At 73.4% G+C, this 115,094-nt stretch carries 95 protein-coding genes and 7 tRNA genes (2 of these 102 running past the window's edge); 58 read left to right on the top strand and 44 right to left on the bottom strand.

Annotation, left to right across the window (positions count from 1 at the left end; all coding sequences use genetic code 11):
- Positions 1-368 carry the 3' portion of a hypothetical protein gene (locus ABGB17_RS08870; protein ID WP_347627330.1) on the top strand. Its footprint begins 139 nt before the window's first position, so 368 of the gene's 507 nt are visible here — the last part of the coding sequence; the start codon falls outside the window, past its left edge; its stop codon occupies positions 366-368.
- Positions 369-1,284: 916 nt separating this feature from the next.
- Here the strand turns inward: ABGB17_RS08870 and ABGB17_RS08865 are convergent.
- Positions 1,285-1,617, bottom strand: coding sequence for an Lsr2 family protein (locus ABGB17_RS08865; protein ID WP_184981078.1), 333 nt, complete (start codon positions 1,615-1,617; stop codon positions 1,285-1,287).
- A 385-nt stretch (positions 1,618-2,002) separates the two neighbouring features.
- Between ABGB17_RS08865 and ABGB17_RS08860 the strand changes: the two genes are divergently transcribed.
- From ABGB17_RS08860 to ABGB17_RS08845, 4 genes are read left to right on the top strand one after another with little or no spacing between them, the layout of a single operon-like run.
- Positions 2,003-2,866 carry an NAD(+)/NADH kinase gene (locus ABGB17_RS08860; protein WP_347627329.1) on the top strand — a complete coding sequence of 288 codons (864 nt, stop codon included), beginning with the start codon at positions 2,003-2,005 and terminating at the stop codon, positions 2,864-2,866.
- Between the two features lies 1 nt (position 2,867).
- Positions 2,868-3,299: a CrcB family protein gene (locus ABGB17_RS08855; protein WP_347627328.1), complete on the top strand. Its 432-nt coding sequence runs from the start codon at positions 2,868-2,870 to the stop codon at positions 3,297-3,299.
- Complete coding sequence (locus tag ABGB17_RS08850) at positions 3,296-3,643, top strand: DUF190 domain-containing protein (RefSeq protein WP_347627327.1); 348 nt, start codon at positions 3,296-3,298, stop codon at positions 3,641-3,643. Before ABGB17_RS08855 ends, ABGB17_RS08850 begins: the two co-directional genes overlap by 4 nt.
- On the top strand, positions 3,640-4,005 hold the full coding sequence (locus ABGB17_RS08845; protein WP_347627326.1) for a CrcB family protein: 366 nt from the start codon (positions 3,640-3,642) through the stop codon (positions 4,003-4,005). The genes ABGB17_RS08850 and ABGB17_RS08845 overlap by 4 nt, the downstream gene beginning before the upstream one ends.
- A 586-nt stretch (positions 4,006-4,591) precedes the next feature.
- Here ABGB17_RS08845 and ABGB17_RS08840 read toward each other — a convergent pair.
- From ABGB17_RS08840 to ABGB17_RS08805, 8 genes are all read right to left on the bottom strand, one after another.
- The gene (locus ABGB17_RS08840; RefSeq protein ID WP_347627325.1) at positions 4,592-5,284 is read right to left on the bottom strand and encodes a DUF3618 domain-containing protein; all 693 of its coding nucleotides are present in this window, start codon (positions 5,282-5,284) and stop codon (positions 4,592-4,594) included.
- Positions 5,281-5,706, bottom strand: coding sequence for a phage holin family protein (locus ABGB17_RS08835; RefSeq protein ID WP_347627324.1), 426 nt, complete (start codon positions 5,704-5,706; stop codon positions 5,281-5,283). The genes ABGB17_RS08840 and ABGB17_RS08835 overlap by 4 nt, the downstream gene beginning before the upstream one ends.
- Before the next feature lie 72 nt (positions 5,707-5,778).
- On the bottom strand, positions 5,779-6,207 hold the full coding sequence (locus tag ABGB17_RS08830) for an SPW repeat protein (RefSeq protein ID WP_347627323.1): 429 nt from the start codon (positions 6,205-6,207) through the stop codon (positions 5,779-5,781).
- A 465-nt stretch (positions 6,208-6,672) separates the two neighbouring features.
- Positions 6,673-7,632, bottom strand: a complete 960-nt coding sequence (locus tag ABGB17_RS08825) for a siderophore-interacting protein (RefSeq protein ID WP_347627322.1) — start codon at positions 7,630-7,632, stop codon at positions 6,673-6,675.
- A gap of 690 nt (positions 7,633-8,322) precedes the next feature.
- The gene (locus ABGB17_RS08820) at positions 8,323-9,696 is read right to left on the bottom strand and encodes a HAMP domain-containing sensor histidine kinase (protein ID WP_347627321.1); all 1,374 of its coding nucleotides are present in this window, start codon (positions 9,694-9,696) and stop codon (positions 8,323-8,325) included.
- 28 nt (positions 9,697-9,724) lie between these two features.
- Positions 9,725-10,621 (bottom strand): helix-turn-helix transcriptional regulator, encoded by an 897-nt coding sequence (locus tag ABGB17_RS08815; protein WP_347627320.1) that lies wholly within the window; start codon positions 10,619-10,621, stop codon positions 9,725-9,727.
- Positions 10,622-10,818: 197 nt separating this feature from the next.
- Positions 10,819-11,640, bottom strand: coding sequence for a helix-turn-helix transcriptional regulator (locus ABGB17_RS08810; RefSeq protein WP_347627412.1), 822 nt, complete (start codon positions 11,638-11,640; stop codon positions 10,819-10,821).
- A 204-nt stretch (positions 11,641-11,844) separates the two neighbouring features.
- Positions 11,845-12,651, bottom strand: coding sequence for an SAM-dependent methyltransferase (locus ABGB17_RS08805; RefSeq protein WP_347627319.1), 807 nt, complete (start codon positions 12,649-12,651; stop codon positions 11,845-11,847).
- A 162-nt stretch (positions 12,652-12,813) separates the two neighbouring features.
- Between ABGB17_RS08805 and ABGB17_RS08800 the strand changes: the two genes are divergently transcribed.
- Positions 12,814-13,824, top strand: a complete 1,011-nt coding sequence (locus ABGB17_RS08800) for a sulfite exporter TauE/SafE family protein (protein WP_347627318.1) — start codon at positions 12,814-12,816, stop codon at positions 13,822-13,824.
- Here ABGB17_RS08800 and ABGB17_RS08795 read toward each other — a convergent pair.
- Positions 13,815-14,615 carry a cellulose binding domain-containing protein gene (locus ABGB17_RS08795; RefSeq protein WP_347627317.1) on the bottom strand — a complete coding sequence of 267 codons (801 nt, stop codon included), beginning with the start codon at positions 14,613-14,615 and terminating at the stop codon, positions 13,815-13,817. The genes ABGB17_RS08800 and ABGB17_RS08795 overlap by 10 nt on opposite strands.
- Before the next feature lie 328 nt (positions 14,616-14,943).
- On the bottom strand, positions 14,944-15,951 hold the full coding sequence (locus ABGB17_RS08790; protein ID WP_347627316.1) for a helix-turn-helix domain-containing protein: 1,008 nt from the start codon (positions 15,949-15,951) through the stop codon (positions 14,944-14,946).
- Positions 15,952-16,348: 397 nt separating this feature from the next.
- Here ABGB17_RS08790 and ABGB17_RS08785 point away from each other — a divergent pair, with 397 nt between their 5' ends.
- From ABGB17_RS08785 to ABGB17_RS08775, 3 genes are all read left to right on the top strand, one after another.
- Positions 16,349-17,353, top strand: a complete 1,005-nt coding sequence (locus tag ABGB17_RS08785; RefSeq protein WP_347627315.1) for a winged helix-turn-helix domain-containing protein — start codon at positions 16,349-16,351, stop codon at positions 17,351-17,353.
- A 389-nt stretch (positions 17,354-17,742) separates the two neighbouring features.
- Positions 17,743-19,062 carry a CHAT domain-containing protein gene (locus ABGB17_RS08780; RefSeq protein ID WP_347627314.1) on the top strand — a complete coding sequence of 440 codons (1,320 nt, stop codon included), beginning with the start codon at positions 17,743-17,745 and terminating at the stop codon, positions 19,060-19,062.
- Between the two features lie 31 nt (positions 19,063-19,093).
- Entirely contained in the window at positions 19,094-20,821 is a 1,728-nt protein-coding gene (locus tag ABGB17_RS08775; RefSeq protein WP_347627313.1) for a CHAT domain-containing protein, read from the top strand.
- A gap of 41 nt (positions 20,822-20,862) precedes the next feature.
- Here the strand turns inward: ABGB17_RS08775 and ABGB17_RS08770 are convergent, their stop codons facing one another.
- On the bottom strand, positions 20,863-21,210 hold the full coding sequence (locus tag ABGB17_RS08770; RefSeq protein ID WP_347627312.1) for a hypothetical protein: 348 nt from the start codon (positions 21,208-21,210) through the stop codon (positions 20,863-20,865).
- A 131-nt stretch (positions 21,211-21,341) separates the two neighbouring features.
- Between ABGB17_RS08770 and ABGB17_RS08765 the strand changes: the two genes are divergently transcribed.
- A complete protein-coding gene (locus ABGB17_RS08765) occupies positions 21,342-26,777 on the top strand; it encodes a hypothetical protein (protein WP_347627311.1) in 5,436 nt (1,811 codons plus the stop codon).
- Positions 26,778-27,261: 484 nt separating this feature from the next.
- On the top strand, positions 27,262-27,840 hold the full coding sequence (locus ABGB17_RS08760) for a histidine phosphatase family protein (RefSeq protein ID WP_347627310.1): 579 nt from the start codon (positions 27,262-27,264) through the stop codon (positions 27,838-27,840).
- 54 nt (positions 27,841-27,894) lie between these two features.
- Here the strand turns inward: ABGB17_RS08760 and aspS are convergent, their stop codons facing one another.
- Both aspS and ABGB17_RS08750 read right to left on the bottom strand, forming a co-directional pair.
- Entirely contained in the window at positions 27,895-29,226 is a 1,332-nt protein-coding gene (aspS, locus tag ABGB17_RS08755) for an aspartate--tRNA(Asn) ligase (protein WP_347627309.1), read from the bottom strand.
- A gap of 344 nt (positions 29,227-29,570) precedes the next feature.
- Positions 29,571-30,155, bottom strand: coding sequence for a mismatch-specific DNA-glycosylase (locus tag ABGB17_RS08750; protein ID WP_347627308.1), 585 nt, complete (start codon positions 30,153-30,155; stop codon positions 29,571-29,573).
- Between the two features lie 665 nt (positions 30,156-30,820).
- On the opposite strand from ABGB17_RS08750, the gene ABGB17_RS08745 reads away from it, so the two are divergent.
- The 9 genes from ABGB17_RS08745 to ABGB17_RS08705 all read left to right on the top strand — a co-directional run bounded on the left by ABGB17_RS08745 (position 30,821) and on the right by ABGB17_RS08705 (position 47,742).
- The gene (locus ABGB17_RS08745; RefSeq protein WP_347627307.1) at positions 30,821-33,844 is read left to right on the top strand and encodes a BTAD domain-containing putative transcriptional regulator; all 3,024 of its coding nucleotides are present in this window, start codon (positions 30,821-30,823) and stop codon (positions 33,842-33,844) included.
- A 226-nt stretch (positions 33,845-34,070) separates the two neighbouring features.
- The gene (locus ABGB17_RS08740) at positions 34,071-35,372 is read left to right on the top strand and encodes an FAD-dependent monooxygenase (RefSeq protein ID WP_347627306.1); all 1,302 of its coding nucleotides are present in this window, start codon (positions 34,071-34,073) and stop codon (positions 35,370-35,372) included.
- 40 nt (positions 35,373-35,412) lie between these two features.
- Positions 35,413-36,396 (top strand): ketoacyl-ACP synthase III, encoded by a 984-nt coding sequence (locus ABGB17_RS08735; protein WP_347627305.1) that lies wholly within the window; start codon positions 35,413-35,415, stop codon positions 36,394-36,396.
- Between the two features lie 58 nt (positions 36,397-36,454).
- Complete coding sequence (locus ABGB17_RS08730; protein WP_347627304.1) at positions 36,455-43,618, top strand: amino acid adenylation domain-containing protein; 7,164 nt, start codon at positions 36,455-36,457, stop codon at positions 43,616-43,618.
- Positions 43,615-43,746, top strand: a complete 132-nt coding sequence (locus ABGB17_RS08725) for an NAD(P)-binding protein (protein ID WP_347627303.1) — start codon at positions 43,615-43,617, stop codon at positions 43,744-43,746. The genes ABGB17_RS08730 and ABGB17_RS08725 overlap by 4 nt, the downstream gene beginning before the upstream one ends.
- A 12-nt stretch (positions 43,747-43,758) precedes the next feature.
- On the top strand, positions 43,759-44,784 hold the full coding sequence (locus ABGB17_RS08720) for an FAD-dependent monooxygenase (RefSeq protein ID WP_347627302.1): 1,026 nt from the start codon (positions 43,759-43,761) through the stop codon (positions 44,782-44,784).
- 26 nt (positions 44,785-44,810) lie between these two features.
- Positions 44,811-45,923, top strand: a complete 1,113-nt coding sequence (locus tag ABGB17_RS08715; RefSeq protein ID WP_347627301.1) for a hypothetical protein — start codon at positions 44,811-44,813, stop codon at positions 45,921-45,923.
- The gene (locus tag ABGB17_RS08710) at positions 45,923-46,885 is read left to right on the top strand and encodes a fatty acid desaturase (RefSeq protein ID WP_347627300.1); all 963 of its coding nucleotides are present in this window, start codon (positions 45,923-45,925) and stop codon (positions 46,883-46,885) included. The genes ABGB17_RS08715 and ABGB17_RS08710 overlap by 1 nt, the downstream gene beginning before the upstream one ends.
- The gene (locus tag ABGB17_RS08705) at positions 46,882-47,742 is read left to right on the top strand and encodes a hypothetical protein (protein ID WP_347627299.1); all 861 of its coding nucleotides are present in this window, start codon (positions 46,882-46,884) and stop codon (positions 47,740-47,742) included. The genes ABGB17_RS08710 and ABGB17_RS08705 overlap by 4 nt, the downstream gene beginning before the upstream one ends.
- A gap of 84 nt (positions 47,743-47,826) precedes the next feature.
- Here ABGB17_RS08705 and ABGB17_RS08700 read toward each other — a convergent pair.
- Positions 47,827-47,898: transfer RNA gene (locus ABGB17_RS08700), tRNA-Val, on the bottom strand.
- 512 nt (positions 47,899-48,410) lie between these two features.
- Between ABGB17_RS08700 and ABGB17_RS08695 the strand changes: the two genes are divergently transcribed.
- Positions 48,411-48,824: an SsgA family sporulation/cell division regulator gene (locus ABGB17_RS08695; RefSeq protein WP_347627298.1), complete on the top strand. Its 414-nt coding sequence runs from the start codon at positions 48,411-48,413 to the stop codon at positions 48,822-48,824.
- On the opposite strand, the gene ABGB17_RS08690 is transcribed toward ABGB17_RS08695, so the two are convergent.
- Positions 48,821-49,438, bottom strand: a complete 618-nt coding sequence (locus tag ABGB17_RS08690; protein WP_347627297.1) for a DUF305 domain-containing protein — start codon at positions 49,436-49,438, stop codon at positions 48,821-48,823. The genes ABGB17_RS08695 and ABGB17_RS08690 overlap by 4 nt on opposite strands.
- A 95-nt stretch (positions 49,439-49,533) precedes the next feature.
- On the opposite strand from ABGB17_RS08690, the gene ABGB17_RS08685 reads away from it, so the two are divergent.
- Complete coding sequence (locus ABGB17_RS08685) at positions 49,534-50,943, top strand: hypothetical protein (RefSeq protein ID WP_347627296.1); 1,410 nt, start codon at positions 49,534-49,536, stop codon at positions 50,941-50,943.
- 94 nt (positions 50,944-51,037) lie between these two features.
- Here ABGB17_RS08685 and ABGB17_RS08680 read toward each other — a convergent pair whose 3' ends face one another.
- From ABGB17_RS08680 to ABGB17_RS08670, 3 genes are all read right to left on the bottom strand, one after another.
- The gene (locus ABGB17_RS08680) at positions 51,038-51,868 is read right to left on the bottom strand and encodes an aminotransferase class IV (protein ID WP_347627295.1); all 831 of its coding nucleotides are present in this window, start codon (positions 51,866-51,868) and stop codon (positions 51,038-51,040) included.
- Positions 51,869-52,897, bottom strand: coding sequence for an anthranilate synthase component I family protein (locus ABGB17_RS08675; protein WP_347627294.1), 1,029 nt, complete (start codon positions 52,895-52,897; stop codon positions 51,869-51,871).
- Between the two features lie 67 nt (positions 52,898-52,964).
- Positions 52,965-53,864: a LysR family transcriptional regulator gene (locus ABGB17_RS08670; protein WP_347627293.1), complete on the bottom strand. Its 900-nt coding sequence runs from the start codon at positions 53,862-53,864 to the stop codon at positions 52,965-52,967.
- 99 nt (positions 53,865-53,963) lie between these two features.
- On the opposite strand from ABGB17_RS08670, the gene ABGB17_RS08665 reads away from it, so the two are divergent.
- Complete coding sequence (locus tag ABGB17_RS08665; protein WP_347627292.1) at positions 53,964-55,214, top strand: NAD(P)-binding domain-containing protein; 1,251 nt, start codon at positions 53,964-53,966, stop codon at positions 55,212-55,214.
- Positions 55,215-55,230: 16 nt separating this feature from the next.
- Here the strand turns inward: ABGB17_RS08665 and hutH are convergent, their stop codons facing one another.
- Positions 55,231-56,775, bottom strand: a complete 1,545-nt coding sequence (gene hutH, locus ABGB17_RS08660) for a histidine ammonia-lyase (RefSeq protein ID WP_347627410.1) — start codon at positions 56,773-56,775, stop codon at positions 55,231-55,233.
- A gap of 623 nt (positions 56,776-57,398) precedes the next feature.
- Between hutH and ABGB17_RS08655 the strand changes: the two genes are divergently transcribed.
- The 9 genes from ABGB17_RS08655 (at position 57,399) to ABGB17_RS08615 (ending at position 65,011) form a co-directional block, all read left to right on the top strand.
- Positions 57,399-57,471 (top strand) — tRNA-Gly (locus tag ABGB17_RS08655).
- 32 nt (positions 57,472-57,503) lie between these two features.
- A tRNA-Cys gene (locus ABGB17_RS08650) sits at positions 57,504-57,574 on the top strand.
- Between the two features lie 26 nt (positions 57,575-57,600).
- Positions 57,601-57,675: transfer RNA gene (locus tag ABGB17_RS08645), tRNA-Val, on the top strand.
- Between the two features lie 726 nt (positions 57,676-58,401).
- Positions 58,402-58,743, top strand: coding sequence for a hypothetical protein (locus ABGB17_RS08640; protein ID WP_347627291.1), 342 nt, complete (start codon positions 58,402-58,404; stop codon positions 58,741-58,743).
- 159 nt (positions 58,744-58,902) lie between these two features.
- The gene (locus ABGB17_RS08635) at positions 58,903-59,265 is read left to right on the top strand and encodes a hypothetical protein (protein WP_347627290.1); all 363 of its coding nucleotides are present in this window, start codon (positions 58,903-58,905) and stop codon (positions 59,263-59,265) included.
- A 6-nt stretch (positions 59,266-59,271) separates the two neighbouring features.
- Positions 59,272-63,120, top strand: coding sequence for a CHAT domain-containing protein (locus tag ABGB17_RS08630; protein ID WP_347627289.1), 3,849 nt, complete (start codon positions 59,272-59,274; stop codon positions 63,118-63,120).
- A gap of 313 nt (positions 63,121-63,433) precedes the next feature.
- Entirely contained in the window at positions 63,434-63,667 is a 234-nt protein-coding gene (locus tag ABGB17_RS08625; protein ID WP_347627288.1) for a hypothetical protein, read from the top strand.
- 199 nt (positions 63,668-63,866) lie between these two features.
- The gene (locus ABGB17_RS08620) at positions 63,867-64,550 is read left to right on the top strand and encodes a DUF6230 family protein (RefSeq protein ID WP_347627287.1); all 684 of its coding nucleotides are present in this window, start codon (positions 63,867-63,869) and stop codon (positions 64,548-64,550) included.
- A complete protein-coding gene (locus ABGB17_RS08615; RefSeq protein ID WP_347627286.1) occupies positions 64,541-65,011 on the top strand; it encodes a DUF6114 domain-containing protein in 471 nt (156 codons plus the stop codon). The genes ABGB17_RS08620 and ABGB17_RS08615 overlap by 10 nt, the downstream gene beginning before the upstream one ends.
- On the opposite strand, the gene ABGB17_RS08610 is transcribed toward ABGB17_RS08615, so the two are convergent.
- On the bottom strand, positions 64,998-66,452 hold the full coding sequence (locus ABGB17_RS08610; RefSeq protein WP_347627285.1) for an ATP-binding protein: 1,455 nt from the start codon (positions 66,450-66,452) through the stop codon (positions 64,998-65,000). The genes ABGB17_RS08615 and ABGB17_RS08610 overlap by 14 nt on opposite strands.
- The gene (locus ABGB17_RS08605; RefSeq protein ID WP_347627284.1) at positions 66,449-68,107 is read right to left on the bottom strand and encodes an FAD-dependent oxidoreductase; all 1,659 of its coding nucleotides are present in this window, start codon (positions 68,105-68,107) and stop codon (positions 66,449-66,451) included. The genes ABGB17_RS08610 and ABGB17_RS08605 overlap by 4 nt, the downstream gene beginning before the upstream one ends.
- A 155-nt stretch (positions 68,108-68,262) precedes the next feature.
- Here ABGB17_RS08605 and ABGB17_RS08600 point away from each other — a divergent pair, with 155 nt between their 5' ends.
- Positions 68,263-68,820 (top strand): hypothetical protein, encoded by a 558-nt coding sequence (locus ABGB17_RS08600; protein WP_347627283.1) that lies wholly within the window; start codon positions 68,263-68,265, stop codon positions 68,818-68,820.
- Between the two features lie 161 nt (positions 68,821-68,981).
- Positions 68,982-69,803, top strand: coding sequence for an SAM-dependent methyltransferase (locus ABGB17_RS08595; RefSeq protein ID WP_347627282.1), 822 nt, complete (start codon positions 68,982-68,984; stop codon positions 69,801-69,803).
- An 8-nt stretch (positions 69,804-69,811) separates the two neighbouring features.
- On the opposite strand, the gene ABGB17_RS08590 is transcribed toward ABGB17_RS08595, so the two are convergent.
- From ABGB17_RS08590 to ABGB17_RS08545, 10 genes are all read right to left on the bottom strand, one after another.
- Positions 69,812-70,351: a hypothetical protein gene (locus ABGB17_RS08590; protein ID WP_347627281.1), complete on the bottom strand. Its 540-nt coding sequence runs from the start codon at positions 70,349-70,351 to the stop codon at positions 69,812-69,814.
- A 160-nt stretch (positions 70,352-70,511) separates the two neighbouring features.
- Positions 70,512-72,155, bottom strand: coding sequence for a phosphoenolpyruvate--protein phosphotransferase (ptsP, locus tag ABGB17_RS08585; protein WP_347627280.1), 1,644 nt, complete (start codon positions 72,153-72,155; stop codon positions 70,512-70,514).
- Positions 72,156-72,179: 24 nt separating this feature from the next.
- Positions 72,180-72,464: an HPr family phosphocarrier protein gene (locus tag ABGB17_RS08580; RefSeq protein WP_347627279.1), complete on the bottom strand. Its 285-nt coding sequence runs from the start codon at positions 72,462-72,464 to the stop codon at positions 72,180-72,182.
- 25 nt (positions 72,465-72,489) lie between these two features.
- On the bottom strand, positions 72,490-73,530 hold the full coding sequence (locus ABGB17_RS08575) for a zinc-dependent dehydrogenase (RefSeq protein WP_347627278.1): 1,041 nt from the start codon (positions 73,528-73,530) through the stop codon (positions 72,490-72,492).
- The gene (locus ABGB17_RS08570; protein ID WP_347627277.1) at positions 73,527-73,985 is read right to left on the bottom strand and encodes a PTS sugar transporter subunit IIA; all 459 of its coding nucleotides are present in this window, start codon (positions 73,983-73,985) and stop codon (positions 73,527-73,529) included. Before ABGB17_RS08570 ends, ABGB17_RS08575 begins: the two co-directional genes overlap by 4 nt.
- Positions 73,978-74,289 carry a PTS lactose transporter subunit IIB gene (locus ABGB17_RS08565; protein ID WP_347627276.1) on the bottom strand — a complete coding sequence of 104 codons (312 nt, stop codon included), beginning with the start codon at positions 74,287-74,289 and terminating at the stop codon, positions 73,978-73,980. The genes ABGB17_RS08570 and ABGB17_RS08565 overlap by 8 nt, the downstream gene beginning before the upstream one ends.
- Positions 74,290-74,295: 6 nt before the next feature.
- Positions 74,296-75,459, bottom strand: coding sequence for a PTS mannitol transporter subunit IICB (locus tag ABGB17_RS08560; protein ID WP_347627275.1), 1,164 nt, complete (start codon positions 75,457-75,459; stop codon positions 74,296-74,298).
- A 67-nt stretch (positions 75,460-75,526) separates the two neighbouring features.
- Positions 75,527-76,468, bottom strand: a complete 942-nt coding sequence (gene pfkB / locus ABGB17_RS08555; RefSeq protein ID WP_347627274.1) for a 1-phosphofructokinase — start codon at positions 76,466-76,468, stop codon at positions 75,527-75,529.
- Positions 76,465-77,226, bottom strand: a complete 762-nt coding sequence (locus ABGB17_RS08550; protein WP_347627273.1) for a DeoR/GlpR family DNA-binding transcription regulator — start codon at positions 77,224-77,226, stop codon at positions 76,465-76,467. The genes pfkB and ABGB17_RS08550 overlap by 4 nt, the downstream gene beginning before the upstream one ends.
- A gap of 277 nt (positions 77,227-77,503) precedes the next feature.
- Positions 77,504-78,733, bottom strand: coding sequence for a BadF/BadG/BcrA/BcrD ATPase family protein (locus tag ABGB17_RS08545; protein ID WP_347627272.1), 1,230 nt, complete (start codon positions 78,731-78,733; stop codon positions 77,504-77,506).
- 151 nt (positions 78,734-78,884) lie between these two features.
- Between ABGB17_RS08545 and ABGB17_RS08540 the strand changes: the two genes are divergently transcribed.
- A complete protein-coding gene (locus ABGB17_RS08540) occupies positions 78,885-79,505 on the top strand; it encodes a hypothetical protein (RefSeq protein WP_347627271.1) in 621 nt (206 codons plus the stop codon).
- Positions 79,506-79,547: 42 nt separating this feature from the next.
- On the opposite strand, the gene ABGB17_RS08535 is transcribed toward ABGB17_RS08540, so the two are convergent.
- Positions 79,548-80,861: a family 10 glycosylhydrolase gene (locus ABGB17_RS08535; RefSeq protein ID WP_347627270.1), complete on the bottom strand. Its 1,314-nt coding sequence runs from the start codon at positions 80,859-80,861 to the stop codon at positions 79,548-79,550.
- Positions 80,862-81,070: 209 nt separating this feature from the next.
- Between ABGB17_RS08535 and ABGB17_RS08530 the strand changes: the two genes are divergently transcribed.
- Together ABGB17_RS08530 and ABGB17_RS08525 are read left to right on the top strand one after the other, a co-directional pair.
- Positions 81,071-82,558 (top strand): glycoside hydrolase family 3 N-terminal domain-containing protein, encoded by a 1,488-nt coding sequence (locus tag ABGB17_RS08530; RefSeq protein WP_347627269.1) that lies wholly within the window; start codon positions 81,071-81,073, stop codon positions 82,556-82,558.
- 69 nt (positions 82,559-82,627) lie between these two features.
- Positions 82,628-83,545, top strand: coding sequence for a MurR/RpiR family transcriptional regulator (locus tag ABGB17_RS08525; protein ID WP_347627268.1), 918 nt, complete (start codon positions 82,628-82,630; stop codon positions 83,543-83,545).
- On the opposite strand, the gene ABGB17_RS08520 is transcribed toward ABGB17_RS08525, so the two are convergent.
- The 5 genes from ABGB17_RS08520 to ABGB17_RS08500 all read right to left on the bottom strand — a co-directional run bounded on the left by ABGB17_RS08520 (position 83,508) and on the right by ABGB17_RS08500 (position 88,988).
- Positions 83,508-83,750 carry a hypothetical protein gene (locus ABGB17_RS08520; RefSeq protein ID WP_347627267.1) on the bottom strand — a complete coding sequence of 81 codons (243 nt, stop codon included), beginning with the start codon at positions 83,748-83,750 and terminating at the stop codon, positions 83,508-83,510. The two genes, ABGB17_RS08525 and ABGB17_RS08520, sit on opposite strands and share 38 nt — an antisense overlap.
- A 107-nt stretch (positions 83,751-83,857) precedes the next feature.
- Positions 83,858-84,580, bottom strand: coding sequence for a hypothetical protein (locus tag ABGB17_RS08515; protein ID WP_347627266.1), 723 nt, complete (start codon positions 84,578-84,580; stop codon positions 83,858-83,860).
- A 161-nt stretch (positions 84,581-84,741) separates the two neighbouring features.
- Complete coding sequence (locus ABGB17_RS08510) at positions 84,742-85,809, bottom strand: hypothetical protein (protein WP_347627265.1); 1,068 nt, start codon at positions 85,807-85,809, stop codon at positions 84,742-84,744.
- Between the two features lie 149 nt (positions 85,810-85,958).
- Positions 85,959-87,347: a cellulose binding domain-containing protein gene (locus ABGB17_RS08505; RefSeq protein ID WP_347627264.1), complete on the bottom strand. Its 1,389-nt coding sequence runs from the start codon at positions 87,345-87,347 to the stop codon at positions 85,959-85,961.
- A gap of 156 nt (positions 87,348-87,503) precedes the next feature.
- Positions 87,504-88,988 carry an SDR family oxidoreductase gene (locus ABGB17_RS08500; RefSeq protein ID WP_347627408.1) on the bottom strand — a complete coding sequence of 495 codons (1,485 nt, stop codon included), beginning with the start codon at positions 88,986-88,988 and terminating at the stop codon, positions 87,504-87,506.
- A 134-nt stretch (positions 88,989-89,122) separates the two neighbouring features.
- Between ABGB17_RS08500 and ABGB17_RS08495 the strand changes: the two genes are divergently transcribed.
- Positions 89,123-89,539 carry a nitroreductase family deazaflavin-dependent oxidoreductase gene (locus tag ABGB17_RS08495; protein WP_347627263.1) on the top strand — a complete coding sequence of 139 codons (417 nt, stop codon included), beginning with the start codon at positions 89,123-89,125 and terminating at the stop codon, positions 89,537-89,539.
- A 118-nt stretch (positions 89,540-89,657) separates the two neighbouring features.
- Entirely contained in the window at positions 89,658-90,371 is a 714-nt protein-coding gene (locus ABGB17_RS08490) for a rhomboid family intramembrane serine protease (protein ID WP_347627262.1), read from the top strand.
- A gap of 6 nt (positions 90,372-90,377) precedes the next feature.
- On the opposite strand, the gene ABGB17_RS08485 is transcribed toward ABGB17_RS08490, so the two are convergent.
- Positions 90,378-91,085, bottom strand: coding sequence for an SDR family oxidoreductase (locus ABGB17_RS08485; protein ID WP_347627261.1), 708 nt, complete (start codon positions 91,083-91,085; stop codon positions 90,378-90,380).
- A 135-nt stretch (positions 91,086-91,220) separates the two neighbouring features.
- On the opposite strand from ABGB17_RS08485, the gene ABGB17_RS08480 reads away from it, so the two are divergent.
- From ABGB17_RS08480 to ABGB17_RS08470, 3 genes are all read left to right on the top strand, one after another.
- Positions 91,221-92,126 (top strand): helix-turn-helix transcriptional regulator, encoded by a 906-nt coding sequence (locus tag ABGB17_RS08480; RefSeq protein WP_347627260.1) that lies wholly within the window; start codon positions 91,221-91,223, stop codon positions 92,124-92,126.
- Between the two features lie 158 nt (positions 92,127-92,284).
- The gene (locus ABGB17_RS08475; RefSeq protein WP_347627259.1) at positions 92,285-94,768 is read left to right on the top strand and encodes a DUF3516 domain-containing protein; all 2,484 of its coding nucleotides are present in this window, start codon (positions 92,285-92,287) and stop codon (positions 94,766-94,768) included.
- Between the two features lie 13 nt (positions 94,769-94,781).
- A complete protein-coding gene (locus tag ABGB17_RS08470) occupies positions 94,782-96,335 on the top strand; it encodes a hypothetical protein (protein ID WP_347627258.1) in 1,554 nt (517 codons plus the stop codon).
- A gap of 20 nt (positions 96,336-96,355) precedes the next feature.
- Here the strand turns inward: ABGB17_RS08470 and dusB are convergent, their stop codons facing one another.
- Positions 96,356-97,468 (bottom strand): tRNA dihydrouridine synthase DusB, encoded by a 1,113-nt coding sequence (gene dusB, locus ABGB17_RS08465; RefSeq protein WP_347627257.1) that lies wholly within the window; start codon positions 97,466-97,468, stop codon positions 96,356-96,358.
- A 295-nt stretch (positions 97,469-97,763) separates the two neighbouring features.
- Between dusB and ABGB17_RS08460 the strand changes: the two genes are divergently transcribed.
- The 6 genes from ABGB17_RS08460 to ABGB17_RS08435 all read left to right on the top strand — a co-directional run bounded on the left by ABGB17_RS08460 (position 97,764) and on the right by ABGB17_RS08435 (position 101,134).
- Positions 97,764-98,420: an ACT domain-containing protein gene (locus ABGB17_RS08460; protein WP_347627256.1), complete on the top strand. Its 657-nt coding sequence runs from the start codon at positions 97,764-97,766 to the stop codon at positions 98,418-98,420.
- A 91-nt stretch (positions 98,421-98,511) separates the two neighbouring features.
- Positions 98,512-98,584: transfer RNA gene (locus ABGB17_RS08455), tRNA-Gly, on the top strand.
- Positions 98,585-98,600: 16 nt separating this feature from the next.
- A tRNA-Cys gene (locus ABGB17_RS08450) sits at positions 98,601-98,671 on the top strand.
- Between the two features lie 13 nt (positions 98,672-98,684).
- Positions 98,685-98,759, top strand: a tRNA-Val gene (locus ABGB17_RS08445).
- Between the two features lie 231 nt (positions 98,760-98,990).
- On the top strand, positions 98,991-100,166 hold the full coding sequence (locus ABGB17_RS08440; RefSeq protein WP_347627255.1) for a macrolide family glycosyltransferase: 1,176 nt from the start codon (positions 98,991-98,993) through the stop codon (positions 100,164-100,166).
- A 107-nt stretch (positions 100,167-100,273) separates the two neighbouring features.
- On the top strand, positions 100,274-101,134 hold the full coding sequence (locus tag ABGB17_RS08435; protein ID WP_347627254.1) for a hypothetical protein: 861 nt from the start codon (positions 100,274-100,276) through the stop codon (positions 101,132-101,134).
- 23 nt (positions 101,135-101,157) lie between these two features.
- Here the strand turns inward: ABGB17_RS08435 and ABGB17_RS08430 are convergent, their stop codons facing one another.
- Positions 101,158-101,529 (bottom strand): MmcQ/YjbR family DNA-binding protein, encoded by a 372-nt coding sequence (locus ABGB17_RS08430; protein WP_347627253.1) that lies wholly within the window; start codon positions 101,527-101,529, stop codon positions 101,158-101,160.
- A 97-nt stretch (positions 101,530-101,626) separates the two neighbouring features.
- Between ABGB17_RS08430 and ABGB17_RS08425 the strand changes: the two genes are divergently transcribed.
- Together ABGB17_RS08425 and ABGB17_RS08420 are read left to right on the top strand one after the other, a co-directional pair.
- Positions 101,627-102,154, top strand: a complete 528-nt coding sequence (locus ABGB17_RS08425; RefSeq protein WP_347627252.1) for a hemerythrin domain-containing protein — start codon at positions 101,627-101,629, stop codon at positions 102,152-102,154.
- A 41-nt stretch (positions 102,155-102,195) separates the two neighbouring features.
- Complete coding sequence (locus ABGB17_RS08420) at positions 102,196-103,542, top strand: Gfo/Idh/MocA family oxidoreductase (protein ID WP_347627251.1); 1,347 nt, start codon at positions 102,196-102,198, stop codon at positions 103,540-103,542.
- Positions 103,543-103,551: 9 nt separating this feature from the next.
- On the opposite strand, the gene ABGB17_RS08415 is transcribed toward ABGB17_RS08420, so the two are convergent.
- Positions 103,552-104,775: an acyltransferase gene (locus tag ABGB17_RS08415; RefSeq protein WP_347627250.1), complete on the bottom strand. Its 1,224-nt coding sequence runs from the start codon at positions 104,773-104,775 to the stop codon at positions 103,552-103,554.
- Between the two features lie 227 nt (positions 104,776-105,002).
- On the opposite strand from ABGB17_RS08415, the gene ABGB17_RS08410 reads away from it, so the two are divergent.
- Together ABGB17_RS08410 and ABGB17_RS08405 are read left to right on the top strand one after the other, a co-directional pair.
- Entirely contained in the window at positions 105,003-105,986 is a 984-nt protein-coding gene (locus tag ABGB17_RS08410; RefSeq protein ID WP_347627249.1) for an FAD-dependent oxidoreductase, read from the top strand.
- Between the two features lie 298 nt (positions 105,987-106,284).
- Positions 106,285-106,728, top strand: coding sequence for a universal stress protein (locus ABGB17_RS08405; RefSeq protein ID WP_347627248.1), 444 nt, complete (start codon positions 106,285-106,287; stop codon positions 106,726-106,728).
- A gap of 8 nt (positions 106,729-106,736) precedes the next feature.
- Here the strand turns inward: ABGB17_RS08405 and ABGB17_RS08400 are convergent, their stop codons facing one another.
- Together ABGB17_RS08400 and ABGB17_RS08395 are read right to left on the bottom strand one after the other, a co-directional pair.
- Complete coding sequence (locus tag ABGB17_RS08400) at positions 106,737-107,588, bottom strand: universal stress protein (protein ID WP_347627247.1); 852 nt, start codon at positions 107,586-107,588, stop codon at positions 106,737-106,739.
- Between the two features lie 194 nt (positions 107,589-107,782).
- On the bottom strand, positions 107,783-108,589 hold the full coding sequence (locus tag ABGB17_RS08395) for an SAM-dependent methyltransferase (protein WP_347627246.1): 807 nt from the start codon (positions 108,587-108,589) through the stop codon (positions 107,783-107,785).
- 114 nt (positions 108,590-108,703) lie between these two features.
- Between ABGB17_RS08395 and ABGB17_RS08390 the strand changes: the two genes are divergently transcribed.
- The 6 genes from ABGB17_RS08390 to ABGB17_RS08365 form a co-directional block, all read left to right on the top strand.
- Positions 108,704-110,032, top strand: coding sequence for an MFS transporter (locus tag ABGB17_RS08390; protein WP_347627245.1), 1,329 nt, complete (start codon positions 108,704-108,706; stop codon positions 110,030-110,032).
- Between the two features lie 242 nt (positions 110,033-110,274).
- Positions 110,275-110,970: a GNAT family protein gene (locus tag ABGB17_RS08385; RefSeq protein ID WP_347627244.1), complete on the top strand. Its 696-nt coding sequence runs from the start codon at positions 110,275-110,277 to the stop codon at positions 110,968-110,970.
- Positions 110,967-111,959, top strand: a complete 993-nt coding sequence (locus tag ABGB17_RS08380; RefSeq protein WP_347627243.1) for a sigma-70 family RNA polymerase sigma factor — start codon at positions 110,967-110,969, stop codon at positions 111,957-111,959. The genes ABGB17_RS08385 and ABGB17_RS08380 overlap by 4 nt, the downstream gene beginning before the upstream one ends.
- Before the next feature lie 73 nt (positions 111,960-112,032).
- A complete protein-coding gene (locus ABGB17_RS08375; RefSeq protein WP_347627242.1) occupies positions 112,033-112,533 on the top strand; it encodes a GyrI-like domain-containing protein in 501 nt (166 codons plus the stop codon).
- An 84-nt stretch (positions 112,534-112,617) separates the two neighbouring features.
- The gene (locus ABGB17_RS08370; protein WP_347627241.1) at positions 112,618-113,034 is read left to right on the top strand and encodes a hypothetical protein; all 417 of its coding nucleotides are present in this window, start codon (positions 112,618-112,620) and stop codon (positions 113,032-113,034) included.
- 119 nt (positions 113,035-113,153) lie between these two features.
- Positions 113,154-115,094, top strand: the 5' portion of a protein-coding gene (locus ABGB17_RS08365) for a WD40 repeat domain-containing protein (RefSeq protein ID WP_347627240.1). 1,851 nt of this gene lie beyond the right edge of the window; only the first 1,941 of its 3,792 coding nucleotides appear in the window; it begins with the start codon at positions 113,154-113,156; its stop codon lies beyond the right edge, outside the window.

The raw sequence follows: 115,094 nt of genomic DNA, 5'->3' as shown, positions 1-115,094 counted from the left end.
AGGTGCTGCAGGCCGCCGTGGAGGCCTTCACGATGCGCGCCGTGGACGACGAGCTGGCCGCGCTCGCGTTCGACTCGCTGGCCGGCGCGGGGACGGTGCGCGGGGACGACGGGCCGCGCGTGGCGGCCTTCCACACCGGGGAGGCCGGGGTGGACGTGGAGATCACGGTGTCCGGCGCCGGGGCCCGCGTCGTCGGGCAGCTGATCCCGCCGGGCGCGGCGGAGGTGGAGGTGCGCGGGCGGCGGCCGGTCACCGTGACGGCCGACGCGATGGGGCGTTTCGCCTGCGATCACGTGGCCCCGGGGCCGTTCAGCCTCCGCTGCCGGGTCGGCGATCTCACGCTGGTCACGGAGTGGATCACCATCTGAGCCGCCGGGCGGAGGCCCCCACCCCTTCTGCCTTCCCCTGCCGCCCTCTGCCCTCTCGCGGGCGCAAGAAATCACGACATTGCGCCATACGATGCTTACAGAAGGTGACAAAAAGCTTCCCTCCGCATTCCGCCTACAGAACGTCGGAGAAGGCCGGAAAACGATCGCACCTCGGAGATTGCCTTATCCGGCCACGACTAACCGGCATTGGACGGCTCCGCGAGGGGGCCCGAATGGGCGGACGGACGGCGGGCGGCGCGGCGGGGCGTTGATTGGGCCCGAACCTGCGAATTCGCTGGAAGTTTCGCGCCCGGCCGTGGCCATTACATTGGCGGCCGGGGGCGTGCCCGGCGGCGCGGGCGGGCCGGCGGGGGGCGGGGCGCCGGCGACGCGTGAGACCCTGGGGGCGGATAATAGCGCGGACGGCGCCGCCGCGGCCACGTCCCGGCCGCACCGTTTTACGCATTGACGGCCCCGGAACTTCGCGCATACACCCTGACCGGGCACGGGGCACCCCGCAGAAGCCCGCGCCAACCACGCCGGGCTCGGCGCGGGAGGGCCCCAATCACCGGAATCACATGCCGATGATGAGGCGATGGCGCCGTGATTTCCCGGGCTCCGCCGAGAGGACCGCCGTGACGGCTAACCCCTGGATGGAGCAATGAATAGGGGTCAAGCTAACAAATTCCCTGAAGTCAGCACTAGTCACCCGAACCACGCCACCGCGGCCATCCTCGCCGGGAGAGCGAGGATCAGTGCAGGCCAGAACGACGCGTGCGGGCCAGGGAGGGCCCCGTCCCGTCCCGCCGGCTTCCCCGATGCGAGCACAGCCTCTACGAGAGCGGCCCGCCAGGGCGGGCCCAAGAGACGCTCGTGCTCGCCGGGGCGACTAATCCAGGCGGGACGGGTTAATCATTCACTGCGCTGCTTCGTACTGGGCGACGATGTGGGAGGCGATCCTGCCTCGCTCGCTGACGTTGAGGCCGTGGGCCTTGGCCCATGCCCGGATCTCGGAGCTTTTGTCACGAGCCGGACGCTGGGCGGCGCCGCGCTTACGGCCGCGGGCCTGGCCGTGATCGGCCTTGCGGGCGCTGGACACGAAAGGCGAAAGGGCCTCCCGCAGATTCCTGGCGTTTTTGTCGTTCAGGTCGATCTCGTAGCTGGTCCCGTCAATCGCGAACTGGACCGTCTCTTTTGCTTCACCGCCTTCGAGGTCGTCGATGAGAAGCGTCTGGATCTGTGTCGCCATCTCCACTCCTTTCGGGAGCATAGTTTGACTCCCCAAGAATATACCCGCCAACGGTCGGTTCCTACGCGTGGAACAGCATGACGCATTGACGGGCCCCGCATCGTAAGTATGCGCAGAATCGGGCACCAGGCACCTTTATCCGCAGCTACCAGCGCGGCACCCAACCACTGGCCGCACCCGGACACCGATTCGCGTGTCAGGACCATATACCGGTGGGGGCAGAAGATAGTGGTGACTACAGATTCCCGGCTCCCCGGCTGCGTTGTCACGTCCAGCGGGAGCGGGCGCGCGGGGGAACAGTGCCTCTCCCACCCTGCCACGGCGGGGCCCGCGGCGGGCCCGCGGCACGCGGGAGCAGAGGGCGGCGCGCCGTACAGTGGGCGTCATGGGCATGGTCAAGACCGTGGGGCTGGTCCTGCACCCGCAGCGGGACTCCAAAGAGGCCATCGACACGATCGTGGAGTGGGCCGCCACCCGGGGCGGCACGGTGCTCGGCCTGCCCGACGAGGTGGGCCGCATCCACTGCAGCGCGGTGGCCGTCGACTCCGCGAGCCTGGTGGAGCGGGCCGACCTGCTGGTCAGCCTGGGCGGGGACGGCACCATGCTGCGCACCATGCGCCTGGTGTCCGGCCGCACCACCCCGGTGCTCGGGGTGAACCTCGGCAAGCTGGGGTTCCTCGCCGAGATCGACGTCGAGGACCTTCCCCCGGCGTTGTCGGCCATCGACAACCACCGGTTCACCGTCGAGCCGCGCATGGCGGTGCAGGCCGCGCTGCCCGGCGGGCACACCGTCACCGCGTTCAACGACATCGCGCTGGTCCGCACGCCCGGCGACCGGATGTCCGCGGTCGGCATCTCGGTGGAGGGCCACCCGTTCGTCCGCTACGCCTCCGACGCGGTGATCGTCGCGACGTCCACGGGCTCCACCGCCTACAACTTCTCCGCCGGGGGCCCCATCGTTTCCCCGCTCGTCGAGGGTTTCCTGGTGGTGCCCGCGGCGGCCCACTCGTCGTTCAACCGGGCGCTGGTGCTCTCGGCCGACGAAGAGGTCGTCCTGGAGCTCCTGCCCGCCAGCGGGGAGCTCGCCGTGGAGGTGGACGGCAGCGTCGCGAGCCGGCTGACGGCGGGCGACCGGGTCACCGTCAACGCCGTCCGCGGCGCCGGGCGCGTGGTCCGCCTCGGCACCACCACCTTCTACGAACGTGCCCGCCGCAAGCTCCGGGTCAGCGGCAGCGCCGAGGTCGACTGAGATGCCCGCCGCCACGGGGCGCCCCCCGTGGAGCACCGTCGCGGCGGTCTCGGCCGGGGGCGTCGCCGGGAGCCTGGCACGCTACGGGCTCGGGGTGGCGTTCCCTGTGCGCCCGGGCGGCTTCCCCTGGGCGACCTTCGCCGTCAACGTGTCGGGGTGCCTGCTGATCGGGGTCCTGATGGTGGTGATCACCGAGGCGACCCGCCCGCACCCCCTCGCGCGTCCCTTCCTCGGCGTCGGGGTGCTCGGTGGTTTCACCACGTTCTCCGGGTACGTCGTGGACATCGGCCGCACCTTCGGCGCGGGCGCCCCGGTCACCGCGGTGGCTTACCTCGCGGGCACCGCCGCGGCGGCACTCGCCGCGGTGTACGCGGGCGCGGCGGCCACCCGCGCGGCCGTCGCCCGGACGTCCCGCCGGAAGGGATCGCCATGAAGCTCGAAGGCCCCGCCACCCGCCTGACCGTCCTGATCGGCGAGAGCGACCAGTGGCACCACCGCCCGCTCTACCACGAGATCGTGCGCAGGGCCCAGGAGGACGGGCTCGCGGGCGCCACCGTGCTCAGGGGCATCGAGGGGTACGGCGCGTCGTCGCGCATCCACACCACCCGCATCCTGTCCCTGTCGGAGGACCTGCCCGTGGCGGTCGTGCTGATCGACACCGAGGAGCGCATCAGGGCCTTCCTGCCCCGGCTGGACGAACTGGTCACCGAAGGCCTGGTCCTGCTAGACCCGGTGGAGGTGGTCCGCCACGCCGGCCGGGAGGCGGAGGGCCCGTGAGCACCGCCACGGTGCTCCTGGTCGCGGCCGGCGCCGCCGCCGGCGCCCCCGCGAGGTACCTCGCCGACCGCGCCGTACAGGCGCGCACCGGATCGGTCTTCCCATGGGGCACCCTGGTGGTGAACGTCGTGGGCTCGGCCCTCCTGGGTTTCCTGGCCGCACTCCCCGCCGGCGGCACCCTCATGGCGACAGCCGGCACCGGCTTCTGCGGCGCCCTCACCACCTACTCCACCTTCGGCTACGAAACCCTGCGCCTGGCCGAGACCGGCACCCGCCTGCTCCCTGTCCTCAACGTCACGGCCAACATAACCGCCGGCCTCACCGCAGGCGCCTGCGGCATGCTCCTGGCCCACCTGCTGTGACCCCCCGGCACACCAGTCTGCTCCCCCCGGCCCACCCGGATCCGCCCCCAGGGACGACCGCCTGAACCACCAGCCGCCCCCGGCCTGCCCGGGTCTGAGCCCCCAGCCCGTCCGGGTCCGTCCCCCGGCCCACCGGGGGCGACCTCCTGAACGACGTGATCTCCTGGTCCACCAGGTGCCATCCCCGGCCTGCCGGGGTCTGAGCCCCCCACCCGTCCGGGTCCGTCCCCCGGCCCACCGGGGACTGAACCACCCGATGTGATCTCCTGGTCCACCGGGTGTCCCCCCAGGCAAGCCCGGGGTGAGCCCCTGGCTCACCGGCGACGATCCCTGGCCGTTCCGGTCTGTCCCCTGGCCTACGGGGCGTGATCCCCGGCCGATCCACCGGCCCACCAGTCGTGACCACCGGCCCGCCCGGTCTGTCCCCTGTCCCCACCCGGGCGATGCCGGGCGACCAGGGGTGATCCCCGGACGACCAGGAGCTGATCTCCTGGTCCACCGGGTGCCCACCCCCCGGTGTGCCCGGTCTCAGTCCCTGGCGCACCGGAGGTGGTGGTCTCCGGCGGGTGTTCCCGTTCGCCGGCGGTCAGCGGCGGCGGCGGTAGTGGGGTGGGGTGCGGCGGGACCAGGTGGTCCAGGCCGCGGCGGCCATGGTGGTGGCGCCGGCGGCGATGAGGGCCAGTGGGTGGCGGGCGGCCTGGGTGAGGATGCGGTCGGCGATGGTGCCGGCGTTCTCGTAGGTGGCGGCGTCCACTCGGCGGCCGCCGAGGCGGCGGGTGGTGACGGGGCCGCCGCGCAGGCGTTCGGCCACCTCGGCGCCGCGGCGCGCGGTGGACGTCCGGCCGGTGTCCCGGGTGCGTGCGGGGACCATCCTCGCGCGGGCGCGCGTGAGCTTGTCGCGGGCGCGGGCCTTGATGTCGGCCTTGCCGGCCAGGGCCTCCACCGTGCGGCCGAGGTCCTCGCGGGTCTGGGCGATCTCCTCACGGAGGCGTTGCTCCTCCGAGCGGGGGGCGCGGCGCGTCGTCTCACCGGTCACGCCCGCCGTCTGGGGGCGGGTCTCGGCGGAGGCGACGGGGCCGGACAGACCGGCCAGCGGGTCGCCGCCGGGGCCGTGGCTCACCACGGGCTTGACGTACGGCTTGTGGGGGGCCTGGGTGCGGGGGAAGTTCAGGGACGGGCCCGCGGACTCGGGGGTCGCTGTGCCGGGCTCCTGGCGGTGGAGGCCCACCTCGCCGGCGGTGGGGCGGTACGGCGTGCCCACGGGGTCGATCTCGGTCATCGGTGTGCCCCCTGCCTGACGGCGTCCAGATCCGCCTTGATGCTGTCGATGGTCTCCTTGGGGAGTGGCGGCGTGGCCTTGGACACCTGGCGCTTGCCGCCGAACCCGAGCAGGCCGGCCAGGACCAGCAGGGCGACGCCGACGATCACCGCCGCGAGCCAGCCCGGCATCACCAGCGCCAGGGCGAGGATGACGGCGGCCACCAGCGCGCCGCCGCCGTACAGGGCGAGCACTCCCGCGCCGCCGAACATGCCCGCGCCGACGCCGGCCCGCTTCCCCTTGCGGGACAACTCCAGCGCCGCGAGCCGGAACTCGTCGCGGACGAGCCGCGACACGTCTTCCGAGAGCTGCTTGACGAGTTCGGCGGTGCTGAGCGATGAGTACGCGTTCGCCGCGGTCTCCCGTTCCTTGAGGCTTGTCATGGCGTACCTTCCTTCAGGCTGTACCGCCCGCGTGCCCCGTCCAGCGGCCGACTAACCGATCGCGCGGAGGTGTCACCGCATGGGCATCCTCATCGGGCGGCTGCCCACCGCCATGGCGCCGAGGCCGAGCAGCAGGATGACGACCCCGGTCACGACGTTGTTCCACACCGTCGAGGTGGTCGCCGACCGCAGGATCCAGGGCGACAGGATGGTCCACACCCCGAGCACCGGGGCGAGCCACGTCAGCCCGTACGTGCGGCCGTACGCCGAGGCGAACCCCACGCCGAGCGCCGCGAGGAACAGCCCGGTGACCAGGTTGCTCACCGTGATCCGCGGCAGGCCGAAGAACCCCGCCACCCAGGGCGAGATCGCGAGGTACAACCCCGCGAGGAGCGTGAGCCCGTCGATCGCCTGCGCGAACTTGCTACAGCTCGCCCGCTCGTACTTGGCCCGCATCTCGACGATGTCGGGATGCGTGTCCAGGCCGGTCGGTCTGGTCATGACCTCACCGCCTTTCCGACGTCCTCGGGGAACGACTTGATTCCGGCCATACCCTTGGGAGAAGGCCGCTTCACGACGGCCAATGCAAATATTTCGGCTGATGACGACCGTTATTCGGACTTCACCCACCATCGTCCCGGGCCGACCGAGGCACCCGACACCTTCACCCGTCAGTCCTTCTCGGGATGCCCGAAACGCCGACACGCTCATCCGTCGGCCGATCCCAGGACATCCGAGACGCCGACACCATCGCGCGTCAGCCGATCCCAGGACACCCGAGACGCCGACACCATCGCGCGTCAGCCGATCCCAGGACACCCGAGACGCCGACACCATCGCGCGTCAGCCGATCCCAGGACACCCGAGACGCCGACACCATCGCGCGTCAGCCGATCTCGGGACAGCCGAGACGCCCCCACGCGCCGGCCGACCTCGGGACCGCCGAGACGCCGGCACCTGCACGCGTCAGTCGATCTCGGGGCGGCCGAGGCGCCAGTACCCCATGAACGCCACCGACTTCCGGTCCACACCGAGGTCACCCACCAGGTGGCGGCGCAGGATCTTCACCACGCCGGCCTCCCCGGCCAGCCACGCGTAGAAGCCGGCATCCGCGGCGGCCTCCTCCGGCACCTCCCACAGGGGCTCGTCCTCCACCACCCCCGGGCGGGGCGGCAGGTCGGCCACCTCGGCAGGGCCGGTGGCGGGTGTCCCGGCGCGCAGAGCGCGGGCGGCCTCCTGGACGGCGGGGATCAGCAGGTCCCCGTGCCGCGCACCGGGACGGCCGGGCCGGTGACGGGGCAGCCAGGTCACCCGGACGCCGGGTGCCACGTCGAGGGGAAGGGCGTCCGCGGGGTCGGGCACCTCGATCAGGATGCGGGCGTCCACGCCCGCGGGCAGGGCCTCGGCGATGGCGGACAGGGCCGGGGCCGCCGTCTCGTCCCCCGCGGCCAGCAGGCGCGCCGCCCCCGGCGGCGGCGCCCACTCCGTGCCAACGCCGGGCTCGCCGTACCGCGAGTCCGGCCCGATGACCAGCAACGGCCTCCCCGGCGCCGCCTCACGCGCCCACCGGGAAGCGGGCCCGCCGTCACCGTGCAGCGCGAAGTCCACGTCCAGCTCCCGGCGCCCCGGCCGCACGGCCCGCACGGTGTAGGTCCGCACGGGGTTGCGCCGCTCGGGCGGCAGAGCACGCCACGGCTCCCACCAGTCCTCCCCGTCAGGGAAGAAGGAGTAGCCGGCGTCGCGATCCGGGAACACCAGCTTGATCCGCCGGTCGAACCCGTCACCCGCGAAACAACAAAGATCGTCCCCACCGAACGTCACCCGCACGAAACTCGCCCCGAGCGGCACCACCCGCTCCACCCATACCCGGAAAATCCGGTAAGCGGGCACGTCATCCACCCCGAGGTGCGCATCATGCCCGGCCATGAGGGCGTCCGCCCCGGAGTCAATCCCCTGCTCACCAGAGAACCGACCCGCGCCGGACCGCGACTCCGCACCGAACCGGCCCGCGTGCCCGTCCGGGATGTCACCCGCGCCGGAGTCAGCCTCATGCCCGCCGGACAACCGGCCCGCACCCAACCCGTCGGCGCGCCCGTCCAGGGCCTCACCCCCACCAGAACCAGCACCCTGACCGCCGGAAGACCGGCCCGCACCGGACCGGGGCTCCACGCCGGACCGGGAGTCCACGCCGGACTGCACCGGGTGCCCGTTCGGAATGCCACCTCCGCCGGAATCAGCCTCATGCCCGCCGGAGAACCGGCCCGTACCCGACCCCTCGGGGCACTCGTCCAGGACCTCACCCGCGCCGGAGCCAACGCCCTGACCGCCCGACAACCGGGCCGCGTGCCCGTCCAGGACGTCGACCTCGCCGGAAACAGCACCCTGGCCGTTGGGAGGCTGGTTCGTGCTGGGCCGGGCCGTGGGTCCGTCGAGGACGGCGGAGGTCCTGAGGACGGACGTGGCGGCGGGCGGGTGGTGTGGTGTGGTGGGGCGGAGGGTGGGGGGCGGGGAGGTGGAGGGCTCCTTTGGGGGGTTGTGGGGTGGGTTGGTGGGGTGGGCGGTCATTTGGGGGCCTCCGGTCGGGGTTGGGCTCCCTGCAACTTAGCTTTGCCTTACCTAACTGGCAAGCGGGGTCGAGACCACTGAGGGCTCGACGCGGGTCGGGGTCAGGCGCAGGACGAAGCGGGCGCCTCGGGGGGAGTCCTCCACGCGCAGGCTGCCGCCGTGGGCTTCGGCGATCTCGCGGGAGATGGCGAGGCCAAGGCCGGTGCCGTCGGGGTCGCGGCGGCGGCCCTCCTCCAGGCGGACGAAGCGCTGGAACACCCGCTCGCGGTCGACGGGGGCGATGCCGGCGCCGTCGTCGGTGACCTCCACCGTCGCGAGGCCGTCCTTCTCGGCGACCTTGACCGTCACGTGGCCCTCGGCGTGGCGCTGGGCGTTGGCGATCAGGTTCTCCAGCACACGCATCACCTGCACCCGGGAGCCGCGGACGAACACGCGGTCCTCGACGAGCACCCGGACGGGCGGGCCGGTGGCGAGGTCCTCCACCACCTCGGCGAGCAGGGTGGTGAGGTCGAACGGCTCGCCGGTGGCGGTGTCGCCGGAGCGGAGCCGGGCCAGCACCAGCAGGTCGTCCACGATGGCCTCCATGCGGTCCACGGTGCCGAGCGCCGCCTGGATCGAGGCGCGCGGGTCGACCTCCGTGGGGTGCAGCAGTGCCTCCTCAAGGCGCAGACGCAGCCCGGCGATCGGGGTGCGCAGCTCGTGGGAGGCGTCCGAGGCGAAGCGGCGCTGCTGGGAGACGGCCGCCTCCAGCCGGCCCAGGGTCTCGTTCGCGGTGTGCGCGAGCAGGGCGATCTCGTCCCCGCCGGGCGGGACGGGCACCCGCAGGCTCAGGTCGCTGCCGGTGATCTGCGACATGCGTGCCCTTATGGCCTCCACCGGGGTCAGCGTGCGGCCCACCAGCACCCAGGTGACCCAGGCCGCGAGGCCGGTGAGCACCAGCACGCCGCCGACGATGCCGGCTTCGAGCCGGCCGGTGGCGAGCACGGCGGGGGTGCGGACCCCGGCGTAGACCACCAGGGAGTCGGGCGCGGGGGTGACGCGGATGGCCATGGCCATGACGCACCCGATCACCGGAGGGCACGCCGTCACCTCCTCGAAGCGGTCGTCGGCGGGGGGGCGCACGTTGCTCAGCGGCTCGGCGCCCTGTGCCTGCTCGCTGGCCCGGATCACCCGCCCGCTGTGATCCACCACCTGGATCAGGTCCACCGGGCTTATCGCGGGGATCACCCGCGGCACCCGGCCGGCCCGTACCGCGGCGCTCCACTGGCTGGCCACGCGTTTGGTCGAGTCGAAGGTGTCCACCACCGATTTGTAGCGGGCCGCCGCGTCCAGGCAGGCACCGATCACGGTCAGCACGATCAGGCTCGTGACCACAGCCGCGACGGTGTAACGGGACCGGATGGAGACCGGCCGGGGAATCCTCATGGTAAGCGCTTTCCTCACCGGGCGCCTCTCACGGCCTGCGATGGGCGAGCGCCGGGGACCCGGGGCGTGTGAGCGCCGGGACCTCGTCAGTGGACGGCACGGCCTCGCGGTCGCCGTCGACGAGGCGCCGGAGCATCCCGAGCGCGTGCTCGGAGGGGCTGCCCGGCTCTGCCTGGAAGACGACGAGCTGCTGGCCGCTGTGCTTGCCGACGAACAGACGCTCGATGGTCAGCGTGATGTCACCGACCAGCGGGTGGTGGAACCGTTTGTCCTCGTCACCGCGGACGTCCACGTCGTGCCGCGCCCATATGCGGCGGAATTCGTCGCTGCGATCGCAGAGCTCGTCGACCAGTTCGGGCAGGTAGGGGTCGTCGGGATCGGTGCCGGCGAGGCCGCGCAGCAGGGCGGCCTTGGTGCCGGCCGCGACCTCCCAGTCGACGTAGAAACCGCGGGACTCGGGGTTGAGGAAGGTGAGGCGCAGAAGGTTGTCGTTGTGGTCGAGCCCGTCGTACAGGGCCCTGGTCATGCGGTTGGCCGCGAGCACGTCCATCCAGCGGCCGAGCACGAACGCCGGGGTGTGGTCCAGGCCACGCAGGATGCTGAGCAGCCCCGGGCCGACCGGCTCGGCCCGCCGCGCCGGACGGCGCGGGCGTGGGTGGGCGAGCTCGAAGAGATGGTCGGTGGCCACGCCGTCCAGGTTGAGCGCCCGGGCCAGGGCGCCGAGCACCTGCTCCGAGGGACGCCGCTCCCGGCCCTGTTCCAGCCGGATGTAATAGTCGGTGCTGACGCCTGCCAGCATGGCGATCTCTTCGCGGCGCAGCCCGGGTGTCCGGCGACGGCCCGCATCGATCAGCCCGACCGAGTGGGGGCTCGTCACCTCGCGCCGGGCGCGGAGGAAATCACCGAGGAGTTTGTCGCTGTCCATTTCATCACGTTACGACACGTATGCGAGAAATGGGGGGTTGTCTCACACCCAGGTGACGGAGTGAAGCCCAGGGCATTCCCGCAGGTCAGACACCTTGACCGGCCCTTGGTGCGAGGCGGGGGCGCGCGTTACCCAGGGCGCCCTCGGGCACCTCCGGTCGTACCGCACGCCGCCCGTTGAACAGCGGTGCAAAAGACTCAGACCTCGCCGAGGATACGCCGCAGGCTGCGCAGGCTGGCGTCCACCGGCTCGGCCTCGATGCTCAGGCGGTTCATCACGTCCCAGTACAGGACGATGTCGGAGGGCTTGTCCGGGTAGATCGCACTGTTGAGCTGCTCCAGGTACACGACGTCCGGCAGGAGGTCCTCGGCCATGCGCAGGATGGTGATGGGGCCGCCCGCCGCCGCGTGGCCGCCGTGGCTGAACGGCATGAGCTGGATGGTGACGTTGGGCAGCGCGGCCATGTCGATCAGGTGGGCGATCTGCGCCCGCATCACCTCGCGCCCGCCGACGGGACGGCGCAGCGCGGCCTCGTCCAGCACCGCCCACAGCCGGACCGGGCGCCGGCGCGTCAGGATTTCCTGCCGCCGCATGCGCACCTCCACCCGGCGCTCGACGTCCTCTTCGGACAGGCCGCGCCCCAGCCCGGCGACGGCGCGCGCATAGTCCTCGGTCTGCAGGAGGCCGGGGACGAACTGCACCTCCCAGGAGCGGATCAAGCTCGCCGCCTGCTCCAGGCCGAGGTAGGGCTCGAACCACGACGGCACGGCGTCGCCGTAGGCGCTCCACCAGCCGGGGCGGTTGGCCTGCTCGGCCAGCGCGAGCAGGGTGTCGCGCTCGGCCGCGCCGGTCACGCCGTACAGGGTGAGCAGGTCGGCGACGTCACGGGTCTTGAAGCCCGTGCGGCCGAGCTCCATGCGGCTGATCTTGGTGTCCGAGGCACGGATGTGGTACCCCGCGTCGCCGCGGCTGATGTCGCACGCCTCGCGCAGGCGGCGCAGCTCGCCGCCCACGACCATGCGCAGGACCGTCGGCCCCGACAACCGCTGATCCTGCAGTCTGTCCTCGTCGATGTCGCCTTCGGGCCGAACGATGCTCATGATCACTCTCCGGTACGATCCAAGCTCAAACAGCGAGAGGCCGCAAGACCCATATTCCAGCACACCCCGCCGCCTCCGCGAGCCGGATCGTCCCCCTGGTGCCCACGGTCCGCGGTCCCGGTGTCAGGGCTTGCGCCCCACCCCGCAGACCTCGTGCTCCTCGGCCACCTGCTCCGGCGCCCCGAGGTCGGGCCGCCACCGCGACAACACCACCACGCCCGGCGGCACGAGCTCCAGCCCGTCGAAGAACGCCGTGATCTGTTCCCGCGAGCGCAGGTGGTACGGCACCGAGCCGCCCTCGTTGTACTGCTCCTGGGCCCGCTTGAACGCCTCGTCGGTGTCGGTGCTGTCGGCCACGACCAGGTGGCTGCCCGGCGCCAGCCCGTCCATCAGCCGCCGCACGATGGCGCGGCCCTCGTCGTGGTCCGGCAGGTGCCCGAGCACGCCGAGCAACATGAGCGCCACCGGCTCGCTCAGGTCGAGCGTCTCCGCCGCGGCGCCGAGGATGCGGTCGGGGTCGCGCAGGTCGGCGTCCACATAGCTGGTGGCCCCCTCGGGCGTGCTCGTGAGCAGGGCACGGGCGTGCGTCAGCACCAGCGGGTCGTTGTCGACGTACACCACCCGCGCCCGCGGGGCGGCCCGCTGGGCGACCTCGTGGGTGTTGTCCCGGGTGGGCAGCCCGGTGCCGACGTCGAGGAACTGCCGCATCCCCGCCTCCCCCGCCAGGTACCGCACGGCCCTGGCCAGGAAGTACCGCTGGGCACGCGCGATCTCGACGATCCCGGGGAACACCTGCGCGTACGCGTCCCCCGCCTCCCGGTCCACCGGGTAGTGGTCCTTGCCCCCCAGCCAGTAGTTCCAGATACGCGCCGAGTGCGGCACGCTGATGTCGATCTCGGCCGCCGTGGGCCGGCGCGCCTGCGCGGTCACGCGGTCATCCCCTTCGCTCCACGTTCAGCACCGATTCCCGGGCACGGCACCGCGCGGCTCGCGTACCTGCCGGCGCCTGCGCGCGCGGCGGGAGGTCCGGTGAGAGCGGCGATGCGGTGGCTCGGAGAGGCTCGCATAAATAACTCTCTATACCAATAGGTTGTGAAGGTGCATTTCGACTTCACCATGGCGGCCGGGTCGTTTCTCGTGGCGATCGTCGTCGGGCTCACCGGGATGGGCGGCGGCGCGCTGATGACGCCGATGCTCGTCACCTTCTTCGGTGTGCCGCCCCTCACCGCGGTGTCCAGCGACCTGGTCGCCGCCGCGGTGATGAAACCGGTGGGCGGGGCCGTGCACCTGCGGCGCGGCACCGTGGACATGCGGCTGGTGGGCTGGCTGTGCGCGGGCTCGGTCCCCGCGGCGTTCGCGGGGGTGCTGGTGGCGCGCGCCCTCGGGAACGGCGAGGAGGTGCAGTCCGTCATCAGGGCCGCCCTCGGCGTCGCGCTGCTCGTCGCGGCGGGCGGGCTGGCCGTGCGCGGCTACCTGGCGCTGCGCGACCGGGCCGAGGGCCGCACCGCGGAGACCGGGCGGCGTACCGCCGGGCCCGGGGAACCCGCCGCCGTCCGGATGCCCGTCGTCGCCGTCAGGCCGCTGCCGACGGCCCTGGTCGGCGCGGTCGGCGGGCTGGTGGTCGGCATGACGTCCGTGGGGTCGGGGTCGCTCATCATCGTGGCGCTGCTCGCCCTCTACCCGGCGCTCAAGGCCAACCAGCTCGTCGGCACCGACCTGGTGCAGGCCGTGCCGCTGGTGGTGTCGGCGGCGCTCGGGCACCTGCTGTTCGGCGACTTCGAACTGCCCGTCACCGCCGCGCTGCTGGCCGGGTCGATCCCCGGGGTGTACCTCGGGTCGCGCATCTCGTCCCGCGCGCCTGGCGGGCTGATCCGCCGGATCCTGGCCTTCGTGCTGCTCGCCTCGGCGCTGAAGATGTTCGGCGTGGGCAACGCCGCCACCGTCTGGATCCTGCTCGGGGTACTGCTGGCCGCGCCGCTGTTCTGGGCGTACCTGCGGGCGCGGCACGGGCTGCCTGCGCTGCCGTGGCCCCGCGCCCGGGGCGGGCGCGGAGCCGGGGACGATCACGCGGTCAGCGAAGGTGGCGACGACCGCTACAGGTAGATCGCCCGGCAGGGATAGCCGTTGAGCGTGAAGTCGGTGGGCGGCGAATTGGTGCCGGAGTAGCTGCCGTTGAAGCCGAGCGTGTACGTCTGGCCGGGGCCGATCACCGACCAGCTCGGGCCGCCGATCGTCACCCATTGCCCGCTCTGGTTGAGGCTCGCGTTCCAGAGCTGGGTGACCCGCTGGTCGCCGGGGAAGTGGAAGCGCAGCGTCCAGGGGCCGATCGGCGTGCTGCCCATGTTCTTGATCACGAGGTTGGCCGAGAAGCCGGTGCCCCACTCGGTGTCGGAGTGGGTGACCTGGCACGGGTACGGCACCGGGTCGCCCGTCGGCGTGGGCGTGGGCGTGGGTGGCCGGAGCCCTTCCTGGGCGCGGGCCGAGTACAGGTCGGAGCGGGGGCCGACGTTGCCCGCCAGGTCCCGGGCCACGATGTAGAAGGTGTAGAGCTGGCGGGGCACCAGGCCGGTGGCGGTGAAGAACGGCCGCCTCGGGTCGGGCGTGGGCACGGTCACGGTGCCGATGCGGTTGAAGGTGGTGCCCTGCTGCATGAAGACGTCGTAGGCCGCGACCGCGACGTTGTCCGTCGAGGGCGTCCAGCACATCGGCACGGTGCCGTCACCGTCGGCCACGCACTCCCATATGCCGGTGACCTTGCTCGGCGGCTGGACGTCGTACACCGTCACGTGGACGGCCGGCGCCGCCACGGCGGCCCCCGCCCCGAGGAGCCCGCCGAGCAGGGCGGCGAGCAGCGCGACCGTACCGGTGACGGCACGGCACCGTAAGAACCGCATGAACTCACCTTTCTCCGCCGGACCGGCGCCGGGCACGGGCGCCGCACGCCCGTGAGCACGAACGCCGGCGGGCCCGGGAAACCTAGGGAACGGAACGCGATCGTCGGCCCGCCCACGGGGGGTGTCAACGGCGCCCGCGCCCTGCCACGCGCTCCTCGCAGGTCGGCCACGACGCCCCCGTGCGCCGCGCTGAAACTTACAACGCCGCCCGCACCAGGCACGGGACCCCCGAGAGACCCGCGGCAGGGAACCACGGGCCCTCGGCGGGGCCGGTCCCGGGGCCCGGGACGGGCGGGCCGGGAGTCCGGTGGCCCGTCCGTCCCGGGGGTCAGTTGGGTGAAGGGGCCCGGGTGCGGCGGCGGAAGCTCGCGGGGGGTTCGCCGAAGGTGCTGCGGAAGACGCGGTTGAAGTGGGAGTCGCTGGGGAAGCCCCAGCGGGCGGCCACGGCGCGGATGGGCATGGCGTCCAGCAGGGGGTCGGACAGGTCGCGGCGGCACCGTTCCAGGCGGCGCCTGCGGATCCAGCCGCACACGGTCAGGCCCTGCGAGGCGAACAGTTTGTGCAGCTGACGCAGGGAGACGTGGTGGGCGGCGGCGACGTTGGCGGGGGTCAGGGCCGGGTCGTCCAGGCGTTCCTCGATGAACGCCTGCATGCGCAGGATCATCACCTGGTCGGCGTCGCGCAGCACGGGCGCGGTATCGGCCTCGAGCTCGTGCGCCAGCACGGCGGTGACCAGGTCGAGCACGATGCCCGACACCCGTACCGTGTCGGCGGGCGTGGGGCCGTCGAACCGCGAGACGAGCTGCCACAACATCGTGCGCAGCAGCCCCCCGACCCCGTGCCGCCCCTGGATGGGGACCGCCAGCAGCCGCTCCACCGACGCGGGCGGCAGGCCGAGCGCGTCGTGGGGGAACTGCAGGATCAGCCCGTCGTTGACGTTCCTGCCCCGCCCGGCGCCGCCGCGCCGCGCGGGCGTGGTCCAGGCCTGGAAGGGGCGCGAGGTGTCGTACAGCATCAGGTCGGTCGGGCCGAGCGTGCTCTCCCGGCGCATCTGCCGGATCCCCGAACGGCCGCGGACGGTGAGTGAGAGCTGGTACAGGCCCGGGTCGGACCGCCGGATCATGCCGGCGGTGCGGCGCGCCTCGAACGGCACGCATCGCACCCGCGACAGCCGGGCCACACCGAGGTCGACCATGCGCATCTCGGCCCAGAAGTCGGACGCCTGCTCGCTGACGGCGTCCACCGAGACCACCGACCGCGCCACGGCCTCCCACCAGAAGTCGAACCGCTCCCGAACGGGCACGTCGTCGAGCCGCACCAAGGAAGTGTCCAGCAATGCCCTCTCCTCGTCGGACGGACCCGGAGAAGGACGGCCGTGGCGCGGACCCCCGTTCCGCACCACGGCCCCCTGACATCGCGTCAATCGCTTTGTCCGGCCGCACGGAGAAAACCCCAGCGAGCCGCCCCCGAACTTTCCTATCGTCCAGCGTGGAGGGCCGGGCCGGAACCTCTTTTCCGCCTGCGCGGAAACCTCCTGGTGACACCACGAATACGCCGGCCGGGGCGCGGAGGGGACGGCGTGACTGGAACGTGTCAATGAACCTGTGAATCCGGGAAATCCCCCGCCGCCGCTTGATGCGCCGCGATTCCCGGCACGTTACGCCAGAATGAAGGAAGGGGGAACAGGCCGGGCATCAGCGCGGCCCTCGCAGCGACATCTCCACGGGGGAACGATGGGGACACTGCGCATCCACTTCACCGCCGACGACCTGGCGCGCACCACGGTCGCCGCGGCACCGGACCCGTTGTGGGAGGTGCTGCTCAGCCGGTTCCGGCTGCGGGAGTCCGGCCCACAGCCGCTGTTCCGGCCCTGGCTCGGGCAGCTACGCGCGCATCCCGGGCGGATCGCGCGCATGCGGCCGGGAGCGCGGCTGCTGGACGCGCTGGTGCCGCCCGGGCCGTACTTCCCCGACTTCCTCACGCCGCCCGAGGCGGAGGCAGGGCTCGAGCAGGGCATCGAGGCGATGCTGTCCACGCCGAGGCGCCGGCTGCGGGACGAGCTGGAGCGGCTGGCCCGGCATCACGACCTGCCCGGATGGGCGCGGCCGCTCGCCGAGGGCGACGTCACCGTGCTGAACGGCGTGGGTCACGCGCTGCGCGACTACCACGAGGCGGCCGTCGCGCCCTACCACGCGCTCATCCACGGCGCGGTCGCCGCCGACCGGGCACAGCGGGCCCGTGACCTGCTGGGCGGCGGCGTGGAGGGGCTGCTGGAGGGGCTGCGGCCGCTCATGCGGTGGAGCCCGCCCGTGCTGGAGGTCAACTACGACGTGGACCGCGACATGTGGCTCGACGGGCGCGGCCTGCGGCTGGTGCCGTCGTACTTCTGCCAGCGGGTGCCGGTCTCGCTCGCCGACCCCGTGCTGCCCCCCGTGCTGATCTACCCCATCGAGCGGCGCCACCGCTGGGCCCCGGCGGCCGCCGACCCGCGGGGCCTCGCCGCCCTGCTCGGCCGCACCCGCGCCGCCGTGCTCGACGCCCTCGGCGACGGCGCCACCACCACCGAACTGGCCCGGCGCCTGCACACCTCCCCCGCCTCGATCAGCCGCCACACGACCGTGCTGCGCGAGGCCGGCCTGATCACCACCCACCGCGACGGCACGGCGGTCCTGCACGCCGTCTCACCTCTCGGGGTCGCCCTCCTGGAGGGCCGCATCACCGCCCCGTTGTCGAACTGAACAGGTTTATCGCCCGGGGTAGCAACTCGTGCACGGAGAGAGAAGAAACCGCGCACGCCCAGGCAATTACCCGCCGGCGAATCCTGCCATCGTCGATATCACGCGGCGCCGCCCGGCGTCCCATCCCGCCCGGCCGGCGCCGCCGTTCCAGAAGAACGGACATAGAACGCACCAGGCTCAGAATTTCCCACCCCGAGTTTCTTTACTTGTCAAAGAAACGATATCGCCGCACCCGTGAAATCGGCCACCGAAGCACAAGGGGACCCCCGGTGGCCGCATTCACCCCAGAACCGGCACGGTGCCCGCGGCGGCGCACCGTCGCCTCACGCCGCGCACGCGAGGAGTGAACAGGCCCCTGCGGAGCGGAGCGGGGCCGTAGCATCGGCGGTGTGGCGAAGGCGGTGCCGGGGACGTCGTCCCCGTTGTCAGGGATCACGCCCGAGGACGGCGAGCCGGCGGAGTTACGGGCCGCGCGGCGGGAGCTGGACGAGGTGGTGGGCCTCATCCGGCAGGTGCCGGGATACGAGGACTTCCTCGCCGCGCCCACCTTCGCCGACGTCGCGGCGGCGGCGGAACGGCCCCTGTGTTACGTGACGGCGGCCGAGGCGGAGGGGCTCGCGCTGGTCGTGCGGGGCGAGGACGTCGAGCACGTGCCGCTGCCGGAGCTGACGGCCGGGGCGGTGCGGCGCAGGGTGTCGGCGCTGCTGGACTCCTACCAGGAGTTCCGCCGGCTCCCCTCGGACGCCGCCTGGGCGCTCGACCTGGACGCCGTCACCCGGTGGCTCTGGGACGCCGCGATGAAAGACGTGCTCGATGCCGTCGGGGAGGACGCGTTCACCGTGGTGCCGGGCGGGCAGCTCGGGCTGCTGCCGCTGCACGCCGCCTGGACCGAGGACCCGGGCACCCCCACGGGGCGGCGGCACGCGCTGGACGTGACCACCGTCAGCTACGCACCCAATGCCCGGTCCCTGACGGCGGCCCGCAGAATCGCCAGGGACCGGCCGGGACGGGCGCTGCTCGCGGTCACCGACCCCCGGCCGATGCCCGAGGGGTACGGCCCGATGCCGTTCAGCCCCCTGGAGACCATGACGGCCGTCGCCGCCCTGCCCGGGGCCCGCACGCTCGAGGGCCCCGCGGCGACGGCGGACGCCGTACGGGAGGCGCTCGCCGGGGCCGACGTGCTGCACTTCGCCTGCCACGGCCGTGCCGACCTGGACGAACCCCTGGACAGCGCGCTGATCCTGGCCGGCGGGCAGCCGCTGCGGCTGCGCGACCTGCCGGCGATGGACCTGCGGATCCGGCTCGCGATCCTGTCGTCGTGCGAGACCTCGCTGCCCGGCACCGAGCTGCCCGACGAGGTCGTGTCCCTGCCCACCGGCCTGCTGCAGGCGGGCGCGGCGGGCGTGGTGGCGTCGCTGTGGGAGGTCCCCGACATGGCCACCAGCCTGGTCGTCATCGAGTTCTACCGCCGCTGGCGCCACGGCGGCCTCACCCCGGCCGCCGCGCTGCGGGACGCCCAGCGCTGGGTCCGCGACACCACCAACGCCGAGAAGGCCGCGGCCTGGGAGCGGGACCTCGCCACCGGGGACGGCGTCCCGCCGGGCGAGGTGGCCGACCTGCTGCTCGACGAGATCGCCGGGCGCGATCCCGGCGCGCGCGACGAGTCCGGCCTGACCGCCTGGGCGGGCTTCTGCCACATCGGCGTGTGACGGCCGGCTCGGGTGAAGGGGGCTGAGGGTGATGGCCGGTTCGAGGGCCGGGAAGGACGAGGACGAGTGGCGGGCGCTCGCGGCCCGCGTCCTGCCGCTGACCGGGAGCCTGGTGGCGAGCGCCGGGGAGGCCGCCGCCGTGCGCGACGAGCTGACCCGCGCGCTGGCGCTGCCCCCGGGGACGGCCAAGGCGGCGCTGCGGCGGGTGTTCGCCGCGCGGGCCGAGCTGCGGGCGTGGCTGAACGAGCAGGACGGGACGCGGGGGCCCGACTACCGGGGGGTGCCGGGCGCGCCGTCGCGGCACCTGGAGGTGACGGCGCCGGGCCGGGTGGCCGCGGGCATGCGGGTGGCGCTGTACGTGCGGGTGCTGCTCGGCCCGGCGGACGGGGTGGCGGCGCTGCGGCCGTTCGACGTCCCCCCGGAGGGCGCGCAGGTCGTCGTGTCGGTGTGGGCGCCGGGCCTCACCCCGCACGCCGACCTGGACCAGGACCTGACGGTCCCGGCGCGTGCGGACTCCGAGGCGCTGCGGTTCGCGTTCACCGCGCCGCGTACGGGGCTGTACCGGGTGGTGGTGCGGGTCTACCGGGGCGGCACGCCGCTCGGCGAGACGGCGGTGCAGATCTCCGCCGAGCACGAGAGGCACCCGCAGGAGGAGGCCGTCACGACGGCCGCCATCGGATCCATGGCCTTCGAGCCGGGCGAGGTGACGTTGCAGGTGAACCGGGAGGCCGACCACTACCGGTTCCAGTTGCTCACCGACGCGCTGGAGCTGCCGGTACGGTCGGGGCGCCTCGCCGGTGACCCGGCCGGGATCGTGGAACGGCTCGCCGCCGAGCTCGGCCGCATGGCGTCAGGCGAGAGCGACCTGCACAGCCCGGCGCTGGTGCGGCGCCGGCTGCAGAGCCTCGGCACCGAGTTGTGGGGCGACGTGGTGCCGGACGCCATCCGCGCGCAGTTCTGGCGCCAGGCGGACCGCATCACCGCGTTCACCGTGGCCAGCGAGCTGGACGACATCCCGTGGGAGCTGCTGTACCCGCTGGACGGGGACAACGAGGCGGGGTTCCTCGCCGAGCGCGTGCCCATCGTGCGGCGGGTGTACGGGCAGCGGCGGCCGCGGCGGCTGGCGCTGCCGAGCGTGGCGTACGTGCGGCCCGCGCCCGGGCCGTCCGGCTTCTCCGGCATGTCCGGCTTGGAGGACGACGGCCTGTACGACCACGCGGCGGGTGAGATCGAGGCGGTCAGGGACCGGCTGGCCGACATGGAGGACAGAGGTGTCATCGAGCACCTCGACGAGCTGGTCGCGCTGCTGGACGGCGGCCCGGCGGGCGTGCTGCACTTCGCCGGGCACCACGCCCACTCCTCCGCGGCGGGCGGGGAGATCCGGTTGCACGGCGGCGCGCTGTACCCCGAGGACCTGACGCCGCCCGCCCGGCGCGGCGGCTGGCCCGGTGCCCCGCTGGTGTTCCTCAACGGGTGCCGCACGGCCGGCGAGGTGCCGCGGATCACCACGACCACCGGCTGGGCCCGCCAGTTCATGCGCGCCGGCGCGAGCGCGTTCATCGGCTCGCTGTGGGCGGTGCGGTCACGGTCCGCCGCGCTGTTCGCCGGGCATTTCTACGAGCACCTCATGCGGGAGGGCACCGCCCTCGGCCAGGCTTCGCTCCACGCCCGCAGGGCCATCATGGACGAGGCGGGCGACCCGACCTGGCTCGCCTACACCGTCTACGGCAACCCGTCCGCCACGGTCGCGGGCCGCTGAGCCCGGCGGGCCGTCACGCGCCGTCGAGCCCGCAGGGTCCGTCAGGCGTCGTCGCGCGCGACCATGGGCCGGTCGGCGAGGCCGCAGCGCGGGGGGTGGCCGGAGGGGGTCGCGGCGGCGCGGCGGGAGCAGCGGTGCCGGGCCGGGCAGGTGTACCGGGCGGACGGGCCGGGTTCGCGTATGACGTACGTGCCGTACCAGGTGCCCTGCTCGGCGATGGCCGCGCACAGGGACGACCAGCCGTCGAGGGTGTCGGTGCCGTCCCTGGCGGCGGCCGCCAGGGCACGCCACTCGCTGTGGAGACCGGCGTCGCGGGAGAGCTGGCGCAGGCGGTCGTACAGGGCGCAGACACCGGCCCACGAGGCCGGCGGCGTCGTCTCGTCCGGCATTCCCGGTACCCCTCCCGTCGGCGGCGCGCCCGTGCATACTGACTCTAGGCCACCGATCGCCGGCCGGAACGGTTCCGTCGCAGCGCTGCCACGGGCCCGCCTCGCCGGCCCGCACCCGGACCGGGAGGGGCGTGCCCGAGACGCGGATCAGCATGGGCGAGGGCGCCCCGGACGACGCCTACGACGCGCTGCGGCGGCTGGTCTCCGGCACCGGCACGGGCCACTGGGCCCGGCCGCCCGACCGGATCGAGACCGGCCCCAGCCTGGCCGGGGGGCGGGACGTCGCCGAGGTTTTCGAGATCACCGCGTACTGGGGGAACATCCGGTGGCGGTACGTCGTCAAGCTCGGCCCCCCGGAGGAGATGGCCGAGGAGTGGCGCGCCTACGCCGAGTGGTTCGGCTCGCGGAGCAACTCCCTGTGCGCGCCGATCGAGCTGGCCACCCCGGTGGCGCGCGGCGCCGAGCCCCCGGTCGGGCGGCGGCGTGAGGCGGTCGTCTACAACCACGTCGGCGACTTCTCCGCCACACCGGACGCCCCCCTGGAGACCCTGGAGGACCTGGCGGTGCGCGCCGTCGCCGGCGGCCCCGCCCTGGCGGCGTTCCTCGGCGTCATCGGCACGTTCGGCGCCGCGGCCCGCCAGGTCCTCTACAACGGCCCCACGGCCCAGGAGGGCAACGGGTCGCTGCGCGGGCTGGCGTCCACCCTCGGGACGCACCTGACGCTGGAGGCCGACCGGTTCGACGCACGGGGCCGGCTCGTCGCGGGCACCCCCACGGACCGCGAGCTGGACGCCCTGGTGCTCGACCCGGCGCCCCTGCTGGCCCGGTGCCTGGCCCCCGGTCCCGCCGGCGGCCCGCCCGCCGAGGTGCGTCTCGGCCCGGTACCGGTGACGGGCCACGAGGACGGGACCGCCACCGCCCGCCCGTCCGGGATGAGCGTCACCGTCGTCCCCGGCCACCCGGGCCTGGACCTGCGGGACGTCGACCGCACGGTCGACGTGCACGGCCGGGTGACCGCCCACCTCACCGCGGCCCGCTGGGCGATGGTCACCCGCGTGTGCCCCGGCCTGCGGCGCGAGGGCCGCGAGGTCGTCTGCGGCCCCGACCGCACCCCCGTGCCGTTCGCCCGCCTGTGGGACGTGCTCACCGCCGAGGAGCCACACCGCCCGGTGTCGCTCGTGCACGGCGACCTGAACCCGCGCAACGTGATGCTGTCCGGCGGCCGCCCGTTCCTCATCGACTTCCCCAAGACCGCCGTCGGCCACCTGTCCGCCGACCTGTGCTGGCTGGAGCTCGGCCTCCTCCGCGACGTCCTGGCCGAACACCTCACCTTCGGCGAGTCGCTGCTGCTCAACCGCCTGCTGGCCCTGGCGTCCCGCGCCGTGGACGCCGTCCCGGGCGACGACCCGGAGAGCCGCTGCCGCACCGTCGAGTCGGCGTTCCTGACCGCCCTCCCCTCCTGCGCCCCCACCCTGCTGACCCCGTTCCGCATGCTGTGGTCCATCCGCGGCCAGTCCCGCTCCGCCCACCCCGCCACCGCGGGTCCCCCGTGGTGGCGCGACCACGCCGCCCACCTGATCGTCTCCGCCAACCGCATGCTCAAGTGGCCGGACCACGCCCACACCCCCGCGAAACTCCAGGCGACCCTGACCACCGCCGGAGCCGCGACCGAGACCTGGGAGTCCACCCCTCCCTACCACCGCTGGCCGCCCCCGGTCCTGCGCGCCGTCACCACGGCCCTGATCCCGCGACTGGCGCCCCTGCCCGCCGCGGCCGGTCTCGCCGCCGCCCTGGCGGGCGGCCTGGACGGGACGGACGGCCGGCTGGAGGCGTGCCTGCGGGACCTGAGGGACGGGATCGTGCGGGCCGCGTCCACGGGATCGCCGTCGCGGCCGGCCCGGCAGGAGAAGTACTTCCCGCTCACCGCTTTCGGCCTCGACGAGAACCCCCCTGGCGGCGACGTACAGGACCTGCTCGCGACCACGTCATGGGTCACGCTGGCCGGTGGCGCCCTCAGCGGCAAGAGCACGATCCTGCGTGAGCACGCCGCGCGACTGACCCACGCCGCCACCCTCACACCCGCGCCGTTCACCCTCCGATTCCCCCTCCCCCTGGACGCCCGCGCGCTCGGCGACGCCGTGGCGGACGGGGAGGACACCGCGGCGATCCTGGAGGCGGCGTGGACGGAGACGGCGCTGCCCGCCGGCTGGCCGGTCGGGTCCCTGGTGTCCCTCGGAGCGGTGTGCCTGCTGGTGGACGGCTTCGAGCGGGTGGAGGGAAGCCGGCGGGCGCAGGTGGCGGCATGGCTACGGCGCCACGCCGAGGACACCCCCCGTGGGGCGATGGTCGTCACCTGGCGCCAGACCACACCCCTGGCCACCGACGCGCACGGCCTGGACACCGCCCCGTTCCACCTGCGGATGGTGGCCCCACCGGACCCCACCGTGGCCGCCCAGTACGTCAGCGCGGCCCTGCGCGCCAACGGCGTGGAGGCCCACACGGCCCGCGCCGAGGCCGTCGTCGCCCGCGCCCTGCAGAACGGCTCCCCCGGGACCCCGGACGACGACACGTCCTCCCGATGGCCCAGCCGCGCCATCGGCGCCCCCGGACTGCTCCCCCTGATCACCACGTTGGCCGCCACGACGCGTCCCGCGGAACTGTCCACGCTCAACCCCGGCACCCTCCTGGAACGCTACGTCCGCCACCTGACGGACGCCCGCCACGGCATCCCCCCGGCCCCCGCCTACCCAGACCCCCGCATGGGCTTCACCGCCCCCGTCCCACCCCCCGCCTCCTCCCGGGCCGGCGGCCCGGCGTACCGGCAGGGCGATCCCGCCCGGCCCGCGTCCCTGCCCGGGGGGCCGGGAGGAGCCGGGTCCCGGAGCGGCGACGCGGCGCTTCCCGTGGACGGGGGGCCGCCCGTCTATGCGTACCGGGACAAGGAGCCTGTGCTCGCGGCGCTGGCCCGCGCGCTGACCGATCGGCGCGCCGAGGTGCTCGACGAAGCGGACCTGCACCCGCTGCTCGATCCCCTCGGGCCCGGCAGATGGCCCGCCATCGTGGACGAGCTCGTCGACGAGGGGCTGCTGACCCGTGCCGGGGACGGTCCCGGCGGCGCGGTGGGGCTGCTGACCCGTGCCGGGGACGGTCCCGGCGGCGCGGAGGGGCTGCTGACCCGTGCCGGGGACGGTCCCGGCGGCGCGGAGGGGCTGCTGACCCGTGCCGGGGACGGTCCCGGCGGCGCGGTGGGCTTCTCCCTGCCCGTCCTGCGGGACTACTTCGCCGCGCGCTGGCTGCTTGGCCGCCACAGCGCCGACCGTGCCACCGTGACCGCGCGGGTCACGGACTTCCGCTGGCACGAGCCCCTGCGGCTGCTGCTCAACCTCCTGGAGGGCGGGGACGAGACGGTGACCGCGGTGGTCTCCGCGGCCACCGGGCACGACCTCGGCCTGGCCGTGGAGTTCCTCCGCGCGCCGGCCACCACCCCGGCGGGCGCTCTCACGGCCTTCACCCGGCACGTCCACGGGGTCCTCACCGGCTCCGGCCCGCGATCGCGCGCGCGGGCCGCCATGGCGCTCACCGAGTACGGGGGGCGGGCGGCACGCGAGGTGCTGGGGGCGGTCGCCGCCGACGCGGGGGCACCGGACGAGTCGCGGGTGGCCGCCCTGCGAGGGCTGGCCCGCCTGGCACGCCACGACGACGGTGCCGCCGCGCGGACAGCGGCCCTGTCGGAGCTACGGCGGGCGGCCGGTGCCGTGCTGTCCGGGGACGCCGCGGCGGCGGTGTCGGGGGACGTCCCGGTAGCAGTGTCGGGGGACGTCCCGGTAGCAGTGTCGGGGGACGTCCCGGTAGCAGTGTCGGGGGACGTCCCGGTGGCGGTGTCGGGGGACGTCCCGGTGGCGGTGTCGGGGGACGTCCCGGTGAAGGTGGCCGTCGCGGCGCTGGACGCGGTGGGCCGTGCCGGCGTCCAGCCCTTGTCCCCCCGCGTCGCCGAACTGGTCGACCCCGCCCGGCCGTGGCCGGTCACCGAGGCCGCGATGCGGGCCCTGCGCGCACTGGACACCGACCCCACCCCCGCCCTCGTCCGGCGCTGGACCGCCGCCTGCGAGCACCGCCTCGCCGCGACCGAACACGAGCTCACCGCCCTGCCCTCCCCCACGGAGCGGCCGGCCGCCGTGGAGGGGCGCCGGTCGCTCACCGCTCCCGCCGCGTCGTACGCGGCGCAGGTCCGCCTCACCGAGGAGCGGCGCGTGCTGCTGCGGGAGCTCGCGGAGGCGGGGCGGGTGGACGTCCTGCTGGATCACCGGTTCCGGTTCGATCTCGATGACGAGGCGGGACGGGCGCTGGACGAGGTGGTGCGCCGGGGCGACGCGCGGGTGCCGGGGTCCCACGCCGGCGCGTGGGAGACGCTCACCGGGCCCGGTGACCGCGCCGGGTTGCTGCGCCTGTTCGCGACCGCCGGGGAGGAGGTCGCGACGGCCGCGGCGCATCGGCTGTTGCCGGAGGAGGCTCGGAGCGTCGTGCGGCAGGTGGACGCCGGGTCGGGGAACGGGCGGCTGCTCGCGGCGGCCGGTGCCGTGGTCGAGCTGGACGCGGCAGCGGACGCCGATGTGCTGGAGCGCGTCGAGGAGGTCGTGGGGCGGGTCGCGGAGGCCCCGGGCGGGGCGGGGGGGCTGGAAACGGTGGCGGCGTTGGTGTGCGCGGTGTTCGCCATCGACCGGGGGCGGGGGGTGCGGCTGGCGTTACGAACGGCGCTGAGGCTGGAGGAGGCGGACGAACCGGGGCGGATGACGTGGCCGTGGGCGGTGGCGTTCGGGCGGGCGGTGGGGTCGATCGCCGAGGTGGTGCGGCTGGCGGAGGACGGGGACGACGTCGAGCTGGCGATCTTCGGGTTGTCGGGGGCGGGGTTCCTGCTGGACGCGGCCCCGGGCCCCGAACCACGGCTCGGGGAGCGGGGCCGGGCCGGCTTCCTCCGGGCACGCCCGGCTCCGGAGGGACGCGCGGCGTGGCGGTACGTCATGGCGGCGGCCACGGTGGGCCTGACCGACGTGCTGCCGTACGCCTGCGACCTTGCGGCACAGCCCGGGTACGGCACCGAGCCGGCGCTCGCCGGGACCGGCGCCCATGGCCTGGTGGAGGAGACCGACCTCGCCGGGGTGCTCTCCGCCGTCGGGCACCTGGCCAGGCTGACCGCCTCCCAGGCGTCCGCCTCGACCGACGGCCCGTTCCCCGAGGTCGCCCGCGCGCACACGCTGCTGCTGGGGTTCCCGGTGGAGGGGGCGCACCCGAGCGTGGCGGCCGGCCGCCTGGCGGGGCTGGCGTATCTCGGTGACTGGCGGGCGGTGCTGGAGGGGTACACCCGCGACGACCCCCGGCTCACGCGCATCGCCGGGCACGCCGTACGTCTCTGGGCCGCCGACCAGGCCGGCGCCCCCGGCGAGGCCGCCCGGTGGATCGCGGCCCGCCTGCGCACCGGCACCGATCTGCCACCAGGAGTGCGCTCGGTGCTGGCGGAACTCCAACGCGAGTGCGAACACCTCATCGAGTCCTTCGTCGAGGCCCCCTGACCCCCACCGCGCCCTCCGGATCGGAAGCGGGCCCCGGCCGACGCGCGCACCACGATGTCCTGTGACGACCGGCCGCGCGCACCACGATGTCCTGTGACGACCGGCCGCGCGCACCGCGAGGTCGTGTGACGACCGGCCGCGCGCACCGCGAGGTCGTGTGACGGCCGGCCGCGCGCAGCGCGAGGTCGTGTGACGGCCGGCCGCCGGCCTGCTGGGGTGAATCGTCGTTGTGAACCTCGCTGTCCGCTTCGTGTCCGGTGACCCCCACCCCAGCGAGGGATCAGGGACACCCGACGACCACCGGGCCGCCGCCATCGAACCACGCGACACCCGGCGGCCCCCCCGTCACCGCCACCCGGGCCAGGAGTCGTCGCCGCGATCCCTCCCGGCTACCCTGGTTCACCGGCTCGATCACCGTGACCAGCGGATCGTCCGCCCCACGTCCCCTCGTACGCCTGGGGCCGACGTTCCAGGAGACCTGCCCATGACCGTCCGCCTTGTCCTGGTCTGTCACGCCGCCACCGCCGCCGTCCGTCAGGCCCGTGTCGCCGCCGACGACCCCTTGGACGCTCACGGACTCACCGACGCCGGCGCCGCCGCCGGGGTCCTGCGGCGGGCCGGGACCGCCTTCCGCGGCCCCGAGACGCGGTGCCGCCAGACGGCCGAGGCGCTGGGTCTGGACGCCGCTCCGGATCCGGCGTTCGCCGACCTGGACCTCGGCTCCTGGACGGGCCGCACGCTCGCCGGTCTCGGCGCGGAAGAGCCTGAGGCCCTGCACGCCTGGCTGACCGACCCCGACGCCCGCCCGCACGGCGGCGAGACGCTGCGCGAACTGCTCACCCGGGTGTCCCACCGCCTGGACGCCATCCCCGCGACCCCGGCCGCCCGGCTTGTGGCCGTGACCCATCCCGCCGTGGTCCGCGCCGCCGTCCTCCACGTCCTCACCGCCCCGCCCGCCGCCTTCTGGCGCCTGGACGTCCCCCCGCTGTCCCAGACCCACCTGTCCCGCCAGACGGACGGCTGGCGCCTCCGGGAGACCGGTCACCCGCTCACGTCGTCCTGAACGCGGGAGCTCCGTGAACGTACCGGGAGCCCGCACCGGCCGTGGGGACGGCGCTCAGGGGGTGAGGCGGTGGAGGTCGCGGGGGAAGAGGGTGGCGGTGCGGATGTTGGTGGCCTCGGTCAGGCGGGCCGTCCAGCGTTCCAGGCCCAGGGCGAAGCCGCCGTGGGGAGGCATGCCGTGGCGGAAGGTGGAGAGGTAGCCGGCGTAGGGGGTGGGGGGCTCGCCTCGGGTGGTGAGGGCGGTCAGGTAGTCCTCGTGGTGGTGGAGGCGCTGGCCGCCGGTCACCAGTTCTATGCCGCGGAACAGCAGGTCGAAGCTGTTGGAGTATCCCGGTCTGGCCGGGTCGGGGTGGGTGTAGAAGGGGCGTTTGGCCATCGGGTAGCCGGTGACGAACAGGAATTCGCTGCCGTGTTCGCGTAGTGCCCATTCGGACAGCCATCGTTCGTGGGCGGGAGCGAGGTCCGGCTCGCCGCGGGGGTCCTCCTCGGTGTGTGTCGCGAGGAGTTCCTGGGCGTCGGTGAAGTGGATCTCGGGGATGTGTTCCGGTACGGCGGGGAGTTCGGCACCCAGCAGGGCGCACGCGCCGGCGGCCCGCCGGCGGACGGTGCGCGTCATGCCGGCGAGGACCTCGCGCAGGACGGCCATGACGTCACGGTGGTCGGCGACGAAACCGAGCTCGGCGTCCAGGGAGGTGTACTGCGCGAGGTGGCGGGCGGTGTCGTGGGGCTCGGCGCGGAACACGGGGCCGACCTCGTAGACGCGCTCGAACACGCCGACCATGGTCTGCTTGAAGAACTGGGGCGACTGGGCCAGGTAGGCCCGTGTCCCGAACCAGTCGATGGCGAAGACGTTGGCTCCCGACTCGGTGGCCGACGCCACGACCTTGGGGGTGTGGATCTCGGTGAACCCCAGGCCGTCCAGCGTCTCGCGGAAGCCGGCCACCGAGGCGGCCGAGATCACGTGCGGCGCCCGCAGCGCGGGATGGCGCAACGCGACCGGGGCGTGGTCGAGGATCGTCGGCAGTGACGCGGGCACCGTGGGCCGGTACAGGTCGAACGGCGGCGGGTCGGCGGGGCCGGACAGGGCGGTCACCCGCGGCGACGTCAGCTCGGCTCCGCCGGGCGCCTGGGAGGCGGCGGTCACCGTGCCGGTGACCTGCAGGACCGTTTCCTCGGGGTGCCGGGTGGCCGCGGCCGTGGCCTCGGGGCCGGTGAGCACGGCCTGCGCCAGGCCGGAACGGTCGCGCAGCACGAGGAAGACGACGGATTTCAGGGTTCGCCTGCGATGCAGCCAGCCCTGGACGGTCACCTCCCGGCCGATCAGTCCGGGGAGTTCGGCGGCGAGGACCCGGCGGGTGGAGGAGGCGGTCGAGTACGAGGAGATCATCACAAACCTCTTGCTCAGTGAGTGGTGATCCCTTGGGAGTGCGGGCGAGAAGGGAACTCGCGGTGCCACCGCACTTTCACCGCCGGGCGGAGCCGGCGGCCTCGAAGGCTTGATGACGGGGGCCACCCGGCGGGGCATTGGGCGTGGCGCCGTTCCTCCCCGCACTCGGGAGTGTCTTCACCACCGGAGGCAGGACCGCCTTCGCAACTCCCGGCGGCTCTCTCCGACCTGCCCGTCCCGCTGGCTACTTGTCTCCGTCGACGCGTTGCCGAAAACCCTACGCACCCGCCGTCACGCCTCGCAACCGTGATACCCCGCGACGCGCCGCCATCGGGGACGGGCCGTCATGCCTCGGGGGGAGGGAACAGCGGGACTCCGGCGGCGGCCGCCGCCTCGCGGTAGGCCTCGGCCAGGGTGGTCACGGTGGCGTGGGCGTTCAGGCCGCTCGGGTTGGGGGCGACCCACAGGGGTACGCCAGCGATGTCCTCGGGTTGTGCACCGGCGACGGCCTTGGGGCGGCGGAACGCCGCGCGGTACGCGGTGACGCCGAGGATCGCGACGACGTTCGGGCGGATCAGCGGGATCCGTGCGGCCAGCGCCCGCGCTCCCTCCTCGAGTTCCCCCGGGCTCAGTTCGTCGGCCCGGGCGGTGGCGACCGGGACGATGTTGGTGATGCCGATGCCCTGGGCCTTCAGGTGCGCGGTGTCGGCGGCGGAGATGCCGTCGGAGACGCCGATCAGGCGGTCCACGATGCCGGCGCGGTACAGGGCGGGGTAGAAGCGGTTGCCGGGGCGGCCGAAGTGGGTCTGCACGGCGACCGTTCGCAGACCGGGGTTGATGCCGACGAAGAGCAGTCGCACGTGGGGGCCGAGGAGGTCGGGCAGTGTGCCGCCGCGGAAGGCCTCCAGGTCGGCACGGGCGAATCTCACGTTCTCCTCCGTTCTCGGCCCGCGCGATTCGAGATTCAGTATCCCACAGGCGGGCCTGTGGGAGCCGCGTCCCGGGCAGTGGTGAAATCCATTCCGGGCGGGAACCGGGTGACGCCGGGGAAGAATACGCGGGAGCGGCGCAGGGGCCCGTCCGGCCCCGCGGGGTCGATATCCGTGACACATCCGGCACCGGGGAACACCACCGCGTATATTTGCCGCTCCGCGGCGTCGGACGGCGAAACTGCCCGCATTCACCCCGTCGTCCTCCCGTCCGCACAGCGGGCCTCCGCGTGAATGCGCCGGGCCAGTCACCCGCGGTTGGTTGGCCCGGTAGGCCCGGGAGCGGCCGATCCTTGCGAGCTGCGGCCCCGCGCAGGACGCCGGCCTGCGGCAGCGGCGCACGACCGATGTCAGACGTCTTTTCGGCACACCTTTTTCGATTTACGGTGGAGCTGATATTCGAGCGTTTCCCGCATTACGAACACGGCCGCCGCGTGGATAGGATTCGAAGAACTCCGGGGTCCTCGGCCGAGTCTCTGGGAGAGGCGTTGTACTTCAGCGTGTTGGGTCCGGTGCGTGTCTGGCGGAATGGCGTCGAAGTAAAGGTCGGTCCTCCGCAGCAAAGGCTGCTGCTGGCATTGCTGCTGGCGCACGCGGGACAGCCGGTGCCTCTGGAGGAGGCCGTCGATGTGATGTGGGGCGAGGAGCCCCCGGCGAGCGCCGTCAACATCGTGCACCGGCACGTCGGGATGCTGCGGCGGCTGCTGGAGCCGGGCCTGCCTCGCATGGCCACCGGGAGGTGGCTGCTGCGCGAGGCCGGCGGGTACCGGCTGGCCGTGGACGCCGAGATGCTCGACCTGCTGCGTTTCCGCCGCGCGCTGGCGGAGGCCCGCGCGGCGGGCCGGCAGGGCCGGCCGGAAGAGGCCGTGGACCGCTACGCCGACGGGCTCGGGTTGTGGCGGGCTCCGGCCGCGGCGGGGCTGCCCGCGGAGGCCCAGGGCCATCCCGTGTTCGTCTCCCTCGACCGTGAGCGCCTCGCCGCGGCGAAGGAGGCCGCCGACGTGGCGCTGGGGTGCGGCCGGGTGACCCCGCTGCTGACCGAGGTGCAGCGCCTGGCCGACCAGCACCCGTTGAACGAGCCGCTGCAGAGCCGCCTGGTCCTCGCCCTGTGGGCCACCGGCCATCAGGCCGAGGCTTTGGAGGCGTACCGGCGCGCGAGGGAGCGGCTCGCGGACCAGCTCGGGGTGGACCCCGGCCCGGAGCTGCGGGCCGCGCAGCGGCAGGTCCTCGCCAGCACGTCCGGCGCCGCTCCCCCGCCCCAGCAGCCGGCGACCACCGTCCCGCGACAGCCTCCGATCACCGCACCGGGACAACCGGCGATCGCCGTCCCGGAACAGCCCGCGATCGCCCGTCCGGAACAGCCCTCGGCCACCGTCCCGGAAGAGCCCGGTCCCAGGCAGGCAGCGGACACCGTCACCGGGCCGCCCGCAGACACCGTCCCCAGGCGGCCCGCGACCGCCGTCCCCGAGCAGCCCGCGACCGCCGTCCCTGAACCACCCGCGACCGCCGTCCCCGAGCAGCCCCCGACCGCCGTCCCCGGACAACCCGCCGGCGCCGGCCCTGGTCCTCCGGCGGCCGGTGAACCGGCCGCCTCCCCGGCGCGGCCGGCGCAACTACCCGTCGATCTGGCGGCGTTCAGCGGACGCCAGGACGAGATGGCGCGCGTCCTCTCCCTCCTGTCCGGGGAGGGACGGGCCTCCACCACCGTGGTGATCAGTGCCATCGGCGGGATCGCCGGCATCGGTAAAACCGCACTCGCGGTGCACCTGGCCCATCAGGTGGCCCACCGATTCCCCGACGGGCAGCTTTACGTGAACCTGCGCGGATTCGGCCCCTCCGGAACGGTCATGGACCCGGCCGAGGCGGTACGAGGCTTCCTTGAGGCCCTGGGGGTGGACCCGCAGGGCGTCCCGGCGGGCCTGGACGCGCAGTCCGCCCTCTACCGCAGCTCGCTGTCGGGGCGGCGCATGCTGATCGTGCTGGACAACGCCAGGGACGTGGACCAGGTACGCCCGCTGCTTCCCGGGGCGGCGGGGTGCCTCGTCCTGGTCACCAGCCGCAACCGGCTCTCGGGACTGGTCGCCGGCGACGGCGCGCATCCGCTCACCCTCGACCTCGTCTCCGCCGAGGACGCCAGGGACTTCCTCGCCCGCCGCCTCGGCGCCGAGCGGGTGGCACGGGAGGCGGGGGCCGTCGAGGAGATCATCGCCCAGTGCGGCCGGCTGCCGCTGGCCCTCGCCATCAGCGCCGCACGCGCCGCGATGAACCCCGCGTTCCCGCTGGCCGCCCTCGCCGCCGAGCTGCGCGCCACGGCGCACGGTCTCGACGCGTTCAGCGACCCCGACGTCACGGCCGACGCCCGTGCGGTGTTCTCCTGGTCCTACCGGGCGCTCACCCCTGACGCCGCGCGCCTGTTCCGGCTGCTGGCGCTGCACCCGGGCCCCGACATCGCGCTGCCCGCCGCGGCGAGCCTGGCGGGAGTCCCGGTGCGGCAGGCCCGCTCCCTGGCGGCCGAGCTGACCCACGCGGGCCTCGTCACCGAGCACCTCCCGGGACGGTACGTCCTGCACGACCTGCTGCGCCTGTACGCCGCCGAGCTCGGTGACGCCCACGACTCCGCGCGGGACCAGGGCGCGGCCCGCCGCCGGAGCCTCGACCACTACCTGCACACCGCCTACGCCGCCGCCCACCAGTACACCAAGACGCTGATCCCCATCCGGCTCCCGAAGGCCGAGCCCGGGGTGACCCCCGAGGCGGCCGGCGGCCGCCGCCAGGCGACCGACTGGTTCAAGAGCGAGCGCCCGGTCCTGCTGGAGGTCATCCGGCAGGCCGGCGTCACCGGGCACCACCGGCACGTCTGGCAACTGGTCTGGAGCCTGGAGTACTTCTTCGACCGGCTCGGCTACTGGGAGGAGGAACTGGCGCTCGCGCGGACGGCCCTGGACTCGGCCACCGAGCTCGGCGACCCCGTCGCGCTGGCGCACGCGCACCGCAGCGTCGGCCGCGCCTGCAACCTGCTGCGCCGCGACGACGACGCACGCACCCACCTGCACATGGCCCTGGAGCTTTTCAGCGAGGTGGGCGACCTCAACGGCCACGCCAGCACGCAGCACTACTTCGGTTTCCTCGCCGAGCGCCTCGGCCGCGACGAGGAGGCCCTCGGGCACTGCGAGCAGGCCCTCGCCCTCTACCAGGCCGTGGACGACCGCCTGGGCCAGGCCATGACGCTCAACTCGATCGGCTACCTCCACTGCCTCCTCGGGAACCCGGGCAGCGCGCTGCCGTACTGCCGGCAGGCGTTGCGTTTCTTCCAGGAGCTCGGCGACCGGCACGGCGAGGCCGCGGCCTGGGACAGTCTCGGGTACGCCCACCACCTGCTCGGTCAGCCCGGCGAGGCCATCCCCTGCTACCACAACTCCCTCGGCCTGTTCCGCGAGGCGGACGCCCGCCGCTTCGAGGCTGTGATCCTGGACCATCTCGGCGACGCCTGGCACGACGCCGGGAACCCCGAGGCGGCGCGGCGGGCGTGGCGGGACGCCGCGGCCATCTACACCGAGATCGACCCCCCGTCCGCGGGGCGGATCCATGCCAAGCTCGACACCCCGCCCCGCCGGCCCTCCTCGTGCTGAACCCGGCCTGACCTCGTACGACGACCGGGTGAACCCCGCGGTCACCCTCTCGGCACCTTTTGCGCACCGCCCCTCGTTAGCGTCTGCCGCAGCGGTCGATCCCGACCGTCCGGACACCACGATCGGAGGCGGCGTCCGCGAGCCGACCCGCGCGGCGCCGGCCTGCCCTCCCGCCGACGACCAGTGCCCCAGGAGCGAAGATATGTCCAGTCATGCGGATAACGCCATGTCCCGTCATGCCGTCGTCGCCGGCGGCAGCCTGGGCGGCCTGCTGGCCGCCCGCGTCCTCGCGGACCACTTCGAGCGGGTCACGGTGATCGAGCGGGACCGGCTGCCGTCCGGCGGCGCGCACCGGCGCGGCGTCCCCCAGGGCCCGCACACGCACTGCCTGATCGCGTCCGGCCGGGACGCCATCGAGGAACTGCTGCCCGGCTTCACGGCCGCCGTGGTGGCGCAGGGCGGCACGGTCGCCGACATGCAGGGCGAATGCCGCTGGTACACCGAGGGGCACCGCATGCGGCAGGCCCCGATCGGCATGCACGTCCTGCTCGCGGGCCGTGCCCTCCTCGAAAGTCACGTGCGGGAACGGGTGCGCGGGATCGGCAACGTCTTCTTCCACGAGAACGCGGAGGTCGCCGGGCTGACCGTGGACGGGGAGCGGGTCACCGGGGTCCGGCTCCTGGACCCGGCACAGGGCACCGTCGAGGCGGACCTCGTCGTGGACGCCACCGGGCGCGGCGCCCGGGGGACGGCGTGGCTGCGGGACGCCGGCTTCACGGCGCCCGAGGAGGACCGGGTGGACGTCGGCATCGTTTACACCACCCGGCGTTTCCGGCGCCTGCCCGAGCACATGGGCCACGACCGGGCCCTCGTCATCACGACGACGGCGGACAACCGCAGAGGCGGCGCCATGATCGCCCAGGAGGGTGACAGGTGGATCGTCAGCCTGTTCGGCTACCTCGGGGAGACGCCGCCACCGGACCTCGACGGCTTCACCGATTTCGCGGGCACCCTCGCCGCCAAGGACATCCACGACGTCGTGCGGAACGCCGAACCGGTGGGCGAAGCCCTCGTCATCCGCTTCCCTGCGAGCCGCCGCCGCCGTTACGAGCGCCTCGGCCGGTTCCCCGAGGGCTACCTGGTCCTCGGCGACGCCCTGTGCAGCTTCAACCCGATCTACGCCCAGGGCATGGCCGTCACCGCCATCGAGGCCCGGCTCCTCGGCGAGTCGCTGCGCGCCGCCGGGCCGTCCCGGCTCGCGGAGGACTTCTTCGCGCGGGTGACGCCCGTGGTGGACGCCGCGTGGGACACGGCCGTCGGCGGCGACCTGAAGCACCCCGGGATCGAGGGCGAGCGGAGCCCCGGGCTGGAGCGGACCCACGCGTTCCTGAGCCAGGTGTACCTCGCCGCCTCGCGGGACGCCGAGGTGGCGCGCTCCTTCGTCCGGGTCGTGAACCTCACCGACGGCCCGGATTCCCTGGCGGACCCGGCCTTCGCCGGCCGGGTCCAGGCCGCCGCCGCGGGCTGACAACGGTCCCCGGGCACCGTCTCGAGAACGGACTCCCCAGATGAGCACAGGAATCCTCGGTGTCGGCGGCTTCGTCCCCGACCGGGTGATCGGGAACGACACGATAGCCGCGTGGGCCGGCGTGCCGCAGGAATGGGTACTCGAACGCACGGGGATCCACGAGCGCAGGTACGCCGGCCCCGGCACGGCGACGTCCGACCTCGCGGTCCGCGCGGTGCGGCAGATCTTCGCCGCGCGGCCGGGGACCGCGGAGCTGGTGGACGCCCTGGTGCTCGCCACGTGCACGCCGGACGTGCCGCAGCCCGCGACGGCGGCGATCGTGCAGAGCAAGCTCGGGCTGCGGACCGTCCCGGCGTTCGACGTCAACGCGGTGTGCAGCGGGTTCCTGTACGGCATGGCCGTCGCGCACGGCCTGCGTACCGCCCTGCCGGACATCGATCACGTGCTGGTGGTCGGCGCCGACATCTTCTCCTCCATCATGAACCGCGCCGACCGGCGCACGGTGAGCCTCTTCGGGGACGGCGCGGGCGCCGTGCTGATGGGGCCGGTGCCGGACGGGTACGGGCTGCTGGCGATCCGCATGATCACCGACGGTGAGCTGCACCATCTCGTCGGGGTGCCCGCCGGCGGCACCGCGCTGCCGCTCGACCGGCACGCCCGGGAGGCCGGTGGTCACCTGCTCCGGATGGACGGGCGCGCGATCGCGGCATACGTGCGCACGACCCTGCCCAAGCTCATGGAACACGTGCTCGCCGACGCCGGCCTGCGCCTGGAGGACGTCGACCGGTTCGTGTTCCACCAGGCCAACCCCCGCCTGCTCCGGTCGATCGCCGACGACACGGGGATCGACCCGGGCCGCATGACGCTGACCGCCCCTGCCGTCGGCAACACGGCCGGCGGCTCCATCCCCGTCACCCTCAGCGCCACGGCACGGGAGCGTCCCCTGCGCACGGGCGAGCACCTTCTGTTCGCCTCCGTCGGGGGCGGGATGAACGCCGCCGCGGCCCTCGTGCGCTGGCACTGACCGCCCCCGTATCCCGCACGTTCCGGACCAGGCCACACTCCCACTCGGAGCAGCGACCATGTCTTCACCTGAGACCTTCCCCCTGACCTCGTACCAGCGTGACATCTGGGTGTCCGCCGCGCGTTTCGAGGACTCACCGCAGTACAACGTCTCGTTGCACGAGAAGCTCGGCGGTGACGTGGACGCCGGGATGCTCCGCGCCTGCGCCGCGCGGGCCCTGCACCGCAACGAGGCCCTGCGCCTGCGGTTCGGCGACCGGGACGGCACCCCCTTCCAGTGGGTCGCGCCGGACGCACCCGAGGTCGCCGTCGCCGACCTGTCGGACGCGGACGACCCGGCGGCGGCCTGCCGCCGCCGGATGCGGGAGGCTCAGCGGCGGCCCCTGCCCCCGGACGGCGGCCCCATGGTGCGGGCGGCGATCCTGATCGAGGGGCCGCGCGTGGTCCACCTGCACGTCGTCGCCCACCACCTGGTGACGGACGGCTGGTCCCTGAACCTGCTGAGCACCCAGATCCTCGGTGACTACGCCGCGGCGGCGGCCGGCCGGGACGCGGTGGAGGGCTGGACGCCGCCCTACCGTTCGTTCGCCGAGCAGGAGGAAACGTACCGGGGGTCCGCCGAGAACGCCGCCGACCTGGACGCCTGCCGCGCGTCCCTCGCCGGGGCCGTCCCCGCGCTGTTCCCGAGGAGGCCCTCGGGCACCGCCCGGGAGAACGCGCGCCTGTCCTTCTCCCTGGACCGCGCGTGGGTGGCCCGGGTGCGGGACGCGGGGCTGCCGGTGTTCCCCTACATCGTCACCATGGTGGGCGCCTACCTGTCCCGCGTGCACCGCAGCGAGGAGGTGGTCCTCGGCGTCCCCCTGCTCAACCGGCCTGGCGCCTTCATGGAGACCGTCGGCCATTTCACCAACACGCTCCCGCTGCGGGTGCCCGCCGGGGGTGAGCTGCCGCTGCGCGAGGCCGTCGCCCGCGTCCAGGCCGCCACCCGCGACCTGCGGGGGCACCAGCGGGCGGCGCTCGGGGACGTCGTACGCGGCGAGCAGATGTTCGACGTCATGGTGTCCTACCTGCGGGCCGCCCGCCCTGAGCACGTCGCGGGCGTCACCCGGGAGACGTCCATGGAGTCGCCGTGCCACGAGCAGGACGCGCTCTCAGTAGTGGTGCTCGCCTTCGACGACACCGACGAGCTCCGCTTCGACCTGGACTACGCGCGGGACGTCTTCGACGCCGACCTGCCCGCCGAGGCCGTGGCCGGGCACCTGAGGAACCTGCTGGAGAACGGTGTGGACCTGGCCGGCGGGCCGGTGTCCGCGGTGCCGATGTTGCCGCCCGCCGAGCGGGAGGAGCTGACCGGCGTGCTCGGCCGGGGCGAGGACGTCTGGTTCCCGCCGGACGCCACCCTGCCCGGCCTGTTCGAGGCGCAGGCCGCCCGGTGGCCCGCGCGGGTCGCCGTGGCGGGCCCCGGCCCGGGGATCGCGCTCACCTACGCCGAGCTGGACGCGCGGGCCAACCAGGTCGCGCGGGCCCTGCGGGCGGACGGCGTGCGCCCGGGCGACCGGGTGGCCGTGCTGATGGAACGCGGCCCCGGCCTGCTTGAGGCGCTGATGGGTGTGCTCAAGGCCGGTGGCGCCTACGTGCCGGTGGACCCGGGGTACCCGCCGGAGCGCATCCGGTTCCTGCTGGAGGACAGCGGCCCCGCCGCCGTCCTGGTGTCCGGCGACACCTCGCGGTGCGTGCCCGAGGGCGGCGTGCCGGTGCGCACGGTCGCGGACCTGCTGCACGGCGACGACTCCCCGCTCGGCCCTCTCGCCACGAGCGGCGGCATCGCGTACGTGATCTACACCTCGGGCTCGACCGGCAAGCCGAAGGGCGTGCGGGTCCGGCACCGCTCGGTGGTCAACCGGCTGGCGTGGATGCAGCGCCGCTACCCCCTCGGCGCGGACGACGTGCTGCTGCAGAAGACACCCGTGTCCTTCGACGTGTCGGTGTGGGAGCTGTTCTGGTGGGCCGTCGAGGGCGCGAGCGTGGCGCTCCTGCCGCCGGGCGGGGAGAAGGACCCGCGCGTCATCGTCCAGGCCGTGCGCGACCACGGTGTCACCGTCATGCACTTCGTGCCGTCCATGCTCGGCGCCTTCCTCGAACACGCCGGGCACGCCGGGGGGTTCACCGAGGACACCCGCACGCTGCGGCAGGTCTTCTGCAGCGGGGAGGCGCTGCCGGCCTCCCGCGTCGACCGGTTCAACCAGGTCTTCCACGGCGCCGGCCGGCCGGGCCCGGCGCTGGCCAACCTGTACGGCCCCACCGAGGCGACCGTGGACGTGACCTACCACGACTGCCCGGGGGACCCCGGCCGTCCCGCCGGGCGGGTGCCGATCGGGCGGCCCATCGACAACACGACCCTGTACGTGGTGGGCGTGGACGGCCGGCTGCAGCCGAGGGGCGTGCCGGGCGAGTTGTGGATCGGTGGCGCCGGGGTCGCCGCGGGATACCTGGACCGGCCGGAGCTGACCTCCGAGCGGTTCGTCGCCGACCCGTTCGGCGGCGAGGGCGAGCTGTACCGCACGGGGGACCTCGTGCGGTGGCTCGCCCGCGGGGAGCTCGAATACCTCGGGCGCCTCGACGACCAGGTGAAGATCCGCGGCAACCGGGTGGAGCCGGGCGAGGTCACCGGCGCCCTGATGGCCGCGCCGGGTGTGCGCGACGCGCTGGTGGTGGACCGCACGGACGACGAGCGGGGCGTGCACCTGGTGGCCTACTACGTCGCGACATCCAGGGTCACCGTCGCGGACCTGCGCCGCCACCTCGCCGCCCGGCTGCCCGAGTTCATGATCCCGTCGTACTTCGTGCCGGTGGACCGCGTCCCGCTGACCCCCAACGGCAAGGCCGACCGCGCCGCGCTGCCCGCACCACCGGCGCAGGCCGCCGGCGCCGCGCCGGGGCCGCGCCCGCTGACGCGCGCCGAGGGCATCCTTGCCGACGTGTGGTCCGCCGTGCTCGGCGGCGGCCCGGTGTCCGCCGAGGACGACTACTTCGCGCTCGGCGGCGACTCGCTCCAGATGTTGCGGATCCGCGCACTCGCCGAGCAGCGGGGCCTGCGGTTCTCGCTCGCCGACCTCGTGCGGCGGCGCACCGTCGCCGGGCTCGCCATGCTGGCCGTCCTGGACGACGCCCCGTCGCGGGACCACGACCCCGGGCCGTTCGCGATGGTGTCGGGCATCGACCGGGCGCGGCTCGGGCAGGCGCAGGACGCGTACCCGCTCACCCGGATGCAGCTCGGCCTGATCTACCACAGCCGCCGGCACCAGGGGTCGGCCCTGTACAAGGACGTCTTCCGCTACACCCTGCGCTGCGCGTGGGACGAGGCGCGTTTCCGCGACGCCTTCGCCCGGCTGGTGCGCCGCCACCCGGCGCTGCGCTCCGGCTTCAGCCTCGCGGAGTTCGCCGAGCCGCTGCAGATCGTGCACCAGGCGGTGGACGGCGGCCTCGACGTCGCCGATCTGCGGTCCCGCGCCGAGGACGACGCCGAGGCGGAGGTGCTGCAGCACATCGAGGAGCGCCGCCGGCACGAGTACGTCTTCGACGCCGCGCCGCTGTACCTGCTGCGGGTCCACGTGCGTCCCGGGGTGATCGACCTGGTGCTGAGCTTCCACCACGCCCTGCTCGACGGCGCGAGCGTCGCCAACCTGCTCGGCGAGCTGCTGCGCGACTACGGGCACGCCCTCGGCCTGCACCCGTCGCCCGTGCCCGGCGCCCGCCTGCCCTCCCCGGCGGCGTACGTGCGGGACGAACGCCGCGCGGCGGAGTCGCGGGACAGCGCGCGGTACTGGCGCACCGAACTCGCCGGGGCCGAGCCGGTGTCGATCGGCACGTTCCGGCCGCACCGCTCCCCCGCCGCGGAGAGCGGGCCCGCGTCACACCGGTTCGACCTGCCGGACGGGCTCGGCGACCGGGTGCGGGCGTTCGCCCGCGACCACTCCCTGCCGGTCAAGTCGGTGCTGTTCGCCGCGCACTGCCTGACCCTGAGCCTGCTGTCGGGGCGCCGCGAGGTCATCACCGGGCTGATCACGCACGGCCGGCCGGAGCGGCCGCACGCCGAGCGGATGGCCGGCCTGTTCCTCAACACCCTGCCCATGCGGGTCGACCTCGGGGTGCGGCACCGGCTCGAAGTGGCGCGTGAGGTGTTCCGGCGCGAACGGGAGGCCTACCCGCACCGTCTTCACCCCCTGAGCGCGATCCAGCAGGACCACGGCGGCCCGCTGTTCGACACGGCCTTCAACTACGTGCGGTTCCAGCAGCTCACGGACGCGCTGGTGCCGGGGCTGGAGCTGACGGACTTCAGCACCTTCGAGGAGACCGACTTCGCGCTCCTGGTGAACGCCGTCACCGACCCCGTGGACCAGCGCATCTGGCTGCGGGTCGACAACGACGGACGCACGGTCACCGGCGAACAGGCCCGCCTGTTCGCCGGGTACTTCCACCGCGTTCTCGACCGCATGGTCGGTCACCCGCAGGAGCCGCCGGACCGGGACTTCCTCACGGCGGCGCCGCGTCCGCTCCCCACCGCCGGGGACACCGCGACGAGCGTGACGGACCGGTTCGCCGGGCAGGCGGCGCGCACCCCGGACGCGGTCGCGCTGGCGTCGGACCGGGAGCGGTGGACGTACGCCCGGCTCGACGCGACGGCCACGGCCGTGGCCCGCAACCTGCTCGCCCTCGGCATCCGGCCCGGCGCCGTCGTCGGCGTCGCCGCGGACCGCACCCCCGAGGTGATCGCGGTGTTCATCGGCGTGCTGCGGGCCGGCGCGGCGGTCATGCCGCTGGACACCGGCTATCCGGCCAAACGGCTCGCGTACATGGTGCGGCAGGCCCGTCCCTTCCGCGTCGTCGCGGACGCCCGGCACGACGCCCTGTTCGGCGGCTCCGCGCCGGCCATCCGCTTCGGCGAGCTCACCGGGCCCGTCGCGTACGGCACGCCGCTCCCGGCGATCGACCCCGACGGCGCCGCCTGCGTGCTGTTCACCTCCGGCTCCACGGGACGCCCCAAGGGGGTCGCCGTCCCGCACCGCACCCTGGCCAACCTCGTGTCCTGGCAGAACCGCGCCCCGAGCGCCTCTGCGGGCACCACCCTGCAGTACGCGCCGCTGAGCTTCGACGTCGCGTTCCAGGAGATCTTCTCCACGCTGGCCGCGGGCGGCACGCTCCGCCTGGTGCCGGAGGAGGCCCGCCGGGACATGCCGGCCCTGGTGCGGCTGATCGACCGGGAGGCCGTCGAGCGGATCTTCGTGCCGTACATCGCGCTCCAGCAGCTCGCGCTGACCGCCGAGGCGCTCGGGGTCGTGCCGTCGGGGCTGCGGGTCATCGTGTCCGGCGGCGAGCAGCTCCGGATCACCGAGGAGATCCGCCGCCTGTGCGCGGCGCTGCCCGGGGTCGTGCTGGAGAACCAGTACGGGCCCACCGAGACCCATGTGGTGACCCGCCACACCATGAGCGGGCCGCCCTCCGGCTTCCCCGACCTCCCGCCGGTCGGGACCGCCGTGGAGGGCGCCGACGTGGTCGTGCTGACCCCGCGGCTGCGTCCCGTGCCGCCCGGCGTCATCGGCGAGGTGTACATCGGCGGCGTCTCGGTCGCGCTCGGATACCTCGGCCGCGACGACCTGACCGCGGAACGGTTCACCGGGCTGCCCGGCCTGCCCGGCCGCTACTACCGCACCGGCGACCTGGCGTTCGTCCTGCCGGACGGCGAGATCGTGCACGCCGGGCGCGCCGACACGCAGGTGAAGGTCCGGGGGTTCCGGGTCGAGACGGCAGAGGTGGAACTGGCCGTCGGCGAGCTCACCGCGCGTCTGCCCGGCGTCGAGGAGGCCGCCGTGGTCGCCCACGCCCGGCCGGGCACCGACGCGGTGCTGGTGGCCTTCCTCACCGGCGACCCGTCGGCCGTGGACACCCGGGTGCTCCGCAGCCGGCTGCGCGAGACCTTGCCGGACCACATGGTGCCGTCGTACGTGCAGTGGCTGCCCGCCATGCCGCGCACCCCCAGCGGGAAACGGGACGACGCCGCCCTGCGGGCCCTGCCGCTCGCCGCGCCGGCCGGCCGCGACACCACCGCGCCGCGCACGCCGCTGGAGCGGACCCTCGCCGAGATCCTCGCCGACCTGCTGCACCTGCCCGAGGTCGGTGTGCACGACAGCATGTTCGACCTCGGCGGCACGTCGCTCACCGCCATGCGCCTGATCGCCACCCTGGAGCAGCGTTTCGGCACGAGTGTCCCGCTGTCGGAGTTCATCGCCGCGCCGACCGTCGCCGCCATGGCCGCGCGCCTGCGGGACGCGGCGGCGCGGCCGGCGCCGTTCTCCCCGCTGGTGGCGCTCAACCCGTCCGGCACCCGGACCCCGCTGTTCCTGGTGCACCCCATGGGCGGCAACGTGTTGTGCTTCCTGCCGTTCGCCAGGCACCTGCACCCCGACCGGCCGCTGTACGCCCTCCAGGCCGCCGGGGCCGACCCCGGCACCGAGCCGCTGCGCAGCATCGCGGACATGGCCCGCGGTTACGTCGCCGCGCTCAGGAGCGTCCGGCCGGAGGGCCCGTACGCGATCGGCGGCTACTCCTTCGGCGGCTTCGTCGCCTTCGAGATGGCCCGCCTGCTGCGGGAGGAGGGCGAGCACGTCGAGCCGCTGATCCTCGACACGGTCGCGCCGAACCCCCGCTTCGGCGAGCTGTACAGCGACGACGCGCTGCTCGGCTGGTTCTTCTGGGAGCTGCTGTGGACCGTGCGCGGCGGCGCGTCGCCCCTTGAGGGCATACCGCCGCACCTCACCACGCTGGAGGAGAGGTTCGCCTTCATCGCGGGCAGCGCCGTCGAGGCGGGGGTGCTGCCCGCCGGCAGCTCCGGCGGTGTCGTGCGGCGCCTCTTCCGGCTCTACCGGGCCAACTGGCGGGCCCTGCTGGAGTACCGGCCAGGGCCCGTCGACCAGGACGTCGTCCTGCTGCGCGCCGACGAACCGCTCCCGGAGGTCCTGGAGGCCATGCACGGCGCCGCGGGCAGCCTGCACTACGAGCCGGACAACGGCTGGCGGCGCATGACCCGCGGGCACATCCGGGTGATCGGCGTGCCCGGCGACCATCTCTCGATGGTGGAGGAGCCGCGCGTCGCCTACCTCGTCAAGCAGATCTCCGACCTCCTCGATTCCACGACCCCCACCCACGGAAGGGCGGACGTCCCATGACATCCGAACGGCCCAAGGTCATCGTCACCGGAGCGGGCATCGGCGGGCTGACGCTCGCCGCCGCCCTGCGCAGGGTCGGCATCGACGTGGAGGTGTACGAGCGGGCCACCGAGCTGCGCGCCTCCTGATCGGGCCTCGGTGTGCTCAGCAACGGCGCCGCCGCGCTCCAGCACCTCGGCATCGACATCGGTCTGGAGAAGCGGGGGCAGGTGCTGCGCAGCTTCGGCGTCAACGACGCCGGGGGCAGGCACATCGCGTGGCTTCCCGTCCCGGAGATCAGCAGGGAGCTGGGGCTGCCGCCCACCGTGCTGATCAGCCGCACCGCCCTGCAGGAGGGCCTGCTCGAGGCGGCGGGCGACGTCCCCATCCACCTCGGCGCCCGCGCCACCGGCTTCCTCACCGACGAGGACGGCGCGACCGTGGTCTTCGCCGACGGCCGGCGGGCCCGTGGCGACGTCCTGGTCGGCGCCGACGGGATCAACTCCGCGATACGCCGCCAGATCACCGGCCCAGAACCGGCGCGCGACGCCGGGTACGTGTGCTGGCTCGCCATCGTGCCGTTCCGCCACCCGAACCTCCCCGAGGGGTCGGTGCTCCACTACTGGGGCAGCGGGCAACGTTTCGGGCTCCTCGACCTCGGCGGCGGGGAGACGTACTGGTTCGGCACCAAGAACATGCCGGCCGAGCAGGCGGCCCGCTGGCGCGGCACCAAGGGCGACATCGCCGAGGCGTACGCCGGCTGGGCCGACGAGGTGCGGGCGGCCATCGCCGCCACCCCCGAGGAGGACATCATCGCGGTCCCCGCGCAGGACCGGCCCTTCCTCGAACACTGGGGCGACGGCCGGGTCACCCTGCTCGGCGACGCGGCGCACCCCATGCTGAGCAGCCTCGCCCAGGGGGCCGCCATGGCCATCGAGGACGCCGTCGTCCTCGCGGGGACGCTGGCCGCCTGCGGCGACCTCACCGCCGGCCTGCGCGGTTACGAGGACCAGCGCCGCGAGCGCACCCGTGCCGTGGTCGCCGCGTCCTCCGCCCTGAGCGAGATGGAGCAGTTGGAAGACCCCGAGCTGCGGCGCCGGCGGGACGAGGAGCTGCGGCTGCGGCCGCCCGCCGCGTTCGCCGAGCAGCAGCGCGACATCCTCACGTTCCCCGGTGTCCGGGCCTAGTGCCCCCTTTCCCCAAGGAGTGAGAAATGCTGGAAACCCTTCCCCTCCACGCCCCGCCCCCGCCGTCACCCCGGGGCGGGGAACGCCCCGTCAACTCCCACACCGAGTGGGACCCGCTGGAGGAGGTGATCGTCGGCATCGTCGACGGCGCGAGTTTCCCCACCTGGCACATGTCGCTGCCTCCGGTGCTGCCCGCCGCGCAGCACGAGACGTTCCGCCTGCGGGCCGGCACCCCCTTCCCCGCCGAGCTCGTCGCCGCGGCCCGGCGGGAGCTGGAGGAGTTCGCCCACATCCTGGAGGCCGAGGGGGTGCGGGTCCGGCGGCCGGAGCCCATCCCGCAGCGCACCACCTACAGCACGCTGAGCTGGACCAGCACGGGGATGTACGCGGCCATGCCCAGGGACGCGCTGCTGGTGGTGGGCGACGAGATCATCGAGTGCCCCATGGCGTGGCGGTCGCGGTACTACGAGTCGCTCGCGTACCGGCCGCTGCTGAAGGAGTACTTCCGGGCCGGCGCCAGGTGGAGCGCGGGCCCCAAGCCCGAGCTGACCGACGACCAGTACGACGCCGGCTGGGTGGACCCCGGGGACGCCGGCCCCCAGCGGCTGGTGATCACCGAGTTCGAGCCCACCTTCGACGCGGCCGACTTCACCCGCTGCGGGCGCGACATCATCTGCCAGAAGAGCAACGTCACCAACGACTTCGGCATCGAGTGGCTCCGGCGGCACCTCGGCCCCGAGTACCGCGTGCACGTGCTCGAGTTCCGCGACGCGCACCCCATGCACATCGACGCGACGCTCGTGCCCATGGCCCCCGGGAAGCTGCTCGTCCACCCCGACCGGGTGCCCGAGGTGCCCGCGCTGTTCAAGGGGTGGGACGTGATGGCGGCGCCCCGGCCGGTCATCCCGGACGCGCATCCGCTGTTCATGACCAGCAAGTGGCTCAACATGAACGTCCTCATGCTGGACGAGCAGCGGGTGGTCGTGGAGCGGCAGGACGAGCCCATGATCGAGGCGGTGAAGAGGTTTGGCTTCACCCCCATCCCCTGCAATTTCCGGAATTTCAATAGTTTCGGGGGCTCCTTCCACTGCGCGACGCTGGACGTCCGGCGCCGCGGGACATTGGAGACGTACTTCTGATGCGCCGGCGAATATGGAGAAACTCCCCCTGGGACGCGCTGCTGCTGGCCTTCAGCCTGGGACAGGCGGCCGTCACCCTGTGGTGGGCCCTCACCTGGGACTCGGCCCCGGCTCTCGGCAGGATCGGCGAGTTCGCCGGTCTGGCGATCATGATGAGCTACAACATCATCGTCGTCTCCCACCTGTTCACCCACGCCGCGTGGTTCACCTCGCCCAGGCTCAACGCCGCCGTCTCGGTCCTCAACTCGGTCAACATCGGCCAGTCCGTGCAGGCCTACCACCTGACCCACGTGCGCAACCACCACCGCTTCAACAACGACGCCCAGGACGAGTCGGGCGTCACCCGCGACACCACCTCGACCTACCGCAAAGGCCGGGACGGCGAACACCAGGCCCTGCTCGCGTACGCGCTGGGCGGCGCCCTGGACACGCTCCTGTCCCGCGCCAGGGAGGTCCTCATGGCCGGCCGGCTGTGGCGCGTCGGCGAGCACGAGACCACCCTGCTCGCCCTCGTCTCCCGCAGAGAACCCCGCCGTTCCCGCGAACTGGGCCAGGTGCGCGCCGACCGCGCCGCCCACGTGCTGTCCCTGGCCGTCCTCACCGCCGTCTCCTGGCAGTGGACGCTGCTGTGCTACCTGCCCGCGTTCTTCACCGCCCTCACGATGGTCAACGTGCAGAACTACTACCGCCACTACGGCGCCAACCCGCACGACCGCGCCGCCGACTCGGTCAGCCACTACGGCCGCCTGTACAACCTGCTGACCTTCAACGACGGCTTCCACCAGGAACACCACCTGAGCCCGTCGGCCCACTGGTCCAGGCTCCCGGCCGTCAGGGAGACCAACCGCGACCGCCTCGACACCCGCCCCCGCGTCGTGAGCCCCGTCCCCGCCATGCTCGGCTTCCTCCACCCCACCAGGCCCCTGCTCCACCGGACCACCGGGCAGAGGAGCGGCTCATGACCACCGAGACGCTCCGGATCACCGGACGGCGCCTCCCCCCGGAGTCCTTCCGCCTCCACCGGACCACCGCCGCCGTGGACACCGAGGCGGTCCTGCGGGTCCTGCGCGGCGACCTGGCCGCCTACCAAGTCACCGGCTACCTGCCGCGGGAGTCCTGCGAGCGGATAGCCGCCCGCTTCGCCGAGGCCCGCCCGCGCCCCCGCCACGGAGAGGGCGAGGACGGCGTCGAGGCCTACGTCCTCGGCGCCTCCCACATCGACAAGACCACCGCCGCCTACCTGGACGAGGCCGAGGCGACCGCCGCGGCCGTGGCCGCCCTGCACGACGGGCACCCCGACCCGGTGGCGGCCCTCACGGCCCGCCTCCCCGGCCACGGCGGCGTCACCACCGCCCGCCCCGCCCGCCACCAGGGCCGCCCGGCCGGCACCTCCAAAGCGGTCCGCTGGAACACCCCCGGCGATTACCTGCTCCTCCCCCACGACGACCTCGCCCAGCTCAGCGACCCCCTGCAGTCCGGCTTCGAGATCCAGTCCCTGCGCCGCGTGATGGCCGTCAACGTCTACCCCCACTGCCCACCCGGCGGCGGCCACCTCAAACTCTGGAACATCGAACCCGACTCCCCCGCCCGCACCGCCCTCGGCCTCACCCACAGCGGCTACCCCTATCCCCCCGCCCTCCTGGACAGCCACGATTCCCTGACCGTCCCCGTGACCACCGGCGACCTGATCCTCCTCAACGGAAACCTGATCCACGCCGTCCTGGGCACCCCTCATGACGCCCCCCTCTCCGGGGAGCGCCTCCTGCTGACGTGCTTCACCGGCCTCACCGCCGCCGGCGAACTGCTCTGGTGGACCTGACCCCCAGAAAGCCGGCGTACCGGCACCCGGGAGCACAGATCAAAAAGGCCGCTTCCAGGATTTGGAAGCGGCCTGTGGGCTGTGTGGGCGATACTGGGATCGAACCAGTGACCTCTTCGGTGTGAACGAAGCGCTCTCCCGCTGAGCTAATCGCCCTTGATCGCCGGGGTCGCGGGTGGATCCGCCGACGGGGAAAACCATACCTCACTTCGGGGGGCGGTGGCGAAGTGGCGGAGGAAAGTGATCAGGTGCTTGCGAGTGGCAGGGGGTGGCGCGTGCGGGGCGGGGAGTCCGGGGGGCGGGAACATGGGCGACACGGGGGAAAGGTTGGCGGGAGTGCGGCACGGTGGGGGGGTGTTGGCATAGCATCGTCATGCCCCATACTCATCCGAATCGCACCACATATGATCTTTACCCACAGTCACCCGCAGATGCCCCGTAGGACGGCCGGATCGACGCGCAAAACACTTGCAAACACGCGCCTCTAAGCGATGTTTGACCAGGTAGTAGCAGAAATGTCGCGCTGTGAGATGCGTTACAGAAGGGCCCAGGAGCGGAATCTTTCCTGCAGGTCTCTTCGTTCCGCTGACACAGCTCCGGACGAAGTCCTTCAGAGCACCACCATCCAAGCCCCGTCAGGGGACCCACCATGAAAGGTTTGGCTGACGATGAACGCCACCGTCTCTGCCGAGCTGGGCCTTCGACTCGTGGTCCCCGACCGTACGACCGTCCCCCTGCTCGCCGGGCTCAGCTACACGGCCGACGACCCGTACGCCATCAGGATGGCCTTCCACGTGGGGAACGACGAGCCGGTCGAGTGGATCTTCGCACGTGAGCTGCTGACCGTCGGCATCGTCCGGCGTGTGGGCGACGGGGACGTTCAGGTGTGGCCGGCGCGGGCCGACGGCGAGCGCACGCTGAACATCAGCCTGACCTCACCGTTCGGGCAGGCGTTGTTCGAGGTGCCGCTGCCGCCCCTCACCGAGTTCCTGCACCGCACCTACGAGCTCGTGTCCGCCGGCCGTGAGGCCGACTTCATGGACCTGGACGAAGAGCTCTCCAACATGCTCTGGAGTTCCTAGGACGGCGGGCCGTCCAGCAGCTTCCTCATCCGGACGATCTCCGCGCGCTGACCGGAGGCGATGTCCCCGGCCATCTTGAGCATGAACTGATCGCCCCCTTGGGCCAGTTCCTCCGCCGCCATTCGCAGCGCGCCCTCGTGATGCCTGATCATCAGGCGCAGCAGCAGCGTGTCGAACTCCGCGCCGCGCGCCGCACGCAGGCGGTTCATCTCCGCGAGGCTCGCCATCCCGTACGCCTGGTCCGGCTCGTGCCCGTGGCCGGCGGGGACCTCCCGCCCCTTGGCCAGCAGCCAGCGTGACATCACCTCGATCTCCGGGCCCTGTCCCGCCGCGACGCGTTCGCACAGGCCGAGCACCGCCGCGGACGTGGTGCGGTCCTTCGCCAGGCGGGCCATCTCCAGGGCCTGCCGGTGGTGCGGGATCATCCGTTCGGTGAACAGCACGTCGCCCGCCGACGCCGTGGACTCCGGTTCGCCGACCCGCTCGCCCGGCGTGGCGATCCTGCCCGCGTCGCCGGGCGCGCCCGGCACGACCACCGGCGCCTCGGTGCCCGCGACCGGGGTGCCGGGCCGGGGGGCGTCGCCCGTGCACGCGCTGAGCCCGGATGCCAGCACAACCGTTACCAAAAGCCCGCCCGCACCCCGCCCAAACCACATAGCTTCCATACTGGGGCAGATTTCCATATAAGAACGGACGAGCAGGGGGCGTTGTGGGCGTGCGGCGTATGGGGGCCATCGCGGTGGTCGCGGCGGCGGCGTTGCTCCTCGGCGCGTGTGCCCAGGACCCGGCACCGCAGGGCCCGGCGGACTCGGTGGCGTCCAAGTCACCGGGGGGCGCGTCCGACAACGGCGTGCAGCACAGCCCGAACGCCCGGCTGGTGGCCAACGTCCCGCTGTCCGCGCCGTTCGACGGCGAGCAGGCCTGGGGCACCGACCTGGCGTTCCGCGGCGACCACGCCTACGTCGGCAACTACGAGGGCTTCACCATCCACGACATCAGCGATCCCACCCACCCCAAGGTGATCACCCGGGTGGTCTGCCCCGGCGGGCAGAACGACATCTCGGTCTCCGGGAACCTCGTGTTCCTGTCGGTGGACGAGCCGCGCAGCGACGAGACCTGCGAGAGCCAGCGGGGCGACTCGATCAGCGGCTGGGAGGGCATCCGGATCTTCGACGTGTCCGACCCCGCCAAGCCCCGGTACCTGAAGTCGATCGCCACCCAGTGCGGCTCGCACACCCACACGCTGGTGCCCGGCAAGGACGCCTCCACGGTCTACCTGTACGTGTCGTCGTTCGGCCCTGCCCCCGACACCGCCAAGTGCAAGCCGCCGCACGACTCGATCGCCATCGTCGAGGTGCCGGTGAACGACCCCGGGAAGGCGGCCGTCGTCGCCCAGCCGGTGCTGTTCGAGGACGGCGCCGACGAGTCGCAGCCCGGCGCCACCAGCGGCTGCCACGACATCACGGTGTACCCGGAGAAGGACCTCGCCGCCGGGGCGTGCCTCGGCAACGGCATTCTGATGGACATCTCCGACCGCGCCCAGCCGAAGGTGCTGAAGCAGGTCACCGACGCGCAGAACTTCTCGATCTGGCACTCGGCGACGTTCAGCAACGACGCCAGCCGGGTGATCTTCAGTGACGAGCTCGGCGGCGGTCAGGCCCCCACCTGCGACCCGAAGGCCGGCGCGAACAAGGGCGCGGACGCGGTGTACGACATCGTGGACGGCCGTGACCTGCGCCGTACCGGGGCGTACTTCAAGATCCCCCGCACCCAGACCGGGGCGGAGAACTGCGTGGCGCACAACGGCTCGCTGCTGCCGGTGCCCGGCAAGACGATCATGGTGCAGGCCTGGTACCAGGGCGGCGTGTCGGTCGTGGACTACACCGACCCCGCCGCGCCCAAGGAGATCGCCTACGTCGACCGCGGGCCCATCGGGTCGACCGGCGAGCCCCGGCTCGGCGGCTCCTGGTCGGCGTACTACTACAACGGGTACGTGTACTCCAGCGACATCACCAAGGGCCTGGACGTCATCGCCATCGACGACCCCCTCACCGACCCCGCCAAGCAGGTCAGGGTGGACGAGTTCAACGCCCAGACCCAGGTGGCGTACCCCGAGTGACCGGCTGACCGGACGCCTGCCCGCACCGCACCGCCGGTCACCCCACCCGGAGTGACCGGCGTGTCCACCTCCGGTGTGACCGGCCGGCGGCTCGTCAGGGGTCCAGGTCGGCGGCGCTCCGCTCGGCGAACACCCGCATCGCCTTGGCGGTGACCGGGCCGGGGGCGGCGGGCAGCACCGTGTCGTCCACCAGCCGGATCGGCTGGACGTCCCGGGTGGTGGAGGTGAGGAACGCCTCGTCGGCCTCGTACAGCGCCCGCAGCGGCACGTCCGTCTCCTCGCCGCCGTGCCACTCCAGCACCAGCGCGCGGGTCACCCCGGCCAGGCAGCCCGACTCCAGGGTGGGCGTGACCAGGTGGCCGTCCTTGACGATGAAGATGTTGCTGCCGGTGCCCTCGCAGAGGTTCCCCGCGAGGTTCTCGAAGATCGCCTCGTGGCCGCCCCGCTCCTTGGCGTACGCGAGGGCCTTGGCGTTGTCGCCGTAGGAGGTGCTCTTCACCCCGGCCAGCGCGCCGCGCTCGTTGCGCGGCCACGGCACCACGGTGACGGCGGCGGTGTCAGGGAACGCCGCCTGCGCGCCCACGATCACGATGGACGTGGTGCCCTGGTTGCCGCGGTCGGAGCCGAGGGGGCCGCTGCCGCTGGTGTAGGTGACCCGGATGCGGCCGAGCGGCCACGGGGGCGCGGCGGCCAGGCAGTCGCGCACACCGCCCGCGATGGCGGCGACGTCGGGCGCGGGCAGGCCGAGACGCTCCGCGGAGAGCATCAGCCTGTCCAGATGGCGGGTCAGGGCGAACGCCTGGCCGTCGACGCACTTGATCGTCTCGAAGACGCCGTCCCCGACCATCAGGCCGTGGTCGAAGACCGAGACGGCGGCCTGCGCGGGGTCGATCAACTCGCCGTTGACCCACACCGGAACGTTCATCTAGCGGTTCTCCATTTCTTCCGGCCTCGGCCGGGCACAGGTTGCCGCCCGGCCGGAGGCGAGCGCGATGAGCCGGGAGGCCTTCAGCTCGGTCTCGCGCCACTCGCGCCCCGGGTCCGAGCCCCAGGTGATGCCTGCGCCGGTGCCGAAGCGGATGAGGTCGCGCTCGATCCAGAAGGTGCGGATGCCGACGGCCAGCGCGCCTTCGCGCCTGCCGGCGTCGACCCAGCCCACTGCCCCACAGTACGGCCCCCTGGGCTCTGGTTCGAGCTCATTGATGATTCGAACCGCCGAGGACTTCGGCGCCCCGGTGATCGACCCGGGCGGGAACGTCGCCGAGAACAGCTCCGCCCAGCCCGTCCCCGCCGCGAGCCTGGCCCGCACGGTGGAGACCAGGTGCACCAGGCCCGGGTGATCCTCGACGGCGCACAGCTCGGGGACCGTGACGGATCCCACATCGGCGACCCGGCCGAGGTCGTTGCGGACCAGGTCGACGATCATGACGTTCTCGGCGAAGTCCTTCTCCAGCAGGTCGGCGGCGGTCTCCCCGGTGCCCTTGATGGGGCGGGACTCCACGACGCCGCCCCGGCGGGACAGGTACAGCTCCGGGGAGGCGGACACCACGGACAGGCCGGGCAGCTCGATGGTCGCCGCGTACGGGGCGGGGTTGCCGCGGGCCAGACGGTGGGCCAGCACCAGCGGGTCCGCCTCGCCCGTGAGCTCGGCCGTGAGCACCCGGCACAGGTTGGCCTGGTAGACCTCGCCCTCGCCGATCAGCTCGCGGATGCGCCGCACGCCGGCCTCGTACGCCGGCCGGTCGAGGGAGGACGCCCAGGTCAGGCCGGACGGCCAGCGGCCGGTGCGGGGGGGCAGCGGCGCCGGGCGCACGTCGTCGAAGCGGGCGCAGACGACCTTGCCCTCGTAGGTCACCACGACGGCCCACCAGCCTGCGCCGTCCAGCGCCCCGAGGTCGGTGGTCACCTCGCGCAGCCGTGTGGCCAACCGGCCGTTGACGTGGGCGAAATACACCTTTCCATTGTGTCGCGCCCCGGGTCGGGACCGGTCGCGCGCCTCCCACGTCCCGTGCGGGCCCGGCTCACGCGCCTTCCAGGTCCCGCGCGGACCCCCGCAGCAGGGAGACGAACGCCTCCGCGGCGGGGATCGGGGCGGGGGGCAGCGCGACGTGCACCCTGCGCCGCGGGGCCTCGCCGCCGAGGGACCGCAGCACCACGTCGCGGCGGACGGCGCGGGCGGCGATGGCGGGCACCAGGGCGACACCGAGGCCCGCGGCGACGTGGCCGAGCTTGCCGGTCCACTCGCGGATGCGGATGCCGATCTTGGGCGTGAAACCGGCCCTGGCGCAGTGCTCCGTCAGCACGGTCGGGTGCCCCGGCGGGGCACCGTGGATCCAGTTCTCCTCCCGCAGGTCGGCGAACCTCACGGCGGGCGCGGCCGCCAGCGGGTGGTCCGGGTGCAGGGCCAGCAGCAGCTCGTCCGCGAGCAGGCCCGTCAGCCGCACGTCGCCCTCCGGCGGCAGCCCGAACGGGTAGTCGCTGACCACCGCGACGTCCAGCGCGCCGTCCCCGACACCCGCCATCAGTTCCGGGCTCAGCCCTTCCACGAGTGTCACCTCCACCTCCGGCCGGTCCCGCCGGAACGCCCGCAGCGTCTCCGGCACCAGCACCGCGTTGGCCGACGCGAACGCCCCCACCCGCAGCCGCCCGCCCGTCCCGTCGTGGATCGCCGCCAGCTCCCCCGCCGCCCGTTCCAGCCGTTCCAGCACCTCCCGGGCGTACCGGTGCAGCACCGCGCCCGCCGGCGTCAGCCGCACGCCCCGCGCCCCCCGTTCGAACAACGCCCCGCCCGCGGCCCGCTCCAGTCCGGCGACCCGCCGCGACACCGCCGACTGCGTGTAGTTCAGCTCCGCTGCGGCCCCGCTGAACGACCCGGCACGCACCACCGCGTCCAGCACCCGCAGCGCCTCGACCTCCACCATCCGGCCCTCCTCCGTGCGGGCAACATATTCCTCCGGTGCATGGCTCGCATGCGATTTTGTCGCTGGTGGCATGGCTCGGGGAGGCATAGCGTCGGGATCGTGATCGCATTTCTCGGGCTGGGACGCATGGGCGTCCCCATGGCGGGGCGGCTGGTGGCCGCCGGGTACAAGGTGACGGCGTGGAACCGGACGCCCAAGGAGGTGCGGGGGGTGGCGACGGCCGCCACGGCGGCGGAGGCCGTCGCGGACGCCGGGCTGGTCGTCACGATGCTGCGCGACCCCGCGGCGGTGGAGGAGGTGCTGACGGCGGCGCGCCCCCGCGCGGGGAGCCTGGTGGTGGAGATGTCCACCATCGGGCCGGAGGCGGTGGCGCGGCTGCGCGGGCTGCTGCCCGGTGAGGTGGGGCTGGTGGACGCGCCGGTGCTCGGCAGCGTCGGGCCCGCGGCGGACGGCACGCTCACCGTACTCGCGGGCGGCTCGGCGGCCGACCTGGACCGGTGCCGCGAGGTGCTGCGCGTCTTCGGCACCGTGCGCGAGGTGGGGCCGCTCGGGGCGGGGGCGGCGATGAAGCTCGCCGTCATGGGCGCCATGGTGCCGGCCCACGTGCTGCTGGCCGAGACCCTCGCCTACGCCACCACGCTCCGGGTGGACCACGCGGCGCTGCTCGACGTGCTGTCGGTGACCCCGCTCGGCGGGCTGGCCGAGCGGGTGCGCCCCGCCGTCCTCGACGGGGTGCCGCCGGCCCGGTACGCCCTCGGCCTGGCCGCCAAGGACGTCGCCCTCGCCGCCCACGGCACCCAGACGCTCGCCGCGGCCGCCCTGGACCGCCTCCGGGCCGCCGTCGCGGAGGGCCTCGGCGAGGCGGACCTGACCGCCGTGTTCCCCTCGGTGGCCGCGTCGGCCGCGTCGTTCCCGGCCGCGTCGCCGGTGCCTGAGGCCGTCACGTCGCCGCCGGCGTCCCGGCCCGTCAAGGTCAACCCCGCGTCGGTCCCCGCGCCCGCCGGGGCGTACTCCCACGCGGTGCGCTCGGGTGATCTGCTGTTCGTCTCGGGGCAGGCCGCCCTGGACGAGGAGGGCCGGGTGGTCGGGGAGGGCGACATCACCCGCCAGTCGGAGTGCGTCTTCGACTACCTGGAGCGCATCCTCGCCGACCAGGGCTGCACGCTGGACGACATCGTCAACATCCGCAGCTACGTGACCGACATGTCCGACCTGCCGGGGTACGCCGCCGTGCGCAGGCGCCGCGTCTCCGGCGCCCCGCCGTCCAGCACGACCGTCGAGGTGCCCCGCCTGTTCCGCCCCGGCCTGCTGATCGAGGTGGACGTGGTCGCCGCGCTCCCTCGCGGCTGATCAGGCGCGGTGGCGGTCAGGCGAGCGGCCCGGTGACCGACTCCGCGGCGGCCAGCGGGACGCCGGCGGCGACCATGCGGGTGACCTCCTCGATCTCCGGCGACAGGTACCGGTCGGGTCCGGGGCCGGGCACCTCCTCGCGCAGGGCCCGCACCACCGCCGCGGTCGCCGGGGCCGGGGCCAGGGGGTGCCGCAGGTCCAGGGCGCGGGCCGCGGTGAGGAGCTCGACGGCGAGCACCCGGGTGAGGCCGTCCACCGAGCGGCGCAGCTTCCGCGCGGCCGACCAGCCCATGGACACGTGGTCCTCCTGCATGGCCGAGCTCGGGATGGAGTCCACGCTGGCGGGCACGGCGAGGCGCTTCAGCTCCGACACGATGGCCGCCTGGGTGTACTGGGCGATCATGTGGCCGGAGTCGACGCCGGGGTCGTCGGCGAGGAACGCGGGCAGGCCGTGGCCGCGCGCCACGTCCAGCATGCGGTCGGTGCGGCGCTCGGCCATGGAAGCGACGTCGGCGGCGGCGATGGCCAGGAAGTCGAGGACGTACCCCACGGGGGCGCCGTGGAAGTTGCCGTTGGACTCCACGCTGCCGTCGTCGAGCACCACGGGGTTGTCGATCGCGGAGACCAGCTCGCGGGCCGCGACGGCGGCGGCGTGTGCCACGGTGTCGCGGGCGGCGCCGGCCACCTGGGGGGCGCAGCGCAGGGAGTAGGCGTCCTGGACGCGGGTGCAGGTGTCGTCCCGGTGGGAGGCCATGATGGCCGAGTCGCGCAGCAGGGCCCGCAGGTTGGCCGCGGACGCCGCCTGGCCGGGGTGCGGGCGCAGGGCCTGCAGCTCGGGGGCGAACACCCGGTCGGTGCCGAGCAGCGCCTCCACGCTCATGGCGGCGGTGACGTCGGCGGTGCGCAGCAGGCGGGTCAGGTCGTCCAGGGCCAGGATCAGCATGCCGAGCATGCCGTCGGTGCCGTTGATCAGCGCGAGGCCCTCCTTGGCGGCCAGCTCCACCGGCTCGAGGCCCGCCTCCTTCAGGGCCTCGTCCGCCGGGACGGGCTCCCCGCCGCGAACCCGCACCGTGCCCTCCCCCATGAGGGCGAGGGCGACGTGGGCCAGCGGCGCGAGGTCCCCCGAGCAGCCGAGGCTGCCGTACTCGCGCACCACCGGGGTGATGCCGGCGCTGAGCAGGCCGGCGAGCAGCCGGGCCGTCGCGGGCCGCACCCCGGTGTGCCCGGTGGCGAGGGTGCGCAGGCGCAGCAGCATCATCGCCCGGACCACCTCGTCCTCCACCTCGGCGCCCGACCCCGCGGCGTGCGACCGCACCAGTGAACGCTGGAGCCTGGCGCGCAGCGCCGGGTCGATGTGCCGGGTGGCGAGCGCCCCGAACCCGGTGGAGACGCCGTACGCGGGCGTGGGGCTCCGCGCCAGCTCGTCGATCCGCGCGCGGGACCGGGTGATCGCGGCGAGCGCCTCGTCGCCGAGCCGCACCCCGGCCCCGTTCCGGGCCACCTCGACCACCTGACCGAAGGTGAGCTCTCCCGCCCCCACCTCCACGACCTCGCTGCCCATCCCGCCGTCACTCTCCACTAGGTAACCAGTGACAAGCATGCTAGCCCCTTACCCGGCACTTCCTCCGGCCGGAGGGCCGCTCCACACGCCGTCCGGCCCGGGGCGGACATCACCGTTCCACTGGGCGGTCGCCCGTCGCGCCGGTGACGACGAGTTCCCCCGACCGGGCCGACTGGAACCGCGACCCCCGCCTCAACAGCAGCCAGTCCCTGGACCTCGCCTTCCTGGTCGGCACGATGCTGTAGACCTCGTCTTCCTGGCCGGCACAACGCTGTACACCTCGCTTGCCTGGTCGGCACGACGCTGGGATCTCTCCGAATCCCTGGCACCGGCCCACACAGGCGCCCCGGCACTCCACGCCCCGTCGCCACGTGAGGTCACGGTGCCCCCGTCACCCTCCGGAGGCGGCGTTCCGCCCCGCCACATGAGGTGACGGGTGCCCCACGCCATGGAGGGACGCCCGCGCCCCGGCGTCACCGGGGGCGGCGGGCGTCCTCGGCTCCATGCGCCTTCCCGGCACGGCCCCCGGGCCGCCCGGGCCCCTCGCCGGGTTTCGGTTTGGGGACTTGGCCGGGATTCGCTAGAGTTCTCTGCGTGAGGCCGGGTGTTCACCGGCCGATCACGCGGACGTGGCTCAGCTGGTAGAGCATCACCTTGCCAAGGTGAGGGTCGCGGGTTCGAATCCCGTCGTCCGCTCGGAGAGGTCTTGCCAGTTCGGGGCCTCGCCCGGTGGAGTGGCCGAGAGGCGAGGCAGCGGCCTGCAAAGCCGCGTACACGGGTTCAAATCCCGTCTCCACCTCAAGTCCCACCCGGCGTCCCACGCCCGGGCGATTAGCTCAGTGGGAGAGCGCTACCTTGACACGGTAGAGGTCACTGGTTCAATCCCAGTATCGCCCACCACCGACACCCCAGGTCCCACGACCTGGGGTTTCGTGCTTCCAGGCGCCTCAGCGTGGCCACCCCAGCGGAGCACCCCCGGACGGCGAACAGCAGGACGACCCCGGCCGGGACGTAGATCAAAGACCGCCACGTCGAACCCGCCTCCCTCGTCGCGGCGGTGTCGGCGTTCGGCCGGCCGGTCGGTCCCAGCCGGCCGGCCTGGGAGACCGGCTCCCGCCCGCGGGACCTGCGGACCGGGGAGCTCCTCTGGTCGCCCGGTGCCGAGGCGGCCGCCGCCGGGCTCACCGTGTCCGCGGGACGTGCCGAGCACCTCGCGTTCACCACCGGACACACCTGCCACGTGACCGACGTCCGCACACCCGGGACGAGCCGGTCGTTCCCCGCCGACCCGATCTGCCGGCCGTTCAGCCTGGCCGCCCTGGGGGACGTCGCCGTCACCGGCGGCCACGGCAGGAACGCCGTGGTGTGGGACGTCTCCGAGGGAACGCCGGCGCGAGAAGGACCGCAACGGCTGGGTCGGCGCGGTCGCCCTCGGGCGCCTCCCGGACGGCGCCCCCGTCGCGGTCACCGGCGGAACCGACTCCCGCGTGGCTGTCAGGGACCTGTCCCGCCGCCTGCGCAGGAAGCACGTTCCCAAGGCTGCCCCGCCGGCGCTGGTTCCTGTCCCTCGCCCAGGACGACCTCGCCCTGCGGAAGATCGGGCCCCTGGGGGACGGCGACTCCGCGGTGCTCAGCCTCGTCGAATGCGACGACGTGCTCCGTGTCCACACCGCCCGCCGCTACCGGAGGCGTACGGGCTTCGCCCCTGTCACGTCCTTCGCGACCCTGGGAGACCTCATGGCGATCGCCGGTCCCGGCGGGCAGGTGGAGATCCGGCGTCTGCGCTCGCCGGAGCCTTTGCTGATCGAGACTCCCGGCGGACGGCTCGAGGGCCGTCCGGGCACGCCGGAGCCTCTGCTCATGCTCAAGCTGGAGGCTCACGTCCTGGACCTGGCGCTGACCGAGTGCGGCGTGCTGTTCGTCGCCACCGTCCGGGGCCTCGCCGCGTTCCGGCTCGTCCTCCCCTGACCACGGCTCCGGTGGTCTCCCCGCATCCCGGAGATCATCCCGGCCCACCGGTTCATCTCGTGGGCCCGTACGCCGCCGAGCAGGCGCGCCGCCCTAGAGTGTCCATGGGCCGGCCGTCCTCCTCTGTGCGGCGGGGTGACCGGGCCCGTGGAGGGATGGATGCTCGATGACCCGCCGGCGCTGTCGTGGGCGGACGTCTGCGTCGTGAAGGACCGGCTGCGGCAGGAGGCCAGGCAGAGCGGGTTCCTCGCCGAGTGGCGGGAGCTGGACCGCGCGGCGGTGGTCGGCACCGACAGCCTCGACGGCTGGCTCGGGCTGATCGCCATGATCGACGAGCACCGCGGCGCGGCCGCCTCGTGGGAGATCAGGAACGGGGACCACGGCGCGGACGACGACGAGGACGTGGCGCGATACCGCTGCCCGACCCACCGCTCCTGCGGGCGCCGTGAGGCCGTGACCGCCCTCGCCCCTCCCCCGGTATGCCGGCTGTCGGGCGCGCCGATGGCCCGCGACGACGGGTAGACGTCCGTGGCGGAGGATCTCAAGGCGACGCTGGACGAGATGCTCGGGACGCTGAACCGCATGGACGAGGACGACCCGGCGCGGCCGCCGCTGCTGGGGAACCTCGGCAACCTCATGCTCACCCTGTTCGAGCGGACCGGACGGGACGGCTTCCTGGACGCCGCCGTCCTCTGGTACGCCGCCGCGCGGGCCGCCGCTCCTCTCGGCGACCCGACGCGGGGCAGGTACGCGGCCAACCAGGCGACCGCTCTGCTCGACCGGTTCCACCGGTCGGGCTCCGGCGACGACCTCGACACGGCGGTGGAGCGCATCACCGAGGCGCTGGCGCTCGCACCAGAGGGGCACCCGGACCGCGCGGGGCGGCTCCACACCCTGGGCGGCGCGCTGCGACAGCGGTTCCAGGCCCGCGAGGACCCGGCCGACCTGGAGGAGTCGGTGCGGCTGCACGAGGAGGCCCTCACCGTGCTCCCGCCGGGGTCCCCGCACCTGGCGGCGTTGCTGACCGGGGCGGGCAACGCGTACAAGACGCGGTTCGGGCACCACGGACGGCCGGCGGACCTCGACGCCGCCGTCGGGCTGCACCTCCGGGCCCTGGCCGCGGCCCGGGACGGCGAGCCGCGGGCCGCCGCGCTGAGCAACATCGGCACCTGCCTGCTCGCCCGCGCCCGCGCCACGGGCGACCCCGGCGACCTGCGCGAAGCCGTACGGCACGCGGAGGAGTGCCTGGCGGCCACCCCCGAGAGCAACCCCCACCACACCGCCCGGGCCGCCAACCTCGCGCTGGCCCTGCTGGCCCGGTACGAGAGGCACGGAGCGGCGGGCGACTCCGGCCGGGCCGCCGCACCGGGGCCGGAGGACCTGGACCGGGCGATCACGTTGTACGAGCACGCGGTGGAGGTGTCGGCGGCCGGGGACGCGTTGCTTCCGGCCTACCTGGGCGGGCTCGGCGGCGCGTTGCACACGCGGCACCGGCATCGGGGAGTGCCCGGGGACCTCGACCGTGCGGTGGAGATGCTGAGGGCCGCGGCGGCGTCCCCTCTGGTGTCCCCCGGCGACCGGGGGCGCTGGCTGAACAACCTCGGCAACGCGCTGCGTTCCCGGTACGACCGGGACGACGACCCGCGGGACCTGGAGGAGGCCGTCACGGTCCTCACCGAGGCGGCGGACACCACACCGGACGGGCACCCGAAGCGGGCGATGCGGCTGCACAACCTCGCGACCGCGCTGAACACGCGGCTGTGGTCCACCGACGACCCGGACACGCTGGCGCGGGCCGTCGAGTGCTACGCCGCCGCGCTGCGCGCCGCCTCCCCGGGGGACCGTGTCGCGGCGGTCGCCGCCGGGGGCCTCGGGTCGGTGCTGTCGCTGCGGTTCACCCTGCACGGCGACGCCGACGACCTGGCCGCCGCCGTCGGCCACCTGACGCGCGCGCTCACCGCCACCGGGGAGGACGATCCGGACCGGCCGACGTGGCTGGCCGCCCTCGGCGGCGCGCTGATCAACCGGTACCAGCACGCCGCGGAACGGACTCCGGTGGACCAGGCGATCGTGTGCCTGGAGGCGTCGCTGGCCGCCACCCCGGACGGCCACCCCGACCTGTCGCTGCGGCTGCGCAGGGCCGGGTTCGCCTTCGCGCTGCGGTTCGAACGATTCGGCGACCCCGGGGACGCCCAGGCCGCCGTGGCGCGGTGCGAGCGGGCCACCCGGGTGGCGGGCGGGCCCGGCGACCGCGCGTACGCGCTGTTCGACCTCGGGATCGTGCTGCTGACGCGGTACAACACGGGCGGGCGGGAGGCCGCCGACCTGGACCGGGCCGAGGAGGCGCTGGACGAGGCGCTGGCGCTGCTCCCCGAGGACCACTCCGCCCGCATGATGCTGCTGCGCACCCTCGGGATCGCGGCCCACCTGAGGTTCCAGCGCACCGGCGAGCCCGCCGACGCCGGCCGGGCGGTGGATCTGCTGGAACGCGCCGCCGGTGTGCGCGAGGGCTTTCCCGGCAGGCCCGACACCACCACCCTGGCGGCGCTCGCGGCGGCCCACCGCGCCTGTTCCCGGTCCACGGTGGACCCCGCCGGGCGGGACCGGCACCGGGCGCGGGCCCGCGAGACCGGGCTGCGGGCACTGGAGACCTGCCAGGCGGAGGTGCTCCTGCAGTCCACGACCGCCGACGGCCTCGCCGTGACCCGCCGGCTCGCCTCGGACGCGCTGACCTTCGCCTCGTGGTGCCTGGAGGACGGCGCCCCGGCCGACGCCGTCCGCGCCCTCGAACTCGGCCGCGGCCTGCTGCGCCGCGCCGCCACCACCACGGGCACCGTCGCCGACCGCCTCCGCGCGGCCGGCGCGCGGGACCTCGCCGGCGAATGGGACACCGAACTCACCCGCGCCGCGCGCCGCGTCCCCGGCGCGACGCCGCACCTGGCCCCGCAGACGGCTCCCGACTTCGTCCCCGCGGCTCTGCGCCACCGCGCGCTGCGCGTCCTGGCCGAGGCGCCGGGAGCGGAGGCCCTCGCCGCCACCGTCCCCCTGGAGGCCCTGCACGACACCCTGACCCGCACCGGGGCCGACGCGCTCGTCTACCTGCTCCCCGGCACCGCCCGCCGGCCCGGCCGCGCGGTGGTCGTCAGGCCCGGCCGCGACCCGGAACCCCTCGACCTCCCCGCCTTCCTGGCCGTCCCCGGCGAGCTCCTCGCGACGTACGTGGAGGCCTACAACCGCCTCCTCGTCGCCACCGCGGAGGACGCCGAGACCACCTCCGAGGACACGGCGCCCCCCTCCCGGCTCGCCGAGGCCCGCAGGAGGTGGACGGCCCTGCTCACCGACCTGTGCGACTGGTCGTGGACCGCCGTCATGTCCCCCCTGCTGGACGCGATCCGCCCCCCACACCAGGGCCCCCCACACCAGGGCCCGCCACACCAGGGCCCGCCACGCCTGGTGCTGGTGCCCGTGGGCCACGCGACCCTGGTCCCCTGGCACGCCGCCCGCGCCCCCGCGCCCCCGCACTACGCCGTCGAGCGGGCCGTCATCAGCTACGCCGCCTCGGCGGCCCTCCTCCACGAGACCGCGAGCCGCGGCCGCCTCCCCTTGGACGGCCGGGCCCTGGTGGTCGGCAACCCCACCCACGGCCTGACCTACGCCGAGGCCGAGGCCCGCCAGATCCACCGCCGCTGCTACCCGGCGGGCCTTCACCTCGGCCCACCGGAACAGAACCGTGATCCCACGCACACGACGCCTCAGGCCACATCCCCAGCCGCACCCCCCACAGCCCCTCCGGTCGCACCACCCGCCGTCACCCCGGCCGCATCCCCCGCCGTCACCCCGGCCGCACCACCCGCCGTCACCCCGGCCGCACCCCCCGCCGCCGCCCCGGGCGCGACACCGGAGGCGGTGCTGGAGTGCCTGCCGGGGGCCGGGACCGGCGGGCTGCCTGTGGTGCATCTGGCGTGCCACGGCACCGTGGCGGCCGATCCCGCCCGGTCGTATCTGGCCCTCGCCGGCGGGCGGCGGCTGACTGTGGAGCGCCTGCTCGCCCACGGCCGCGGCCGTCGCGCGGACGCGCCGGGACCGCTGGTGGTGTTGTCGGCGTGCATGTCCGCCATGGCGGCCGAGGACTTCGACGAGGCCCTGACCCTGGCCACCGCGTTCCTCGTCGCCGGCGCCGCCACCGCGATCGGCTCCCTGTGGATCGTGGACAGCCGCGACACGGCCGACCTCATGACCACCTTCCACGACCACCTCGCCACCGGCTCCGGCGCGGCAGCCCTGCGCGCCGCCCAGCTCGCGATGCTGCGCCACCCGGGCCGCCCTGCCGCCGCCCACCCCTTCTCCTGGGCCGCCTTCTTCCACCAGGGCGTCTGACGGGCCGGCGGGACACGGCGAAGGCGACCCTGGGAATCCACGCCGAACTGAATAGGAGCGCCGAACGGGACGGAACGCGGTGGTGCCCGTAAAGCAAGGCCCGGCGCTCGCATCACCGCCGGCACATGGTGTCTTGCGGCGCCGATTTCCTCTGCCGTATGGTGGTCGCAGTTTGTGGGAGCGCTCCCAGACGGAACGCCGCAGGTGGCGGCAGCTTTTCGGCGCGCTTCCGGATTCGCGTGTGCCCTTTTCGATTCGCATTTGTTTTCCTGGACCAGGCATGCGGGAAACGGCATGCCGAAAGGGGGCGGCCGTGGCCGTGACCCCGCCGGGCCATTCGGAAAACCATTCCGTCGCCCCGGCCGGCGCGCACCGCCGCCGCCTGCGGCCGGGCCGCCCGGCTGTCCCCTGCCGGCAGGCGGCGCTCGGCCGGCTCCTGGCGGCGAAGGCCGCCGCATCGGGGGGCCGGCCGATGCCGGGGCACCCGCGGGACGGCGGGTCGTACCTCGCCGGCCTCGCCCTACTCCGCGAGGTCCGCCTGGCCTGAGCGGACCGGTGTACCCCGGCCACGGTGGGAGCGCGGCCGGGGTGCACCGGGGGGACTCCATGAAATGACGCATATGTCGTTCATGGGCTATCTGAAGCGGTGGACAGCGGAAGGGTGGCTGGGCTATCTCCCTGTCTGACCACTTATGTCACCCATCCCTACTGCACGCGGGGGCAGCCTTAGCGATGTCCTGGGGAGCGTGGTGGTTTTCGCGCGCACCGGCCGGGAATTCATGATCTTCGTCGGGGTCGTGCGCCGGGGGAACCGCGCGCGGGTGGACGGGGGCCGCATGCGGGTAGAAGGACGAGTCCGATGGACGCGGTTCGCGCTGGTCTTCGTGCCGGGGGCGCTGGTGATGGCGCTGCTGGTGGACGGGATCCTGCGCGGCGCGATCGGCGCGGCGTTCATCGTGGCCGACGGCAGGATCAAGGCGTCCGCCGCGGAGGTGCGGCAGGGACCGTTCGCGTCGTACGGCGGCTTCGTGGTGAACCACGCGGGAGAGCACATCCCCGTGCTGGTCAACAAGATCTCGCACATCACGGCCATCGACTTCTGCCAGAGCGTCATCATGCACACCCCCATCGGGCCGGTGACGCTCCGGGCGACCGGCGGGCACGACCGGCCCGTGACGGCCAGGAACCTCACCACCTACGAGGCGATGCTGGCCGGCGACGTCACCTACTTCGACCTGGAGGTGAACCGGGACGCCGCCACCCTGGACGCCGTCCCCGGCTTCACCGGCCCGCCCGGCGACTTCGGCCAGCAGGGCAGCTCCGGCGTCGTCCGGAACTTCCGCGAGGTCAACTGGGCGGTCACCGCCGACATGTTCAGCATCCCTGACGCCAAAGTCACCGTCCGCAGGAACGGGCCGGAATGTTTCTGAGAGGGCTGCGCCGGGCCCGGGCGTCGTCCGCCGTGCGGCACGTGCGGGCGTGGCAGCGGAGCAGGCCGTTCTGGGGCGGGGTGTGCACGGTGGTGGCGGGGGCGGAGCTGCTCAGCATCCCGTTCAGCAGCCGGGCGCTGTTCGTGGCCACCCACTCGCCGGGGGCGGGCATCGCCTACATGCTGTCGATCACGCTGATCCTGCTCGGCGTGGTGATCCTGCTGCAGCCCGCCCAGCGGGTGTTCCTCGGCGTGACGGCCGTCCTGCTGTCGGCCGCCTCGGTGGTGTACGCCAACATCGGCGGCTTCCTGCTCGGCGCGTTCCTCGGCCTGCTCGGCGGCGCCACCACCGCCGCCTGGACACCCTGCCCCGCCCGCCGGGCACCGGCCCCGGAGACAGAGCCGGAGACGGCCCCGGAGACGGAGCCGGTGACGGGCGGGGACGTGGTCAGATCTCGGTGACGGGGAGCACCACCCGGAAGCGGGTGTCGCCGGGCACGGACTCCACCTGGATGTCCCCGTGGTGCTTGTTCACAATGATCCGGTAGGAGATGTCCAGGCCGAGCCCGGTGCCCTCGCCGACCGGCTTGGTGGTGAAGAACGGCTCGAAGATGCGGGGCCGCACCTCCGGCGGGATGCCGTGCCCGGTGTCGCCGATCTCCACGAAGACGCGGTCCGCCTCGTGCCCGGTGCGCACGGTCAGCGTGCCGCCGTCCTCACGCATCGCGCAGAAGGCGTTGTCGATCAGATTGGTCCACACCTGGTTGAGCTCGGCGGCGTACGCCGGGATCGACGGCACCGTGTGGTCGTACTCCTTGACCACCCGCACGCCCTGCGGGACCTTCGCCTGCATCATGGTGAGCGTGGCGTTCAGCAGGTCGTGCACGTCGACCGTCTGGTGCGGCGCGCGGTCGAGCTGTGAGTACTGCTTGGCCGCCGCCACCAGGGAGGACACCCGGGTCACCGCGTCGTCGATCTCGTTCATCAACTGCTCGGTGTCGACCGTGTAGGTGAGCCACCTGACGGCCGACTCCAGGTTCTCGCCGCCGACCGCGCCCGCGATGTGGTCCAGCCACTCGGCGTCCACGCCTCCCGCGACCAGCGTGGAGGCGATCTCCCAGCCGCCGGTGATGTCGTGGTCGTCCAGCCAGTCGCACAAGGCGTCCTCGGCGTCGGCGGTGGCCAGCGGGGACAGCGGCGGGGCGGTCGCCACCCGCTTGACGGCCTCCTCCTGCAGCTCCACCAGGCGCCGCAGCCGCGTGCCGTCCAGCCGGCCGTCGGCGATCATGGCGAGCTTGTGCCGCATGCCGGCGACCCGCTCGCGCAGCACGGCGGTGGCCCGCACGGCCGCCGCGGCCGGGTTGTTCAGCTCGTGGGTGAGCCCGGCCGACAACGAGCCGAGGGCGAGCAGCCGCTCCCGCTCGCCGATGATGGTCTGGGTGGCCCGCATGCCGAAGAACAGGCCCTCCAGCATGTGGGTGGCCATCGGGAACCACTCGCGCAGCGCCCCGCCGAGCACGTCGGCGGGCAGCACGAACATCTCCACGTCGGTGACGGCGTGCGTGCTCGAGGCGTACACCTGGTCGATGCGGCCGGCGAGGTAGGCCTGCACGGCGCCGGTGTAGACGCCGCGCTGCTCGGTGCGGTTGAACTCGACCTCGTCGCCGTGCACGAGCCTGCTCAGCGCCACGGTGCCGTGCAGCAGCACGTAGAAGCAGGTGGCGGGCTCGCCCTCGCGGCAGATGACCGCGCCGCCCGCGTACCGCTCCACCCGGCCCTGCTCCTGGATCCTGGCGAGCTGCTCGTCGTTGAGCGACTCGAACAGGAACAGGGTGCGCAGCTCGTCCGCGGTGAGGCGGTCGCCGGTCGGGCGGGTGCCGTCGCGGTCGTCGACCTCGGTCATTGGGCCTCCAGGTAGCGATGGATCAGTGAGACCGCCATCGCGCCCTCCCCCACCGCCGAGGCGACCCGCTTGACCGAGTAGGCCCGCACGTCGCCCGCGGCGAAGACGCCGGGCATGCTGGACTCCAGGTGGTACGGGTCGCGCGGCAGTGCCCACCCCGGGGGACGCCGGCCGTCCACCACCAGGTCGGAGCCGGTGAGCACGAAGCCGTTCCGGTCGCGCACGACGGCCTTGTCCAGCCAGTCGGTGCGCGGCTCGGCCCCGATGAAGATGAACAACCACGAGGTGTGCACCTCGCGGACCTGGCCCGAGCGGGGGTCGCACAGGCTGAGGGTCTCCAGGTGCTCGCCGCCACCGGCGCCGACGACCTGGGTGTGGGGGTGGACCTCGATGTTGGGGATGGCCGCGATCTGGTCGACCAGGTAGCTCGACATGGACCGGGTCAGGTCGGGGCCGCGGATCAGCATGTGGACCTGGCGGGCGTACCGGGAGAAGTACACCGCGGCCTGGCCCGCCGAGTTGGCGCCCCCGACGATGTAGATCTCCTCGCCCGAGCAGCTCGGCGCCTCGGTGGCCGCCGAGCCGTAGAACACGCCGCGGCCGGTCATCTCGGCGAGGCCGGGGACGTCCAGCAGGCGGTAGGCCACGCCGGTGGCGAGCACGACGGTGTGCGCGGCCACGGAGGTGCCGTCGGAGAAGCGGATCAGGCGGGTGGAGCCGCAGGAGTCCAGCGCGACGACCTCGCGGGTGGTGAGGATCTCCGCGCCGAAGCGCTGCGCCTGGCGGCGGGCCCGGTCGGTGAGCTGTGCGCCGGACACGCCGTCGGGGAAGCCGAGGTAGTTCTCGATGCGGCTGCTCTGGCCGGCCTGGCCGCCGGTGGCGCGCTGCTCCACGAGCACGGTGCGCAGGCCCTCGGAGGCGCCGTACACCGAGGCGCCGAGGCCGGCCGGGCCCGCGCCGACCACCACGAGGTCGTAGAACTCCTCGGCGGGGGTGGTGGTGAGGCCCACGTGGGCGGCGAGGGCGCTCTCGGTGGGCTTGACCAGGGTGACGCCGTCCGGCGTGATGACCAGCGGCACGTCGTCGGGGCCCGCGCCCGCGGCGGCCAGAAGGCGCATGCCCTCGGCGTCGTCACAGGTGAGCCAGCGGTAGGGCACGAGGTTGCGGGCGAGGAAGTCGCGGACGGCGAACGAGGGGGCCGACCAGCGGTGGCCGACGACCTTGGTGTCCGGGATCGACAGGTCGGGCGCGGCGAGCCACGCGTCCAGCAGTTCGTCCACCACCGGGTAGAGCTTCTCCTCCGGCGGGTTCCACGGCTTGAGCAGGTAGTGGTCCAGGTCGACGACGTTGATCGCGTCGATGGCGGCGTCGGTGTCGGCGTACGCGGTCAGCAGTACGCGGCGGGCGCGCGGGAAGATGTCCATGGCGGATTCGAGGAACTGGATGCCGTTCATCTCGGGCATGCGGTAGTCCGCGAGCATCAGGGCCACCTGCTCGCCTCTGAGCTTGATCTCGCGCAGCGCCTCCAGGGCCGAGGGCCCGGAGTCGGCGCGGACCACACGGTACCGGTCACCGTAACGGCGGCGGACGTCTCTTGCCACCGACCGCGAGACGGCCGGGTCGTCGTCTACGGTCAGGATCGCGGGGTTCGCCATGGCTCAAATCTAAGCGCTACCTGGAGCGCGGCGCCCCCCGGGCCCGTCCTCGCGGCCGGGATGATAGCGCTCGTTTCCGGAAATCGCGAGAATTCCGGGAATGACGGGATAGGCGCCGCTGCTCGACGGAAGCCGACTGGGTAGAGTCGCAGGCGATGACGAGTCACACGATCACCGCGCAGTGGGAAGAGATCCCGGACGACGCCGACGACGTCGTGCTGGTCCAAGGCGGGTTCCGCCGCTTCCGGTGCGCGTGCGCGAAGCCCCTGCCCGACCGGGTGGCGGCCGAGTTGCACGCGATGGAGACCGGCCAGTGCTCGGCCTGCCTCGGCTCGGCCGACCAGGAGATCGTGCCGGGCTTCGTGCGGCGCTGCGCGGCGTGCGCGGCGACCGGCAAGCGCGACGTCCAGCTCGTCTGGGAGGTCGCGCACAGCGAGGCCGAGCAGCTCATCACGAGCGCCCTGGTGCGCGACATGGTGGCGCGCTTCGAGGGACCGTTCCGGCTGTCGGAGGTCGCCGACATGATCCGCCTGGAGCTGGACCTGCCGGTCGGGCGGCTGCCGGTGGGGCCGCGGGTGCGCGACCTGCTGCGCGCCATGGAGGCGGGCGGCGAGCTGGTCATGCTCTCCGCGCCCGACGAGCTGCTGCGCGGCACCTCGGTGGTGCTGTACCGCGACCCGCAGTGGCAGCGGGTGACCGACGCCTCGCCCTGAGCGCCGCCGATTGAGTCGTCGCGTGGATTGATGTCGTCCGAAACTTCTGATGGCGCAACTACCGACTTGGCCCGGAAATACCGTGTTTTATGGGCTTCGAGGGCTACGCTGACCTTCTGCACGATCTCATGGCATGACGGCGAGAAGGGTTAGCCTCACCTGTGTCCGAAAGTACGCCGCTCTCCGGCCCGGAACCACCCACCAAGATCGACCCGACGGTGGCGCATTCGGCACGGGTCTGGAACTACTGGCTGGGCGGCAAGGACAACTTCGCCGCCGACCGGCAGATCGGCGACCAGATACTCAAGGTGATGCCCGCCCTGGTCGACTCCGCCCGCGCCGACCGCGCGTTCCTCGGCCGCGCCGTCCACCACCTCGTCGCCGAGGCCGGCGTCCGCCAGTTCCTCGACATCGGCACCGGCCTCCCCACCGCCGCCAACACCCACGAGGTCGCCCAGGCCCTGGCCCCCGACTGCCGCGTGGTCTACGTCGACAACGACCCCATCGTGCTCACCCACGCCCGCGCCCTGCTGGTCGGCACCGAGGAAGGCGCCACCGACTACATCGAGGCCGACATCCGCGAGACGGCCATGGTCCTCGACCGCACCCGCGAGACCCTGGACCTCGGCCGCCCCGTCGCCGTGATGCTCCTCGGCATCCTCAACTTCATCACCGACGACGCCGAGGCCGCCGAGATCGTCCGCCACATCCTGGCCGCCGTCCCCTCCGGCAGCCACCTCGTCGTCGCCCACCCCACCGCCGAGGTCCACACCGACGCCATGCTGGAAGCCGTCCGGCAGTGGAACGCCGCCGGCTCCGCCCCGATGGTCCTGCGCTCCCCCAAGGAGATCGCCCGCTGGTTCGAGGGCCTGGACCTCCTGGACCCCGGCATCGTCTCCTGCTCCCAGTGGCGCGCCGACCCCGACGACTTCGACGCCCAGGAACAGGTCTCCCAGTTCTGCGCCGTCGGCCGCAAACCCTGACCCCCTGATCAGGCCGGGTCCTCCTTCTCCGCGCGCCTCTGCCGGGCAGTGATCCACGCCGCGACCCCCGTCATCACAGCGCTCACCCCTGTCAAGAAACCCGTGAGGGCCGTGATGAACCCGACCCCGCCGTCCCCCTGGTCGCCGGAGCTTGAGTCGACCGCGATGGCGATGGACGACGGGAGCACGACGTGGATCTCCGGGCCCGCCGTGACGGTGACGGTGGCCCTCGGGGCCGGCGGCGTGACCTCCGGGGTGACGGTCATGGTCCGGGTGGCGGTGACCGCGGGGCCGTGGGCGGTGCCTCTGCGCGGGCCGAAGAGGTCGGCGCTGATCGCCGTGAGGGCGGCGCCGACAAGGGTGATGACCAAGGCGAGGACGGCCATGGAGGCTCCGGCCCACCTGGTGGCCTGCGCCTGCCGGTAGTGGCCGCGCACCTTGACGTACCCGGAGGACGTCTTCCGGTAGTGGGCGCGCACCCTGGGGGACGTGGAGCGTGCCGTCCTCGCGCCGCCCGGGCGCTCCTTCCGTCCGCTTCCACCCGTCATGGCCCCGCACCCTAGCGCGCGAATCCCCCGCAGGTACCGCGAAACCCGCGAGGGCCCGCCGTACCGGCGGTGTGACAGGTCGCGGTACGGCGGGCCGGCCCGCTTGCCCGCTCGCGGCGCCCGGAGCCGGCCCAGCCTCGGCCCGTGCGCGGGGAGCGGATCAGCGGGTGCTCGTGGTGACCGCCTCGCGGGCGGCGGTGGGGCCGGGGGCGGTGAGGGCCAGGTGTGCCTGCTCAGCGCAGGACGCCAGGGTGCGGGTGCTGAGAGCCGCGCGGACGGCGGGCACGCTCGGGGCGGACATGGAGAGGCTGGTCATGCCGAGGCCCACGAGGACCGGGGCGAGGAGGGGGTCGGCGGCCGCCTCGCCGCAGACGCCTACCGGTTTGCCCGCGGCGCGGCCCGCCTCGCCGCACAGGTGGACCAGGTGGAGGAGGGCGGGCTGCCAGGGGTCGAGCAGGTCGGCGAGGTCGCCGTGCTGTCGGTCGGTGGCGAAGGTGTACTGGCCGAGGTCGTTGGTGCCGATGCTGAGGAAGTCGACCTCGCGCAGGAGGCGGTCGGCGTGCAGGGCGGCGGCGGGGACCTCGATCATGACGCCGGCCTTGGGGAGGCCGTGGGCGCGGGCCCTGGCGGCGAAGGCGGCGGCTTCGGTGACCGTGCTCACCATGGGGGCCATGACCCAGGTGTCGGCCTCGCAGGCGCGGTGGGCCTCGGCGATGGCGCGGAGCTGGGTGTCGAGGACCTCCGGGTGGCTGCGTGCGGTGCGGAGGCCGCGCAGGCCCAGGGCGGGGTTCTCCTCCTCGGGGAGGCCCAGGAAGGGCAGGGGTTTGTCGGAGCCGGCGTCCAGGGTGCGGACGACGACCCTGCGGCCGGGGAGGGCGCGCAGGACGGCGGTGTAGGCCTCCACCTGCTCCTCGAAGGTGGGGGCGCCGGCGCGGTCCAGGTACAGGAACTCGGTGCGGAACAGGCCGACGCCCTCGGCGCCGGGGCGCAGGTCCTTGGCGGAGCCGATGTTGAGCAGCAGCGGGACGGGGTGGCCGTCGGCGGTGGCGCCGGGGCCGGTGCTCGCGGCGGCGCGCTCGCGGGCCTCGGCCGCCTCGTGCTGGACGCGGGCGGCCTCGTCCTCGGCCACGCCGATCACCAGTTCGCCCGTGTCGCCGTCCACGGCCACCCAGGTGCCGTCCTCGACGGCCGCGGCGCCGTGGCAGGCCACGACGGCGGGCAGGCCGAGGGCGCGCGCGAGGATGGCGGTGTGGCTGGTGGGGCCGCCCCGCAGGGTGACGAGCGCGAGCACGGTCGCGGTGTCCAGCCCGGCGGTGTCGGCGGGGGCGAGGTCGTCGGCGATCAGGACGTACGGGTGGCCGGGGTCGGGCACACCCGGCATGGACAGGCCGAGCACGGCCGCGACGGCGCGGTCGCGGATGTCGTCCAGGTCGCCCGCCCGGTCGGCGAAGTAGCCGCCCGCCTCCAGCAGCGCCTCCCGGTGCCGGGCGCAGCCCGCGTCGATGGCGTGCGCGGCGCCGAGCCCGGCGGCCACACCTTCCTCGACCGACTCCAGCAGCATGGGGTCGGCCGCGATCATGCTCTGCGCCTCCAGGATGGCACGGGCCTCCGGGTCGGCCGCCTTGGCGGCGTGCCGCTCCAGGTGCTCGGCCACCGACCGCAGCGCCTCCCCGGCCGCCGCGATCTCGGCCGCCGCGTCCGCCACCGGCGCCGGGGGCGGCAGCGCCGGCGGGCGCGCCATCCGGTACGCCCGTCCCGCCGCCCGCCCGGGGCTCACCCCGAGTCCCCGTGCCGTGCCGCTCATCGCCCGCCTCCCCGTCCGCGGCGGTCACGCATCGGCGGGCTCCTCGGCGTCCAGGTCGCGGGCCAGCAGGGCGGCGAGGGCCGTCAGGGCCTCCTCGGCGCCGGGGCCCTCGGCCTCCAGGGTGACCTCGGTGCCGTGGGTGGCGCCGAGGGCGAGGACGGCGAGCATGCTCTTGGCGGGGGCGGGCTTGCGGCCGGGGACGCTGATCGTCACCGGGACGGGCTGGCGGGCCGCGGCCTGCACGAACAGCTTGGCGGGGCGGGCGTGCAGGCCGCTGCTCGACCCGATGACGACGGTCTTCTGTGGCATGGGACTTCCTTCGCAGCAGGCGGGGTCAGGGCTCCACGGTGACCTTGATGGCGACACCGCGGGCCACGGTGTCGATGCCGTCCAGCACCTCGGTGAGCGGGATGCGGTGGGTGACGAGGTCGGCGACGGGCACCGCGCCACTCGCGATCAGAGCCAGGGCCTGGGCGTTGTGGTGAGGGCTCGAGCCGTTGGCGCCGACGACGGTCAGCTCGCGGTAGTGCACGAGGTTGGAGTCGAGCCGGATGATCGGGTCGTCCTTGGGCAGGCCGCCGAAGAAGCTGATGCGCCCCTGGCGGGCGGCCATCTGCAGCGCCTGCTCCTGCGCCGCGCCGGACGCCGCGGCCGTGATCACGACGTCGGCGCCGCGGCCCCCGGTGAGCTTCAGCACCTCGTCCACCATGTCCACGCCGGCACCGCCGATCGTCTCGTCCGGCCGCACCCGCTCGGCGGCCATGGCGAGCCGCTCGGGGTTGAGGTCGGCCAGCACGACCCGCCCGGCGCCGCGCGAGCGGGCCAGCCGCACGTGCAGGCATCCGATCGGCCCCGCGCCGAGGACGACGACGTCGTCGCCTTCTCCGACCCGGGCGAGCTCCTGGCCGTTCAGCACGCACGCGAGCGGCTCGGCCACCGACGCCTCGTCGAACCCGACGCCGTCGGGGATGCGGTTGAGGCCGTCCACCGCGAGCACCTTGGCCGGGACGACCATGTACTCGGCGAACCCGCCGTCGTAGTGGTACCCCATCGACTCCTGGTCGGGGCACACGGTGAGCCGCCCGCGCCGGCACTCCTCGCACCGGCCGCACGGGATGGCGGCGATCACCTGCACGCGGTCGCCCGGCGCCCAGCCCGTCACCTCCGCGCCGGTCTCCACGACCTCGCCGGCGATCTCGTGCCCCATGACGCGGGGCGGCCGGATGTGGTGGTGACCGTGCTTGAAGATCTTGACGTCGGTGCCGCAGGTGGAGCAGTTGCGGACCCGGATCTTGACGTCACCGGGCCCGGGCGCGGGCTCGGGGGCGTCCTCCACGCGGATGTCACCGGGGGCGTGGAACCGTGCGACCTTCACTCGAAGGTTTCCTCTCTGACGGGCTGCATGAGCCGGATGACGTGTTCGGGATCGGGCGCCTCGCGCAGCGCCTCGGCCCGGCCGGGGTCCATGAGGATGTCGGCGAGCTCGGACAGCAGTTCCACGTGGCCGTTCCCCTTGGCGGCGATGCCGATGCACAGCACCACCCGCTCGCCGTCCCAGTCGACGCCGCGCGGGAAGCGCACCACGCTGATCGCGTCGTGGTGGACGGCCTCCTTGCCGGCCAGGGTGCCGTGCGGGATCGCCACCCCCTCGCCGACGTACGTGGAGATGCTGCGCTCCCGTTCGAGCATGGCGTCGATGTAGGACGGGTCGATGGCGCCCGCCGCCAGCAGGGCCTGCCCGGCCTGCCGGATCGCGTCGTCGCGCGATCCGGCGTCGGCGTCGAGGCGGATGGCCCGCGGGTCGAGCGGCAGCGGTGCCGTCTCAGGCATCGACGGTGCCGCCGCTCTTGATGGTGGCGACCAGCTTGGTGACGGCCGGGTCGCCGATGAAGAGCTGGAACGGGATCAGCACGGTGCCGGGGGCGACGCTCTTGGCGGCCCGCTCGGCGAGCCCGGTGTGGCAGACGACGACGTCGGCGTCGGCCGGGATCGAGTTGACCGGCGTGTGCCTGACCTCGATCGACCGGCCCTTCAGTGCCTTGCGCAGCGTGCCGGCCAGCATGACGCTGCTGCCCATCCCCGCGTCGCACGCGACCACGATCGTCTTGATGTCCTTGCTGTCGATGCTGGGCATGGCGTGTCACACCTCTCTGTCGGCGGGCTGGGTCCTGTCAGCGGTGGCGGGGCTGACGACGTCCTGCGTCCGCGCGGACGCGTCGCCGCCCTCCACCGCCTCGGGGGCCTGGTCGCCGTTGGCGCGGCCGAAGCCGAGCAGGGCCGAGGCGACCACGAAGCTCACGGCGGCGGCGATGACGACTCCGGCGAGTACGCCGAACCAGCCGCCCTTGGGGGTGACCGCGAGGTAGGCGAAGATGCTGCCCGGCGCGGGCGTCGCGACCAGACCGGCGCCGGTCACCATGAAGACCAGCACGCCGGAGGCGCCGCCGGCGATCACGGCGAGGATGAGCCGCGGCTTCATCAGCACGTACGGGAAGTAGATCTCGTGGATGCCGCCGAGGAACTGGATGACGATCGCGGCGGGAGTGCTCGGGCGCAGCAGCCTCGGGCCGAAGAACATGTAGGCGAGCAGCAGGCCGAGACCCGGGCCGGGGTTGGACTCCAGCATGAACAGGATCGACTTGCCCTCGCGCACCGCCTCGGCGACGCCGAGCGGGCCGAGCACACCGTGGTTGATGGCGTTGTTGAGGAACAGCACCTTGGCGGGCTCGATGAGCACCGAGGCGAGCGGCAGCAGGCTGTGGCCGATCAGCCACGACACGGCGTCGCCCGCCACGTCGGTGACGGCGCTCACCACCGGGCCGATCGCCACCAGGCCCACCAGCGCCATCGCGCCGCCGACGATGCCGGCGGTGAAGTTGTCCACCAGCATCTCGAAGCCGGCCTTGGTGCGCTCGCTGGTGAAGCCGTCCACCAGCTTCAGCAGGAACGCGGCGAGCGGGCCGATGATCTCGTGGATGGCGCCGAGGAACATGGGGACCTCGGTGCCGACGATGACGCCCATGGTGGCGACCGCGCCGACCACGGCGCCGCGCTGGCCGTGCACCATGCGGCCGCCGGTGTAGCCGATGAGGATCGGCAGCAGCATGGAGATGATCGGGCCCACGAGCTTGGCGAACGTCTCGTTGGGCAGCCACCCCGTGGGGATGAACAAGGCGGTGATCAGGCCCCAGGCGATGAACGCGCCGATGTTGGGCATGATCATGCCGGCCAGGTGACCGCCGAACCGCTGGATCGAGGCCTTGATCCCGGTGCCGGTCACCGCTGGGGTGTAGGTGTCGGCCATATCTCTTGATGCTCCTTCCGGGGCGACCGGCGCGGGGCCGGCGTAAAGGGGGTGGAACGCGCCGCTGTCAGCCCCCGGACGTCAACGGCTGGGCGAGGTCGGGTTCGAGGATCCGCACGCCGTCGCGGCGGATGTCGGCGGGGCCGGGCATCCGGCTGCCGGGCAGGGACACCGCGGCGGACGCCCAGGCCAGCGCCTCCGCCAGGGCCGCCTCCCCGTGGGCGCCCGCGGCGAGGAAGCCGGCGAGCATGGCGTCGCCGGCGCCGACCGTGCTGCGCGGCTCGGGCACCGGGCACCGGCCGTACCAGGCGCGGCCGTCCTCCACGAGGATCGCGCCGTCGGGGCCGAGGCTCGCGAGCACGGCGCCAGCGCCGAGGGCGCGTAGCTTGCCGGCCGCGTCCAGGGCCTCGCCGAGGGTGCGCGGGGACGACCCGGTGGCCTCGGCGAGCTCCTCGCGGTTGGGCTTGACCATGGCGGGCGCGGAGGCGAGCGCGGCGAGCAGGGCCGGGCCACTGGTGTCGATCGCGACGTTGAGGCCGGCCGCGGCGAACCTGCGGGTCAGCCGGGCGTACATGTCGACGGGCACGCCGGGTGGCAGGCTGCCGGAGGCGACCACCCAGTCGGCCGAGTGCGCGGCGGCCAGCACGGCCTCGGCGACCGCGTCCACCTCGGCGGCGGACAGGGCGGTGCCCGGCTCGTTGACCTTGGTGATGGTGCCGTCCGGCTCGGCCAGCGCGATGTTGGAGCGGGTGAGGCCGTCCACCGGGACGGCGATCATGTCGATGCCCTCGGCGGAGAGCAGTCCGAGCAGCCGCCGCCCCTCCTCGCCGCCGTACGGGACGACGGCGCGCGAGACGACGTCGTTGGCCAGCAGGGCGCGGCACACGTTGACACCCTTGCCGCCCGGGTCGAGACGCGCCGTCCCCGCGCGGATCACGCTGCCGCGCGCCAGGGAGGTGATCTCGATGGTGCGGTCCAGGCTGGGGTTGAGGGTCAGGGTGAGGATCACGCCCGCACCACCTCGGGCCCCGCGGCGGCCAGCTCGGCGGCGACCGCCGGGTCGACCCCGGAATCGGTGATCACGACGTCGATCTCGGAGAGGGAGGCGAAGCGGGCCAGGTAGGTGTCACCGAACTTGGTGTGGTCGGCCAGCAGGACGCTGCGGTTGGCGGCGTCGATCATGGCCCGCTTGATGGCGGCCTCCGCCGGGTCCGGCGTGGTGAGCCCGTGGGCGACCGAGCACCCGTTGGCGGCCATGAACGCGACGTCCACGTTGAGCCGCGCCAGCGGCCGCAGCCCCCAGTCGTCCACGGTGGCGAGGGTGCGCCCGCGCACCCGGCCGCCCAGCATGATCACACTGAGGTTGGCCCGCGTGGCGAGAACCGTGGCCAGCGGCGGTGAGTTCACGATGACCGTCAGCTCCCGGTCAGCCGGAAGTATCTGCACCAGCCGCCCGGTCGTGGACCCCGCGTCGATGATGATCGACCCGTCCTCCGGAAGCTCCCCCACCGCCGCCTTGGCGATCCGCTCCTTCTCCGCCGTCATCACCTCGTCCCGCGCCGCCAACGCCGGCTCGAACCCCAGCCGCTCCACGGGGATGGCCCCCCCGTGCACCCGCCGCAACACACCCGCACGCTCAAGAACCGTCAGATCACGGCGAACCGTCTCAGTCGTCACCGAGAACTCCCCGGCCAGCGTCACCACATCGACCCGCCCGATAGCCCGCGCCCGCCGCAAGATCTCCTGCTGCCGCTCCTCGGCGTACATCGTGTTGATTCACCACCGTTTCAAGTTGGTTTCGCCTTTGTTTATACCCGTCCTAGTGGCTCCGTCAATACACAAACCCACACGATCAAGCCCCATTCCCACACAAACCCGCACGCAAGATCACCCCAAGCCCGACCACGGGCAGCCTGCGGGACGCTGGGGCCACACGAGCGGCTCCATCTCGCCGTCCCCGAGAGGGCTTCATCAGCGCCGGGACGGCGGGAGTGCTACGGCGAACCCGGCGCCGACGTGCGGCGATCCGCCGGTGACCCAGGGGTCAGAGAGCGAGGAGGCGGCGGTGGGCCGCGGTGATCTCGGGTTCGGTGAGGTGGGTGGCGCGCAGGGCCAGGGCGGCGGCGCCGGCGGCGGCGTCCCTGGAGGGGAGGAGGCGGTGGGCGGGGAGGGCGGCGCGGACGTGGGCGGCGACCAGGGTGGGGTTGGTCAGGAGGGAACCGGCGAGGACGACCGGGAGGGAGGGGTCGGGGAGCACGGCCTCCAGGGTGCGGACCAGGCGGTGCGCCGCGTCCTCAAGGATGGTGAGGGCCACGTGGTCACCCTCGCGGGCGGCGGCTTCGACGACAGGGCTGAGGAGGCCGAGGCGGGCGGGCTCCCTGTCGTAGACGGCGGCGATGATGGCCTGCGCAAGGGCCTCCCCTTCGGGTCCGGGCCCGCCGCGCACGCCTTCCGCGCCGCCGCCCGCGTCGGCCGCGGAAGAGAGCGGCGCACGGATGTCCGGAGAGGACGACGGCGCGGGAACGTCCGGACGGGACAGCGATGCGGGGACGCCCGAAGAGGACGAGGACGCAGGGACGTCCGGAGAGGACGAGAGCGCGGGAACGTCCGAAGAGGACGGCGGTGCGGGGACGTCCGGAGGGGACGGCGGTGCGGGGACGTCCGGAGGGGACGGCGGTGCGGGGACGTCCGGAGGGGACAGCAGTGTGGGGAGGATGCGGGGGGTGAGGGCGGTGGGGGGGCCGCGGCCGTCGAGGGCGGAGAGGGCGGCGTGGGTGGCTTGGCGGCCGATCCAGATGCCGGAGCCTTCGTCGCCCAGGAGCCAGCCGTAGCCGTCGGCGCGGTGGGCGATCTCGTGGGACTCGATGCGGGCGGCCACGGCTCCGGTGCCGGCCACCAGGACGGTGCCGGACGGCTCGGGGGTGGCGCCGGTGAAGGCCACCAGGATGTCGGGGACCACGGCGGGGGCGCCGGGCAGGCCGGCGGTGTGCCATGCCTGGGTGGCGAGGTCGCGGGCCAGGCGGCGGCCGGCTTCGCTGGCGCCGGCCAGGCCGAAGACGCCGATGACGCCGGGACCGGCCACGCCGGGGCCGGCGGAGGCGAGGGCGCCGGTGAGGGCGCGGAGGAGATTGGCCCCGGGGTCGCGGGCGGAGCGGGGGTTGGCCCCGGCGGCGTGGCCACGGCCGACGATCTCACCGGCCGGTGTGGCGACCACGCAGCGGGTGCTGGTGCCGCCGCCGTCCAGTCCGATCACCAGCCGTACCGGCGATCCCATACTCCTCCTCGGGCGGATATCTTCGCAGAAGTATAGTCCGCTGGAGATTTTCCCCACGGGTCGACGTCCAGGTCACGACACCGGCCGGTGCGCGTGGCCCGGGTATGGGAGGCTGCCTTCCGGATCACCGCACGAGAGCGACGGGAGCGCCATGGAGGGCGAGGACGTGACGGGCACCGTGCCCGAGGCCGGCGGGTACCGCGCCGCCCGGTGGGTCACCGATGTGTTCGCCCCCCAGGTGCTGGTGATCGGCATGCCGCCGGTCGTCGGGCTGCTGTCGGACGGCTGGCCGGGGGCCGCGTGGGGGCTGATCGCCTCGGCGCTGTGCGGCGGCGTGCCCGCCCTGGTGATCGCCGCCGGGGTGCGTTCCGGCCGCCTGGACTCCCATCACATCGTGGACCGTTCCCTGCGCACCCGGCCCCTGCTGGTCGCCGTGGCGGCGGTGATCGCGGCCTTGGCGCTGCTCGCCGCCCTCGGCGCCCCCGCCCTGCTGATGGCCACGGTGGGGGCCATGCTCGCCGGCCTCGCCGTGACCGTCCCCGTGACGCTGTGGTGGAAGATCTCCTTCCACGCCGCCGTCACCGCGGGCACGGTCGTCGTCTTCTCCCACGTCCTCCCCCCTGCTCCCACCCTCGCCGTGGGCGCGGTGATCACCGCCGTTGTCTGCTGGTCGAGGACCCGCGTCACCCACCACACCTGGCCTCAGGTCATGGCGGGCGTGGTCGCCGGCGCCGCCCCGGCGTGGCTCGTCCTCTCCCTCTCCGGCGCCTGACCACATCCCGACGGCACCAGGGCGGCGCCGGCGGGACGACGGTCAGCGCCAGCCGGGCAGGAGGTCCGGCAGGCGCGCGAGGCGGGGGGCGGCGGCCGGCGTCGTGTAGTGGTCGCGGACCAGGCGGGTGATGGCGCCGAGGCGGTCGGCGCGGAGGTCGGCGGCGCTGAAGAAGATGTCGCCCGTGACGCGGGGGTAGTCGCGGTTCAGGGTCAGGTGGCGGGTCAGCTCGTCGGGGTTCTGCCACACCGCGGATTCGCCGGGGGCACCGGAGCGGTAGGCGGGCTGGCCGATCCACAGGGCGGTGCCGGTGCCCTCCACGACCTCGGACCACCAGGGGACGAGTGCGGCGTAGTCGGCGGCGGGGAGGCCGATGTTCCAGTAGAGCTGGGGGGCGACGTAGTCGAGCCACCCGTTGCGTATCCAGGTGCGGGTGTCGGCGTACTGGTCGTCGTAGGACTGGGAGCCTGTGGTGTCGGAGCCCAGGGGGTCGGTGGTGGCGTTGCGCCAGATGCCGAAGGGGCTGATGCCCCATTGCACGTGGGGTTTGGCACGGCGGACGCGGACGGAGAGTTCCTCGACGAGGCGGTCCACGTTGTGGCGGCGCCAGGCGGCGCGGTCGGGGAAGTCCTCGCCGTGTTCGGCGTAGGCGCGGGTGTCGTCGAACTCCTGGCCCTCCAGCGGGTAGGGGTAGAAGTAGTCGTCGAAGTGCAGGCCGTCCACGTCGTAGCGGGTGACGGCGTCCATGATGGCGTCCTGCACGAACGCCCGCACCTCCGGCAGGCCGGGGTTGTAGTACAGGCCGTCGCCGTACGCGACCCCCCAGGACGGTTGGCGCAGCAGCGGGTGGCCGGGCGCGAGCCGGGCGTCCCGGCGCATGGCGACCCGGTAGGGGTTGAACCACGCGTGGAAGGCGAGGCCGCGTGCGTGGGCGGCGTCCACCATGAAGGCCAGCGGGTCGTAGCCGGGGTCGCGGCCCTGCACGCCGGTGAGGTACTCCGACCACGGCTCGTAGGGCGAGGGCCAGAAGGCGTCCGCTGTGGGCCTGACCTGCACGAACACCGAGTTGAGCTTGAGCGACACGGCGAGGTCCATCCAGGAGGCGAACTCCTCGCGCTGGACGGCGGGGGGCAGCCCGGGGCGGGACGGCCAGTTGGAGTTGAGCACCGACGAGAGCCACATGCCGCGCATCCGCCGCTCCTCGTCACCGGCCGGCTCGGCGGCGGGCCCCGGTGTGGCCGCCCGGGACGCCCAGGACGCCAGGGGCATCAGCGACGCGGCGAGGAGGCCGCCGAGCACGGCCCGCCGGCCCGTCGGGCGTTCCAGCCACCCGAGGGGGGACTCACCTCCCGACATGACGGAAACCTTCCATACTTTCGCGCACCCTGAAGGAAATCGTCATCAGGCCGTGACCTTTCCGGGGGGCGAAAGAAGGAAATCTCCATAGAAGATACGCAAGATGGCACAGGACTTCATGTCCCACGACCGACCACAGGCCCCAGCGGCACCACCGCCCCCGGCCACCGCATCAGCCAGGTAAAACCATCACCAACGAAGGCACACGAATGCCCCACAGCCCCGATCTCGACCGACTCGCCGCCACGGTGCTCCAACCGGGCTTCGACGGCACCACGGCGCCTGCCTGGCTGCTGCGCCACCTCGCGGACGGCCTCGGCGGCGTCGTGCTCTTCGCCCGCAACATCCCCCCGTCCGGCCCGTCGGCGCTGATCGCCGAGCTGCGCCGCGAGAACCCCGACGTGATCGTCGCGGTGGACGAGGAGGGCGGCTCCGTCACCCGCCTGCAGGCCGCCACCGGCAGTTCGTGGCCCGGCAACGCCGCCCTCGGCGCGGTGGACGACGAGGACGTCACCGAGCGCACCGGCACCGAGATCGGCCGCATGCTCGCCGCCGCCGGCGTCACGCTCGACTACGCGCCGGACGCCGACGTCAACGCCGACCCGGCCAACCCGGTGATCGGCATCCGCTCCTTCGGCGCCTCCGCGGACCTCGTCGCCCGCCACACCGCCGCCTGGGTGCGGGGCCTGCAGGGCACGGGCGTCGCCGCCTGCGCCAAGCACTTCCCCGGCCACGGCGACACGATCACCGACTCCCACCTGGCCCTGCCCACCGTGCACGCCTCCCGCGAGCTGCTGGAACGCCGCGACCTGCCGCCGTTCCGCGCCGCCGTCGCCGCCGGGGCGCGGGCCGTCATGTGCGGCCACCTGCTGGTCCCGGCCCTGGACCCCGAGCTGCCCGCCTCGCTCAGCCGCCGCGTGCTGACCGGCCTGCTGCGCGAGGAGCTCGGGTTCACCGGCCTCGTGGTGACGGACGCCATCGAGATGCGGGCCGTCGCGGCCGTGCACCCCCCGGAGCGGATCGCGGTGCTCGCCCTCGCCGCCGGGGCCGACGCGATCTGCGCCGGCATCACCTCCCCCGGCGGCGAGAGCGTCACCGCCCTGCGGGACGGCATCGTGCGCGCCGTCCACGAGGGCGGGCTCCCCGAGCAACGCCTGGCCGAGGCGGCGTCCCGGGTGCGCGCCCTCGCCCGGTGGCACACCGAGGCGACGCGGGCGGCGAGTCTTGACGGCGCGAGCGGCCTGGACCCCGTGCACGGCGTCTCACGTCTCGGCCTGGACACCGCCCGCCGCGCCCTGCGGATCACCCCCGCCCGCCCGGCGCGCCCCGTGCTCACCGCTCCCCCGCTGGTGGTGCAGATGACCGCCCGGCCCCACCAGGCGATCGGCGACGCGGTGCCGTACGGCCCGGGCGAGGCGCTCACGGCACGCCTGCCCGGCACCCGCACCGTGGTGCTCGGCCCCGGCCACGACCTGCCCGACCTGCCGCAGGACAGCCCCGTGGTGGTCGTCACGCACGACGCGCACCGGCACGCGTGGATGCGGGACGTGCTGGGCGAGACGCTGCACCGCCGTCCCGGCGCCGTCGTGATCGAGACGGGCCTGCCCGGCCCGGCGTCGGGCGCCGTCCACCTCGCCACTCACGGCGACTCCCGGGTGTCGGCGCTGGCCGCCGCCGAGTGGCTCACGACCTCCTGAACCGCGCGCTGCGATGGGTCCGGAAGACCCATGATTGAGTAATGTGTCGGTAACAGACAAGGAACCCCCATGAACGACCCGCAGCGCTCGACCCCTGAGAACCTGGTCGCCCGGGTGCGGGCCGTGCTTCCCTCACTGACACCGTCCGCGCAGATCATCGCGCAGATGATCCTGGACGACCCGGCCACCGTCGCGGGGAGCACCATCACCGAGCTCAGTGCCACCTCGGCGGTCAGCGAGGCCACCATCGTGCGCACCGCGCGGGTCCTGGGGTTCTCCGGGTACGCCCAGCTCCGGCTGGCCCTCGCCGCGGCGGCGGCAGCGGCGGCGGCCACGCGGCAGGGGCCGGACCGGCTGGTCCCCGGCGACCTCGCTCCCGACGACCCGCTGTGCGACGTGATCGCCAAGGTCAGCCGGGCCGAAGCGCAGGCCATCGAGGACACCGCGGCGCAACTGTCCCCCGAGCGGCTCGGCGAGGTCGTGGACGCCGTCACCGCGGCCCGCAGGGTCGACGTGTACGGGGTCGCGGCGTCGGGCCTGGTGGCGGCCGACATGGCGCAGAAGCTCATGCGCATCGGGTTGTCGTCCCACGCGTTCACCGACGCGCACCTGGCGCTGACCAGCGCCGTGCTGCTGCGGCCCGGCGACGTCGCGGTGGGGGTGAGCCGCACCGGCGAGACGCCGGACGTCCTTGAGCCGATGCGCCGCGCGCACCGCGCCGGGGCGACGACGGTGGCGATCACCAACAACCCGCGCTCGGCCCTCGGGGAGCTGTGCACCCATGTGCTGATCTCCGCGGGGCGGGAGACGGCGTTCCGGCCCGGCGCGCTGGCGAGCAGGATCAGCCAGCTCCTGCTGGTGGACTACGTGTTCGTGGGCGTCGCCCAGCGGACGTCGGAGTCGTCCAACGAGGCCCTGCGCGTCACCCGCGACGCGGTGAAGGAGTTCGTCACCGAGTCCCGCCCCCGGTCGCGCCGTTCTCCCTGAGAACGGCCCCGAGCGGGGAAGCGGGCGGCGTCACGCGCGGATCAGTGGGTGCGTAGCGAAGGATCTTGGAGAGCATGGTGACGGCGAGGACGACCACGCCGATGATGAGGGCCCACTTGATCAGGCCGGTGATGAGCCCGATGAGCGAGCCGAGCAGGAAGAATGCGGCGACGACCACCGCGATGGCAAGAAGTATGCGTCCCATGCCCACGACGGTAAGCGGCCGGGGCCCCGCGTGGGGCGTCCGGCCGCCGAGTTCAGGGACGAGTCAGGGTCGGCCCTGAGGCCGCACCGGGGGCGCGGCGGGGAGTGCTACAGGACGGCGCAGCCGACCCGCAGCGGGATCCGCGGGGACCAGCGGCCCGAGGTGACGTCGAACGCCTGGGCGTAGCCGTTGCTCGGGCGGCCGGCGGCGGCGCAGTCGAACACGCCGGTCTTCTTGCCGAAGCTCGCGCCGGCGAAGCCGCTGTGCGCGGTGGCGTTCACGGTGCCCTGCCACAGCGTGCGGCCGGTGTTGAGCCGGATGTACAGCCTGACCTGGCCGAAGTTGTAGTGGTCGCCGCTGAGCTTGATGCGGGGGATGTCGTCGGTCGAGGTGGTGGTGGAGGTGCCGTCGCCGTTGTCGCGCGGCGGCACGGTGTACCGGTTGACCCACAGCCGCGCGGACACCTTGCGGGCGGCGGCGAGGGCGTTGTCCGAGCGGACCTGCGCGCGGACCGCCGGGGTGACGCAGACGTCGTCGCCGCTGAAGGCCTCACGCCAGACGTAGCCCTGGACGCAGGTGTGCGGGCCGAAGGCGCCGGAGACCCACCTGCCGGCCGCGGTGGCGTTCTCGGTGCGGGTCCGGTCGCGCACGCCGCCGGTGACGCAGACGTGGTCGGACGGGCGGGCCTCGCGCCAGACGTACCCCTGCAGGCAGGTGTCGGGGCCGAAGTCGCCGTCGGAGGCGGCGGAGGCCGAGCCGGCGGGGACGGTGACGGTGACGGCCAGGCCGGCGAGGGTGGCGGCGGCGAGACCGAGCAGGGTGCGCTTCATGGTGTTCTCCGTTGCTGAGATGCTTCCCGGCCCGGTCGTCTTCCGCCGGGGGGCCTTGCACTCTCAGTGATAGAGCCCGCCACCTGAACGTTCATTGACACCCGCTTGCGCCCCACCGCCGCACGGGCGTGCAAGCGCACGCAAGATACCTGCAAGTACGGTCACAGCGGGACGGCGAACACCACCCGGCGCCCGGCGAACTCGGTGACGCTCCACAACTGGCCCCGCTCGGCCCAGCAGGTGAGGTCCTCCGGCCCGATCGGCCACTTCTTGCTCACCGGCGCCTCCCGCTCCTCGGCCGTCAGCAGGACGCCGTTGGACCGCGACGTGCCGGCCTGGCTGAGGTACCAGCGTCCCTGGTGGCACAGCCCGCCCTGGATCTTGGCCGCGGGCATGGTGAAGGCGTTCACCGCGCGGGCCACGCCGTCGTCGCCGGCGCGCAGCGTGCCGTCCTCGCCGAGCTCCCATCGGGCCACCCGGCCGTCCCGCTGCGGCGCCTCGTCCGCCCCGACGAACTCGCCGCTGACCAGGGAGTGCGGGGTGGTGGTGCGGTCGACCGCGGCGAAGGAGAACCGGGCGGATCCGGCGGGGCCCGTGAGCGTCCAGGCGTCCACCTGCGGCATCACGTAGCGGTAGCCGTAGGCGTGGTAGCGGCCGTCGCGCAGCCCGATCTGGTCCTCGTCCCCGGCCACCTCGTAGATGTGGCGGGTGTCGAACACCCGCATCCCCCGCGCGGTGTCCGGCACGTAGATCAGGTCGCCGTACCAGGCGACGCCGCCCGCGTGGATGTTGATCGGGGTGTAGGTGTCGTCCTTGGGCGCGACCAGCAGGACGTGCCGGTACTTCGACGTCGCGGTGTCAAGGAACGTCACCCTGATGCCGCGCTCGGCGGGCGCGCCCACCGGTTTCCAGTACCAGGTGACGGCGAGCGCCTTGGCGCCGGGCAGCCCGGCCTCGGAGCTGGACGCGACGCCCTGGGGGTACCAGTCGACGGTGTCGTTGTCGCCGGCGTTGAAGCAGTACCAGTCGGCCGGGCGCGGCTTCATCGTGCCGAACGCGGCGGTGGCGCCCTTGCGCACGGCGGTGCGGTTGGCCTTGGCGAGCACTTCCTTCAGGTCCCGGGCGGGGAGCTTGCCCGCGAGGGTCTGGACGGCCCGGGCGAGGTCGCGGGTGTTCCGGCGCAGGTGGAACGGCGCCGGGTCCGTCGCGGTCATCCGAGTCACGGCCATAAATCAGTCCTTGTCGGGATCTGGCGATTGATCACGACAGTCTCCCCCAGGCGTCGTCAGCCCGTCCACCCGGACGCCGTCTCCGGTAAGGCGGGACAGAAAGGGGGCCGGGTACGGCAGCCCGTACCCGGCCCCTGCCCGCGGTGCGATCACGCCACCGTGCAGGCCGCCCCGTTGAGGGTGAAGCTCGACGGCGCCGTGTTGGTGCCGCTGTAGGAGGCCTGGAAGCCGATCGAGGTGTTGGCTCCCGCCGCGATGCTGCCGTTGTAACTCATGTTGGTGGCCGTCACCGACGTGCCGCTCTGGTTGAACGTCGCGCTCCAGCCCGACGTGATGCGCTGGTTGCCGGGGAAGGTGAAGCCGAGCGTCCAGCCGTTCAGCGCCGAGCCGCCGGTGTTGGTGATGGTGACGGTGGCGGTGAAACCGTCGTTCCACTGGCTCACCGAGTAGCCCACCCGGCAGGACCCGCCACTGCCGCCGCCGCTCGAGGTGGTCACCGAGACCGCGTTCGACGCCGGCGAGGTGTTGCCCGCCGCGTCCCTGGCCCGCACCGTGAACGAGTACTGCGTGCTGGCCGACAGGCCGCTCACGGTGTACGACGTGCCGCTGGACTGGCCGACGGGCGAGCCGTTCCTGAGCACCTCGTAGGCGGTGACGCCGACGTTGTCACTGGAGGCGTTCCAGGCCAGCGTGACGCTGTTGGAGGTGACGCCGGTCGACCGCAGGTTGGACGGCGCGCTCGGCGCGGTCGTGTCGCCGCCGCCGCCGGTGCCGACGCTGTAGGAGAAGTTGTTGACGGCCAGGCCGGTGCCGCCGACCCACGGCTCGAAGCCGACCTGCACGCTGGTGAGGTACCAGGAGGTCTGGCCGTAGCCGCGGCTCACCACGTCGTTCCAGAACGTCGCCACGTTGAAGTCGATCGAGGACGTCGCCGAGGTGCGCACGTAGGAGATGACGTTCCAGCCGATGTTGCCGAACCAGACGTCCCAGGAGCCGCCGGCGAGGTTCACCGAGCCGACCCGGTTGCCGACCGGCTGGACCTGGCCGGTGTGGGCGAGCCACACCATGATCTCGGCACCGGTGTTCTGGCCGTCGGTGCGCGCCGTCGGGTCGAACCAGATGTCGTAGGCGGCGTCGAACACCCCGGCGGAGGAGGGCGCCGAGATGCTGGCGCTCGTCCTGACGGTGGAGAAGCGGCTGTCGGTCACCCGCATCGGCAGGCTGCTGCCGCTGCTGCAGTTGGCGTAGTGGCAACCGGCGTAGACGGCGGGGTAGGAACCGGGGGCGCCGTTCTGCGGCTTGTTGTGGCTGGCCTCGGTGATCCTGAATCCGGTGCTGGTGACGTTGATGCACTGCCGGGTGTCGTCACCCCAGTTGTTGTTCATGACGACGTACCGGCCGCCGTTGATCGTGGTGGAGCCGTACTTCTCGCAGATCAGCGTGTCGGCGCGCGAGGGGCCGGCGATCGCCACCGACAACAGGACCGAGCCTAGGGCCGCGACCACGGCCATCAGGACCCGTAGGGCATGACGTTTCATGTGGACTCCGGAGGGACGTCGAGTGGGAGCGCTCCCAGTCACCGCGACAGTAGGCCGAGCCCACCGTGGCGCCCAGTGCCGCCGGCGCGAACCGGCCGGGCACCGACCCCTGACCTGGCCTTTGACCTGCGGAAAAGCTGAAAGTTTCAGCTCCGGTTACGCGGCGGTGCCCGCGCGGGGCTCCGCGGCGGCGGCGCGGGCCACGTTGCGCGCCATACTGCCGAAGATCAGCCCGTGGAGCGGGTAGACGCCCCACCAGTACAGATGGCCGAGCAGCCCGCGCGGGTGGAAGATCGCCCGCTGGCCGTACACCGTGCGGCCCTCCTCCTCGCGGCAGGACAGCTCCAGCCAGGCGAAGCCGGGCAGGCGCATCTCGGCGCGCAGCCGCAGCAGGCGTCCTGGCTCGATCTCCTCCACGCGCCAGAAGTCCAGCGCGTCCCCCACCCGCAGCCGCCGGGGGTCGCGGCGGCCGCGGCGCAGGCCCACTCCCCCGGCGAAGCGGTCGAGCAGGCCGCGCGCCTCCCAGGCCACGGGCAGGGAGTACCAGCCGTGCTCGCCGCCGATGCCCTCGATCACCCGCCACAGCGCCTCGGGGGGCGCGTCCACCCGCGCCGACCGCTCGTCCGCGTACAGGCTGCCGCCCGCCCAGCCGGGGTCGGTGGGCAGCGGGTCGCTCGGCGCGCCCGGGGTGGAGGCCGAGGACCAGCGGGTCGCGACGCCGGCCTCCTTGATGCGGTGCAGCGCCATGCGCACGGCCTGCGGGAAGCCCATCAGGCCGCCGGGCGGGTCGGGGATGTACCGGGCGATGTCGTGCTCGTGGCAGACCGCCTCCTCGCGCAGCGACTCCACCAGCGGGCGGGCCACGCCCGCGGGCACCGGCGTCACCAGGCCCACCCACAGGCTGGACAGGCGGGTGGTGAGCAGCGGCACCGGGATGATCAGCCGGGGCGGCAGACCGGCCACGGCGGCGTAGCCCCGCATCATGTCGGCGTACGTCAGCACGTCGGGGCCGCCGATGTCGAAACCGCGGCTCACCTCCGGCGGGACGTCCAGGGCGCCGACCAGGTAGCGCAGCACGTCGCGGATGGCGATGGGCTGGGTGCGGGTGGCGACCCACTTCGGGGTGGTCATCGCCGGCAGGCGTTCGGTGAGGTGACGCAGCATCTCGAACGACACCGACCCGGAGCCGATGATCACCGAAGCCCGCAGCGCGACCACCGGCACCCCGGAGGCGAGCAGGATGTGCTCGACCTCGGCCCGCGATCGCATGTGCGCGGACATCCGCTCCGGGCGATCACCCGGGGTGAGGCCGCCGAGGTAGACGATGCGCCGCACGCCCGCCTCCTTGGCCGCCGCCGCGAACGTGCGGGCGGCGCGGCGGTCGCGGGCGGCGAAATCGCGGCCGGAGCCCATGGTGTGGATCAGGTAGTACGCGGCCTCCACGCCGGAGAGGGCGGCGCGCGTGGCCACCGGGTCGGTGGCGTCCGCCTCGGCGACCTCCACACGGTCCCGCCACGTCTGGTCGCGCAGGTGGGGCGCCGAGCGCGCCATGCAGCGCACCTCATGGCCCGCCTTCAGCAGTTCGGGCACCAGCCGCCCGCCGATGTAGCCGGTCGCGCCGGTCACCAGGCACCGGGTCATGTCCACCCCCGTCCTCCCTTTTCGTACCGGGAGACCTACCCGGTTGCGCGGGGGATCCGGAATGATCACGCATGAGATCGGGTTCTCCAGGTAGGAGACCGTGAACCGGATTCATATAGCAGAAGGATGACGCCATGGCGCAGTTCCTCTTCGGCCAGGAGCACGTCGACAGGTACCAGGAGACCGACGGGCGCGAGGGCCACGACTGGCAGGGCACCTCCGTGCTGCTCCTCACCACCACCGGACGCAAGAGCGGGCGGCGGATCACCACCCCGCTGATCTACCAGAAGCACGGGGACGACTACGTGATCGTGGCGTCCAAGGGCGGCGCCCCCGAGTCGCCGCAGTGGTACCACAACCTCGTGGCCGACCCCAAGGTCGAGGTGCAGGTGAAGGGGGACAGGTTCCAGGCCGACGCCCGCACCGCCGGCCCGGGCGAGAAGCCGGAGCTGTGGCGCCTGATGACCGCCGCCTGGCCGCAGTACGACGAGTACCAGACCAAGACCGACCGGCAGATCCCGGTGGTCGTGCTTTCTCCCGCCGGTTCCTGACGCGGAGCCGGTGGCCCGCCCCACCGGGATTTGCCACAATGGCGCCCGGGAGGGGCGGGCGCGACCTCCCGGCCGTCCGGGACACGCCGGGCCGGCGCGTGGCGGCCAGGGAGGCACCGTGGGCGGCGACAACCGCACGGCCGAGATCATGATCGCCGAGGCCCGGAAGGCCTTCTGGGTCATGGTCGGCTTCCTGGCCTTCATCTGGATCGTGCAGATCGTCAACGCCCTGTCGGGCTATCTGCTCAGCCAGTCGTTCGGCATCGTCGCCCGCGACCCGGCCCGCCTGCCGGGCGTGGTGACCGCCCCGTTCCTCCATTGGAGCTGGGGGCACATCGAGGGCAACTCCGGCCCGCTGTTCGTGTTCGGCTTCCTCGCCGCCTACCGGGGAGTGGTGAGGTTCCTCGGCGTGACCGCGCTCATCGCGGTCACCAGCGGCCTCGGTGTGTGGTTCGTCGCCGGTCCCTCGGCCGTGACGGCGGGCGCCAGCGGGGTGGTCTTCGGATACTTCGGCTACATCCTGGTCCGGGGGATCTTCGACCGGCACACCATCGACATCGTGGTCGGGCTGGTGATGGCGCTGTGCTTCGCCTACCAGTTCACCGGCCTGCTGCCGTCCGACGCGTTCAGCTGGCAGGGCCACCTGTTCGGGTTCGCCGGCGGCATCCTCGGCGGCTGGCTGTTCCGGGAACGGCGGCCGCGGGCCGCGGCCGGTCCCCGTCCGGTCGCCGGGCCCGCCGCCAAGGGCATCGGCGGGCCCACCCCCACCGCCACGACCGCCGACCCGTCCCGGGCCGCCCTGCTCAAGGAACTGGACGACCTCGGGCTCTGAGCCGTCTCACCAGGGGAGGTTCCCCTCGTCGTCCATGTAGGCGCCGGTCGGGCCGTCGTCCGGGAGCAGCGCCAGCCGTACGGCGACGGCCGCGCCCTGGGCGGCGGTGCGGGGGCCGGAGTGGGCGTTGATGTCGGTCGCGCAGTACCCGGGATCGGCGGCGTTGACCTTGATGGGGGTGTCGCGCAGCTCCTTGGCGTAGGACAGGGTGACCATGTTGAGCGCCGACTTGGACGAGTTGTACGTCAGCAGGTTGAGGTCGTAGAAGGGCATGGAGGTGTCGGAGCCCAGGGTGAGGGAGCCGAGGCCGCTGGACATGTTCACGATGCGTGCGGCGGGGGCGCGGCGCAGCAGCGGCAGCATCGCGTTGGTGACCGCCACCACGCCGAACACGTTCGTCTCGTAGGTGGCGCGCAGCACCTCGAGCGGGGTGGCGCTCGGCCGCATGTCGTCCTGGGGCACGATGATGCCCGCGTTGTTCACCAGGATGTCCAGCACGCCGTACTGCTCCTCGATCCAGGCGGCGGCCGCCTTCACCGAGTCGTCCGAGGTGACGTCCAGCCGGACGGACCTGGCGCCGAGCTTCTCCGCCGCCGCGCGGCCCCGCTCCTCGTCGCGGGCGCCGATCAGCACGGTGACGCCCCGTTCGTGCAGCTCCCTGGCGATCTCGAAGCCGATGCCCTTGTTCGCGCCGGTGATCAATGCGTTGGTCATGGGGACCACCCTCCGGCCGGGGCGCCGAGGGCGGGAGAGACCTCCCGAGCCTGGTACCGGCGGTACCACCGGGCGTCCTCGAGTGGGATCGGCGGTACCACCCACATGGCCCGGCGAACCGTCATGCTGGAGTGCATGAACCGGAACGAGCTGGCCGAATTCCTGCGCGACCGCCGGGCCAAGGTGCGGCCGTACGACGTCGGGCTGCCGGACGGCGGGCGCAGGCGCACGCCGGGGCTGCGGCGGCAGGAGGTCGCGCAGCTCGCCGGGATGTCGGTGGACTACTACATCAGGCTGGAGCAGGCCCGGGGGCCGGTGCCGTCGCGGCAGGTGCTCAACGCCCTCAGCCGGGCCCTCATGCTCACCAGCGACGAGCGGTCCTACCTGTACAACCTGGCCTGCCCCACGCCGCTGCGGCCCTCGGGCGGGCCACGGCAGGACGTGCCGGCTGGCATCCGGCTGCTGCTCGCCCAGATGGGGGACGTACCGGCGTACGTCATGGACGCGCGGTACGAGATCCTCGCGTGGAACACGATGGCGTCCGCGCTGATGGGGGGCCTTGAGTCGGTGCCGCCGGACCACCGCAACGTGGTGCGGTGGGTGTTCACCTCGCCCCACCTGCGCGAGCACATGGGCAGCGAGGAGAAGAGCCGGTTCGCCCGGTTGTGCGTGGCCGACCTGCGGGCCGCCGCCGCGCGGTACCCCGGTGACCGGGGCATCCGCGATCTGGTGACCGAGATGCTGGCGCTGAGCCCGGAGTTCGCCGAGCTGTGGGCGGCGCACGAGGTGGCGGTGCGGCGCGACCAGCCCAAACGGCTGGAGCACCCCGTGGTGGGGCCGGTGGACGTGGTGTGCCAGGTGCTCGACATCCCGGAACGGGACCAGCGGCTCGTGGTGTACACCGTGGAGCCGGGGTCGCCCTCCATGCGGGCGCTGCGCCGCCTGCGCGAGATGGCGGAGGCCGGGCTCGCGCCGGTGTTCGTGCCGGGGCCCGCGATGAACGGGGCCACCCGCGAGGCCGCGGGGCTGGAGTCCGCCTGAACGCGGCCGGCCCGGTCACATGGGCCTGGCCGTCACGGGGGCCTGGCCGTCACGGGGGCCTGGCGGCTCCGCCTGAACCGCCGTGTCCACCGGCCGGCCGGGGCCCGGTTGTCCACAGGGTGGCTGGACCATCGCGCGGACTTCGGCACTATTGACATGTGAGCCTCCTCCAGCACCTCCCCGAGACCCCTGACCCCGACGCGCTCTTCGAGGCGTTCATCGAGTGGAACGCCGGGCGTGGCCTGACGCTGTACCCGGCGCAGGAGGAGGCGCTGATCGAGGTCGTCTCGGGGAACAACGTGATCCTCGCGACACCCACCGGGTCGGGCAAGAGCCTGGTGGCGGCGGGCGCCCACTTCGCGGCGCTCGCGGACGGCAGGCGCACCTTCTACACCGCGCCGATCAAGGCGCTGGTGTCGGAGAAGTTCTTCGACCTGTGCGCGGTGTTCGGCACCGAGAACGTCGGCATGATGACCGGCGACGCCGCGGTCAACGCCACCGCGCCCATCATCTGCTGCACCGCCGAGATCCTCGCGTACATCGCGCTGCGCGACGGCGCCCGGGCCGACGTCGGGCAGGTCGTGATGGACGAGTTCCACTTCTACGCCGAGCCGGACCGCGGGTGGGCGTGGCAGGTGCCGCTGCTGGAACTGCCGCAGGCCCAGTTCGTCCTGATGTCGGCCACGCTGGGGGACGTCACGCGGTTCGAGAGCGACCTGACGCGGCGCACCGGCCGCGAGACGGCCGTGATCCGGTCGGCGACCCGTCCGGTGCCGCTGTACTACAGCTACCGCCTCACGCCCCTGCACGAGACGCTGGAGGAGCTGCTGTCCACCGGGTCCGCGCCGGTGTACGTCGTGCACTTCACCCAGGCCGCGGCCATGGAGCGGGCGCAGGCGCTGATGAGCGTCAACATGTCCACCAAGGCCGAGAAGGAAGCCATCGCGGCGCTGATCGGCCACTTCCGGTTCACCACCAAGTTCGGGCGGGCGCTGTCCCGGCTGGTGCGGCACGGCATCGGGGTGCACCACGCCGGCATGCTGCCGAAGTACCGGCGGCTGGTGGAGCGGCTGGCACAGGCCGGGCTGCTGAAGGTCATCTGCGGCACCGACACGCTCGGGGTCGGGGTGAACGTGCCGATCCGCACCGTGCTGTTCACCGCGCTCAGCAAGTTCGACGGCAACCGGGTGCGGCTGCTGCGTGCCCGCGAGTTCCACCAGATCGCCGGCCGCGCCGGGCGGGCCGGGTTCGACACCCTCGGGTACGTCGTGTGCCAGGCGCCCGACCACGTCGTGGAGAACGAGAAGGCGCTGGCCAAGGCCGGGGACGACCCGAAGAAGCGGCGCCGGGTGGTGCGCAAGAAGCCGCCGGAGGGGTTCGTCAACTGGAGCGAGGAGACGTTCGAGCGGCTGCAGAAGGCCGAGCCCGAGCCTCTGACGTCCCGCTTCAAGGTCAGCAACGCCATGCTGCTCGCCGTGATCAACCGTCCCGGCGACTGCTACGCGGCGATGAAGCGGCTGCTCACCGACAACCACGAGGACCGCCGGGCCCAGCGCCGCCACATCAGCCACGCCATCGCGATCTACCGCTCCCTGCTGGCCGGCGGCGTCGTCGAGACGCTGCGCGAGCCCGACGACCAGGGCCGCCGCGCCCGCCTCACCGTGGACCTGCAGGAGGACTTCGCCCTCAACCAGGCCCTGTCGACGTTCGCCCTGGCTTCCTTCGAGCTGCTGGACGCCGAGTCCCCGACCTACCCCCTGGACGTCGTCTCCATCGTCGAGTGCACCCTGGACGACCCGCGGCAGATCCTGCACTCCCAGCTCAACAAGGCCCGCGGCGAGGCCGTGGCCCAGATGAAGGCCGACGGCGTCGAGTACGAGGAGCGCATGGAGCTCCTGACCGAGGTCACCTACCCCATGCCGCTGCAGGACCTGCTGTTCGGTGCCTACGAGACCTACCGCCGCGGCCACCCCTGGGTGGGCGACCACGCCGTCAGCCCCAAGTCGGTCGTCCGCGACATGTACGAACGGGCCATGACCTTCGGCGAGTACGTGCAGTACTACGAGCTCTCCCGCTCCGAGGGCGCCGTCCTGCGCTACCTCGCCGACGCCTACCGCACGCTGAGCCGCACCGTGCCCGACCACATGAAGACCGACGAACTGTACGACCTGATCGAGTGGCTGGGCGAGCTGGTCCGCCAGGTCGACTCCAGCCTGCTGGACGAGTGGGAGAAGCTCCAGAACCCCACCGACGACGCCCTGGACCGTCCCGTGGAGGAGACCACCCGCCCCGTCACGGCCAACCGCCGCGCCTTCCGCGTGCTGGTACGCAACGCCATGTTCCGCCTGGTGGAACTGGCCGCCCGCGAACGCTACGACGACCTGGAGGCCGCGGCCGACATCGACTGGGAGGACGCCCTGGCGGCCTACTACGAGGAGCACGAGGAGATCCTCACCGGCCCGAACGCCCGCGGCCCCGCCCTCCTGATGATCGAGGAGGAGAAGGACCTGTGGAACGTCCGCCAGATCCTGGACGACCCCGCCGGCCACCACGACTGGGGCATCTCCGCCCAGGTCGACCTAGCGGCCTCCGACGAGGAAGGCCACGCCGTTCTCCATGTGACCGCCCTGGACCGCCTCTGACGAGACCGCCGCCATGCCTGACGTCGTCTATTGGTTCTTCGCCCTGCCGGATCCCCTTCCTGTGCCGCACGGGACCACGATCCCGTTCACGTACCAGCGGCACATGGTGGACGCGCTCCGGCTCCTGCACGAGGACGGCCGATGCGCAGACGAAGATCACAACCTGCCGATCGAGGAGATGCTCGTCTCCCTGAGGTTCTGGCAGCGGCGAACCAGGTGGCACGACCCTTTCGAGCTCGACTCCACCCTGTCGGTGGCCAGAGCGGCGTTTCCCCCCGAAGGCATGGAGATCCCAGAGAACCGGGCCGGGCTGGAGCGGGACCTGACGATCGTCGAAGCCGCCGTGATCCTCGAAGAAGGCCGGGACCATGACGAGGAGTCGACGAGTCAGGCATTCGATCGCGTGCTGGACTGCGTGCGCAGGGTTCAGCGCGCCTACGCCGTTGTCACGAAGCGCCCGGTGAAGCTCGCCACCAGGGAAACGCTGCCGCCGATGATCCCGACGGCGTGGCGACGCGCCGGCGAGGCGGACGACGGCTGGCCACGTGAGGTCTCGCTGTACCTGGTCAACCTGCACTCCGTCGTCGGCCACGTCGCGGAGCCCGAGTTGACGCCTGGCCAGATGGACGCCCTCGATCTGGCCATCCAACGCGACCGCTCAGCCTTCATGACCTACGTGGATCTCCGCCGCCAAGCCGGACTGGCCCTGTACCGGCTCGGGGACTACCGTGGCGCGGTCCTGGCGGCTGCCACCGCCGCCGAGGTGTTTTTGGACGACCTGCTCCTACATCTTCTGTGGGAGGAACGTACCCGGCCCGAGAACGCCTGCGACATCTTCGCGAACGAGCGCGCCGGCGTCCTCGCCCGGGTACGGACCCGGTACTCCGGTCGTCTCGGTGGGCTGTGGAGCGTGAAGGACCCGGGCCCGGTCAGGGACTGGGCGGAGAAGATCGCCGAGTTGCGGAACAGGGTCGTCCACGGCGGGCACTCCCCCGGGCTGAAAGAGGCGTCGGCGTCTCTGAACGCCCTGACGGGCCTGGAGACGTTCGTCGTGGGCCTTCTGTGCGATCCGACCGTGTCGTCCCGTTACCCCCGTTCGGCGATCGTCCTCGCCGGCGGCACGTTGGTGGAGCGTGATCTCATGACGCGGCGGATGCGAGCGCTGTCCGAGGACCCCGGCGAGCCCGACTGGGTGGAGACCTTCTCGCGCTGGCGTACCTCGACCTGGCGGCTCGCGGGTGAGAGGGCCGGTGAGCAAGTGCCCCCGGCCGCCCATGACGCGGCGTTGATCGCCGTTCTTCACGTGGACGATCGACTCGACTGGGTACTGCACGATTACAAGGCTGGCAAGGCCGCGCGGACCGCTGAGGCGTGGGCGCGCCTACCGGGGGGTCAGCGGGAGGCCACGCGGCGGCTTCTCGGTGAGCTCACAGCCGGCGCCCGTGACGAAGCGGTCTCCATCGCGTCCCTGCCGATCACCGGCCTGGCACCGGTGGAGGACTGGGTCGAGCAGCACCGCCGCCTGCCCGGCTGCGGCGTCATGGTGGATCGCTCCGACTTCTACTGAGTCCGGCTTCGGGGGCGGGGTCAGCCGCCCGAGACGTCCAGTTCGGCGTCCAGCGGCACCGCCGCGCCGTCTGGGTCGTCGAGCCAGCCGTCGGGCAGGTGGACGCGGGTGCGTCCGGCCGAGGTGCCCCGGGGGCCGTCGGCGGCCGGGCCCGGCCAGGGCTGGTCGGCGGGGAGGCGGGACAGGTGTTCGTCGAGTTCGGTGAGGGTCGCGGCGGTGGCCAGGGAGCGGCGCACGTCGGCGCCGACGGTGAAGCCCTTGAGGTACCAGCCGACGTGCTTGCGGAAGTCCAGCACGCCCTGAGCCTCGCGGCCGAAGCACTCCACCAGCAGGCGGGCGTGGCGGGCCATCGTGGCGGCGACCTCGCCGAGGGCGGGCACGGTGGGGGACGCGCCGCCGTTGAACAGGCCGTTCAGGTCGCGGAACAGCCACGGGCGGCCGAGGCATCCCCGGCCGATGACCACGCCGTCGCACCCGGTGCGGGCCATCATGCGCCCCGCGTCGGCGGCCGTCCAGATGTCGCCGTTGCCCAGCACGGGGATCTCCGGCACGGCGTCCCTGAGCCGGGCGATGGCGTCCCAGTCGGCCACCCCGCCGTAGTGCTGCACGGCCGTCCGGCCGTGCAGCGTGATCGCGCTCAGCCCCTCCTCCGCCGCGATGCGTCCGGCCGACAGGTACGTCAGGTGGTCGTCGTCGATGCCCTTGCGCATCTTCATCGTCACCGGCAACGTCCCGGCGTTGGTCACCGCCGCGCGCAGCACGGCCCGCAGCAGCTCCCGTTTGTACGGCAGCGCCGCCCCGCCGCCTCTTCGTGTCACCTTCGGCACCGGACAGCCGAAGTTCAGGTCGACGTGGTCGGCCAGCCCGTCCTCGGCGACGATCCGCACCGCCTTGCCGACGGTCTCGGGGTCCACCCCGTAGAGCTGGACGCTGCGCGGCGTCTCGTCGTCCGCGAAGCGGATCATCGCCATCGTCTTGGGGTTCCGCTCCACCAGCGCCCGGCTGGTGATCATCTCCGAGACGTACAACCCGCCGCCCTGCTCACGGCACAATGTACGGAAGGGCGCGTTGGTCACCCCCGCCATCGGCGCGAGCACCACCGGAGGCCACACATCGATCGTGCCTATCTTCACCCGGTAATTTCTACCTGAACCCGAACCCGGCTTCTCACCCAGCCCAAACCCGGGCAACCCATCTCGCGCGCCCCGCACCCCCGGCTCCCCCCGGTGCTCTTCCCCGAAACCAGCTCGGACTCCCTCGCCTCCCCGATTTCGCCTTCAGCATTTCCCGCACCCGCCCAAACGATGCATACCGACCAGGCCTTGCGGCAAATGTGCGGCGACCCGCCGGGCGACCACCGGACACGTATGGCTACCCTGGGATCACAGGCCGCCTTACCTGACACTTCGACACACAGGAGGCCGGCGGATGCTCCTGCGCCTGCGAATCACCCTCCCCGACCGGCCGGGGTCGCTCGGCCAGGTCACCCGCGTGCTCGGTGTCGCCGGCGCCGACATCATCCAGCTCACCGTGCTCGAACGCGGCGAGGGCCGCGCCGTCGACGACCTCACCGTCCACTGGCCCGACTCCTCCACCCGCCAGACGCTCGTCGACGCCCTGGAGTCCGTCCCCGGCATCAACGTCGAAGGCGTCTGGACCACCCGCGAGGCCCCCGGCACCTACCCCGAGCTGGAGGTCCTGAAGTACATCACCACCGCCGGCGACCGCGCGCTGGCCACCCTGATCGACTCCCTCCCCGTCCTGTTCAGCGCCGACTGGGCCGCCGCCGCCACCGAACGCCCCCCGCGCACCCTGGTCCACAAGAGCTGGCGCGCCCCCGACGACGTCACCTTCCCCGCCGTCACCCCACCCCGCCCCCAAGCCACCACCATGGACGACGGCCTCCACGTGATCGCCGCCCCCCTTCCCCCACTGGCCCTCACCTTCGTGCTGGCCCGCGCCGACGGCCCCCCCTTCCACCGCATCGAGGTCCACCGCCTCACGAGGATCCTCGAGATCTTCCTGACCCTCCCCGCGCTGGAACGCAGCCTCTCCCGCCCCTTCCGCGGCTCCAGAACCGGCTGACGCCCCTCGCGCCGGTTAGGCACAACCAGGAATCTCCGATAGAGTTCCATCCCGTCGCACGAGACCGCCCGAGCGGTCCCGACGGCGACACGCGGACGTGGCTCAGCTGGTAGAGCATCACCTTGCCAAGGTGAGGGTCGCGGGTTCGAATCCCGTCGTCCGCTCGAAGAAGTCCCACCCGGTGGAGTGGCCGAGAGGCGAGGCAGCGGCCTGCAAAGCCGCGTACACGGGTTCAAATCCCGTCTCCACCTCAAAGCAATGCCCGGGCGATTAGCTCAGTGGGAGAGCGCTACCTTGACACGGTAGAGGTCACTGGTTCAATCCCAGTATCGCCCACCACCTCGGAGTATCGGTAAGACCCCTGGCGGGAAATCGAGTCGCCGGTCGCGGATGAGCCAGGTTAGGATCAGGGACATGATCGACTCGATTCGCATGCGCCGCGCCTGAGGCGGCGTGACGTGCCGGGCCTGCTCGTGGATCGGGCGGCCCCTTTGACACCCCCTTCTCATCAGGGGTTTCTCCCGCGCGCCGCCTGAGTACGTCCACTCGGGATCAGGCAGGGACAACAGCATGCGTACTGCTCAGCACATCGTCATGGTCGGCTGTACTGCGCCGAGCCATGTCTATCCCTCGCTGGGGATCATCAGGGAGCTCGTCGCCCGGGGGCATCGGGTGAGTTACGTCGTCGGGGAGCCGCTTCGGGAGCTGGTGGCCGCCACCGGGGCCGGCGTGGTGGGGCATCCGTCTCGGTTTCCGCTCGGGGAGGAGGCGTGGCCGCAGGATCCGGGAGAGGCCATGCGGGTGTTCCTGGATGAGGCGGTGGCGGTGTGGCCGGGGCTTGTGGGGAGGTTCGACGCCGACCGGCCGGATCTCGTCCTGTACGACATCGGAGGGCTGGCGGGGCCGCTGCTCGGGGTGCGCTACGGGGTCCGGGCGGTGCAGCTTTCCCCTACCTACGTGGCGTGGGAGGGCTACGAGGCGGACATGGCGGAGGTGCTTTCCGCTGTTCGGGGGTCGGCTTCGGGGAGGGCTTATCACGCGGCGTTCAACGAGTGGCTCCGGTCGAACGGGGTCGGGGTGGACGCCTGGGAATGGCTGGGGTCTCCGGGGGATGTGCTCTCGCTGATTCCTCGCGCCATGCAGCCGCACGCGGACAGGGTTCCGGCGCGGGTGCGGTTCGTGGGGCCGTGCCTGGATCCGGCGCGGATGGCGGAGGGCGGGTGGGAGCCACCTGGGGATGGGCGGCGGGTGCTGCTCGTTTCGTTCGGGACGGCTTACACCGAGCAGCTGCCCGTTTACCGGGCATGTGTCGAGGGGTTCGCGGGGGCGGACTGGCATGTGGTGATGGCGGTCGGGGACCGGGTCGACCCTGCGGAGCTCGGGGTGCTTCCCCCAGGGGTCGAGGTGCGCCGGCGGGTGCCGCAGCTCGCGGTGCTCGAGGTGGCTTCGGCGTTCGTCACGCATACGGGGATGGGCGGGTGCGCGGAGTCCCTCTGGTACGGGGTGCCCACGGTAGCGGTTCCGCAGGCCGTGGATCAGTTCGGGAACGCGGCGCGGCTGGAGGAGCTCGGGGTGGGGGTGCGGCTCGCGGGTGACGCGGTCGACGCGGTGACGTTGCGGGAGGCGGTGGAGCGCGTGGCGGGGTCGGCGCAGGTCGCGGCGCGGGTGGCGGAGCTCCGGGCCGCCGTGCGGGCGGAAGGGGGGATCGAGCGGGCCGTGGCGGCCGTGGAGTCGTTCCTCGGCTGAGGATCGGGAGCCTCCGCCGGCCCGCGACCGGAGCGGGCCGGCGGAGGTGGCGCGGTGCGGCGAAAAATGCGATGCCCTGTGGGGGGTGGGTTCGGGAGCATGGGTGGGTGACGATCCCTTACCAGCCGTTCCGGTGGGACCTGGTGCGGCGTGATCAGCTCGGGTCGCTCCTGGACGGCGTCGCTGAATTCGAGCCGCCGTTTCTTGAGGCGCTGGTCGAGTGCGCGGCGAAGATCCTCGCGCGGAGCGGGGACGGTGACCTCTACTTCGTCGGACGTTCCGCCGACAGTGTCTTCGATCTGCTCTCCGGGATGCTCGCCGGGACCTCACGGCCGGGACGGGTGCGGCTGCTGCCGTTCTCGTACCGGTACGAGACTCCGCTGCGGCCCTACGAAGTGCGGCAGTTGCGGGTCGATCTCGAGGCGATGAAGGTGAGCCCGTACAAGATGGCGCGGCGGGACCGGCCGATCGTGTTCGCCGACCTGGTCTACGGAGGGCACACCTTCGGCCATCTGTACGACCTGCTGCGGGACTGGATCGCCGAGGAGCGGGAGCAGTGGGACGTGATCCGGCTCAAGCTGCGGTTCCTCGGCATCACGGCCCGCCGCAGGGCCAGCCCCGACACGTGGCGCTGGTGGCAGGACGCCGGGTGGCCCGCTGAGCTGCCGCGAAGCGCCATCGCCAACGTGTCCGTGCCCGGGGTGGTGTGGTCGTACCTCGGCGACCACCAGGAGAAGATCGCGCCGTCCTTCCGGCGTGCGTTGTGGGACGACGAGAGCGTGACCGAACCACGGCACACCGAGCAGGTCACCACGGCCCTGGCCGAGGCCGTCGCGTACGTCGAGCGGGGCCGTTCGCCCGAGGTGCGTGCCGCGATGGCGCGCCACCTCGCCGCCGAGCCCACGTTCACCCAGCCCTGGCTGCGGAGGCTGGCCCGCGAGATCCGCACAGGTACGACTGGACCCTAGTGACCGAGGGCCACGCCTGGCCGTCAGGAGGTCGGGGCGGGGGGCTGGTGGTCCAGGAGGGCGGACAGGCGTTTGGGGGCTATCAGGCGGTAGCTGTCTTCTATGAGTTCGGCGAGCTCGGACCAGTCCTGGGGGGTGTCGAGGCGGGCGCCCACCCAGCCCTTGGTGCCGACGTAGGCGGGGACGAAGTAGCGGTCGGGGGCGGAGGAGACGAGGGCCTCTTGGATGCCGGGGGCGGCCTTGAAGGTCATGGAGGTGCCGTCCTCGCTGGTCATCACGAACAGTTTGTCGCGGACGCGGAAGGACGGGGCGGTGTGGCCGCCGAAGGACTTCTCCACCGCTTCGGGGAGGGACAGGCAGAGCTTCCGTACCCTCGCCAGCGCGTCTTCTTCCACCTGTGCCTCCGTCCGTCGGGATCCAGGGAACACTACGCGACGCCGCCGACAGAAAGGCGTGGCGTGGCGGCGGAGGCGGTGGGATCATGGCGAGGCGATGGGGAGTTCCAGCGGGGCGGGCGATCGGCTGGCGGCGTTCGGTGAGCGGCTGGCCGAGGTGCATGACGCGTTGCGCGAGGAGCTCGACCGGCTGCGGGAGGACGCCGGGGCCCACCTGGCCGGGCGGGGGAAGTGGTCGCGGGAGTTACGTGCGCACTGCCTGGCGTTCTGCGCGGCGGTCGAGCGGCATCACACCGGGGAGGACGACGGGGCGTTCCCCGTTCTGGCCCGGCGGTATCCGGAGCTGGGGGCGGTGATCGAGCGTCTCGAGCAGGACCATCACCTGGTCGCCGCGATCTTACGCCGCATGGAGGATCTGCTCGACGGGGTCGAGCCGCCGGTGCCGGAGACGGAGGCCCGGCGGGTGAAGGGTGAGCTCGACGGGCTGGCGGCGATCCTGGAGTCGCACTTCACGTACGAGGAACGGCAGATCACCGCGGCGCTTGACTCGCTGGCCGTCCCCGCCTGGACCGAGGTGACGCCCGCCTTCCTGCGCCGGCCGGGCGACGAGGAGCCCGGCGACTGAGGCCACCGCGGCGACCGCTCACGGCTTCACGAGGAGGCAGCATGTCCAGCGGCTCACCGTCCGGCGGGCGGCGTACGCGGTACGCGATCGTCGGCACCGGCGCGCGGGCCGGGATGTTCGTCCGGGCGCTCACCGCCGACCACGCCGAGCACTGCGAGCTGGTCGCGCTGGCCGACAGCAACCCCGGCCGTGCGCGGTACCACAACGACGCGCTGGTCGCGCGCGGGCTGGCCCCGGTGGCCGTCCACGACGCGGCGGACTTCCTGCGGATGCTGGACGAGGAGCAGGTGGACGTCGCGCTGGTCACCACCGTGGACCGGGTGCACGACCGGTACATCGTCGCCGCCCTGGACGCCGGGCGGGACGTGGTCACCGAGAAGCCCATGACCATCGACGCCGCCCGGTGCCGTGCCGTCCTCGACGCGGTGGAGCGCAGCGGACGGCGGGTCACCGTGACGTTCAACTACCGGTACAACCCGGTGCACGAGGCGGTGCGGCGGGTGCTCGCCGGGGGTGAGATCGGCGAGGTCGGGTCGGTGCACTTCGAGTGGCTGCTCGACACCCGGCACGGCGCCGACTACTTCCGGCGCTGGCACCGCGACAAGGCGAACTCCGGCGGGCTGCTGGTGCACAAGGCCACCCACCACTTCGACCTGGTCAACTGGTGGCTCGGCGCCGTGCCGGAGCGGGTGTACGCCGAGGGCCGGCTGTTCTTCTACGGCGACGAGCAGGGCAGGCGGCACGGCTACGCGCGCGACTACGACCGGGCGCACGGGGCGGCGGAGGCGGCCGGCGACCCGTTCGCGCTGCACCTCGCCGGCAGCGAGAGCCTGCGGCGGCTGTACCTCGACAACGAGACCTACGACGGGTACCACCGCGACCGGAACGTGTTCGCGCCGGGCGTCACCATCGAGGACGACCTCGCGGTGGTGGTGCGCTACTCCACCGGCGCGACGATGAGCTACCACCTGACGGCCTACTCCCCGTGGGAGGGCTACCGGGTCATGTTCAACGGCAGCGGGGGACGGCTGGAGCTGGAGGTCGTGGAGAACGACCACGTCTCCCCGCGCGGCGGCGGGCTGAGGGGCGCGTCGCCGCACAGCGCCGAGGCCGAGCAGGGATGGGCGCGGGTGCGGGTGCACCCGTTCTGGCGTACCGGGTACGACGTCGACCTCGGCGACCACACGCGGGAGGGCCACGGCGGCGCCGACGCCCGCATGACGGCGGCGCTGTTCTCCCCCACGACGGCACCGGACCCGCTCGGGCGGCGCGCCACCGAGCGCGACGGGGCGCTGTCGCTGCTGACTGGGCTGGCGGGCAACGAGTCGCTGGCCACCGGGAAGGCCGTGCGGGTGCGCGACCTGCTGGACCTGGGCGACCGGTTCTAGACCCCCGCCTCAACCGGTCTTGGCGGCCACCTCGGACGGCGCGGGGCGGGCGGCGCGGCGGCGGGCGATCAGGCGGCGGCCGAGGGCCTGGCCGGGACGTTCGACTAGGCGGTAGGTGACGGTGGCGGCCAGCAGGACGGCCGCGGTGAACAGCGCCGCCATCGCCAGTTGCGCGGGCAGGGGCGCGCCGCGCAGGTCGCCGGTGAGCTCCACGAAGTACTTCAGCAGCGGGTGGTGCAGCAGGTAGACCGAGTAGCTGACCGCGCCGAGCCAGACCAGCCACCGGGGCAGGCGGCGGCCGCGCAGCGCCATGCCCCCGGCGAACGTCGCCGCCGCGAGCACGATCGTGGTGACCCACACGTCCGGCTGCACCCACCACCACCCGGCCTGCGGGGCGTTCACCGGGGCCAGCAGCACCAGCGCGGCGGTCACCGCGACCGGCCACAGGCTCCCCTCGCCGTCCTCCCAGCGGCGGATCGCGGTGCCCGCGAACATCACGGCCAGCACGGCGAGCCCGAACCACGGGACCCTGCTGCTCAGCACCAGCAGGGCCAGCGCCGTCAGGCCGAGCACGCGGGCCGCCGTGACCGTGAACCGGCCCGCGATCAGGCAGGCCAGCCCGCTGGCGAACACCGCGCCCGCCACCCATGGCAACCAGGTGCCGGACAGCGGCGGCCCCGTCAGCAGCAGCCCCGCCACCACGGCCCCGAGGGCGAACGGCACGGCGGGCGCGGGCAACGGCCGGCCGGCGCGGCCCGGGGTGACGTACAGGGCGGTGACCAGCAGGTAGAACACCATCTCGTAGGACAACGTCCACATGGTGTCGGCGAGGCCGCCCACCCCGAGGACGTCCAGCAGCATCGTCGCGTGCGCCGGCACCGCGGAGGCGTCCGCGACCACGGTCGGGCGGGGCGGCACCCACGGGCCGACGGCGAGCACCAGGGCGCAGACCGCGAGGTACAGCGGGTACAGGCGCGACAGGCGCCCGATCCAGAAGGCGCCCGGGTCGGCGTGCCGTTGCAGGGACGTGGGGATGATGTAGCCGCTGACCAGGAAGAACACCAGCACGCCGTAGACGCCGAGACTGAACTGGTAGGACCGCAGCGACGGGATCACCCATGGGACCAGGTGCTCGGCGAACACCGCCATGGCCCCCACGCCCCGCAACGCGTCCAGCCACGCTAGCCTCGCCGACGTCACCGGCACCGCCTCTCCACCCGCTCTGCCCGGCACACGCGCCAATGTACTAGCGGACCCGCCGCACCGCCGGGGCCGCATGGCGGTACCGGCATACCGCACCACCGGGCCGCACGGCGGTACCGGCATACCGCGCCGGTCGTGTCCCCCCTGCCGTAGGGGTGCCCCTACGCGGGCCCGGCCAGGTTGAACCTCCAGGGACGGCGCGTGGATGCTGGCGTGGGGGCAGGCTCCGCCTCCGTCCGCCGGGCCGAGGAGGTACCGTGGCGCGTCGTCCGGACGTACTGGTCATCGGTGCCGGGGTGACCGGGCTGACCACGGCGGTGTGCCTGGCGGAGCAGGGGGTCCCGGTCCTGGTGCGGGCGGCCGAGCCGCCGCTCGCCACCACGTCCGCGGTGGCCCTGGCCGTGCTCATGGGGCCCTCGCTGGCGCCGCCGGACGAGGCGGAGAGCTGGCCCCCCATCGAGACCATGATGCGCCGGCACCGGGAGGGCGTGGCCGAGTTCGCCGCCCTCGCCGGGCGGCCGGGCACCGGGGTGAGCGTCATGCCGGGCCGCTGGGTGAGCCACCGCGCGCAGGACGTCTCGTGGGCGCGTCCCCTGCCCGGCCACCGCCCGTGCGCGCCCGAGGAGCACGCGGGCTTCGCCGAGGCCTTCTGGCTGTCCACCCCCGTCGTGGACATGCCGCTTTACCTGCGCCACCTCACGGGCCGCCTCACCGCCGCCGGCGGCGTGCTGGAGATCGGCCGGTTCGAGTCCCTCGCCGAGGCCGCCGCGCAGGCCCCCGTGATCGTCAACTGCGCGGGCGCCGAGGCGCGTCACCTCGTCCCCGACCCGGACGTCCACCCCGTGCGCGGGCAGCACGTGGTGGTGGAGAACCCCGGCCTGGACACCTACTTCTTCCAGTTCAGCCGCGCCAAGGCGATGACCATGTTCATGCCGCACGGTTCCCGCCTCGTCCTCGGCGGCACCGCCACCCGGGACGACTGGTCGCGCACGCCCGACCCCGTGCAGACCGAGGAGATCATCTCTCGGTGCGCCGCCGTGGAGCCCCGCATCGCCGAGGCCCGTGTCCTCTCCGTGGAGGTGGGTTTCCGCGCCTCCCGCTCCGCCATCCGCCTGGAGGAGGAACTCGTGGGCGGGACGCGGGTGATCCACAACTACGGCCACAGCGGCGCCGCCGTCGCCTTCTCCTGGCCCTGCGCCCGCGAGGTGACCCGCCGGGCCCTCCACCCCGCGCACGCCTGAACCCTCACAGCACTACAGAGGGTTACCTCCCCTGACACCACCGGGTGACCGGATTCTGGGAGAGTGTCCGGAAATACCAAGCGCGAGATATGGGGATTCTCGCGGTATTGGTGGGGATTATTTGATTTTATCGGTAGGCGTCACTTGCGGGGCGTACGGCCTTTTGGGGACCACTGTCGTGGCCAGAAGCCGCCTGTGTCGGCAATGGGGGCGGAGGTGGAAATGTGTGCGGTGTTCCGTGAGAGAACTCCGGTGAAGTGTGCAATTCCGGTCAAAGCCTAGGAAAGGGAGAGACCGTATGTCTCAACCTGAATACGTCGTCGTGGGGATGGACGACTCGCCGCACGCTCTCGCCGCCCTGCGCAGGGCCGGCGAGGAGGCGCGCGAGCGGGAGGCCCGGCTGGATGTCGTGCGGGTCGGCCGGGAGGGCGAGGTCGTCACCGACGCGGCGCGCAGGGCACTGGACGACCTGGTGGCCTCGGTGCTGAGCGCGGCGGGATCCGTCGCGGTGCGGTGCCTGATCGCGGCCGGCCGGCCGGGCGAGGTGCTCACCCGGCACGCGGCCGACGCGGCGCTGCTGGTGATCGGGGCGGGGTACGGGCAGCGCCCGCTGGACGGTTCGACGGTCACGGCGGTGCTGAGGTCCGCGCCGTGCCCGGTGCTGGTCTGCACGGCACCGGACCTGCCGGGCAGGATGTCCTACACCGTACGGTTCCTCGCCCCGGCCCCCGCGCCGGTGTGACCGCGCGGTCAGCTCTGCTCAGGTGGGCGGACCACGGCCACGGGGCAGTGCGCGTGGTGCAGCACGCCATGGCTCACCGAGCCGAGCAGGGACGCCAGCGGGCCCTTGCCGCGGGAGCCGACCACGACCAGATCCGCCTGCTCGGAGGCCTCGGTGAGGGCGGGCACGGGGTGGCCGACGACCACCTCGTCGCGGACGTCGACGCCGGGGTACTCCTCACGCCAGGCGGCCACACGTTCGCGCACCCGGTTCGCCTCGGCGTCGAAGGCCGCCTGCACCAGGTCGCCGTAGGAGAGGCCGTACGGCGCCGGCGGCGGCGCGGGCCAGGCGTACACGACGCGCAGCCGGGCACCGTGCCTGGCCGCCTGCTCCAGGGCGAACCGCAGGGCGGCCTCCGCGTGCGGCGACCCGTCGTACCCGGCCACGATCTCGCCGCGCCGCTCGCCGCCGGTCTCCCTGACCACGACGACCGGCCCGCGGGCGTGGCCGGCGAGGCCCATGCCCACCGAGCCGAGCAGCAGCTCGGCGAAGCCGCCCATGCCCCTGCTGCCGATGACGACCAGCGCGGCGGTCTCGGACTCCGCGCGCAGGCTCGCGACCACCGTGCCGGTGAGCAGCGCGGTGGTGACCTCCAGGCCGGGCGCCCGCTTGCGTGCCGCCTCGGCGGCCTCGGTGAGGACGTCCTCGTGGTGCTCGCCGTCCGGGGCGTCCAGGTGCGGCTCGTCCTCCCCCGCCCACGGCTCGCGCACGTGCACGACGCGCAGCGGCACCCCCCGGCGCACCGCCTCCTCGGCGGCCCACTCGACCGCCGCGGCGGCCGAGCCGGAGCCGTCCACCCCGGCCACGATCGGTCCGGACATGATGACCTCCCTGTTCAAGGCTCAAGTCCATCACACCGCGACCGGCGGGCGCGCGGGACTGCCGGAGGTCACCGGGCCCCGGGACCTCGGTCACACCGCGGCCCGCACATCGCCCTCGACGGCCCGCACCGGCACTCACCGTACCGGGCACACAGCACCTGACCAGGGCTTTGCGGCTCGTGCGGGGAACAGGCCTAGGGGATGCGGCCGACCCCGCACAGGAAGTACGCCCCCACCTGCTCCAGGCGCGGTGTGAAGTGGTGGGTGTCGGGCCGCCACTCGTGCAGGTTGACGATGCCGGGCTCGGCCAGCTCCAGGCCGTCGAAGAAGGGCGTGACCTCGTCGGACATCCGGGCCACGAACGGCGCAGAGGCGCTCTGGTAGACCCGCTCCACGCCGGGCGCGGCCTGCGGGCGCTCGTCGATCACGACGTGCGACAACGCGAGGTGGCTGCCGGGGACCAGCGACTCCTTGATGCGCGCGATGATGCCCACCGGGTCGTCGGAGTCGGGGACGAAGTGCACGATGGCCAGCAGCAGGACGGCGATCGGCTGGCTGAAGTCCAGGTGGGCCCGCACGTCGGGGTCGTCCATGATGCGGCCCGGGTCGCGCAGGTCGCCCTCCACGACGAGCACCAGGGGGCTGTCCTGCAGCAGGGCGCGGGCGTGCGCGAGCACCTGCGGGTCGTTGTCGACGTACACCGTGCGGGCGCCGGGGGCGTACTCCCCCGCCACCTGGTGGACGTTCCGCTGCGTGGGCAGGCCGGCGCCGATGTCCAGGAACTGGCGGATGCCCTGCCCGGCCAGGTAGCGCACGGCCCGCTGCAGGAAGGCGCGGTTCTCCCGGATGCCGATGGGGACCTCGGGGACGTAGCGCAGCACCTGCTGGGCGGCCTCACGGTCCACGGGAAGGTTGTCCTTGCCGCCGAGGAAATAGTCATACATCCGCGCCGCATTAGGGATATTTGGGTTGAAACCGCCCCCGATCGCGGCGGGATTCATGAGAGTCCTCCTGGTGTCGGCGTCATGCGGTGGGATCCTAACCGTCAACACGTGAAAAGCCGTATGTGTCGGTAAAAGCGTTGCACTACCCACGCAGAATGCCATGATCCTCCCATGGCCGCAGACCGGACGCGCCGAGTGCTGGGCGCGCAGCTCGCCGACGGGATCACCACGGGGAACATGTGGGCGCTGTTGTCGATGGCGACCGCGGGCACCGCGGTGATCTCGTTCCTTCCCTCGACTCAGCCGCACATCTTGACGACCGTTCTCGGCGTGCCCGAGTCGGCGCAGGGCCGGGTCGTCGGCCTGCTCGGCTTCGCGGCCGAGCTGGCGATGATCGTCAGCCTGGCGTGGTACGGCGCGCTCGCCGACCGCTTCGGGCGCCGGATCATCGTGCTCGCGGGGCTCGGGCTGTGCGCGCTCGGCGTGGCGCTGTTCCCGTTCGCGGGGAACACGGCGGTGCTGGTCGCGCTGCGCGTGGTGTTCGGGCTCGGCGTGGCCGCGATCAACGCGATGCTCTCCACCATCGCCATCGACTACGTGCGCACCCGGTCGCGCGGCAAGTCGTACGGCCTCATCGGCGTGTTCGGCGGCATCGGCGCGGTGGTCGCGGTGCTGCTGCTGGCCCGGCTGCCGCAGATCATGGAGTCGCGCGGCCTGGCGCCGGTGGCGGCGACCCGGCTGTCGTTCCTGCTCATCGCGGCGGGGATCGTCGTGCTGGCCGGGGTGTTGTGGCTGACGCTGGCGAGGACGACCGCCCCCGCCCCCGGGGAGCACCCGCCGCTGGTCCGCCTGGTGCGCGAGGGCGTGGTGCTGGCCCGCGACCCCGGGGTGGCGCTGTCGTACGCCGCGTCGTTCGTCGCGCGGGCCGACCTCGCGATCGTGGTGGGCTTCATGACGCTGTGGATCACCGACTTCGCGGTGGCCGAGCGCGGCATGTCCAGCGCCGAGGCGGTGGCCCGCGCGGGGGCCGTGGTGGGCATCTCGCAGACGGTGGCGCTGCTGTGCGCGCCGGTGTTCGGGTGGCTCGGCGACCGGGTGCCGCGGCAGAACCTCGTCATCGCCGCCCAGCTCGTGGCCGCGGTGGCGTACCTGTCGACGCTGCTGGTGAGCGACCCGCTGGGCTCGGGCATGGTGATCGTCGCGGTGCTCATCGGGGTGGGCGAGATCGCGGGCATCACCACCGCGGGGCCGCTGCTGGCCCAGCAGGTGCCCGCCGCGGTGCGCGGCTCGGCGTTCGGGGTGCACACCCTCTGCGGCGCGGCCGGGATCATGATCGTCTCCGGGTTCGGCGGCGTGCTGTACGACGTGTGGCGCCCCGCCGGGCCGTTCGTGCTGTCCGGGATCGCGGGGCTCCTTGTCGCCGCCTTCGGGCTCGCCGTCCGGGGCCGGGTGCGCCCGCGGGCGGACGCCGACAACGCCCGCGAAGCCACGCCTGCGTGAGCATATGCACGTGCACGATCACGGGGTCAGAAAACTATCTAACCCACCCCGAAACGTTTCTGATGCGCACCCCAGGTGAGCAGCCGCAACGATAGGCCGGATCGATCCACCTTCGGGAGACCAGGTCTTGCGCCCCGAAACATTTCCACTAGAGTCGTGCAGAGTTTCTCCTCAGCACCAACCGCTTGTTCAGCGGCCGGATCCGAAGGAAGACCCATGCCCGTGGACCTCCCCGTACTCCGGTGCCCGCACCCGCGGGGGTCGCGGTGAGCGGCCCGCGGCGGGTCACCCGTGCCGCGCCGGCGCTGGGGTGCCACGGCCGTCCGCGGATCGACTCCGGGGACGGGTGGGACGTGCTCGGCGTGATCGGCGATACTTCGCGGGTGCTGCTCTCGACGGACCGACTCACCATCCGCCGGTTCCACGCGGACGACGCCGCCGCGCTGGCCGCCTACCGCTCCGACCCCGAGGTGGCCCGCTACCAGGTGTGGGAGACCCCGTTCCCGCTGGAGCGCGCCGTCACCCTGGTCGCCGCCCTGGCCTCCGGCGACCCCGAGGAACCCGGCTGGTTCTCGTACGCCATCGACCTCGACGGCACGCTCATCGGCGACATCGGCGTCAAACTCCACCGGAACCGCAGACAGGCGAAGATCGGCTACACCCTGGCCGCCGCGTACCAGGGCAAGGGGTACGCCACCGAGGCGCTGACCGCCTTCCTCGGGCACCTGTTCACCGAGCGCGGCCTGCATCGGGTCTCCGCCGGCTGCGACGTGCGCAACGTCCGGTCGGCCCGGCTGCTCGAACGCCTCGGCTTCCAGAGCGAGGGCCTGCGCCGCCGGCACATCTGGATCAAGGGCGAGTGGACCGACGACCTGCTGTACGGCCTCCTCGCCTCCGAGTGGCGCGCCTGCCCCTCCGCGGGTGACGAACCGGCGTGACCCGGCCGAGCCCCGCGGGGGCCGAGATCCACTACACGTTCGAGGCGCACCGGGTCGAGCTGACCGGGTACTGCTACCGGATGCTCGGCGCGGCGGCGGACGCCGAGGACGCCGTGCAGGAGACCATGGTGCGCGCCTGGCGGGCACGGGAGCGGTACGACGGGGAGCGGGCGAGCGTGCGGACGTGGCTGTTCGCCATCGCCACCAACGTGTGCTCGGACATGCTGCGCGGCCGGGCCCGGCGGGCCGTCGCCATGGACCTCGGCCCGGCGGCGCGGCCCGGCTCGCCCATCGGGGAGCCGCTGCCCCCCGAGGCGTGGATCCAGCCGGTGCACGACGACCGGGTGATCGCCGCCGGCGGCGACCCCGCCGAGGTGACGGTCGCGCGGGAGACGATCCGGCTGGCGTTCGTGGCGGCGCTGCAGCACCTGCCGCCCCGGCAGCGGGCCGTGCTGATCCTGCGCGACGTGCTCGCCTGGACGTCCGCCGAGGTCGCCGCGCTGCTCGGCGTCACCGTGGCGTCGGTCAACAGCGCCCTGCAGCGGGCCCGCGCCACCATGGGCGACCGCGTGCCCGCCGATCCCCCCGCGCCGCTGGAAGCGGCCCACCGCGACCTGATCGACAGGTACGCCGCCGCCTTCGAGCGCTACGACGTCGAGGCGCTGGTCACGCTGCTGCGCGAGGACGCCACGATGTCCATGCCGCCGTTCCGGTGGTGGCTGCGCGGCCGGACCCACATCCGCGAGGCCCTGCTCCACAGCGACTTCTGCAAGGGCTCCCGCCTGCTCCCCACCACCGCCAACGGCCACCCCGCCTTCGGCCACTACCTGCCCGCCGGCCGCGACGGCGCCCCCGCCGGCCCGGGCCGCCACCGGCCGTGGGCGCTGATCGTGGCCGAACCGCGGGACGGCCGCCTCGCCGCCCTCCACTCGTACCTCGACGCCGCCCCCGACCTGCCCCGGTTCGGATTGCCGGCCTTTCTCCCGTGACACCGATGAGTTCCGGCGGCCCGTTCGGTATACCTCGGCGAGAAGTGACCGACGACCGATCCAGAGGTGACCCATGCCCGTGACCCCGACCGTGGAGTACCGCGAGGCCCGCCCGTACGCCGCCATCCCGATCACCGCGTCCTTCGCCCGCTGGGGCGAGGTCAACGCCCTGGTCCCCGAGATGTTCGCCTGGCTCGCCGCCCACGGCGTCAGCCCCGCCGGTCCCCCGTTCTACCGGTACTGGGTTGCCGGCGACCGGGAGCGCGAGTTCCGCCTGGAGGTGGGCGTCCCCGTCCCCACCCCCGTCGAGGGCGACGGCCGCGTGATCGCCGGCACCATCCCCGCGGGCCGCTACCTGGTGGCCGTGCACGACGGCCACCCCGACCGCCTGTCCCACACCATCCAGGAGGTCGACACGTGGGCGGCCGGCAACGGCGTCCGCTTCGACACCCACGTGGAGAACGGCGTGGAGGTCTGGCGCGGCCGGTTCGACTTCTGGCTGACCGACCCCGAGGAGTCCCCCGACCCGGAGACCTGGTCCACGGAGCTGGCGTACCTCACCAAGGCGTCATGACCTTCACACCATGACGCCCCGCTGGCGGTGATCGGGGTGGATCATTTAGCGTGAATCCCGGTCTACGGAATGTAAGGGACGGGCATGGATCCGATCGTGCTGGCCGCCGGTACCGCCCTGATCACCGCCATCGCCACGGACGCGTGGGAACAGGCCAGGACCGGGGTGGTCACGCTGTGGCGCAGGGTCCGCCCGGAGGAGGCCGCCGCGGTGGAGCGGGAGCTCACCGAGGCGCGCGCCGAGGTGCTCGCCTGCCGCGAGGAGGGGGACACCGAGGCCGAGACGACCATCGCCGAGGCCTGGCAGGTCCGCCTCCAGCGGCTGCTGCGCGAGGACCCCACCATGGCCCTGGAGCTGCGCCGCCTGCTCGGCGAGGTGTGCGCCCCGCCCCCCGCCGCGCCGCCTCCTCCCGCCCCGGTCGTGCTCAACGCCACCGCCACCGCCTCCGGCAACGCCCGCGTTTACCAGTCCGCCGGCGACCAGCACATCACCGAACGGTGACCCCGCCCACCCCCCACGAGCCGGAACCGCCTGCACCAGAGGAACGGGAACCGGAACCCGGCGATCCCGGCGGGCAGGTTCCTGAAGCACGGGAACCAGACCCGCGTGAACCGGCATCCGTGGAACCCGAGGCACGGCTTCCCGAGGTGCGGGTGGAGGCGTACGCGTCGGGGCAGGCGCGAGTGTTCCAGGCGGCGCGGGACCAGCACTTCCACTACGGGGAGACGGGGGACGCGCGGCGGCGGGCCGTGGCGGGCGGGCCGGTGCCGGAGTGCCCGTACCCGGGGCTGGCGGCGTTCGGGCCCGAGCAGGCGCGGTGGTTCTTCGGGCGGGACGGACTGATCGCCGAGCTGACCGCCCGCCTGGACACGCGGCAGCGCGAGGGCGGCATCCAGGTGGTGGTGGCCCCGTCGGGAGCCGGGAAGTCGTCGCTGCTGCGGGCCGGGCTGCTGCCCCGGCTGGAACAGGGCGCCGTGCCGGGGTCGGCCCGCTGGGCCCGCATGGTGTTCACGCCCACCGCCGCGCCGCTGCGCGCCCTGGCCACCCAGCTCTGCGCCCTCACCCATGACGATCCCGCTGAGGTGGCCGAGGCGCTCGAGGCCGACCCGGGCGAGGCCGCGGCCATGCTCCGCGCGCGCTCCGGCGGCGGGGGCGGCCGGGTCGCCGTGGTGGTGGACCAGTTCGAGGAGCTGTTCACCCTGAGCGCCGGCGACGAGGAACGGCAGCGCGCGTTCATCGACGCCCTCGCCTCGATGGCGGACGACCCGGGCGACGGCGGCGGGCCGGTGGCGATCGTCGTGGCCGGGATCCGTGGCGACTTCTACGGCGCGTGCGCCGGGTTCCCGAGGATGCGCTCCGCGCTGGAACGCGGCCCGCTGGTGTTCGGCGCGATGTCCGCCGCCGAGATCCGCGAGGCGATCGTGCACCCCGCCCAGGACGTGGGCCTGGACATCGAGCCGGGCCTTGTGGAACTGCTGCTGCGCGACCTCGGCGTGGTACCCGGGGACGGCGCGGGCGGCGCGGGCGGCGCGGCGTACGAGGCGGGACGGCTGCCGCTGCTGGCGCACGCGCTGCGGGCCACCTGGCAGCAGCGGCACGGCGCGACGCTCACCGTGGAGGGCTACCGCCTCACCGGAGGCATCCAGCGCGCCGTCGCCACCACCGCCGACAGCGCCTTCACCGGCCTGGACGCCGCCGGGCAGCGGGTGGCCAGGGCGACGTTCCTGCGGCTGGTGCGCATCGGCGAGGCGAGCGACGACACCCGGCGGCGCCTGTCGCGCGGCGAGCTGATCGGGGCGAGCGCCGACCCGGCCACCACCGAGACCGTGGTCGACACCTTCGCCCGCGCCCGGCTGCTCAGCCTCCACCAGGGCACCGTGGAGATCACCCACGAGGCCCTGCTGCGAAGCTGGCCGAGGCTGCGGCGCTGGATCGACGACGACCGGGCGGGCCGGCTGATCCACCAGGACCTGGAGGACGCCGCGAGCGACTGGCAACGCGGCGGCCGCGACCCCTCCTTGGTGTTCCGCGGCAACCGTCTCGCCGTCACCCGCGACTGGGCCGCGTCGGTCCCGCCCGGCGAGCTGAGCCCCGCCGCCCGGGCGTTCCTCACCGCCGGCGTCAGGCAGGAGGGACGCGCGGCGCGCCTGCGCACCGGCGTGATCGCCGTCCTCACCGTGCTGGCCGTCATCGCCGCCACCGCCGCGGTGTACGCGTTCCGCACCGGGGGCGAGGCCCTGCGCCAGCAAGCCGAGGCCCTGCGCCAGCGCGACCTCGCGGTGTACAACCGGGTGCTGGCCGAGGCCGACCGCGCCGCCCCCTCCGACGTGTCGCTCTCCGCCCGTCTCACCCTGGTGGCGCACCGCATGCGTCCCGGCCCTGAGACCTACACCCGGCTGCTCACGGTGGGACAGACCCCGCTGTCCGCCACCCTCGCCACGACCGGCGCCGAGGTCGCCGCGGTGGCCGTCAGCCCCGGACGTCACCTGATGACCGCCGTGGGCCGCGACGAGCGGTTGCGGCTGTGGGACATCGGCGACCCCCTGCGGCCGCGCCTGCTC

This window comes from Sphaerisporangium sp. B11E5, from assembly GCF_039871875.1.
Taxonomy (GTDB): domain Bacteria; phylum Actinomycetota; class Actinomycetes; order Streptosporangiales; family Streptosporangiaceae; genus Sphaerisporangium.
This window is presented reverse-complemented; position numbering and strand designations above follow the sequence as displayed.

Coding starts and splice junctions, on each gene's coding strand:
- ABGB17_RS08865 (WP_184981078.1), bottom strand. CDS start 1,617: ATGGCGACACAGATCCAGACGCTTCTCATCGACGACCTCGAAGGCGGT.
- ABGB17_RS08860 (WP_347627329.1), top strand. CDS start 2,003: ATGGGCATGGTCAAGACCGTGGGGCTGGTCCTGCACCCGCAGCGGGAC.
- ABGB17_RS08855 (WP_347627328.1), top strand. CDS start 2,868: ATGCCCGCCGCCACGGGGCGCCCCCCGTGGAGCACCGTCGCGGCGGTC.
- ABGB17_RS08850 (WP_347627327.1), top strand. CDS start 3,296: ATGAAGCTCGAAGGCCCCGCCACCCGCCTGACCGTCCTGATCGGCGAG.
- ABGB17_RS08840 (WP_347627325.1), bottom strand. CDS start 5,284: ATGACCGAGATCGACCCCGTGGGCACGCCGTACCGCCCCACCGCCGGC.
- ABGB17_RS08835 (WP_347627324.1), bottom strand. CDS start 5,706: ATGACAAGCCTCAAGGAACGGGAGACCGCGGCGAACGCGTACTCATCG.
- ABGB17_RS08830 (WP_347627323.1), bottom strand. CDS start 6,207: ATGACCAGACCGACCGGCCTGGACACGCATCCCGACATCGTCGAGATG.
- ABGB17_RS08825 (WP_347627322.1), bottom strand. CDS start 7,632: ATGGCCGGGCATGATGCGCACCTCGGGGTGGATGACGTGCCCGCTTAC.
- ABGB17_RS08820 (WP_347627321.1), bottom strand. CDS start 9,696: ATGAGGATTCCCCGGCCGGTCTCCATCCGGTCCCGTTACACCGTCGCG.
- ABGB17_RS08815 (WP_347627320.1), bottom strand. CDS start 10,621: ATGGACAGCGACAAACTCCTCGGTGATTTCCTCCGCGCCCGGCGCGAG.
- ABGB17_RS08810 (WP_347627412.1), bottom strand. CDS start 11,640: ATGGTCGTGGGCGGCGAGCTGCGCCGCCTGCGCGAGGCGTGCGACATC.
- ABGB17_RS08795 (WP_347627317.1), bottom strand. CDS start 14,615: ATGCGGTTCTTACGGTGCCGTGCCGTCACCGGTACGGTCGCGCTGCTC.
- ABGB17_RS08785 (WP_347627315.1), top strand. CDS start 16,349: ATGGGGACACTGCGCATCCACTTCACCGCCGACGACCTGGCGCGCACC.
- ABGB17_RS08775 (WP_347627313.1), top strand. CDS start 19,094: ATGGCCGGTTCGAGGGCCGGGAAGGACGAGGACGAGTGGCGGGCGCTC.
- ABGB17_RS08770 (WP_347627312.1), bottom strand. CDS start 21,210: ATGCCGGACGAGACGACGCCGCCGGCCTCGTGGGCCGGTGTCTGCGCC.
- ABGB17_RS08760 (WP_347627310.1), top strand. CDS start 27,262: ATGACCGTCCGCCTTGTCCTGGTCTGTCACGCCGCCACCGCCGCCGTC.
- aspS (WP_347627309.1), bottom strand. CDS start 29,226: ATGATCTCCTCGTACTCGACCGCCTCCTCCACCCGCCGGGTCCTCGCC.
- ABGB17_RS08740 (WP_347627306.1), top strand. CDS start 34,071: ATGTCCCGTCATGCCGTCGTCGCCGGCGGCAGCCTGGGCGGCCTGCTG.
- ABGB17_RS08735 (WP_347627305.1), top strand. CDS start 35,413: ATGAGCACAGGAATCCTCGGTGTCGGCGGCTTCGTCCCCGACCGGGTG.
- ABGB17_RS08730 (WP_347627304.1), top strand. CDS start 36,455: ATGTCTTCACCTGAGACCTTCCCCCTGACCTCGTACCAGCGTGACATC.
- ABGB17_RS08725 (WP_347627303.1), top strand. CDS start 43,615: ATGACATCCGAACGGCCCAAGGTCATCGTCACCGGAGCGGGCATCGGC.
- ABGB17_RS08715 (WP_347627301.1), top strand. CDS start 44,811: ATGCTGGAAACCCTTCCCCTCCACGCCCCGCCCCCGCCGTCACCCCGG.
- ABGB17_RS08710 (WP_347627300.1), top strand. CDS start 45,923: ATGCGCCGGCGAATATGGAGAAACTCCCCCTGGGACGCGCTGCTGCTG.
- ABGB17_RS08705 (WP_347627299.1), top strand. CDS start 46,882: ATGACCACCGAGACGCTCCGGATCACCGGACGGCGCCTCCCCCCGGAG.
- ABGB17_RS08695 (WP_347627298.1), top strand. CDS start 48,411: ATGAACGCCACCGTCTCTGCCGAGCTGGGCCTTCGACTCGTGGTCCCC.
- ABGB17_RS08680 (WP_347627295.1), bottom strand. CDS start 51,868: ATGAACGTTCCGGTGTGGGTCAACGGCGAGTTGATCGACCCCGCGCAG.
- ABGB17_RS08670 (WP_347627293.1), bottom strand. CDS start 53,864: ATGGTGGAGGTCGAGGCGCTGCGGGTGCTGGACGCGGTGGTGCGTGCC.
- hutH (WP_347627410.1), bottom strand. CDS start 56,775: ATGGGCAGCGAGGTCGTGGAGGTGGGGGCGGGAGAGCTCACCTTCGGT.
- ABGB17_RS08635 (WP_347627290.1), top strand. CDS start 58,903: ATGCTCGATGACCCGCCGGCGCTGTCGTGGGCGGACGTCTGCGTCGTG.
- ABGB17_RS08615 (WP_347627286.1), top strand. CDS start 64,541: ATGTTTCTGAGAGGGCTGCGCCGGGCCCGGGCGTCGTCCGCCGTGCGG.
- ABGB17_RS08610 (WP_347627285.1), bottom strand. CDS start 66,452: ATGACCGAGGTCGACGACCGCGACGGCACCCGCCCGACCGGCGACCGC.
- ABGB17_RS08605 (WP_347627284.1), bottom strand. CDS start 68,107: ATGGCGAACCCCGCGATCCTGACCGTAGACGACGACCCGGCCGTCTCG.
- ABGB17_RS08600 (WP_347627283.1), top strand. CDS start 68,263: ATGACGAGTCACACGATCACCGCGCAGTGGGAAGAGATCCCGGACGAC.
- ABGB17_RS08590 (WP_347627281.1), bottom strand. CDS start 70,351: ATGACGGGTGGAAGCGGACGGAAGGAGCGCCCGGGCGGCGCGAGGACG.
- ptsP (WP_347627280.1), bottom strand. CDS start 72,155: ATGAGCGGCACGGCACGGGGACTCGGGGTGAGCCCCGGGCGGGCGGCG.
- ABGB17_RS08580 (WP_347627279.1), bottom strand. CDS start 72,464: ATGCCACAGAAGACCGTCGTCATCGGGTCGAGCAGCGGCCTGCACGCC.
- ABGB17_RS08570 (WP_347627277.1), bottom strand. CDS start 73,985: ATGCCTGAGACGGCACCGCTGCCGCTCGACCCGCGGGCCATCCGCCTC.
- ABGB17_RS08565 (WP_347627276.1), bottom strand. CDS start 74,289: ATGCCCAGCATCGACAGCAAGGACATCAAGACGATCGTGGTCGCGTGC.
- ABGB17_RS08560 (WP_347627275.1), bottom strand. CDS start 75,459: ATGGCCGACACCTACACCCCAGCGGTGACCGGCACCGGGATCAAGGCC.
- ABGB17_RS08550 (WP_347627273.1), bottom strand. CDS start 77,226: ATGTACGCCGAGGAGCGGCAGCAGGAGATCTTGCGGCGGGCGCGGGCT.
- ABGB17_RS08545 (WP_347627272.1), bottom strand. CDS start 78,733: ATGGGATCGCCGGTACGGCTGGTGATCGGACTGGACGGCGGCGGCACC.
- ABGB17_RS08540 (WP_347627271.1), top strand. CDS start 78,885: ATGGAGGGCGAGGACGTGACGGGCACCGTGCCCGAGGCCGGCGGGTAC.
- ABGB17_RS08535 (WP_347627270.1), bottom strand. CDS start 80,861: ATGTCGGGAGGTGAGTCCCCCCTCGGGTGGCTGGAACGCCCGACGGGC.
- ABGB17_RS08530 (WP_347627269.1), top strand. CDS start 81,071: ATGCCCCACAGCCCCGATCTCGACCGACTCGCCGCCACGGTGCTCCAA.
- ABGB17_RS08525 (WP_347627268.1), top strand. CDS start 82,628: ATGAACGACCCGCAGCGCTCGACCCCTGAGAACCTGGTCGCCCGGGTG.
- ABGB17_RS08520 (WP_347627267.1), bottom strand. CDS start 83,750: ATGGGACGCATACTTCTTGCCATCGCGGTGGTCGTCGCCGCATTCTTC.
- ABGB17_RS08515 (WP_347627266.1), bottom strand. CDS start 84,580: ATGAAGCGCACCCTGCTCGGTCTCGCCGCCGCCACCCTCGCCGGCCTG.
- ABGB17_RS08510 (WP_347627265.1), bottom strand. CDS start 85,809: ATGGCCGTGACTCGGATGACCGCGACGGACCCGGCGCCGTTCCACCTG.
- ABGB17_RS08505 (WP_347627264.1), bottom strand. CDS start 87,347: ATGAAACGTCATGCCCTACGGGTCCTGATGGCCGTGGTCGCGGCCCTA.
- ABGB17_RS08500 (WP_347627408.1), bottom strand. CDS start 88,988: ATGACCCGGTGCCTGGTGACCGGCGCGACCGGCTACATCGGCGGGCGG.
- ABGB17_RS08495 (WP_347627263.1), top strand. CDS start 89,123: ATGGCGCAGTTCCTCTTCGGCCAGGAGCACGTCGACAGGTACCAGGAG.
- ABGB17_RS08485 (WP_347627261.1), bottom strand. CDS start 91,085: ATGACCAACGCATTGATCACCGGCGCGAACAAGGGCATCGGCTTCGAG.
- ABGB17_RS08480 (WP_347627260.1), top strand. CDS start 91,221: ATGAACCGGAACGAGCTGGCCGAATTCCTGCGCGACCGCCGGGCCAAG.
- ABGB17_RS08470 (WP_347627258.1), top strand. CDS start 94,782: ATGCCTGACGTCGTCTATTGGTTCTTCGCCCTGCCGGATCCCCTTCCT.
- ABGB17_RS08460 (WP_347627256.1), top strand. CDS start 97,764: ATGCTCCTGCGCCTGCGAATCACCCTCCCCGACCGGCCGGGGTCGCTC.
- ABGB17_RS08440 (WP_347627255.1), top strand. CDS start 98,991: ATGCGTACTGCTCAGCACATCGTCATGGTCGGCTGTACTGCGCCGAGC.
- ABGB17_RS08425 (WP_347627252.1), top strand. CDS start 101,627: ATGGGGAGTTCCAGCGGGGCGGGCGATCGGCTGGCGGCGTTCGGTGAG.
- ABGB17_RS08420 (WP_347627251.1), top strand. CDS start 102,196: ATGTCCAGCGGCTCACCGTCCGGCGGGCGGCGTACGCGGTACGCGATC.
- ABGB17_RS08405 (WP_347627248.1), top strand. CDS start 106,285: ATGTCTCAACCTGAATACGTCGTCGTGGGGATGGACGACTCGCCGCAC.
- ABGB17_RS08400 (WP_347627247.1), bottom strand. CDS start 107,588: ATGTCCGGACCGATCGTGGCCGGGGTGGACGGCTCCGGCTCGGCCGCC.
- ABGB17_RS08395 (WP_347627246.1), bottom strand. CDS start 108,589: ATGAATCCCGCCGCGATCGGGGGCGGTTTCAACCCAAATATCCCTAAT.
- ABGB17_RS08390 (WP_347627245.1), top strand. CDS start 108,704: ATGGCCGCAGACCGGACGCGCCGAGTGCTGGGCGCGCAGCTCGCCGAC.
- ABGB17_RS08375 (WP_347627242.1), top strand. CDS start 112,033: ATGCCCGTGACCCCGACCGTGGAGTACCGCGAGGCCCGCCCGTACGCC.
- ABGB17_RS08370 (WP_347627241.1), top strand. CDS start 112,618: ATGGATCCGATCGTGCTGGCCGCCGGTACCGCCCTGATCACCGCCATC.